Origin of the sequence: Enterococcus sp. BWR-S5 (assembly GCF_016745255.1) — a bacterium.
In the GTDB taxonomy this organism is placed as follows: domain Bacteria; phylum Bacillota; class Bacilli; order Lactobacillales; family Enterococcaceae; genus Enterococcus_L.
In genome coordinates this window covers 57672-159236 of the sequence record NZ_JADOEQ010000013.1, presented here as the reverse complement: position 1 = coordinate 159236, position 101565 = coordinate 57672, and the positions used below count along the sequence as shown (strand labels likewise).

At 39.5% G+C, this 101565-nt stretch carries 100 protein-coding genes, 1 pseudogene and 3 other annotated features (1 of these 104 cut by a window edge); of the genes and pseudogenes, 81 read left to right on the top strand and 20 right to left on the bottom strand.

Features of this window, described 5'->3' with window-relative positions; genetic code table 11:
• Positions 1-296: 296 nt before the first annotated feature.
• Both IW510_RS15130 and pepF read left to right on the top strand, forming a co-directional pair.
• Complete coding sequence (locus IW510_RS15130; protein WP_202061053.1) at positions 297-1475, top strand: competence protein CoiA; 1179 nt, start codon at positions 297-299, stop codon at positions 1473-1475.
• A 182-nt stretch (positions 1476-1657) separates the two neighbouring features.
• The gene (gene pepF / locus IW510_RS15125; RefSeq protein WP_202061052.1) at positions 1658-3478 is read left to right on the top strand and encodes an oligoendopeptidase F; all 1821 of its coding nucleotides are present in this window, start codon (positions 1658-1660) and stop codon (positions 3476-3478) included.
• 46 nt (positions 3479-3524) lie between these two features.
• On the opposite strand, the gene IW510_RS15120 is transcribed toward pepF, so the two are convergent.
• Together IW510_RS15120 and IW510_RS15115 are read right to left on the bottom strand one after the other, a co-directional pair.
• Entirely contained in the window at positions 3525-4175 is a 651-nt protein-coding gene (locus tag IW510_RS15120) for a DsbA family protein (RefSeq protein WP_202061051.1), read from the bottom strand.
• 116 nt (positions 4176-4291) lie between these two features.
• Entirely contained in the window at positions 4292-4861 is a 570-nt protein-coding gene (locus IW510_RS15115; RefSeq protein ID WP_202061050.1) for a CYTH domain-containing protein, read from the bottom strand.
• A gap of 177 nt (positions 4862-5038) precedes the next feature.
• On the opposite strand from IW510_RS15115, the gene IW510_RS15110 reads away from it, so the two are divergent.
• Genes IW510_RS15110 through mgtE form a run of 4 tightly spaced genes read left to right on the top strand, consistent with a single transcriptional unit; the run spans position 5039 to position 8789 of the window.
• Complete coding sequence (locus IW510_RS15110; protein ID WP_202061049.1) at positions 5039-5704, top strand: GTP pyrophosphokinase; 666 nt, start codon at positions 5039-5041, stop codon at positions 5702-5704.
• 14 nt (positions 5705-5718) lie between these two features.
• Positions 5719-6516, top strand: a complete 798-nt coding sequence (locus IW510_RS15105) for an NAD kinase (protein WP_202061047.1) — start codon at positions 5719-5721, stop codon at positions 6514-6516.
• A gap of 7 nt (positions 6517-6523) precedes the next feature.
• On the top strand, positions 6524-7411 hold the full coding sequence (locus IW510_RS15100; protein ID WP_202061045.1) for an RluA family pseudouridine synthase: 888 nt from the start codon (positions 6524-6526) through the stop codon (positions 7409-7411).
• A gap of 16 nt (positions 7412-7427) precedes the next feature.
• The gene (gene mgtE, locus IW510_RS15095) at positions 7428-8789 is read left to right on the top strand and encodes a magnesium transporter (protein ID WP_202061044.1); all 1362 of its coding nucleotides are present in this window, start codon (positions 7428-7430) and stop codon (positions 8787-8789) included.
• Between the two features lie 135 nt (positions 8790-8924).
• Here the strand turns inward: mgtE and IW510_RS15090 are convergent, their stop codons facing one another.
• Positions 8925-9566, bottom strand: a complete 642-nt coding sequence (locus tag IW510_RS15090) for a copper homeostasis protein CutC (RefSeq protein WP_202061043.1) — start codon at positions 9564-9566, stop codon at positions 8925-8927.
• 211 nt (positions 9567-9777) lie between these two features.
• Between IW510_RS15090 and IW510_RS15085 the strand changes: the two genes are divergently transcribed.
• Positions 9778-10623: a methyltransferase domain-containing protein gene (locus IW510_RS15085; RefSeq protein WP_202061042.1), complete on the top strand. Its 846-nt coding sequence runs from the start codon at positions 9778-9780 to the stop codon at positions 10621-10623.
• 234 nt (positions 10624-10857) lie between these two features.
• Entirely contained in the window at positions 10858-11364 is a 507-nt protein-coding gene (trmL, locus tag IW510_RS15080) for a tRNA (uridine(34)/cytosine(34)/5-carboxymethylaminomethyluridine(34)-2'-O)-methyltransferase TrmL (RefSeq protein ID WP_202061040.1), read from the top strand.
• Positions 11365-11414: 50 nt separating this feature from the next.
• Here the strand turns inward: trmL and IW510_RS15075 are convergent, their stop codons facing one another.
• The gene (locus IW510_RS15075) at positions 11415-12323 is read right to left on the bottom strand and encodes a hypothetical protein (protein WP_202061039.1); all 909 of its coding nucleotides are present in this window, start codon (positions 12321-12323) and stop codon (positions 11415-11417) included.
• A 33-nt stretch (positions 12324-12356) separates the two neighbouring features.
• Positions 12357-13130: a DUF5067 domain-containing protein gene (locus IW510_RS15070; RefSeq protein ID WP_202061038.1), complete on the bottom strand. Its 774-nt coding sequence runs from the start codon at positions 13128-13130 to the stop codon at positions 12357-12359.
• 225 nt (positions 13131-13355) lie between these two features.
• On the opposite strand from IW510_RS15070, the gene IW510_RS15065 reads away from it, so the two are divergent.
• Positions 13356-14690, top strand: a complete 1335-nt coding sequence (locus IW510_RS15065) for a dihydrolipoyl dehydrogenase family protein (protein WP_202061037.1) — start codon at positions 13356-13358, stop codon at positions 14688-14690.
• A 96-nt stretch (positions 14691-14786) separates the two neighbouring features.
• Here IW510_RS15065 and IW510_RS15060 read toward each other — a convergent pair whose 3' ends face one another.
• Positions 14787-15203, bottom strand: coding sequence for a GNAT family N-acetyltransferase (locus IW510_RS15060; RefSeq protein WP_202061036.1), 417 nt, complete (start codon positions 15201-15203; stop codon positions 14787-14789).
• Positions 15204-15401: 198 nt separating this feature from the next.
• Here IW510_RS15060 and IW510_RS15055 point away from each other — a divergent pair, with 198 nt between their 5' ends.
• Together IW510_RS15055 and recD2 are read left to right on the top strand one after the other, a co-directional pair.
• Positions 15402-16031, top strand: coding sequence for a histidine phosphatase family protein (locus IW510_RS15055; protein ID WP_202061059.1), 630 nt, complete (start codon positions 15402-15404; stop codon positions 16029-16031).
• 35 nt (positions 16032-16066) lie between these two features.
• Positions 16067-18679: an SF1B family DNA helicase RecD2 gene (recD2, locus tag IW510_RS15050; RefSeq protein WP_202061035.1), complete on the top strand. Its 2613-nt coding sequence runs from the start codon at positions 16067-16069 to the stop codon at positions 18677-18679.
• A 108-nt stretch (positions 18680-18787) separates the two neighbouring features.
• On the opposite strand, the gene IW510_RS15045 is transcribed toward recD2, so the two are convergent.
• Positions 18788-19756, bottom strand: a complete 969-nt coding sequence (locus IW510_RS15045) for a diacylglycerol/lipid kinase family protein (RefSeq protein ID WP_202061033.1) — start codon at positions 19754-19756, stop codon at positions 18788-18790.
• 96 nt (positions 19757-19852) lie between these two features.
• On the opposite strand from IW510_RS15045, the gene IW510_RS15040 reads away from it, so the two are divergent.
• Together IW510_RS15040 and IW510_RS15035 are read left to right on the top strand one after the other, a co-directional pair.
• A complete protein-coding gene (locus tag IW510_RS15040) occupies positions 19853-20332 on the top strand; it encodes a GNAT family N-acetyltransferase (protein ID WP_202061031.1) in 480 nt (159 codons plus the stop codon).
• Positions 20333-20345: 13 nt separating this feature from the next.
• Positions 20346-20741 (top strand): GNAT family N-acetyltransferase, encoded by a 396-nt coding sequence (locus IW510_RS15035; RefSeq protein ID WP_202061029.1) that lies wholly within the window; start codon positions 20346-20348, stop codon positions 20739-20741.
• Between the two features lie 393 nt (positions 20742-21134).
• Here the strand turns inward: IW510_RS15035 and IW510_RS15030 are convergent, their stop codons facing one another.
• The 4 genes and pseudogenes from IW510_RS15030 to IW510_RS15015 form a co-directional block, all read right to left on the bottom strand.
• Positions 21135-21641 (bottom strand): GNAT family N-acetyltransferase, encoded by a 507-nt coding sequence (locus IW510_RS15030; RefSeq protein ID WP_202061027.1) that lies wholly within the window; start codon positions 21639-21641, stop codon positions 21135-21137.
• 13 nt (positions 21642-21654) lie between these two features.
• Positions 21655-22581: a hypothetical protein gene (locus tag IW510_RS15025; RefSeq protein WP_202061025.1), complete on the bottom strand. Its 927-nt coding sequence runs from the start codon at positions 22579-22581 to the stop codon at positions 21655-21657.
• A 140-nt stretch (positions 22582-22721) separates the two neighbouring features.
• Positions 22722-23342 (bottom strand): Crp/Fnr family transcriptional regulator, encoded by a 621-nt coding sequence (locus IW510_RS15020; protein WP_202061023.1) that lies wholly within the window; start codon positions 23340-23342, stop codon positions 22722-22724.
• Positions 23343-23389: 47 nt separating this feature from the next.
• Positions 23390-23554, bottom strand: a pseudogene (locus tag IW510_RS15015) (conjugal transfer protein); the annotation flags it as partial.
• Positions 23555-23810: 256 nt separating this feature from the next.
• On the opposite strand from IW510_RS15015, the gene IW510_RS15010 reads away from it, so the two are divergent.
• The 9 genes from IW510_RS15010 (at position 23811) to IW510_RS14970 (ending at position 31930) form a co-directional block, all read left to right on the top strand.
• A complete protein-coding gene (locus IW510_RS15010) occupies positions 23811-24014 on the top strand; it encodes a PLDc N-terminal domain-containing protein (protein ID WP_202061020.1) in 204 nt (67 codons plus the stop codon).
• A complete protein-coding gene (locus tag IW510_RS15005; protein ID WP_202061019.1) occupies positions 24011-24922 on the top strand; it encodes an ABC transporter ATP-binding protein in 912 nt (303 codons plus the stop codon). Before IW510_RS15010 ends, IW510_RS15005 begins: the two co-directional genes overlap by 4 nt.
• Complete coding sequence (locus tag IW510_RS15000; RefSeq protein WP_202061018.1) at positions 24919-25692, top strand: hypothetical protein; 774 nt, start codon at positions 24919-24921, stop codon at positions 25690-25692. The genes IW510_RS15005 and IW510_RS15000 overlap by 4 nt, the downstream gene beginning before the upstream one ends.
• A gap of 195 nt (positions 25693-25887) precedes the next feature.
• On the top strand, positions 25888-26475 hold the full coding sequence (locus IW510_RS14995; RefSeq protein ID WP_202061017.1) for a helix-turn-helix domain-containing protein: 588 nt from the start codon (positions 25888-25890) through the stop codon (positions 26473-26475).
• Positions 26476-26629: 154 nt separating this feature from the next.
• Positions 26630-27598: a sugar-binding transcriptional regulator gene (locus tag IW510_RS14990; protein ID WP_202061016.1), complete on the top strand. Its 969-nt coding sequence runs from the start codon at positions 26630-26632 to the stop codon at positions 27596-27598.
• Positions 27599-28008: 410 nt separating this feature from the next.
• Positions 28009-29991 (top strand): BglG family transcription antiterminator, encoded by a 1983-nt coding sequence (locus tag IW510_RS14985; RefSeq protein WP_202061014.1) that lies wholly within the window; start codon positions 28009-28011, stop codon positions 29989-29991.
• On the top strand, positions 29960-30436 hold the full coding sequence (locus tag IW510_RS14980; RefSeq protein ID WP_202061012.1) for a PTS sugar transporter subunit IIA: 477 nt from the start codon (positions 29960-29962) through the stop codon (positions 30434-30436). The genes IW510_RS14985 and IW510_RS14980 overlap by 32 nt, the downstream gene beginning before the upstream one ends.
• Positions 30437-30500: 64 nt before the next feature.
• On the top strand, positions 30501-30809 hold the full coding sequence (locus IW510_RS14975; RefSeq protein WP_202061057.1) for a PTS fructose-like transporter subunit IIB: 309 nt from the start codon (positions 30501-30503) through the stop codon (positions 30807-30809).
• 17 nt (positions 30810-30826) lie between these two features.
• Positions 30827-31930 carry a PTS fructose transporter subunit EIIC gene (locus tag IW510_RS14970; protein ID WP_202061011.1) on the top strand — a complete coding sequence of 368 codons (1104 nt, stop codon included), beginning with the start codon at positions 30827-30829 and terminating at the stop codon, positions 31928-31930.
• Between the two features lie 65 nt (positions 31931-31995).
• Here the strand turns inward: IW510_RS14970 and IW510_RS14965 are convergent, their stop codons facing one another.
• The gene (locus IW510_RS14965) at positions 31996-32760 is read right to left on the bottom strand and encodes a DeoR/GlpR family DNA-binding transcription regulator (protein WP_202061009.1); all 765 of its coding nucleotides are present in this window, start codon (positions 32758-32760) and stop codon (positions 31996-31998) included.
• Positions 32761-33019: 259 nt separating this feature from the next.
• Here IW510_RS14965 and IW510_RS14960 point away from each other — a divergent pair, with 259 nt between their 5' ends.
• The 3 genes from IW510_RS14960 to IW510_RS14950 all read left to right on the top strand — a co-directional run bounded on the left by IW510_RS14960 (position 33020) and on the right by IW510_RS14950 (position 36933).
• Positions 33020-35365 carry a formate C-acetyltransferase gene (locus IW510_RS14960; protein WP_202061007.1) on the top strand — a complete coding sequence of 782 codons (2346 nt, stop codon included), beginning with the start codon at positions 33020-33022 and terminating at the stop codon, positions 35363-35365.
• Between the two features lie 16 nt (positions 35366-35381).
• A complete protein-coding gene (locus IW510_RS14955) occupies positions 35382-36164 on the top strand; it encodes a glycyl-radical enzyme activating protein (RefSeq protein WP_202061005.1) in 783 nt (260 codons plus the stop codon).
• Positions 36165-36252: 88 nt separating this feature from the next.
• Positions 36253-36933, top strand: a complete 681-nt coding sequence (locus IW510_RS14950; RefSeq protein ID WP_202061002.1) for a fructose-6-phosphate aldolase — start codon at positions 36253-36255, stop codon at positions 36931-36933.
• A 508-nt stretch (positions 36934-37441) separates the two neighbouring features.
• Here IW510_RS14950 and IW510_RS14945 read toward each other — a convergent pair.
• A complete protein-coding gene (locus IW510_RS14945) occupies positions 37442-38953 on the bottom strand; it encodes a helix-turn-helix domain-containing protein (RefSeq protein ID WP_202061000.1) in 1512 nt (503 codons plus the stop codon).
• A gap of 333 nt (positions 38954-39286) precedes the next feature.
• Positions 39287-39520 (top strand) — a binding site (T-box leader).
• Between the two features lie 57 nt (positions 39521-39577).
• Positions 39578-39831: a binding site (T-box leader), on the top strand.
• A gap of 117 nt (positions 39832-39948) precedes the next feature.
• On the opposite strand from IW510_RS14945, the gene IW510_RS14940 reads away from it, so the two are divergent.
• From IW510_RS14940 to IW510_RS14915, 6 genes are all read left to right on the top strand, one after another.
• The gene (locus tag IW510_RS14940) at positions 39949-41019 is read left to right on the top strand and encodes a methionine ABC transporter ATP-binding protein (protein WP_202060998.1); all 1071 of its coding nucleotides are present in this window, start codon (positions 39949-39951) and stop codon (positions 41017-41019) included.
• Between the two features lie 57 nt (positions 41020-41076).
• On the top strand, positions 41077-41757 hold the full coding sequence (locus tag IW510_RS14935) for a methionine ABC transporter permease (protein WP_202060996.1): 681 nt from the start codon (positions 41077-41079) through the stop codon (positions 41755-41757).
• 21 nt (positions 41758-41778) lie between these two features.
• Complete coding sequence (locus IW510_RS14930; RefSeq protein WP_202060994.1) at positions 41779-42612, top strand: MetQ/NlpA family ABC transporter substrate-binding protein; 834 nt, start codon at positions 41779-41781, stop codon at positions 42610-42612.
• A 23-nt stretch (positions 42613-42635) separates the two neighbouring features.
• Positions 42636-43826, top strand: coding sequence for an amidohydrolase (locus IW510_RS14925; protein ID WP_202060992.1), 1191 nt, complete (start codon positions 42636-42638; stop codon positions 43824-43826).
• A gap of 209 nt (positions 43827-44035) precedes the next feature.
• Entirely contained in the window at positions 44036-44914 is an 879-nt protein-coding gene (locus tag IW510_RS14920) for an AraC family transcriptional regulator (RefSeq protein WP_202060990.1), read from the top strand.
• Positions 44911-45324, top strand: coding sequence for a DUF3788 family protein (locus IW510_RS14915; RefSeq protein ID WP_202060989.1), 414 nt, complete (start codon positions 44911-44913; stop codon positions 45322-45324). The genes IW510_RS14920 and IW510_RS14915 overlap by 4 nt, the downstream gene beginning before the upstream one ends.
• A gap of 110 nt (positions 45325-45434) precedes the next feature.
• Here the strand turns inward: IW510_RS14915 and IW510_RS14910 are convergent, their stop codons facing one another.
• A complete protein-coding gene (locus IW510_RS14910; RefSeq protein ID WP_202060988.1) occupies positions 45435-46412 on the bottom strand; it encodes an LPXTG cell wall anchor domain-containing protein in 978 nt (325 codons plus the stop codon).
• Positions 46413-46770: 358 nt separating this feature from the next.
• Here IW510_RS14910 and IW510_RS14905 point away from each other — a divergent pair, with 358 nt between their 5' ends.
• The 18 genes from IW510_RS14905 (at position 46771) to IW510_RS14820 (ending at position 64564) form a co-directional block, all read left to right on the top strand.
• Positions 46771-48222, top strand: coding sequence for a GW dipeptide domain-containing protein (locus tag IW510_RS14905; RefSeq protein ID WP_202060987.1), 1452 nt, complete (start codon positions 46771-46773; stop codon positions 48220-48222).
• A 536-nt stretch (positions 48223-48758) separates the two neighbouring features.
• Positions 48759-50681 (top strand): 1,4-alpha-glucan branching protein GlgB, encoded by a 1923-nt coding sequence (glgB, locus tag IW510_RS14900; RefSeq protein ID WP_202060985.1) that lies wholly within the window; start codon positions 48759-48761, stop codon positions 50679-50681.
• A 160-nt stretch (positions 50682-50841) separates the two neighbouring features.
• Positions 50842-51984 (top strand): glucose-1-phosphate adenylyltransferase, encoded by a 1143-nt coding sequence (locus IW510_RS14895; RefSeq protein ID WP_202060983.1) that lies wholly within the window; start codon positions 50842-50844, stop codon positions 51982-51984.
• Positions 51974-53125: a glucose-1-phosphate adenylyltransferase subunit GlgD gene (gene glgD, locus IW510_RS14890; RefSeq protein WP_202060982.1), complete on the top strand. Its 1152-nt coding sequence runs from the start codon at positions 51974-51976 to the stop codon at positions 53123-53125. Before IW510_RS14895 ends, glgD begins: the two co-directional genes overlap by 11 nt.
• A complete protein-coding gene (glgA, locus tag IW510_RS14885) occupies positions 53126-54559 on the top strand; it encodes a glycogen synthase GlgA (protein ID WP_202060981.1) in 1434 nt (477 codons plus the stop codon).
• A 162-nt stretch (positions 54560-54721) separates the two neighbouring features.
• Positions 54722-57133 (top strand): glycogen/starch/alpha-glucan phosphorylase, encoded by a 2412-nt coding sequence (locus IW510_RS14880; protein ID WP_202061055.1) that lies wholly within the window; start codon positions 54722-54724, stop codon positions 57131-57133.
• Positions 57134-57148: 15 nt separating this feature from the next.
• Complete coding sequence (locus tag IW510_RS14875) at positions 57149-58981, top strand: glycoside hydrolase family 13 protein (RefSeq protein ID WP_202060980.1); 1833 nt, start codon at positions 57149-57151, stop codon at positions 58979-58981.
• Between the two features lie 379 nt (positions 58982-59360).
• Positions 59361-59663: a hypothetical protein gene (locus tag IW510_RS14870; protein WP_202060979.1), complete on the top strand. Its 303-nt coding sequence runs from the start codon at positions 59361-59363 to the stop codon at positions 59661-59663.
• A gap of 191 nt (positions 59664-59854) precedes the next feature.
• Positions 59855-60475 carry a sugar O-acetyltransferase gene (locus tag IW510_RS14865; RefSeq protein ID WP_202060978.1) on the top strand — a complete coding sequence of 207 codons (621 nt, stop codon included), beginning with the start codon at positions 59855-59857 and terminating at the stop codon, positions 60473-60475.
• Positions 60476-60487: 12 nt separating this feature from the next.
• Positions 60488-60868 carry a RidA family protein gene (locus IW510_RS14860; protein WP_202060977.1) on the top strand — a complete coding sequence of 127 codons (381 nt, stop codon included), beginning with the start codon at positions 60488-60490 and terminating at the stop codon, positions 60866-60868.
• A 91-nt stretch (positions 60869-60959) separates the two neighbouring features.
• Positions 60960-61394 (top strand): hypothetical protein, encoded by a 435-nt coding sequence (locus IW510_RS14855; RefSeq protein ID WP_202060975.1) that lies wholly within the window; start codon positions 60960-60962, stop codon positions 61392-61394.
• 14 nt (positions 61395-61408) lie between these two features.
• The gene (locus tag IW510_RS14850; protein ID WP_202060972.1) at positions 61409-61930 is read left to right on the top strand and encodes a GyrI-like domain-containing protein; all 522 of its coding nucleotides are present in this window, start codon (positions 61409-61411) and stop codon (positions 61928-61930) included.
• 260 nt (positions 61931-62190) lie between these two features.
• Positions 62191-62880 (top strand): aspartate/glutamate racemase family protein, encoded by a 690-nt coding sequence (locus IW510_RS14845; protein WP_202060970.1) that lies wholly within the window; start codon positions 62191-62193, stop codon positions 62878-62880.
• Positions 62881-62952: 72 nt separating this feature from the next.
• Complete coding sequence (locus tag IW510_RS14840) at positions 62953-63186, top strand: hypothetical protein (protein WP_202060968.1); 234 nt, start codon at positions 62953-62955, stop codon at positions 63184-63186.
• 27 nt (positions 63187-63213) lie between these two features.
• A complete protein-coding gene (locus IW510_RS14835; protein ID WP_202060966.1) occupies positions 63214-63441 on the top strand; it encodes a hypothetical protein in 228 nt (75 codons plus the stop codon).
• A 125-nt stretch (positions 63442-63566) separates the two neighbouring features.
• The gene (locus IW510_RS14830; RefSeq protein WP_202060965.1) at positions 63567-63941 is read left to right on the top strand and encodes a hypothetical protein; all 375 of its coding nucleotides are present in this window, start codon (positions 63567-63569) and stop codon (positions 63939-63941) included.
• A 155-nt stretch (positions 63942-64096) separates the two neighbouring features.
• Positions 64097-64363, top strand: coding sequence for a hypothetical protein (locus IW510_RS14825; protein ID WP_202060964.1), 267 nt, complete (start codon positions 64097-64099; stop codon positions 64361-64363).
• 54 nt (positions 64364-64417) lie between these two features.
• Positions 64418-64564 carry a hypothetical protein gene (locus IW510_RS14820; protein ID WP_202060963.1) on the top strand — a complete coding sequence of 49 codons (147 nt, stop codon included), beginning with the start codon at positions 64418-64420 and terminating at the stop codon, positions 64562-64564.
• Positions 64565-64676: 112 nt separating this feature from the next.
• Here the strand turns inward: IW510_RS14820 and IW510_RS14815 are convergent, their stop codons facing one another.
• Positions 64677-65114 carry a universal stress protein gene (locus IW510_RS14815; protein WP_202060962.1) on the bottom strand — a complete coding sequence of 146 codons (438 nt, stop codon included), beginning with the start codon at positions 65112-65114 and terminating at the stop codon, positions 64677-64679.
• A gap of 427 nt (positions 65115-65541) precedes the next feature.
• Here IW510_RS14815 and IW510_RS14810 point away from each other — a divergent pair, with 427 nt between their 5' ends.
• A complete protein-coding gene (locus IW510_RS14810; RefSeq protein ID WP_202060959.1) occupies positions 65542-66054 on the top strand; it encodes a QueT transporter family protein in 513 nt (170 codons plus the stop codon).
• A 279-nt stretch (positions 66055-66333) separates the two neighbouring features.
• Complete coding sequence (locus IW510_RS14805) at positions 66334-67539, top strand: aminoacyltransferase (RefSeq protein ID WP_202060957.1); 1206 nt, start codon at positions 66334-66336, stop codon at positions 67537-67539.
• Between the two features lie 195 nt (positions 67540-67734).
• Here the strand turns inward: IW510_RS14805 and IW510_RS14800 are convergent, their stop codons facing one another.
• From IW510_RS14800 to IW510_RS14785, 4 genes are read right to left on the bottom strand one after another with little or no spacing between them, the layout of a single operon-like run.
• Positions 67735-68379: an ECF transporter S component gene (locus tag IW510_RS14800; protein WP_202060956.1), complete on the bottom strand. Its 645-nt coding sequence runs from the start codon at positions 68377-68379 to the stop codon at positions 67735-67737.
• A gap of 11 nt (positions 68380-68390) precedes the next feature.
• The gene (coaC, locus tag IW510_RS14795) at positions 68391-68936 is read right to left on the bottom strand and encodes a phosphopantothenoylcysteine decarboxylase (RefSeq protein ID WP_202060955.1); all 546 of its coding nucleotides are present in this window, start codon (positions 68934-68936) and stop codon (positions 68391-68393) included.
• A complete protein-coding gene (gene coaB / locus IW510_RS14790; protein WP_202060954.1) occupies positions 68933-69703 on the bottom strand; it encodes a phosphopantothenate--cysteine ligase in 771 nt (256 codons plus the stop codon). Before coaB ends, coaC begins: the two co-directional genes overlap by 4 nt.
• An 18-nt stretch (positions 69704-69721) precedes the next feature.
• The gene (locus tag IW510_RS14785; protein WP_202060952.1) at positions 69722-70711 is read right to left on the bottom strand and encodes a YhdH/YhfP family quinone oxidoreductase; all 990 of its coding nucleotides are present in this window, start codon (positions 70709-70711) and stop codon (positions 69722-69724) included.
• A 245-nt stretch (positions 70712-70956) separates the two neighbouring features.
• Between IW510_RS14785 and IW510_RS14780 the strand changes: the two genes are divergently transcribed.
• The 14 genes from IW510_RS14780 to IW510_RS14715 all read left to right on the top strand — a co-directional run bounded on the left by IW510_RS14780 (position 70957) and on the right by IW510_RS14715 (position 81674).
• Positions 70957-71499 carry a helix-turn-helix domain-containing protein gene (locus IW510_RS14780; protein WP_202060950.1) on the top strand — a complete coding sequence of 181 codons (543 nt, stop codon included), beginning with the start codon at positions 70957-70959 and terminating at the stop codon, positions 71497-71499.
• Between the two features lie 17 nt (positions 71500-71516).
• The gene (locus IW510_RS14775; RefSeq protein WP_202060948.1) at positions 71517-72605 is read left to right on the top strand and encodes an ABC transporter ATP-binding protein; all 1089 of its coding nucleotides are present in this window, start codon (positions 71517-71519) and stop codon (positions 72603-72605) included.
• Between the two features lie 10 nt (positions 72606-72615).
• The gene (locus IW510_RS14770; protein ID WP_202060945.1) at positions 72616-73425 is read left to right on the top strand and encodes an ABC transporter permease; all 810 of its coding nucleotides are present in this window, start codon (positions 72616-72618) and stop codon (positions 73423-73425) included.
• Entirely contained in the window at positions 73422-74258 is an 837-nt protein-coding gene (locus IW510_RS14765) for an ABC transporter permease (protein ID WP_202060943.1), read from the top strand. Before IW510_RS14770 ends, IW510_RS14765 begins: the two co-directional genes overlap by 4 nt.
• Positions 74255-75328, top strand: a complete 1074-nt coding sequence (locus tag IW510_RS14760) for an ABC transporter substrate-binding protein (protein ID WP_202060940.1) — start codon at positions 74255-74257, stop codon at positions 75326-75328. The genes IW510_RS14765 and IW510_RS14760 overlap by 4 nt, the downstream gene beginning before the upstream one ends.
• Before the next feature lie 318 nt (positions 75329-75646).
• Positions 75647-76015 carry a GntR family transcriptional regulator gene (locus IW510_RS14755; RefSeq protein ID WP_202060939.1) on the top strand — a complete coding sequence of 123 codons (369 nt, stop codon included), beginning with the start codon at positions 75647-75649 and terminating at the stop codon, positions 76013-76015.
• Positions 76012-76872: an ATP-binding cassette domain-containing protein gene (locus IW510_RS14750; RefSeq protein ID WP_202060938.1), complete on the top strand. Its 861-nt coding sequence runs from the start codon at positions 76012-76014 to the stop codon at positions 76870-76872. Before IW510_RS14755 ends, IW510_RS14750 begins: the two co-directional genes overlap by 4 nt.
• The gene (locus IW510_RS14745) at positions 76869-77594 is read left to right on the top strand and encodes a hypothetical protein (RefSeq protein ID WP_202060937.1); all 726 of its coding nucleotides are present in this window, start codon (positions 76869-76871) and stop codon (positions 77592-77594) included. The genes IW510_RS14750 and IW510_RS14745 overlap by 4 nt, the downstream gene beginning before the upstream one ends.
• A gap of 23 nt (positions 77595-77617) precedes the next feature.
• Positions 77618-78670 (top strand): glycosyltransferase family 4 protein, encoded by a 1053-nt coding sequence (locus IW510_RS14740; protein ID WP_202060935.1) that lies wholly within the window; start codon positions 77618-77620, stop codon positions 78668-78670.
• A gap of 22 nt (positions 78671-78692) precedes the next feature.
• Positions 78693-78884 carry a cysteine-rich KTR domain-containing protein gene (locus IW510_RS14735; RefSeq protein ID WP_202060933.1) on the top strand — a complete coding sequence of 64 codons (192 nt, stop codon included), beginning with the start codon at positions 78693-78695 and terminating at the stop codon, positions 78882-78884.
• Positions 78885-79251: 367 nt separating this feature from the next.
• Entirely contained in the window at positions 79252-80169 is a 918-nt protein-coding gene (locus IW510_RS14730) for an ATP-binding cassette domain-containing protein (RefSeq protein WP_202060931.1), read from the top strand.
• Between the two features lies 1 nt (position 80170).
• Positions 80171-80929 carry an ABC transporter permease gene (locus tag IW510_RS14725; protein WP_202060929.1) on the top strand — a complete coding sequence of 253 codons (759 nt, stop codon included), beginning with the start codon at positions 80171-80173 and terminating at the stop codon, positions 80927-80929.
• 63 nt (positions 80930-80992) lie between these two features.
• Positions 80993-81328 (top strand): PadR family transcriptional regulator, encoded by a 336-nt coding sequence (locus IW510_RS14720; protein ID WP_202060928.1) that lies wholly within the window; start codon positions 80993-80995, stop codon positions 81326-81328.
• Positions 81318-81674 carry a DUF1048 domain-containing protein gene (locus tag IW510_RS14715; RefSeq protein WP_202060927.1) on the top strand — a complete coding sequence of 119 codons (357 nt, stop codon included), beginning with the start codon at positions 81318-81320 and terminating at the stop codon, positions 81672-81674. The genes IW510_RS14720 and IW510_RS14715 overlap by 11 nt, the downstream gene beginning before the upstream one ends.
• Before the next feature lie 144 nt (positions 81675-81818).
• On the opposite strand, the gene IW510_RS14710 is transcribed toward IW510_RS14715, so the two are convergent.
• A complete protein-coding gene (locus IW510_RS14710) occupies positions 81819-82811 on the bottom strand; it encodes a class I SAM-dependent methyltransferase (RefSeq protein WP_202060926.1) in 993 nt (330 codons plus the stop codon).
• Positions 82812-83208: 397 nt separating this feature from the next.
• Between IW510_RS14710 and IW510_RS14705 the strand changes: the two genes are divergently transcribed.
• The 16 genes from IW510_RS14705 to eno form a co-directional block, all read left to right on the top strand.
• The gene (locus IW510_RS14705; RefSeq protein ID WP_202060925.1) at positions 83209-83991 is read left to right on the top strand and encodes an SDR family NAD(P)-dependent oxidoreductase; all 783 of its coding nucleotides are present in this window, start codon (positions 83209-83211) and stop codon (positions 83989-83991) included.
• Positions 83992-83994: 3 nt separating this feature from the next.
• Positions 83995-85146, top strand: coding sequence for a glycosyltransferase (locus tag IW510_RS14700; protein ID WP_202060924.1), 1152 nt, complete (start codon positions 83995-83997; stop codon positions 85144-85146).
• Positions 85139-85771, top strand: coding sequence for a hypothetical protein (locus IW510_RS14695; RefSeq protein WP_202060915.1), 633 nt, complete (start codon positions 85139-85141; stop codon positions 85769-85771). Before IW510_RS14700 ends, IW510_RS14695 begins: the two co-directional genes overlap by 8 nt.
• Positions 85749-87020: a glycosyltransferase gene (locus IW510_RS14690; protein WP_202060912.1), complete on the top strand. Its 1272-nt coding sequence runs from the start codon at positions 85749-85751 to the stop codon at positions 87018-87020. The genes IW510_RS14695 and IW510_RS14690 overlap by 23 nt, the downstream gene beginning before the upstream one ends.
• Positions 87017-87994, top strand: a complete 978-nt coding sequence (locus IW510_RS14685) for an NAD-dependent epimerase/dehydratase family protein (protein ID WP_202060910.1) — start codon at positions 87017-87019, stop codon at positions 87992-87994. The genes IW510_RS14690 and IW510_RS14685 overlap by 4 nt, the downstream gene beginning before the upstream one ends.
• On the top strand, positions 87969-88769 hold the full coding sequence (locus IW510_RS14680; protein WP_202060909.1) for an MBL fold metallo-hydrolase: 801 nt from the start codon (positions 87969-87971) through the stop codon (positions 88767-88769). The genes IW510_RS14685 and IW510_RS14680 overlap by 26 nt, the downstream gene beginning before the upstream one ends.
• Positions 88766-90034 (top strand): F390 synthetase-related protein, encoded by a 1269-nt coding sequence (locus tag IW510_RS14675; protein WP_202060908.1) that lies wholly within the window; start codon positions 88766-88768, stop codon positions 90032-90034. The genes IW510_RS14680 and IW510_RS14675 overlap by 4 nt, the downstream gene beginning before the upstream one ends.
• 11 nt (positions 90035-90045) lie before the next feature.
• Complete coding sequence (locus IW510_RS14670) at positions 90046-90978, top strand: 3-oxoacyl-[acyl-carrier-protein] synthase III C-terminal domain-containing protein (RefSeq protein ID WP_202060907.1); 933 nt, start codon at positions 90046-90048, stop codon at positions 90976-90978.
• Positions 90979-91129: 151 nt separating this feature from the next.
• Positions 91130-91339 (top strand) — a binding site (T-box leader).
• Between the two features lie 136 nt (positions 91340-91475).
• Complete coding sequence (hisS, locus tag IW510_RS14665; protein WP_202060906.1) at positions 91476-92774, top strand: histidine--tRNA ligase; 1299 nt, start codon at positions 91476-91478, stop codon at positions 92772-92774.
• A gap of 229 nt (positions 92775-93003) precedes the next feature.
• Entirely contained in the window at positions 93004-94773 is a 1770-nt protein-coding gene (gene aspS, locus IW510_RS14660) for an aspartate--tRNA ligase (protein WP_202060904.1), read from the top strand.
• Positions 94774-95187: 414 nt separating this feature from the next.
• Positions 95188-96063 carry a YitT family protein gene (locus tag IW510_RS14655; protein WP_202060901.1) on the top strand — a complete coding sequence of 292 codons (876 nt, stop codon included), beginning with the start codon at positions 95188-95190 and terminating at the stop codon, positions 96061-96063.
• Between the two features lie 323 nt (positions 96064-96386).
• Complete coding sequence (locus IW510_RS14650) at positions 96387-97424, top strand: sugar-binding transcriptional regulator (protein WP_202060899.1); 1038 nt, start codon at positions 96387-96389, stop codon at positions 97422-97424.
• Positions 97425-97462: 38 nt separating this feature from the next.
• On the top strand, positions 97463-98464 hold the full coding sequence (gene gap, locus IW510_RS14645; protein WP_202060897.1) for a type I glyceraldehyde-3-phosphate dehydrogenase: 1002 nt from the start codon (positions 97463-97465) through the stop codon (positions 98462-98464).
• A gap of 384 nt (positions 98465-98848) precedes the next feature.
• Entirely contained in the window at positions 98849-100042 is a 1194-nt protein-coding gene (locus IW510_RS14640; RefSeq protein ID WP_202060895.1) for a phosphoglycerate kinase, read from the top strand.
• Positions 100043-100357: 315 nt separating this feature from the next.
• Positions 100358-101113 carry a triose-phosphate isomerase gene (gene tpiA, locus IW510_RS14635; protein ID WP_202060893.1) on the top strand — a complete coding sequence of 252 codons (756 nt, stop codon included), beginning with the start codon at positions 100358-100360 and terminating at the stop codon, positions 101111-101113.
• Between the two features lie 146 nt (positions 101114-101259).
• On the top strand, positions 101260-101565 hold the 5' end (the start) of the coding sequence (gene eno / locus IW510_RS14630; RefSeq protein WP_202060891.1) for a phosphopyruvate hydratase. It continues 993 nt past the right edge of the window; the window shows 306 of its 1299 coding nt (coding positions 1-306); it begins with the start codon at positions 101260-101262; the stop codon falls past the right edge of the window.

Below are 101565 nucleotides of genomic sequence, written 5' to 3'. Positions count from 1 at the left end.
AGAAAAAAATAGAGAGATAGCGGTTGGCGGTCTCTTAAAAAGCTCCCTTGAAGGGAGCAGCAAGTAATGAGCCCTTCTAGGGCTATTAAAAAGCCACCCGCTATGCGGGTGGATAATTACTTGGAAAAAGGATATACCCTCTATACTAGCAAGGATTAATGGGAAGGCGGGTAATGTCTAGCTTATCGGCTAGATGATTCATTCAGTTGTTTTAGGATTAGCAGACTAAAAAAGATAGAAGTTATTATTCACAAATTAAGTGAAATTATGCGTATCTTATTTTTGAGGTGATGGATATGTTGGTGGCGAAAAACGATGAAGGAAAGCTAATTTCCTTAGTATGGGTGTCCGAAAAGGCAATTGGTAAATGGAAAAATCGACAATTTTTTTGCCCGATATGTGAGCAACGGGTTCAGCTCAAAAAAGGGCAGATTCGATTACCTTATTTTGCTCATTTATCAAGTCAAAGCTGCAATATTACTAGCGGTGGAGAATCGCCGGAACACCTTGAGCTCAAAAAAATTTTTGCTGAACAGTGTCGGCAACAAAAGATTGAGCATCAGCTTGAAGCCTATTTGCCGGAAATAAAACAACGGGCAGATTTACTGATAGGACGTTATGCCATAGAATTTCAATGCAGTATGCTTTCAGCAGAGGAAATGGTAAAAAGAACGCGCTCGTATATTGAGAATGGGTACCAACCGATTTGGATTTGTGGTAGGAAAATTTGGAATTATGGAAAGAGTAATGGAACAATCAGAAAATTTTGCAGCTATTCGCAGAAGCTGGGCTTTTATCTTTGGACAGCAGATTTAAAAAGGAAAAAGCTCTATTTACGTTATCATGTAGAACTAAAAGCGACTGGAAGGCTGTGCTATGGGACAAAGTATTGGAATTTCAACGATATAAGATTCGCTGATTTATTTGAAATGGCTGCTGAAAAGCGACTGTTTCACTATAGAGAATACTTACTGGAAGGGGAGCTGTCTGCTGTTTATCAGGAGCTTTATAAAAAACTGCGGGGGAAGAAGCGGGAGCTATTACCGATACAATCGTTTTACTATCAGAAGGGCCTGAATTTACTCAGCTTACATCCATGGTTTTATTATTCAATCAACCAGTCTTTTGTACTGGGAAAATCGATTTTTTTATTTAAATATTACTTTTGGGAATGGCTAGCTGTAAAAGGTACAGTCAGCAAAACAGAGATACTTCATTTCTGCAGCACCTATATCTTTAAGGAACAGCTGCATCAACTAGTTCCAGCTGTAGCGCCTGCAGCTTTGATAAACTGGCTAAGCCATTATTTGATTGAAGGCTTGCTTATCTGTCAGGTGCTGAAAAGACGAGTGAAAGCCGGAGAATTTGAAGTCATCATTGATTACAAAAATAGAGTAAGACCACATCCGACACTTATACTTGATGAAAAACAGTTGCCTCAAGTGATTATTACTGGTACACCTTTGAAAATATGATACTATAGATTATAGGAATAGAACTAAATAGTAACAGGCTGAACGGTTTTTCAGGTGGAGGACCAATCCAATAATCAGTCATCAATTATTTAGTACGATTCGTCTATGTGAAGCCTATGGAAGTGACTATTGAAAACTTTTTTAGGATTTATGTAGCTAGTATGAATGGAGGGAACACAGTGATGAGTGAAGCAAAACAATTACCAAAACGCGAAGAAATCGAAACAGAACTGACTTGGGATTTGACGCCTATTTTTAAGGATGATCAAGCATTTGAAGAAGCGTATACCCAATTATCAGAGGAGATAAAAACAGTAAATAATCTGAAGGGAACCTTGGGAAATGGTAGTAATGCCTTTCTAAAAGGAATTGAGTATCTACTTGATATTTATCGTAAAATAGAAGTGATTTACGTCTATTCGCATCTCAAAAATGATCAGGATACAACAAATTCAACCTATCAAGCATTGAACTCAAGAGCCGGTTCATTATATTCTCAAGTAGGAGAAGCTGTTGCTTGGTTTGAGCCTGAAGTCCTATCATTGACAGATGATGAAATTTGGGGTTATTTCAAAGAAGAGCCTAAATTGGAAGTATACAGACATTTCATTGAAAATATCTTGGATAGTCGCGCGCACGTTCTTAGTGAAGAACAGGAAGCTCTTTTGGCTGGAGCCGGGGAGATTTTCGGAGCATCCAGCAATACTTTTTCAGTTTTGAATAACGCGGACCTTAAGTTCCCTGTTATTGAAGATGAAAAAGGAGAAAAAATCCAACTGAGCCATGGTGTCTATGGTCAATTAATGGAAAGTACTTCAAGAAATGTTCGAGAAGCGGCTTTCAAAGGTCTATATAGTGTTTATGAGCAGTTCAACAATACCTTTGCATCAACCTTATCCACTCATGTGAAAATGCATAACTATAAGGCTAAGGTTAGAAACTATGGTTCTGCGAGAGAAGCGGCCTTATCAGGGAATCATATTCCGGAAAGTGTCTATGAAACCTTGGTTGATGTGGTTAATCGTAACTTGCCACTGCTGCATCGTTATGTGAGTTTGAGAAAAAGATTATTGAACTTGGATGAACTGCATATGTATGATATGTATACGCCGATTCTAGGAGATGCATCTATCAAATTCAGCTACGATGACGCAAAGAAAAAGGCAACAGCTGCATTAGCGCCTCTAGGTGAGGAGTATTTGGCTGTAGTTGAAGAAGCATTTGGCAATCGTTGGATTGATGTAGTTGAAAATCAAGGGAAGCGAAGTGGTGCGTACTCATCCGGCGCTTATGATACATTCCCATACATTCTGATGAACTGGCATGATAGCCTGGATCAGCTCTATACACTTGTTCATGAGATGGGGCACAGTGTCCACAGCTATTTCACCAGAGGAAATCAGCCATATGTTTATGGTGATTATTCTATCTTTTTAGCTGAGATTGCTTCAACGACTAATGAAAATATTTTAACTGAGTATTTGTTAGAAACAGAGACCGATCCTCATGTTCGAGCTTATGTACTGAACCATTTTCTGGATGGCTTCAAGGGAACGATTTTCCGCCAAACACAGTTTGCAGAATTTGAGCACTTCATCCATACGAAGGATGCAGAAGGAACACCGTTAACTAGCGAGTACCTGAATGAAAATTATGCGGAGCTGAATGTGAAATACTACGGCCCGGAAGTAGTAGAGGATGAAGAAATTGCTTTAGAGTGGTCAAGAATTCCTCATTTCTACTACAATTATTACGTCTATCAATATGCAACAGGATTCTCGGCAGCTTCTGCATTAGCAGATAAAATCTTGAAAAAAGAGCCTGATGCACTGGAAAATTACCTGAACTACCTGAAATCAGGAAGTAGTGATTATCCTATTGAAGTGATGAAAAAGGCCGGTGTAGACATGACACAGCCAGCATACATTGAAGATGCAATGAAGGTTTTCGAGACACGTTTGAAAGAATTAGAAGAGTTAATCGAAACGTTAGAGAAAAAATAGCAGCATAAAAAAACGGAAGTAGCAGAATCGAGCTGTTTCCGTTTTTTTATAATAGATGTAAATGTCCTTTAGGGACAGATTGTTCAAAATCCTCAGCTAACTGGAGTGGATCGTGGAAATGAACATAGTTCTCTTCAGTTGTTTCACAGAGGCGCTTGATGTGTTCGATTGTCAGACACTCTTCAACAAGAACACCAAAATCTCTATCACAGGCATAATTGTAAATAACAGCAGCGGGATGCTTTGAGACACCCATCTCTCTGGCAATCTGTTGATCAATCTGAAAAGAATCCTTCACAAAACTTGAATGACGGTCTGCCTGAAACATCTCCAAATCGCCCCCAGCCTCAACAATTAGCTTTTCAGCCAACTCAGTGGAGTAGGGAGTGCTTTCCTCAGTGACCAATTGCTGAAGGTTTAAAAGGATATGACGTCCCTTTTTCTTACCCTGCAGCTGTGCTGCTTTAAAATCTAGCGCAGCAGAATACGTGTTTTCAAATAATTTATTTCTTTCTGCAATATCAGTAGATGAAATTTTGTGAATTTTTACCAGCTTCTTAATCGTTTTCATATTTACTAGTGGAATCAAACGCAATTGTATCTTTTTGCTTTCTGTCTGTGCAAATTTCAAAATTTCTCTTTCGATGTTCAAACAGATCTTCCCTAGCGGATTAACGAACAAATAGATTTCAATCATTCATACTTCCTCCAATTCGACTCTTTGACATAATGCACGAAACGAACCAATTCATGTAATGTAACAAAAAAACAAAGAAAAAAGAAATAATTTGCTCATTTATCATTACAAGACCACTAAGAAGACGACATCATTCTCTGAATTTTGTTTGGCGCGTTAATTTCTTTGATAGTCAAAGTACTTAACAACTGCTCAAACGCTTTTCTTCCAGATTCAGCGTCGGTAACTTCTAACTCTAGTTCATAATCGTGATCATTGTTATACCAGCTTTCATCAAGAGCTAATAAACCTTGGGGAAGTTTTTTTTGTGCTCGCTTGGTTTTCAATTGACCGATTTTATGTAAGGGAGTAACAATATTCAGTTGTGATAATTTTTGAAATACCTCACTATTTTCCGGAAATACACCGGATTGGCTGATTTCTTCTGCTTGCTTAAGCGAAACTTCGTCATTGATTTCCAATAAACCAACCGTTGCAGGTAGTTTAAGTGTAATCTCTGCGTTGTCAGCAAACGTTCGAATCCGTAAACCAGCGTTCATTTGTTTCAACTGTGAATCAAGTGTATCAAAATACGTGTTTACTTGAATAAAGAAGTCTTCTTCTTTCAGTTGAAAGTAGTCAGTGATTCGGAAAAATGTCTCTTCTGAGAGCATTGTTTTGTATTCGATTTCCAAATTTTTACTCAAGGAGACTCACCTTCTTCTATACTTAATTCTTACATAGATTGAGTGGTTTCGTCAAGGAAAGTGAATGAGCTGTTTGATTTTTTTGATAATTCTTACAATAGAATAAAAAATCCATTTTTTCGTCTGTCTATGGTAAAATAAGCAGTGGATCAAATTCAAGGAAATTGAGGGAGATATATGGAGAAAGACTGGGAGCTTTTTCTTGCGCCATATGAGCAAGCTGTTGGAGAGATGAAAGTCAAGTTACGGGGCATTCGTAAGCAGTTCAATGAGCTTAACAGGCATACCCCTATCGAGTTTGTAACAGGACGAGTAAAGCCGATAGACAGCATTTTGACTAAAGCAGAATTGAGAAAAATTCCGCTGGATCGATTGGAAGAAGAAATGCAGGACATTGCCGGATTACGCATTATGTGCCAATTTGTGGAAGACATTTATCAGGTTGTTGAGATTATTAGGAACCGTAAGGATCTTGAAATCATACAAGAGCGTGATTATATTACGAATAAAAAAGAAAGCGGCTATCGATCGTATCATTTGGTGATTGCCTACCCTGTTCAACTGATAACGGGAGAGAAAAAAATATTAGCAGAAATACAGATTCGAACGCTGGCCATGAATTTTTGGGCAACAATCGAACATTCATTAAATTATAAGTATCATGGGGATTTTCCGGAAGAGTTAAATGACAGGCTTCAGCGTGCTGCGGAAGCTGCTTATCAGCTTGATGAAGAGATGTCGAATATTCGTGAGGAGATTCAAGAGGCACAGCACCTTTTCTCTCACGGAAGAGGAAAGTCAGCAAAAGCGTATCGAAAAAAGAAAAACGAAGGTCAAACGTAGACAGGAGACTGGGCATGAAGGTAACGATCGTCCATAATAATGAGGAGAAATCGAAACGAGTCACAGAACAGCTGTTGATTCTTTTAGAGCAGAAACAGATAGAGGTGTCGGAAACCGACCCTGAGCTGGTTATTTCTGTTGGTGGAGACGGGACTCTGCTTTCTGCCTTTCACCGATTTAATCATCGATTGGATAAAGTAAAATTTTTAGGTGTTCATACAGGACATTTAGGTTTTTATACGGATTGGCGTGATTATGAGCTGGAAGAATTGGTTTCCAGCTTTTTAATGGAACAGGAGAAAAGTATCAGTTATCCGTTGTTGGATGTGACCATCAAATTTTGTGATGAAAACCCCGACAGGCATTTTCTGGCATTAAATGAGTCCACAATCAAGCGCTCCAATCGAACGATGGTTGCTGATGTCTATATCAAAGATGAGCTGTTTGAACGCTTTAGAGGTGATGGGTTATCTGTTTCTACTCCGACCGGCTCTACGGCTTACAATAAGAGTGTAGGCGGTGCTGTGATTCATCCCAGCATTAACGCTTTTCAATTAGCAGAAATTGCTTCACTGAACAATCGAGTGTTTCGAACGCTTGGCTCGCCGATGGTTATTGCTGACTCAGAATGGGTTTCTATTGATTTGCGTGGGGGCAGCGACTATTTAATTACAGTGGATCAGTTGAATATTTATCAAGAAAATATTGATTCGATTCAGTATCGAATTGCCGATGAGCGCATTCATTTTGCGTCATATAAGCACATGCACTTTTGGCACAGAGTCAAGGATGCATTTATTAGTGAGGATTAGAGGGAATATGGAATTTCAATGGACATTCACAAAAGAACAGCCGCAGCAAGTTAAATCCTATTTAAAGGAACAGGGTGTATCAAAAGGGCTGTTGGCAAAGGTAAAATTTCAGGGTGGTCGAATCACTGTCAATGAGCAGGTGGAGAATGTATTATTTAAGTTGACAGCCGGTGATTTGGTGAAGATTGTGATTCCGGATGAAGGCGAGCACGAAACGATGCTGCCCTCAGATAGTTCTGTGGATATCTTATTTGAGGATGAGCATTTTTTAGTTGTCAATAAACCGGCAGGAATCGCGTCTATCCCTTCTCAATATCATACGAGTGAAACGATGGCCAATCAGGTAAAAGGCTATTATCAAAGAATGAACTACAAGGATCAAGTGATTCATATCGTTACTCGGTTGGATAGAGATACTTCAGGTGCGATGCTCTTTGCTAAACATGGCTTTGCTCATGCATTGTTGGATCAGCAGCTTCGCAAAAAGCAAGTAGTGAAAATTTATCATGCTCTTGTAGGTGGTGCAGTGGATACTTTGGCTGAACATGGCGAAATTATTGCACCAATTAGTCGAGATGTTTCGTCTTTATTGAAGCGAAAGGTTTCAGAAGAGGGAAAATACGCTGAGACAGAATATTGGTTAAGAAAAAAACAAGAGGATATTGCGTTTGTAAAGATTCGACTGCATACAGGTCGGACACACCAAATACGGGTGCATTTTGAAAGCATCGGCTGCTCTCTTTTAGGAGATGAACTGTACAGTGGTTCGATGGAAAGAGGCATAATGCGTCAGGCACTGCATTGCAGCCACTTGAGTTTTGACCATCCGTTTACAGGAGAAAAAATCAGTATTGATTCTGCGCTGGCGGAGGATATGCGGACTATTATTGAATAAGAGGGAGGTTAGAGGGATGAATGAAGGACAGGAAATCGAGGAGCAATTCGAAGTATTGCTAAGTTTTTTGAAAACGGAGCAGATGAATGAATTTCGTGACGCCTTTTTAGCCCTTCACATCTATGAACAAGGGCAGTTCTACCAATCTCTTGAAGCTGACAGTCGCAAACGAGTATACAATTATTTGTCTCCTAAGGAATTAGCAGACATGTTTGATGTTATTGAAGAAGACAATGATGACATGAAGGTCTATATTGCTGAAATGCGTCCTAGCTATGCAGCTGAAATGCTTTCAGAGATGTACACGGATAATGCGGTGGATTTGTTGAACATGCTGGATAAAAGTCAAATGGCTAAGTATCTAAGTCTGATGAGTGCTGAGGATGCAAGTGAAATTAAAGAGCTTCTGCATTATGAAGATGATACAGCCGGCTCAATTATGACCACCGAGTATGTTTCAATTGTCGCAAATCAAACGGTACGTTCGGCGATGTATGTACTGAAGAATCAAGCAGATGTTGCTGAGACGATTTATTATGTATATGTTGTGGATCAGGATAATCGACTGGTGGGTGTTATCTCTCTTCGTGATTTGATTATCAATGATGATGATACAATGATTAGTGAGATACTGAGTGAGCGGGTTATTTCAGTTCATGTGGGAGATGACCAAGAGGATGTTGCACAGACAATTCGTGATTATGACTTTCTGGCACTGCCTGTTATTGATTATGATGATCATCTTCTTGGGATTGTAACCGTCGATGATATCATTGATGTTATCGATGATGAGGCTGCCAGTGACTACTCCGGTTTGGCAGGGGTTGACGTAGAGGAAGTCAGTGAGAATCCTTTCAAGGCTGCTTCCAAACGGCTGCCATGGCTAATTACATTGTTGTTTCTAGGAATGTCTACGGCAACACTTATCAGCCATTATGAGATGTTAGTCAGTGAAGCCAGTATCTTAGCAGTCTTTATTTCTTTGATTACAGGAACAGCCGGAAATGCAGGCACACAATCGCTGGCGGTCGCTGTTCGTCGGTTGGCAGTCAGTGATGAAAAGGACAATAATTTCAAGCGTCTAATCATCAGTGAGGTGCTGACAGGAGTCGTAACCGGTGCGATTACCGGCTTAACGATATTCATTGTGGTTGGAATTTGGAAGCAGAACTTTCCATTGGGCTTTGTCATCGGTATGGCGATGCTTTGTGCCATTACTGTAGCAAACTTAGCCGGCAGCTTAATACCGATGCTGATGGACAAGCTGGGCTTTGATCCGGCAGTAGCAAGCGGCCCGTTCATTACCACGTTAAGTGATTTAACAAGTGTACTAATTTATTTCAATATTGCCAGTATCTTTATGGCTTACTTTACTTAAAAAAAACGTTGATTGACATTCTGACAATCAACGGTTTTTTGTGTAGCAGAAAGTGGAACAGAAATAAACGTTCAACGCTCCTTACCTCTAAAAAACGAATGAACTTTGGTTCAGCCTCTGAAAAGCAATAGACGATTACAAATCGAAAGCAACAATTTTTGTTCCGTGAAGCTCTTCCACACCCAAAGCTTCTTTTATCTGTTCTCTATTTTGCGCAGAGATACCGCCTCCGGGAAGGATAATGATTCTATCGCCGGCATAGCTGATGAGTTCCTTCAAATGTGGGATATTTTCATCGATAGATGTTCCGGCAGGACCGCCATGTGTCAAGATTCGATGCACTTCATGTTCAGCCAGCCAGTCGATTGCTTTGAACTGGTCCTCTTTACTCAATGAGTCAAAGGCCATGTGGAAAGTAATCTGCAAGCCCTCAGAGGTCTCAATAAGAAGCTCTAAGGCTTCCTCATCCAACCAGTTCTCCTCTGTCAGACAGCCGAAAACAACACCGTCTGTCCCTATTTTCTTCGCTTCAATTAAATCTGTATGCATAATTTTTAATTCGATATCATTGTAAACAAAGTTACCACCGCGAGGTCGAATCATCGTCATGATAGGAACGGACTGTTCTCCTGCATATTGAAGAGCCTCTTCAATCACACCTGTACTTGGTGTTGTTCCGCCAACGGCAAGATTATCACAGAGTTCAATTCTGCCCGCACCATTGCGAATAGCTGCAGGGATATCTGTAAAATTTTCTGCACAAAATTCTTTGATCATTTCGACCACTCCTTCTATTTCACTAAATTCTATTTACTTGTTACTTGCCTTTTTACATTGTATTGAAAAGAAAAGTAAGAAGTCGATATAATTCTTCACTCCTGTACAATTTCTCCATAGGCATTGTAACATATTTTCCAATGTTGCCAAAGAGGGATTCTCATTGTAAGATAGAGCAGAATGAAATTATTGGGATGAGAAGGAGCAATACATGCTTAAAAAGATTGATAAAGCTAAAAATTTCCTGTCTGAAAATACATTACTGTTTCGATGCCCTATCTGCCATAGCTCCGTTACACAAAAAGATTATGCGTTAATCTGTGGAGAGAAGCATCGCTTCGACTTATCAAAGAAAGGGACACTATACTTTCTTAAAACCCATATACAAACTGATTATGACCATCAAATGTTTGTTCATCGTCAGGCAATGATTCAAAGCGGGATGTACGAAGCTATGCTGAAGAAAATTGTTCCTTATATGGATAACAAGGAGCTTGTTCTCGATGTCGGATGTGGGGAAGGCAGCTTTCTGACTGCATTATCTGAAGCAAGTACAGCCAAGCAGAAAATTGGCTTTGACATTTCTAAAGAAGGAGTCTACCTTGCAACAAATCAACCGATCGAAGCCTTCTGGTGTGCAGCGGATTTGACGAACTTGCCGTTTGCTGACAGCACGGCAGATTGTATTCTAAATATTTTTTCTCCATCACATTACAAGGAGTTTGAACGAGTGCTGAAGCCTGGGGGACAGGTGATAAAGATTGTTCCGGAATCCGGTTATTTGAAAGAACTGCGTGCGGCATTTTTTCCAAACGATGAGAAAAAGCAGAGCTATTCGAACCAAAAGGTTATCGACAAATTTTCTGAATCCATGGATGTAATCGTTGATGAACGGATAACCACTGTGTTTGATATTCCACAAGCTCGTCGGCTTGATTTATTGGAAATGTCTCCGTTAGAGTGGCAGGCAGATGCAAAAATCAAGGAAGAACTTAAAAAGCATCCTTTAGAAAAAATCACAGTTGACTTACGTATGTTAGTAGGAGAGATTAGGTAGCGCTTACAAAAAATTAATTTGTGAAAAACCCTTGCAAAGCTCTGTTATTGGTGTTATATTACATACAAGTTGTTTTTTCATTGGTTTTTATCAGGTTCCTGTTCTGATAAAAGTTAGTGAAAAGATCTTCACTAACGTAGCGACTCGCAGTGATTTAACACCGAGGCGGTACGTTTTTTTATTGCTTTATTTAGTGAATAATATAACCTTTTGTGTATAGAGAGGAATAATAAAATGACAAACCATATCGTTCTGTTTGAACCGCAAATACCGGCAAATACGGGCAACATCGCTCGGACATGTGCCGCAACGAATTCACCTTTACATCTCATCGAGCCGTTAGGTTTCTCAACGGATGATAAGCATTTGAAAAGGGCAGGATTAGACTATTGGCATGACGTAGCGATTACTTATCATAAGGACTTAGCATCATTTCTATCATTTATTAAGGATGAACCGTTACATTTAATCACAAAGTTTGCGAATAAAATTTATAGTGATGAGAATCTTGCTGATGGCAGAAACCACTATTTTATGTTCGGTAAGGAAACGACTGGATTACCTGAAGAATTCATGCGGGAGAACGAAGAGAAGTGCTTAAGAATACCGATGAATGACGAGCACGTTCGTTCATTGAATCTGTCAAATACTGCTGCTTTAGTGGTATACGAAGCCTTACGGCAACAAGCATTTCCCAACTTGGAATTAAGCCATCATTACGAGAATGATAAACTGGATTAACAGAAAAAACAGCCGAAATCACATAAGGATTTCGGCTGTTTTCTATTGTATTATAATTTTGCATAGAGCTCCATCAGCTTTGTATATTTGGTCAGCATATTCGTATAAATCGTCATGCTGTCTGAAGTGGAGAGCTCGTCTCCGGAATTGTCGATGGTTTCTCCTAATGAAGCATATTCAGCCATCAGTTCGGTATAGTCGGTCAAGAAGCTCAACGCGGCGGTGTCATCATAGGTACTGGGACTATCCACATAGCCTTGTGCCTTTTTGATCATTTCATCATATTTTGCGTCTACCTTTTTGATTGCAGCTTCGATATCACTCTTACTAGTAGTTGCGGCTTTTTTCTCCGCGGTAGTATCGTTATTGGCTGATGAATTGGATTTACTAAGACTTCCGCTGGTTCCGTCAATTTCATGATCGGAATAGCCAACGATGATAGTATCGCCTTTATTCGCATAGTACCCTTGTTTTTCCCAGCCTACCTGTGTTGAGTCAAACTTCTCTGCACCACAGTTTTCGTTTAAATAATCGCATTCGCCTTTATAGACGATTCGTTTACCTGAAACTGCCAGATTGTCCATATTAGTCGCAACAAATTTAACGTTCAAGCCCACTGCTTCAAATTCAGCAGTTACCTGCTCCTGTGCCTTTCTTGATGTATCGGGAACCTTGATTTTTCCTTCTAATAGTTTTTGATTTTTTGCTTCTTCTTCAGCTTTCTTTTTTGCCAGCTCCTGTGCCTTTTTCTCTGAGGCATCTACCTCGTCTGCAGCAGCTTCTTCTTTTTCTGCAGCCACATCGACAGCTTCAAGGTCATTGATTTTTTCATTTAGTGATGAGATGTTCTTTTCTAATTTATCTAATTTTTTTTCTAAGCCGGATGTATCAGTGCTCCCGCAGCCTGTGAGCGCAAGTACACATAATAAACCGACTCCTAAACCACTTAACTTTTTCATTTGTTTATTCCTCCTTAGCTTTGTGTCGCTTGCCTATTTGGGTTCTATCTTTGAATTTGCTTTGAATGCTTTAGCAATTTCTTTAGCGGTAAATGTTTCTTCTGCTTCAGCATTTTCTCCGTACATACCGAATCGTTCGTCAGCGCCTACTTGAATTCTTATATCTTTACTATTGTCTATGATGTAATAGCTGGTAGCAGATTCTACTTTTCCTCCAGGCTTGACGTCTGTAGTGCTTTTATTATAGGCTTCTTTAAATTCTTTATAGCGATACAATTCATTGCCCCAGCTAAGTTGGTTTTCTGTATTCTCATCTTCTTCGGTTACGTACAAGTAATCAAGAATCGTTAAGTTTGTCGCTATTTTTTCAGAGCTGATATTTTCTAAGGTGTAGTAAATAATAACTAAGCCTTCTTTATCAAGGTTAGAAGAAAGATTTTCAATAAAGTCAACATCAGTTACTGTTACTTTGACCTTCTCATTCTCCATCGTGTAATCTTTGATTCCTTTTTTCGGCTCAGTTTTCTTCTTTGAACTCTCAGAGCTTTCTTTTGTTTCTTCTGTACTATCCTTTGTTTCTTTTTTGTCATCGGTTTTTGAACTTTCAGTCTTACTATCAGACGAGCTCTTTGTCGCACTGATATCCACACCTGTTTCACTCAGTTCATCTACTCGTTCATGTAAGGCATCGACACTTTTAGAAATTTTATCGATTTGTTTTTCCAGCTTGGTGGTATCCCCATTGCTGCAGCCGGAAAGGACGATTCCACAAACCAATAGCAAGCCTAAACAACCCATTTTTTTCATTTTTTACCCTTCTTTCTATAAAATAGAATAGTATCTTCTATTAAAAGGGTAGCACAGAATGGTAATGAAAGTAAATTCCAGATTTGAGAGATAAATAGAAAAAACATGAGAAAAACCCTAAGTGTCTGATTTCTATAGACGAAGCAATAGGCAGTCCTTTTATTCGTAACTATCTTTTGCCTTCGATATAATAGATAGAAAGAAGCGTAGAGGAGGAATTGGGAAATGAGTGATTCGTTTGATGTGATTATTATAGGTAGTGGGCCTGGAGGGATGGCTGCTGCTTATGACCTTAAATCGGCAGGTAAAAAAGTTGGTGTAATCGAATCAGATAAGTGGGGCGGTACGTGTCCGAATCGAGGCTGTGACCCTAAAAAGATCCTTTACCATGCTGTAGAGGTACGACAAAATATGACTCAGCTGATTGGTCGTGGGTATCAACAGGAACCGACGATTAATTGGGAAGCACTGATGGCTTTTAAAGAAGAGTTTACTTCGGCAGTTCCTCATGAGCAGGAGTCAGGCTTGAAAAATTATGGGATAACGACAATTACAGGGAAGGCTGTTTTTGAGGATGCGCATACAATAGCTGTAGCCGGTGAAAAATATACCGCTGATTCATTTATTCTTGCTACAGGTCAGCGCTCTGCCTTATTAGACATTCCGGGTAAGGAGTATATGAGAACCAGTACAGATTTTCTTTCTCTGCCTCATTTGCCTAAGTCTATGATTTTTATTGGCGGCGGCTATATTACTTTTGAATTAGCGAATATTGCACAAAGCTGCGGCAGTGAGGTTCATATTATTCACCACAATGATCGACCGTTGAAGGGCTTTGACTCTGAATTAGTTGAGGGAGTTATTCAGGAGATGAAACAAAAGGGAGTGGCTATTCATTTTAATGAGTCAGTTTCTGAAATTGAAAAGAGTGAAGACCAGTTTTTAGCAAAGCTTGCATCAGGAGAAGCTTTATTAGTTGATAAGGTTATTTGTGCGACAGGACGAATTCCAAATGTTGAGGGTCTTGGGTTGGAAAAAATCGGTGTTGATTATTCCAAAAAAGGGATTAAGGTGGATGAATACTTGCGAACCAGCGTGGAAAATATATACAGTTTAGGTGACTGTCTTGAAAAGAAACAGCCGAAGCTGACGCCTGTCTCAAGCTTTGAGGGAAGCTATCTTGCAAGATTAATTGGCAAAGCAGTGAATGAAAAAATTGTATACCCGAATATACCAACAATCCTGTTTGCTTCTCCTAAGCTGGCTCAGGTTGGAAAGGTTTCTATAACGAAGCAGGAAGAGTCTGCCTATGAAATAAAAGAACTGGATATGACAAGCTGGTTCACTTATAGGCAAAGAAATGAGTCAATAGCAAAGGCCAAGGTTATCATAGAGAAGCAAACCGGTGTACTTGTCGGCGCTACTGTTTTAAGTAACGAAGCGGATCAATTGATTAACTTATTCACGCTGATGCTTAACGAAAAAATACCGGCAGAACGAATCCAAGAGCAAATCATGCTGTATCCGACAGTTGCCAGTGATATTAGCTACTTATACTAAATAAGCATAAATGAATGAGAAGAAATTTTTTATGATTCAGAAATGTAGAAACCTGACGGAGTGTTTAGTTGCTCCGTCAGGTTTTTAGTTATTCTTTTATATTCGCTTTTCAAGATAGTATTTCGTTGTTCCTTTGAAGGGCGAATCAGCCAGTTGACCAAACACTGTGTAGCCATGTTTTTCGTAGAATTCTTTTGCCTGATAGTCTTGTGTGCTGATTGTAATGATTTCTGCCTGCTGCTCATGAGCAAATTGTTCTGCCAGCAGCAATAGCTTCGAACCAAGTCCATGTTTTCGATAGTTTTTATCAATTGCTAAGAGAGAAACATGTGTCGTGTTCATCCAATTGCTTGCAGTGACACCACCAATATAAGTACCATCATCGTAAGCGGCAAGGGAAAACTCTGTGGGCTTTTGCGGTGGAATGGCAGTAATTTCCAGTTGATGAGTCTCCAAAAATGAAATAAGTTTCTTTTCGTTTGTTGCTATATCCAGTTGCTTCAATTCAATCATAAAAACACCTCCAAAATCAGTATACCGAATTTGATTGAAAATGAATATCTCCTAAAGGAAATAGAGCTGTATTCACGAGGGCAGTAAATGGCTGTAAAAAATCAGTATTCCTATGAACCTGCATGGATATTTTTCAGTGAAAATGATAAACTGGATAGTATTGAATATGGAAACAACGATAGTGGAGGATTAAGGAAAATGGATTTATATTTCACGAGACATGGAAAAACGGAATGGAACAAGGAACTGCGTTTTCAGGGGATGACAGGAGATTCGCCACTGCTTCCATCAAGCTACGAAGAAATCAAAAAATTAGGGAATCATATTAAAGAGGTTCCTTTTAAAAAAATATACTCAAGCACATCACTGCGGGCAAGGAAAACTGCGGAAGGACTCAACAGTCAGTTAAATCAGCCAGTGGATATTATTTATACAGATGACCTGAAAGAGCTCGGCTTAGGTCAATTGGAAGGTCAGTTGATTAAAGAGATGCGTGAAAAGTACTCAGAGGAGCTGGGACACATGCGAAATAACCTGGCACACTACGATCCTCAAGCCTTTGACGGTGAGCGAATTGAGTCTGCTATCGCTCGCGTTTCAGGCGTTGTGAAAGAGGCGATTAGTGACGGTGAGGGGCCGTATCTATTCGTTGGCCACGGAGCATCCTTGACAGCGAGTATTCAACATATGTCTGGCAAAAATCTGAATGAATTAAGAGAAATGGGTGGACTGAATAACAACAGTTTGACAATTTTGAAAACAGAAAATCCACCGTACGATTTTCCCTTTGAAATGCTTTTGTGGAATGATGATTCGTTTCTGCAATAAACAATAGACAGCAATGTTGGGAGGTGACGAATACGATGTTAGACGCGCAGGTAGAAGAACAAAAGTACATTGCAGGTAAATTGGAGGCTATTTTCTTTCAAAATCCCAGCAATTTCTACAAGGTGCTTTTAGTTACTGTGACAGATACAAATACGGATTATTTGGAAAAGGAAATCGTCGTTACGGGAAGCTTCGGAGATATTCAGGAGGAGGAGCCATATCGTTTTTTTGGTGAGTTTGTCGACCATCCTCGTTATGGAAAGCAGTTTCAAGTGGATAGCTATAGACAGGAGCGGCCCACCTCTGCCAATGGCGTAGTTGCCTATTTATCAAGCGATAAGTTTCCGGGGATTGGGAAAAAAACAGCAGAGAAGATAGTCGAGGTTTTAGGTGAAGAAGCAATTGATCGAATCATCGAAGAGCCTCAACTGCTGGAGCAAATTCCTCAGCTGAATGCAAAAAAGCAAGCGTTGATTTTAGATACAATTCGAATGAATCATGGCATGGAGCAGGTCATTGTCGGCTTAAGCCGTTATGGCTTTGGTAGTCAGCTGGCATTCAATATTTATCAGACCTACAAGGAAGAGGCTCTGTCAATCGTTCAGGAAAATCCGTATCAACTGGTTGAGGATATTGAGGGAATTGGGTTTAAGCGCGCGGATGGCTTAGCGGAGCAAATCGGTATTCAAGCTGATTCGGACCAACGTGTACGAGCAGCGATTGCCCATGAAATATTTCAACACTCTGCACGCTCCGGCAATACCTATGTAGAAGCTGAGGTATTGCTGAATGAAGTCATCCAACTGCTTGAAGCAAGCAGACCCGTTGAAATAGGACCAGATCAGGTTGCCAATCAAATCATTCGACTGGTAGAAGAAGGCAAGATTCAGCAAGAGGAAACGAAGCTGTTTGAAAACAGTCTCTATTTTTCAGAATGGGGTATAGGTACATCCATTCAACGGTTGTTAGCGAGAAAGAAAGAAATTTCTTATGATTCTGAAGAGGTCAAAAAGACCATTCGAATCATTGAAAAGCAGCTAGGGATTGTCTATGGTGAATCTCAACAATCAGCTATTGAGGAAGCGATTAAATCACCGTTGTTCATTTTGACTGGCGGACCGGGAACAGGGAAAACCACGGTTATTAACGGAATCGTCAATCTCTTTGCAGAGCTGAACGGATTGTCTCTTGATATAAAGGATTACACACAGGACATGTTCCCTATTCATCTGGCGGCACCAACAGGGAGAGCAGCAAAACGGATGAATGAAACGACTGGTTTAAATGCCAGCACCATTCACCGACTGCTTGGGCTGACCGGAAGAGAAAAGAATCCGAGTATGAGCGCGAAGGAGCTTGAAGGTGGTCTGTTGATTGTTGATGAAATGTCAATGGTTGATACATGGCTGGCTAATACGCTGTTTAAAGCAATCCCCACCAATATGCAGGTCATTTTGGTTGGAGATAGAGATCAGCTGCCGTCGGTTGGACCAGGTCAGGTTTTACACGATTTATTAGGGATTGAAGAGATTCCCAGTGTCGAATTGACTGAGATTTATCGTCAGGGGGACGGTTCGAGTATTATTCCGCTGGCTCATGAAATCAGACAAGGACATCTTCCAGCCAATTTTACTCAAAATCAGAAGGATCGGTCATTCTTTCCTAGTGACGCATACCATATCGAGACCTATGTCCGTCAAATCGTGACCAAGGCGAAGCTGAAAGGCTTTACGGCACAGGATATTCAGTTGTTAGCACCAATGTATCGCGGCGCTGCAGGGATTGACGCGCTAAACAAAATGATGCAGGAAATTTTTAATCCGAATGATGGAACGAAGAAGGAAGTTTCTTGGAACGACACCGTTTATCGTATTGGTGATAAGGTGCTGCAGCTGGTAAATACACCTGAACTAAATGTGTTTAATGGCGATATGGGTGAAATTGTTGGGATTATTCCGGCGAAGGAATCTGATGATAAAGTGGATGAGCTGGTTCTTCAGTTTGATAATACAGAGGTTAGCTATAAGCGAAATGAATGGAATAAAATTACTCTTTCTTACTGCTGTTCGATCCATAAATCACAGGGTAGTGAATTTAAAATGGTTATTTTACCAATGGTTAGACAGTATCATCGCATGCTGCAGCGTAACCTTCTATACACTGCTGTGACGAGAAGCAAGGAGATTTTGATTCTGTTAGGAGAAGTCAATGCTTTCCAGGAGTGTGTAGGAAGAGAATCTGCCAGCAGAAAAACAGTGCTGAAGGAACGAATCGTTGAAGCGGGCAATATGTCACTGAAAATTAAAGCACAGCTGGAGGCTTATGAAGAAGGCTTGGCAAGTGACTCACCGTTTTCTGACGTGGGCGATTCGCCAACTGTTAGTACGATTGAAACGAAGCCAGCAGCTAAAGCTGCTCCAGTGATTGAAGAAGAATCAGCTATATATCAAGCTGTACCGGCACAAAAAAGAGAACGGAAACAGCCGGCAACGCAGGAAATTTCTTTGTTTGATGAAGGAAAAATGTCTGTAGAAGAGAAGATTGAAACAGAGCTGGACTGGCTGCTTACAGAGCAGAAGGTAAATGACCAGTCAATTGATCCGATGATTGGTATGGAGACAGTCACGCCAATGGATTTTTTGGACTGACAATTATATTCGGTCTTTTAGGTTGAGGTGTCACTGAAAATAGCGCAAAAAGAAAAGACCATTGGATGAAAGAAAAACTTCCAATGGTCTTTTCTAAAATAGACGTATTTAGTTGTCTGTGAACCAAAACAGCCCCTCGTGGATTGTAAAGGTGACGTCCAGATTCTGTTTGCCAAGAATTTCTCCATCTGCATGAACATACTCAGGAACAGTAGAGACAATGCGCAGCTTGCTTGTCTGGTAGTGATGGAAGTTTTTGGATTCCATATGCTTTTTTCGAGAAAGTAAGAATATTAACCAGAAAATTTTAAAAATGTTGATGCGCTCAACTAAAACCAAATCCAAAACTGGTTTTCTTGGGTCCGCAACGGGAGCAATAGCAACACCACCACCAAAATAGGGATGGTTAGTCACGGTGCAAAGAAAGGCACGGCTGGAATCGATTGTTTTCCCATTGATATCTATCAAGACAGGAAACCCTTTTTGGGTAAATAAAACTTTCAAAATGGAGAAGAGATAAGATAAAGACCCCATATTGAATTTATTCAGTGCCTGCTTGGCCTTTGATGTATTGGCTGCTTGGACAATGGCCGCGTCCAAACCAATCCCCACATTGTTTACGGCAAAGCCCTTTTCCTGTTGCACAGCATCTTCATAGTGAATTACTTGAATAGCTTGAGGTTCTTCTGCTCTCAGTATTTGTGAGAGTCCTTTTTCAAGCTGACGCTCAATACCGGTTCCGCGAGCAAAGTCGTTTCCTGAGCCGCAAGGAAGGTAACCCACAGGAATCATTGGATTAATTTCATAGAGTGCATTTACAGCACTATGTAAAGTACCATCGCCACCCATGACAACCAGCAATGGAAAAACCCCATGCTCTTCTGTTTTCTGCCAAGGAATCAGCGTTTCGGCAGCAAGCTGTTGAACAATCAATTGTTCATGCCCGGCGTATTCTGTGTAAAAAATGGTATGTTTAACTGACAATAATTGCAGTTGTTTCTTTAATTTATCAGCAACCTTTTTGCCGTTGCCACTTCCGGCTTCTTTGTTGATGATGAGATATAGATGCTTCTCCATAACTACCTCCTGTACAAATGTTTATTATAACAGACTGGCGGGAGATTGTAAGTAAAAGGTGCTTGTTGCAAGGATTTAGACTATAAGGAGGAAAAAATGAAAACAGTTCTATTTCAAAAATTGGTCTCAGAGGATTTTGAAGACTACTATCGGTTAGTTTCGGATGAACGGGTGATGGCTCAAATTACAGAGCGGGCAATTCCGAGAACTGAAGCAATGGAAAACTATCAAAAGCTGTTAGCACGAAACGAGCAAACAAGCTTTGGCTCCTATAAAGTATTGGACAGCGAATCGAAAGCAGTTGTCGGCTCCGCACATCTGACACCTAGAGAAGCAGGAGAAGCCGAGATTGGCTATATGTTTTCGCCTGAATACTGGCATCAAGGCTATGGAAAAGCTGTGATGAAAAAACTGTTAGAGCTGGCAGCTGTATCTGATTTCGGTTTACTCTATGGGATCATTGATCCGGAAAATTATGCTTCGAAGCGTTTGCTTGAAGCCAATGGATTCAAGACAAACTTTTTAGGCGTGATGGACGGGTTACCGACTGAAATATTAAAAAAGAAACTGAACTAAAGGAGAGAACAGGATGCTTAGTATAAAAAAATACCGAGAAACAGACTGGGGACAGTTGCTGGAGCTGATTCAGCGCGAAGGTGACGAATGGAGTGACTATACTTCTGAAGCTACAAGAGATGCTTATTCAGAAGCCGTTAGAGATTCAGAGACCTTTATTGCCTTTGAAGAAAATCAGTTAGTTGGTTTTTGCCGTTGCCGGGTAGATGGTATATTTGGTGTTTACATCTATGACTTACTGGTGGATCAACCATATCGTGGTAGAAAAATTGCACAGCAGCTAATGGAGCATGTATGTAACAGCTTTTCAGAGCAAATTGTGTACGTGATGTCTGATGTTGATGATTTTTATGCAGGAAAGGGGTATCGAAAAGAAGGCAGTATTTTCGAGGTTAAAATTGCAGAATAGCCGGATAACTTTAGTGAGTAAGCGAAAAATCATCGGTATCTGTTTTTTATAGAAAAAAATTATATTAAATTTGATTGTCTTTTCATCAACCATAAGTTTTCATCCCCTTTCCATCACAAGGAGTTAAATAACCTTGCTTACTCCTATCATGGTGGGAGGGCGTTAAATCTTCGATAAATTTCAAAAAAAGAGAAAAATACACACTCTGCCTATAGGGCAAAAATGTGTATTCTTTAAAACGTATTTAATTTATATCGGTTGTAAGTCACCACCCTATTGATGTATGGAAATATGCATTGGCTAGCTTTTCATAAAAATACAAGGATGCATAAGAAATTAATAGAAGGGGAAAACTTATTCTGTTATTAAAAAGTAGGTTAATTCTAATAAATGCTATTGCGGTCGAATTAAACTATATATATGGCAATCAATCATGTTTCTATTCTTTATTATGGAATTGTGACAGTTTTCTTCAATCTTAAAACCACAGTTTTCCAATACTTTACTTGACCCTCTATTGTAGGAATATACAGTAGCATGAATTTCGTTAAGGTTGTATTTTTCAAAGGCAATTTTGCATATTTCTTTTACTGCATTTGTTGTTATCCCTTTGCCCCAATAGTTTCTAGCAAGCCAGTAACCTAATTCAGCATTTTTACTAATAGAGGCATCTTCTTCAAATGTTAGGCTGATACTTCCAATAGCCCTTTCTTGATAAAAAATAGCATAGCTAAGTTGTTTAACATCTGGAGTTGCCAAACAAAAACTAATAAAATCTCTAGCGTTTTGCTCCGTATAAGGGTGAGGAAAGTTGTCACGAAGATTCTTTGCAATTTCTTTATCATTTGCAAACTCAACTAAATCGGTAATATAAGCATAATTCCACTCTATCAGTTCCATTTTTCTTCTCCTTTTATGAAACAGCTACAAGAAATCTTTCTAAGCCAATACCGCTTATCAAACAGCGTTCTTTTTTATTTCCAAGCATTTGATAAGTCCAGTCAACAAATCCACCGTCAACCATTTCAACGGTTTCATTTCCTTGTTTGACCGATAATTTGAAATTGATACCTTTATAGTAATTATTATCAACATCATCATTATGAATTGATAACTCTATATTTGGAAAAATAAGTTTGATAGTTTCAACCATTCTGTCGAAAAATCCGTTATTATCTTTGTATCCGTTTCTTTTGCGTAGAACAATAGAGAAACGAGCATTTTCTATTTCACTTAATATATCTTTATAATAGTTTAAGTGCTTTTCTAACAACATTTTTTCACAAGTGTAAGACCCTGTATCTATACCAGATGAAACCATACAATATAAGCCAAAATGTGAATATAAACCTTTACCTACAAAATTTTGTGCTCTTATTGCCCTAGCAGTAGTAGCCATGTGGATAGGTATGGTATTATTTTCTTCTTTTCTTTTTAATTTATCAGCAATAATTATTGCCAACATATTTGAGGGGTCTGCAAGTGTTTCTGTCCCTCGTAGAGCACTTACTACGTTATATTGATCTACGGAGCCAAAAACGCTACAGCTACCTAATGGAGCAGAGGGAGAAAGCATAATCGTCTTGATATCCATATTGAATGCTTTTCTCAATAATTTTGATTCCAAAATATGAATTTCTTCTGGATCTATACTGCTAGGGATAGTAAATCTATTTAGTTGGTATGACTTTAGAATATCAGTTGCAGTTAAAGTATTTGTTTGTCTATCAAACACTTCTAATAGAAGTGAGTTCAAATCTGATTTTGATAGAGCCGATAACTTATCAACTATATTCTTATCCCCAATTTTATTTGAAATTCTACTTAAAATATCACTCATAGTTATCCTCCATACTGTTACTTTTAAAATAATTATAGAATGGCTAAAACAACTAATCTAGGTCGTTTGACCCAAAATGAAAAAACACTGAATATTTACTATTCAATGTTTTTTTACTTTGGGTTTATTTGAAATTATACTTATGTTGTAGGAAGATTCTTTAATACCTCTCGCTGATTAATTACACTAAATCTTTTGTTTTCATAAGCAATTAGATGTTCTTGTGCACATTCATTTATAGCACGATTAATGCTTCTAATTGGAGCGTTTACTTCGCTGGCAAGCTGTTTTTTAGTAAGCAGATTTAGTTCACTTCTATGATAGTGTAAGGATATACACCTCAGAAGTCGTTCTTTAACACTTAAAGATGATAATTCTTCAATTAATTCAGCATTTACAACTAATTTATTAGATATTTCTCGAATCAGAAATTTTGTAGCTTCAAAATCACCCTTTAACCAGTTTAAAAAATCATCTCTATGAAGTTTATATACATTACAATCTGTGAAAGCGACAATTTCAACGGGTTTTTTCCCATCATTAAATTGCTCCATTTCTCCAAAAAAACTACCACTTCTATAAAGATGAATAGTTGAGATGTTTCCTTTCACATTTAAGATGAATGCTTCTGCAATACCGTCAATCATAAGAATTACATATTCATTTTCTTGCTCAGCAAAAAGAATAGTCTCTTTCTTTTTATACGTTTTTTTAACAAGCTTCTTTTTAATATCTTCATTCATAAAATCAATTAAATGCATATTCATCCCTCCTTACCAACTCTTTGATTAAATTGTATCATCTTTCAATTAGTTAGGTAAGATAGCTCTTTTTCTGTTGCAGTAGGATATAGCTTGAAGAGTGTATCTAGGAAACTATTAATTTCCTCTGTCGTATTTGCGTCCACCGTTCCGTCACTATCAGAAAGTACAGGCTCATAGCTTGACTTTAAAATTCTGGTATTCTTCTCCATAGAGGAACAACCTTTCTGATGATTTGTGGTTTTAGACGATTTCATTTTATCAGTTTGTTGTTCCTTGTTTGTGTTTGAACACTCAAAAAAGTGCTGATGGGCTTTCTTTTAGAAATTTCCACCAACACAAAATATTACAGAGCCAAGAAATGACAGATAGAAACATACGGGTTCTGCTTGTCATTTTTTTGTTGCGCTTTTATATTATTTGTATTATCATTGATAATACAAATAATATAAAAAGAAGGTGTTATCAATGGATGAACTTATTCCTTATTTGCCATATCTGGCTCCGTATCTGCTTGTTTCCTTCAGCCTTTCAATTATTGCATTGGTTCACGTGTTGAAGCATAGAAGCTTTCGCTTTGGGAATGTATTTCTTTGGGTAGTAATAGTATTGCTGCTTCAAATTATTGGACCAATTGGTTATTTCTTAGTTGGAAAAGAGGAAGATGTATGAATATTTTGGAAGTCAAAAATATCAAAAAGAGCTTTGGCAAGGACGAAATACTGAAATCAGTCAGCATTCAAGTGCCGGAACATTCTATCTACGGTTTTGTTGGTGAGAATGGTGCAGGTAAGACAACGACCATGAATATTATTCTGGGCTTGCTGCAAGCAACATCAGGCGAGGTTATCGTTGATGAGAAAAAGGTCGTCTACAATAATCAATCAACAAATAAAAATATTGGCTATTTGCCGGATGTTCCTTCTTTCTATTCTTACTACTCTGCCAGAGAATATCTATTTCTAGTTGGACAGCTTACAGGGATTGATAAGCAGGAGCTGAACAAACGAGTAGATGAATTGCTGGAGCTGGTAAATTTAAAAAGCGGAAAACGACGAATCGGGAAATTTTCACGGGGCATGAAGCAGCGTCTTGGTTTAGCTCAGGCACTGCTGAATCGGCCTAAACTGATTATCTGCGATGAACCCACCTCGGCCTTGGACCCTATTGGAAGAAAAGAGGTATTGGAGCTTATGCAATCCTTGAAGCATGAGACGACCATTCTATTTTCCAGTCATATTTTGGAGGATGTCGAGAAAATCAGCGATCAGGTAGCAATCCTTCATAATGGCGAGATTCAATGTGCGGGAAGTCTGGAGGAGATTAAGCGTTCTTATCCGATGGATGGTTTCAAATTGAGCTTTGAAAGTAACGAGGAAAAAGCTGCGTTTCTCCAAGCCTTTGGTCAGGATTCTAACATTCAAGAAGAGCAGGGCGCGCTTACTCTCTATACATCGGATGGCCAGCAAACAGGCTTGAAAGTAATGGCCTTTTTGAATAATCGTGGGATTGTTCCAAAGACCTTTACGCGATTAGAGCCAACCTTGGAATCGATTTTTATGGAGGTGACAGGTGCATGAACTACTTTGTCTTATTAAAAAAGGAAGCTGTTGAATCGTTTAGAACCTATCGTTTTTTTATCGTACTCAGCATTTTTGTTCTTTTCGGGTTAGCCAGTTCCGTTACAGCAAAGCTGCTTCCTGAAATTATTAAAACCTTGGGAGGTAGTGATGGCATCGAGATATTGCTGCCTGATCCCAGTGTGTATGACAGCTGGCTGCAATTCTTCAGCAATCATAGCCAGATTACGCTGATTATCTTTTTGATTACATTCGGAAATACATTGGGAAGAGAAGTGACAAATGGTACACTGGTTCTTTTAGTGACAAAAGGGGTGAATAGAAATACCGCAATGTTTGCTAAGGTTATCTATCAGATTCTTTTGTGGTTTGGTGGTTTGCTTCTTTCCTTTGGAATCACCTATCTGTATAATTTGTTGCTGTTCCCGGGTGAGGCTCAGAACTTCTCTTCACTAATTTTCCATGTATTCCAAATCGGCTTGTTCGGTGTACTGTTTATCGCGGTTGCGAATTTGGGTCAAGTGTTGTTACCGAAAGCGCAAGGTGGTTTACTGCTTGGCTTTGTTCTGCTGATTCTATTATTTATCATCAACATTGCTCCGGCTTTAGCCAAGGCAAACCCTATGAAGCTAATTGAAGTGAGTGCGGAAGGGCTAAAAAATAGTTCAGCAATGACCGCTAGCCAGCTACCTCTTTTTCTGTCTATTGGATTAAGTGTTGTTTTTCTGGCAGGTGCAGCATGGCAGTTTAAGCGTGTTTCGATTTATTGAGTAAGCTGTTGGAATGATGAAAAAGCATATTTTTTGAGAGACCATTGGTAAATGCCAGTGGTCTTTTTTTCATCAAAACCTTGATGTAAAGGGATGCTTGAGATTCGAGCTTGCATATTTTGAGCGTTGCAAGTAAGCTTAGCTTGATAATCAGCTGTTATTTATTTAAGTTTGAAATGAGAGGAGATCATAACAATGTCACTTGGAAAGCAATTGAAAAATCGAAGGGAACAATTGAGTTTGACACAACAGGAGGTAGCCGATCAGATTCATGTTTCCAGACAAACGATTTCGAATTGGGAGGTAGGACGAAACTACCCTGATATTCCCACCATCATCCAACTGAGTGATTACTATGATATCTCTTTAGATGCATTACTTAAAGGAGATGAACATCTGATGAAAAAAATGAATGAGGATGCCGAGCTGCTGCGACGGATAAAAAAGAGAAAGGTCTTGGATGGATTATTAATCGGAATCATTGCCTTGCTGTTCTTGCTGGGAATTATCGACAAAATCAATTTCACTGCAAATTGGTTGCCTGTTATTTTGATTGCGGTATTATATATCCTGACGGTTGTGCGATACTTCATCATTATTCCAAAGGATTCATTAAACAGTGGTTGGCATTCCCCTATTGTGGTCCCCAAGACACTTGGTGTCGGTTGGGCCTTTAATCCAAGAAACCCAATCGGTCTTGCTCTATATATCGTGCTCTTCGTGGCGGTTCTTTGGTTGATGATAACCAGTTGGGCAGATCGTGGATTGTTTGTAGAAAACTGATTTCCATAGACAAATGAGCAGCAAGAAGAAACAGATGAAGTAACCGGCTTATCTATCTACTTTCTGAGACATTTACAACCAACGAAATTTGATTAAAACCTGCGCTTGTTTTGTGGTATAGTATAGGCGAACAAAGGACAGGTGGTGACTTGAAATGAGGGAAGAGAAGAAAAAGCTGATTGCCAAGGCTGCGTATCTCTACTATATAGAAGAAAAAACACAGAACGAAATTGCTGAAGAGCTGAATATTTATCGAACAACAATTAGTCGAATGCTGAAACAGGCTCTAAAGGAAGGGCTTGTACAGATTCAGATTGAAGGAATCGATTCGAGTATTCTTTCTCTGGAGCAGCATGTAAAGCAGAAATACGGCTTGAAGCAAGTGGAGCTTGTTTCTGTCTGTCAAGATGAAACAGAAGCTGAAAAGGATGAGCAGTTGTCGTTGGCTGCGGCGTATTTTATCAAACGGAATATAGAGCCCAACATGACAATTGGTGTATCTTGGGGTGCGACATTGGGGAAAGCAATCAATAGGATTGAAAATAAACGAGTTAGCAATACAATGATTGTTCCTATCGTTGGCGGTCCAAGTCATGTTAATTCGCAATACCATGTGAACACACTTGTCTATGAGCTAGCTCGAAAATTGAATGGACAAAGTATCTTTGTGAATGCAACAGTTATTCAAGAGACCAAACAGCTGAAAGATGGCATTTTTGACTCTAAGTATTTTGAAGAGTTAAAGGAGCACTGGCAGAGGTTGGATATGGCAATTGTTGGAATTGGTGGGGTACTGAGCTTTAAAACGAGCCAGTGGAGAGACTTGCTGACAGAAGAGGACTATGAAGAGCTTCGGTTGCGAGAAGCTGTGGGAGATTGCTGCTGCCGGTTTATCGATCAAGATGGAAAAATGTTAACAGGGGCACTTGATAGCAGAACGATTGGCTTGGGACTGAAGGAGCTATCTCAAATTCCTCATGCAATAGGTGTTGCAAGAGGGAAAGTGAAGGCAAGGGCCATCTTGGCGATGATAAGAAAGGGATACATTCATTCCTTAGTGACAGATCAGGAAACGATTCTTGAGGTATTGCGCTTAGATAAGGATTTGACGTTTCAAGGCTAAGTTTTTAGGAAAGGCATTAGGATATTTTTAAAACAGTGATTCATGGGTTGATGAAAAATCAGACAACTAGACAAAAAATACAGACACGAGCAAACTGCACATTTGTGCAGTTTGCTTTTTTAGTAGAACAGAGACGCTCAAAAAACTAGTTGGAGCGAGGGTTCTGACGGTACAAAGAAAATAGAATTTTTCTGATATTGAAGGATTACTTAGGGGTGCTTATGATGGAATAGTAAGGGATTGCGCTGTGTGACAAAGAATAAATCGTCCGCTGACCGAAGTGTAGCTATTGTGAAAAAATGCGCAATATCTTTTTTTGCAGAAAGAAGTGTGCAAGAGGATGTGTTATATGACAGAAAAAAGCTGTGCTATATTTTGTTTAGATAAAACGTTTACAAGGAGGGAGTGAAATGGAGCAGCTAATTGAAAGACAAAAGAAAATTGTTACTATCTTAGCTTGGTCATCAGGCTATGTTACGGTGGAGGAATTATCTTCGAAGGTCAATCGATCAATTCGAACAGTCTATGATGACATGAAGGCAATCAGTCAATGGCTGGAAAGGCATGAGCTGCCGATATCCATTGAAAAGAAACGAAGCGAGGGCATACGACTGACCGGAGCTGTCGAAAGCATCAGAAACTTGGTGATTTGTGAAGGAGATCAGGAGCAGCAGCTTTCTATGGAAGGGCGACAACAAGAAATTGCAGAAGCACTGTTGCTAAGGGAGGAAACAATTACCTATCAAGGTCTGATGGATAAGTATTATGTTAGTTCCACGTCTATCAAGAAGGACTTGGAAAAGCTTCAACAGAAGTATCAAATCAAGCTTTCCAGCACAAAACGTGGAACAAGAATATCGGACGATGAAGAAGGGATTCGAAAAAGCTTGTTTCTATTCTCAGAGCAGCTGTTAGAGGGAAATAAACTTGTGGAAATCGAGCGTTTTGAAAAGAGAGGTCCTGAAGTTTATAGTCGTTTGTTTGGAGAAGAGCTGACCTATTATGTCTTTCAAAAAATTGCAGAAATTCAATACAGTGAAGAATTTACGCTGCCGCCTCAATATGTGAAATCAGCCACATTAAACCTATTGATTTATCTATACAGACTATCTAAAGGCCATTTCTTAGAGGGAGAAAGTGATTTTCTTTTTGAACAAATTCAGTCAATAGAAAGTTATTATCTTTCCAGTGCTGTTTTACAGGAGGCATCAGCGCTTGTTCCGTCGTTGCGTTACGGAAAGGCAGAGGTTGAAGCGCTAAATAATCTATTAATATCTCAAGGCTTGAAGGTAAAAGACGCAAGCAATCAAACTGATATAGAGCTGGAGAAAATTATTGATCAGTTAATCAAGAATATGAGTGAGATGTTTGAAATCGATTTTACCAAGGATCAGACATTACGGTCACGATTAACCGTCCATTTTATTCCGATGATTTATCGTCTTCAATCAGGTATTACAATTAATAATCCTCTATTGGAGGAAATTAAGCGCCAATACACCTTGACCTTCAACTCGGTTTGCTATGCGTTGGCGGATATTGAAAATCAGCTTCAGCTAACCTTTAATGAGGATGAGGTTTCCTTTCTGGCTGTATATTTTCAAGTAGTCCTTGAAAAAATGGATTTTGGTAAACGGATACTGATTGTTTGCCCGACAGGAATTGGTACCTCAGAGCTGATTCTTAATAAAGTAAGAAGAATATTGCCGCAAAAAGATTCACTTGAAGTTACGACGATTCGTCAGCTGAAAAAGAATGATTTGTCGAAAGTTGATTTCGTGATTTCCTCCATAGAGCTGGGGCAAATAGAGAAGCCGGTGGTTCATGTTTCTCCATTAATCAGCTCCGAGGATATGAAAAATATTTCAACGCTCTATTCAGAAGTATTTTTAGAAGAGCCGGATTCCGGCAATGAGAGAATAGAGGAGGCTTCAACTTATCTAGCGGATATTTTATATCAAGAGTATGTGTTTATGGATCAATGCTTTTCGGATAAGGGTGAGTGTTTAACATTTTTGATTGATTACTTAGAAAGAAACGGAGATGTGACACCAGATTTTCGCAGAGATGTATTTGAGCGTGAAAAGATGGGCGCCACCTCACTGGAAACAGGCGTAGCAATTCCCCACGCATCGCCGAAAAATGTTCGACAGTCAAGAATTTGTGTGTTGGCTTTGGACAAGGAAATTATCTGGGATAACTATAAAGTAAACACAATCATTTTAATTTGCATTGCTGAAAAGGATCGTAGACATATTCGTGGGATTCTTTCAGAAATCTACCAGATTGTGGCAACAAAGGAAAAAGTGATGTTCTTTTTAGAAAATATGAGAACACATTTGATGGAAGGAAGGAAAGAAAATGGTGCAGGTAATCAATACAGCATTAGTTGATTTGACCGTAGAGGGTCTATCGAGAGATGCAGTCATTCAACAATTGGCAAAGAAAATAGAGCAGGAAAATCGCTTGAAGGATTTTTCCGGGTATATGGATAGCGTGATGGAACGGGAAGAATTGACATCAACAGGAATTGGCTTTGGTATCGCAATTCCTCATGGAAAGAGTGTCCATGTCAAAGAAACAACGGTTGCCTTTGGTCGGCTAAAAACAAGTGTCGAGTGGAATAGCTTAGATGAGCAGCCTGTCTCAATCGTTTTTCTACTAGCTGTACCGGAGGAATGTAAAGGGGATCAGCATTTACGAATCATTGCAGGCTTATCTCGAAAGCTGATTCATGATGAGTTTAGAGAAAAGCTGATAACGGCAGGTGACAAGGAAGAGATTGTGGCATTGATTAATGAAAGTCTGGAAGCAATTGTTAATCCAGTGGAAGCTTAAAAAGTGTTCAATAAAACAGTAAGTATAAAGTAAAGCAAAACAATAGAAAGAAGGAGAGAAAATGATGAAATTAGTCGCAGTAACCGCATGTCCATCCGGAGTAGCACATACTTATTTAGCAGCAGAAAGCTTGGCTGTTGCCGCCAAAAACAATGGGGTAGCTATTCATGTAGAAACACAAGGCTCCATTGGAATTGAAAACGAGATTACCGCAGAGCAGGTGGCAGAAGCAGCTGCTGTAATCTTGACAAATAATATTGGAATTAAGAACGAAGAGCGATTTAAAGGAAAACCAGTTGTGCGTGTCAGCGCCGGAGACTGTATCAATAAGTCGGATGCAATCATCAAAAAACTGCAAGAAAAACTAGGCTAAGAAAGAGGGAGAAAAAAATGAATGAACTTGTTTCGTTACTGAAGGATACTCGAAAACATATGATGACCGGTGTTTCCTATATGATTCCCTTTGTTGTTGCCGGAGGCATCATGCTGGCGGTCAGTGTACTTTTATCAGGAAATGCCTCGGTTCCCAGTGAGGGAGTTCTGGCGGATATTGCGAATATAGGGATTACCGGTCTTGGTTTGATGGTACCGATTCTTTCCGGCTATATTGCCTTTTCTATGGCTGATCGTCCAGGGTTAGCACCGGGGATTATCGGCGGGATGATTGCCAGTAACATTGGCGCAGGCTTTATCGGTGGGATTCTTTCCGGAATCTTGGCGGGAATTGTCGTTACTTATTTGAAGAAAATTAAGCTGTCTTCGTCCCTTCGTTCTCTTATGCCGATATTTGTGATTCCGCTACTTGGGACAATGATTGTCGGAGGCTTGATGTACTGGGTTGTTGGTCAGCCAATCGCTGCAGCAATGGAAGGTATGACCAGCTGGCTTGAGTCAATGGGAACCGGTAATTTGATTATTCTTGGGTTGGTTCTCGGAGCGATGATTGCTTCCGATATGGGTGGACCTATTAATAAAGTGGCCTTCAGTTTTGGTTCGGCAATGGTTGGTACGCTTGATCCGGTCACTGGGGTGCCTAGCGAGACAGCTCTTGCTATTATGGCCGGAATCGGTGTTGCCATTTGTGTTCCACCATTGGCAATGGGAGTTGCGACGATAATTGCTCCTAAAAAGTTTACTGTAGAAGAGAAAAATTCAGGTAAGGCTGCGTTAGTCATGGGAATGGTTGGCATTTCAGAAGGAGCGATTCCTTTCGCAGCAGCTGATCCTGTTCGAGTAATTCCTGCCAATATCATTGGCGGAGCAGTAGGCTCTGCTGCGGCAATGGCACTTGGCGCAGGCAATCCAGCTCCTTGGGGCGGCTGGATTGTTGCTCCGGTGGCATCTAGTCCTTTGATGTATCTGGCAGCTACACTGATTGGAACAATGGTCACTGCAGCGATTGTTGTTCTTCTGAAGAAAGAAATAGTTGTAGGAGATAGTGAAAAACTGGATAGCTTAGAAGAAGACTTTGATTTGGATATCACGATTATGTAAGAGAGCACAAGGTGAAGAAAACAGAGCACAGGCTGCGACGAACCTGTGCTCTGTTATTCAATCATTTAGACCGTGATTAAGGTCGTTTCTGCGGCAATCATTTCTCTATAGTCATCTGGCAGTGTTTGATTGGTGATAACCAAATCAACTGCGTTCCAAGGTGCTACCTGAACAAGAGAGCTTTTTGTAAATTTTGTACTGTCCAGCAATACAATTTTTTTCGTGGACTTTTTCATTAGCCTTCTTTTTATGTCTGCATCAACTAAAGAGGAGGTACAAAAGCCTCCCCGTCCTTGAACCCCGCTGGAACCGAAAAAGCAAATGTCCAGCTGAATATCTGGATAGAGGTCAATAGACGTATCATTTTGAAAAGCCATATCATTTGCTGCGTAACGACCGCCAAAGCAATATATCTGATGGGCACTGTTTGCCAGCTCAAGCACAGCGGCAAGCGAGCCGGTAAATAGCTGTTTTTCAGGAAGGTGTCGAAGCTTCGCTGCTAAAAGAGCAACTGTACTTCCTTGATCCAACCCAATACTGCAAGGTGTGTCGGGAATGTATTCGGCTGCTTTTATGATAATTGGCGTTTTGATATCCAAGTATAATGGCGTTCGATTGCTTACTGGTGCTAATTTTTCTTGCTTGATTAGTATAGCACCGCCGTACTTTTTCTTTAGAATTCCTTCCTGTTCTAAGTGAGTGAGGTCTTTTCGGATTGTTTCGTCGGATACGTTGAATTCCTTTACCAAATCGGTGACTCTAACTGTTTCGTTCTGATAAAGCAGCTCGGTGATTTGCTGCCTGCGGGCATTGATTTCAGATGCTTTCAAGGGGTGGAACTCCTTTCCTTTTTGTATTTTGATTTTTGAACCTGTTGGGTTTGGTTAGCAGTACTGGATTTCAAGGAGCTGAAAGCAGACTTGACTTCTCTATTTTACACTAGTTTTTTCTTGAATCCAAATTAATTAGTTTGAAAACTTGGAATGAGGATGATTTATTTTGTTTTTTTAAGTTTAAATCCATAAAAAACATGGAATTCAAACGAATGTATCTTATACTATAAATGAATAAAAGAAAGGGTGAGTGTAAATGGCAAGTGGTGTAATACAAAAGGAGAAGAATATAATTAATGTTGTTTCTGCAGGAAATGATCGGATTCAACGAATGAAGGACAATTTATTTAAAGAAGAACGACAAATTTCTTTAGAGCGAGCGCTTCTCTATACAGAAAGTCATAAGCAAACAGCCGAACTCCCGGTTATTTTGCGACGTGCCAAAGCTGTTGCGCACATCATGAATCATGTAGAAATAAGTATTCGTGAAGGCGAGCTTCTCATTGGAAATCGAACAGTCAGACCAAGGTCAGGTATCCTTTCCCCTGAAATGGACCCATATTGGATTATGAAGGAAATCGATACGATTGATTCACGTCCGCAGGATCAATTTGTTTTTACAGAAGCGGATAAGACGGTTTATCGTGAGGAGCTGTTCCCATATTGGAAAGGAAATTCAATGAAGGATTTCATCACTGGCCAAATCACGGATGATATTAATGAGGCTTTAAAGGATGAAGTGTTCAAATTGAATCAGACGGACAAGGGGCAAGGACATATTATCATGGATTTTCCTGCCATTTTGAGTCATGGTATTCAATATTATCTTGATATTCTTGATGAAAAAATCAATGAACAACCGGAAAATGACTTTTTTAAAGCCGGACATATTGTTTTCTCTGCAATGAAAAATCATTTTCTAAGGTACAGCGAGCTGGCGAAGCAAATGGCAGAGACGGAAGAGGAGACACGTGCTGCAGAGCTTCGGATTATTTCAGATATGTGTATCAAATTGAGTACAGAGAAACCAGACTCTTTCTATGAAGCGCTGCAATTGCTTTGGATGGTCAGTATTGTCGGTCAATATGAATCAAATGCTTCGTCATTATCTTTAGGTAGAATGGATCAGTATATGTACCCCTTCTATAAAAAATCAATAGATGAGGGTGTTTCGGAAGCCTTTCTCTATGAGGTGCTGGGCGACTTTTATGTGAAAACAAACGATGTTGTGTTGCTGCGTAGTGAAAGCAGTGCCAAGTGTTTTGCTGGTTTTCCTACAGGTTATACAGTTGTCTTAGGCGGGCTCAATGAATACGGGCATGCTTCGGTAAATCCGTTATCTTATCTTATGTTGGAGCTGTACCATGAGATACTACTACCCCAACCGAATTTATCTGTCAGAATGAATGAGTTGATTCCAAGGAAGTTCCTGTTAAAAACCTGTGAAACGATTCGTCTTGGCACAGGTATCCCTCAGCTATTCAATGATGAAGTGTGTATTCCGGGATTTTTAAGCAAGGGTGTGTCATTAGATGATGCAAGGGACTATGCAACAGTTGGTTGTGTGGAAATTAGTATTCCGGGACGGACCTATGGGTTACACGACATCGCTTTGTTTAATTTATTGAGAATCATGGAGCTGAGCATGTACAAGCTGAGGGATAAAGCGGATTTGACCTATGAACAGCTGATGGCGGATATTGAGGAAAGCATCTCTTATTATGTCGAGCTAGTCGCAAAAGGGTCGGATATTGTGGATTTAGGGCATCGTCATTATGCACCGACGCCATTTTTATCTGTTCTCATCAGTGATTGTCTGGATAATGGGCAGGATGTAACTGAGGGAGGCGCAAGATATAATTTTTCCGGTGTACAAGGAATCGGTGAGGCGAACTTGAGTGACTCACTGTATGTTATTAAGAAGCTAGTCTTTGAAACGAAGGAACTGACATTTTCTGAGTTGGTCAATGCAATGGCAGCTAATTACGAAGGGAAGTACGAACCGCTGCAAGAGCATGTGATTCAGGATTTTGATAAATACGGTAACGATAATGATGAGATTGATGAAATAGCAGCAAAATTGTTCCGCCATTATGCGAAGGAGCTGGAAAAGTACACCAATATTCGCGGTGGTCAATTTATTTCAGGGGCATATACAGTATCTGCTCATATTCCATTAGGTGAAGCTGTCGGGGCAACACCAGATGGCAGGAAAGCTCAGGAGCAGCTGGCTGACGGCGGTTTGTCTCCAATGGTTGGGCGTGATCGTCTGGGACCAACTGCCGTATTGAAATCTGTGAGTAAGCTGGATAATTATTTAACGGTCAATGGCAGCTTGCTGAACCTGAAGTTTCAACCGAACACATTGAAAGGAAGTCAAGGATTAAATAAGTTTGCCGATTTCCTGATGGCGTACACTAAGCTGAAAATTCAACATGTGCAATTCAATGTTCAATCTAAGGAAACGCTTCTGGCGGCACAAAAGAACCCTGAAAAATATGCTGGGCTGTTGGTACGTGTAGCTGGCTATAGTGCATTTTTTGTTGACTTGAACAAAAAAATTCAAGATGACATCATTGCTCGGGTAGAACACGAGCTGTGAAAAGAGGCGAAAAATAATGGATAAGGGCTTAGTCTTCAATATTCAACGCTATTCCATTCATGATGGCGGCGGTATTCGAACAATTATTTTCTTAAAGGGTTGTCCTTTGGCCTGTCCTTGGTGCTCGAATCCGGAATCGAGAAAAGGCGTTCAACCGAGCAGTTGGCAAAAGAATGGGCGGACAGAAACAATTGGTGAGTGGTATGATGTTGACACCTTAGTGGATGAAGCGATGAAGGATGAGATATTCTACAGAACCTCCGGCGGCGGAGTGACACTTTCCGGCGGCGAGGTATTGATGCAGGCGGATTTTGCAGCAAAGCTGTTGGAAGAGCTGCATGAGTTAGGCATCCATACAGCCATCGAGACAACAGGCTGTTTTCCAATAGAACGATTGTCAAAGCTGCTGCCTCATTTGGATCAAATTCTTTTTGATTTAAAAATCATGGATGAAGATATGTCTAAAAGAGTGATAGGGGCAGATGTCACGACAGTGAAAGAAAATTTTGAAGCAGCATTGGCAGCTGAGGCTGTTGATGTGATCCCGCGAATTCCTTTGATTCCAAGCTATACGGATAGTCGTGATAATTTACTGTCAATCATAGAATACCTTAAGCAGCTAGGCGTGTTATCTGTTCATCTACTGCCGTTTCACCAATATGGCAGTAATAAATATGATTACTTAGGGTGGGACTATGAGATGGAAGATACGGCAGTTTTGTCTAAGCGAGAAATTAGTGCAATCAAAGAGCTGTTTGAAGCAGAGGGAATAAACGCTTCCGTGGATGGTTTGGAGTAGTGAGGCTGGCTGAGCTAGGCTGGTTTCGAATGATTTTTATAAATAAACGTGCTGCAATCGATGCAGTAAAATGAAGGAGCTGTCAATTATGGAATTTATGCTGGATACAGCAAATTTAACGGATATAAAGAAATATGCAGGTATTTTGCCATTAGCAGGGGTGACCTCTAATCCATCGATTGTTAAAAACGAGGGGAAAATCGATTTCTTTAATCATATGAAAAAGATACGTGAAATTATCGGAAAGGATTGTTCGCTTCATGTTCAAGTCGTTGCACAGGACTTTGACGGCATGATGGCAGATGCCAGAGCAATTGTTGCCTCTATTGATAAAGAAGTATATATTAAAGTGCCCGTGAGTGAAGAGGGGATGAAAGTTATCAAGGTATTGAAGCAGGAGGGCTTTCATGTTACTGCAACTGCAATCTATACGAAGTTCCAAGCGTATCTGGCAATAGCAGCCGGCGCTGACTACATTGCTCCCTATTTTAATCGAATGGAAAACTTGAATATTGACCCTCGAGAAGCCATCAAAGAAATGGCATTGGAAATCGCTCGAACGAACAGCTCAACAAAAATATTGGCGGCCAGCTTTAAAAATGTTGGACAGGTGAATGCCGCACTGGAAAATGGTGCACAAGCTGCAACCATGGGAACGGATATCATCCAACAAGCATTTGGCATGCCATCTATTCAAAAGGCTGTTGATGATTTTACCGCTGACTGGGAACAGATTTTTGAAGCGGGAACGAAAATTTCTGATTTATAATTTCTACTGCTCATTTTCAGCTTTATTTGTCGAGCTTTTCTGAAGACTGCAGAGGTTGATACGCCAGCGCTGTAATGGAACAGATTAGACAAATTGAAGAAGAGCAAACTATAGATATTACACGAAAAACGATTATGAACCGCTGAAGCAGAAAAGGTGCCTTACCTCCTTTTTTTCCTCAGCGGTTCATCTCTATATCTAACAACCCTTTTATTTATCTAAAATAAACTTCTCATCTCTCCTGTTTTTAGATGAACTCCTTTTTTTATCAACCCACTGAAAAAAACAGAAAAAGTTTATTTTATTTGGACGAATGTAAGTGCTCGATTACTATGTGCATTCGATATTGATTCAATCGAATCGTTTCATTATAGCTGCTTCAGCTATGCTGATATGTATGAGAAACACTTACAAGATGAGTATAACGTATAGCTAAAACAAAAAAATAGGTCATTTTTTCCTAAAAATCAGAAAAAAATGACCTGATGTGGAGCATACTTGAATCTGTCTATTCAAATTCATCCTTAGAAAGAATGGTAGTAAGAAAGCGTCTGACATTTTGCCAATCCTCCATCGTAGGAACAGGGGCCAGTTCATATTGTGTAAGCTTTTGTGCCGATGCTGCTATGTATGATGGGTAGTTACTGATGACGACATCAATTTGGTTCCTTTTAAGAAAATCCAGCTCTATTGCTTTGTTTAAAAGGAACTGCATATGTATACCGGAAAAGGTTTTATTGATAACAAGGAGGAGATAATCCAAAAATACATTGTCTCCGTTCAGAGCAAACAGCACTTTTTTCTGCTCTGTTTTTTCTTGGTATAGGTAAATAACCGTGTAGATAGTTAAGTTCGCGCAAATATCATCAATATGCTCAACTTTCAATGGCTGAAAGGCTGAAGAAGAACTTAGCAAGCAAAGCCATTTACTAAAAGTAGCAGGATGCTCTTGGCGAATAAACTGCACGATATGACTGTCATTTTTTTTGAATAATGGCGTAATCCGATTCAAAAAGAAATGGACGGCAAAATAATTCTGTAATGCTTTGAAAAAATCCGGCACCTCGTGGATTTCAGTATTGAAATGCTGAGAAATTTCAATGGAAAGCTTGTAAAGCGTTTTTTGCAATGTAGGGTCTTTGAATGAAAAATCCGGTTCTCCAAATAAATAATCCTTATAGACAATACAGTCTAAGCTGGCAGCGTAAGAAAAAATCATTTCATTTTCGGAGAAGCCGATAATTTCAGGGTAAAAGCGTTTTTGAATATCCAAATAAATCATTTTAAAGAGCTTATATTTTTTTGGGAAAAAAATCTCTTCAGCATGAATGTCGCTGCCTTCGTAATAAAAGCCATTTTTGAAGCGCAGCTTTTGAACCATTTGCCAGAAGGCCAGTCGTTTATGATCCAACAGGATTTTCAACTTCAATTTTTCTTCCAGACAAAGAGAAAGATACGCAACAGATTCCTGATGGGAAGCTTCCGGCTGATAGGTATCTCTGATATTTTCTGAATCATGGAAATACTGAAAATAGAAATAGCGAATGTTTTCTTCCTTGCCTATCAGCTGAACAGGAGATAACGTGAGCGATAGAGAATATTTTTTTAAGATTTTCCGCAGCTTCAGCACATGTCGTTTCAATGTTGCTTCCGATACAAAGCAGATATCTTCTAACACATCTAATGTAAGAGCCTTTTGAACAAACAACAGGTCCAATAGTTTGAAGCTCAATACATCGGAGGATAAATGACAGAACATCTGATCGACAACAGATGAATCAACGGGCTGTAAAAGAATGCCGCTATTTGTTTCTTCAACAAGACGTTGCCCCGTTGGTGCGAAGGTAAGCAGCTGATCGATATCCTGACGAATGGTTTTACTGCTGACCTGAAACTGTTCAGCCAACTCCTCAATGGAAATCGGATAATACGATTTTTTTAAAGTAGCTAAAATATTCAGCTGTCGCTGGATTTTTTTTTCAGTAACTAATTGCAATAGTAAAGAGTGAATGGGAATCATTCCTTTTTCTGACTATAAAATCAGTAGTGGTGTGTGAAATAAAATAACGTTTTTTATTTATCAATATATCTCTGTACTCTTTTTATTTCTTGATTAAAGACTAATTATACAAGTTGACAAGTGAAAATAAGTTTAACACACACTTTTTTTTATAACATTAAAATATCATGGGGGCTTTCTTTTTTTTTGAGTGGATTTTGCTAAATTTGTTTGTAGATTTACAGGGAAGGTTTTTCATTTAAGAAATAGGGAAAGCCCATAAAATAAAATTTTTTTATAAAAGTAATTGACAATCTATAATTATTCCTATAATATGCTAATCAACACTTAATAAAACATTCGTTGAAGAGAAGAGTAAGTTTGGTTTATCTTTTTAGAGAGTCTCCATTTGGTGAAAGGAGATAAGGTAGAAGAGCTGAAGATGGTCTCTGAGAAAAAGCTGTTGATAGGTAAGCAGCTTCGGGCAGCACCCGTTATCAATGCAGCAAGTTAGAAAATGACTTGAGATGAGAGAAGCAGACACTGTTTGCTTAAAAAAGGTGGTACCGCGATAATTTCGCCCTTTTACTGATAATTCAGTAGAAGGGCTTTTTGTTTGCCTGAATCAGATTGAACGAACGAATAGATAAAGCATGGAGATGGAAAGTACATATGGAGAATCATCCAACAGAGAGCCTGTGAATGCTGAGAGCAGGTGATGAACAACGTATGGAAAATGGCCATTGAGCAGCGCTCCGAGTGGGAAATCCATAAGGCAGCGACGGGGGCACCCGTTATAGTGCTAGAGTATAAGCAGAAGACTACTGCCGTACTCGATGAGGGTATTTGCGCGAGTGAATACCAAAATGAGGTGGTAACACGCAGAAGGCGTCCTCAAGTGTACAAATTTTTGTGCATTTGAGGATGCCTTTTTCTTTTTTGTAAAGAGGTGAGAAGCAAGTAACTGTGAGTCCTGTCAAAGACAGACTCTTGAATAAATTGTGAGGTGGAGCGAAGTGATTGAATTAAAAAATGTAAGTGTAACATTTCAGGAAAAACAGAAAAAAATCGATGCAGTCAAAGATGTATCGTTGACTATTGAAAAAGGCGATGTGTTTGGAATTGTTGGATATTCCGGCGCCGGAAAGAGTACTTTGGTTCGAGTAATCAACCTTTTACAGCGACCTAGTGCCGGCGAAGTAATCATTAATAAGGAAAAGCTGTTAACCTTTTCAGCCAAGCAGCTGAGAGAGCAACGGAAGAAAATTGGGATGATTTTCCAGCACTTCAATTTGATGAATGAGCGGACCGTTTATGATAATGTCGATTTTTCCCTGAAATATTCGGGAATAAAAAAAGAAGAACGAAAGGGAAAGATTGAAAAGCTGCTGCAGCTGGTTGGGCTGGAGGAAAAACAGGAAGCCTATCCCAGCCAGCTATCCGGTGGTCAAAAGCAGCGTGTTGCAATCGCCAGAGCCTTGGCAAATGATCCGGAAATTCTGCTATGTGACGAGGCGACCAGTGCATTAGACCCGAAGACGACCAATCAAATATTGGATCTCTTGAAAAGACTTAACCGAGACTTAGGGTTGACGATTGTTCTAATCACACATGAGATGCAGGTAGTGAAAGAGGTCTGCAATCGTGTGGCTGTCATGGAGGACGGAAAAGTGATTGAAGAGAACGATATTGTTGCTGTGTTCAGTAATCCTAAACAGGAATTGACGAAAGACTTTATTCGGACAGCCGCTCATATTGACCAAGCATTGGAAACCATTCTTGAGCATCCGACATTAACCAATCTAACGGAGCACGAGGAGCTGGTGGAGCTGTCTTATGTGGGAGAACAAACAAGTGAACCGCTAATTGCACAGCTGTTTAGTAAGTACCATGTTGTGACAAATATTCTATACGGAAATGTCGAGATTGTTCAGCAAGTGCCGATTGGACGATTGATTGTGGTTCTTTCCGGAGAAGAAAAGCAACGGGAGAAAGCCAGAACGTATTTACTTGAACAGAAGGTGAAGGTCACAATCTTGAAGCAGGTGCTTGATAGTAAAAAAGAACGGGCACTTCATGTGATTTAAAAGGATGAATGTATCTATAGATGAAAAATAGATGGAAGTGGAAGGGAAGAAGCAAGAATGAAAAATTTTTTAGAAACAAATTTTCCAAATGTGATTCAACTAAAACAGGAATTTATTGATAGCACGTTGGAAACTCTTTATATGGTTTTCTGGACGGCACTGGGTGCAGGGATATTGGGTATTCTCTTAGGTGTCATTCTGGTGACAACCGCACCAAGAGGGATTTTCGCGAATCAGGCGGTTTATAGTGTCTTAGAAAAAATCATCAATGTGTGCCGTTCGATTCCTTTTATCATTATGTTAGCGTTGATTCAACCAATTACACGATTTTTGGCGGGAACGACGATTGGGACAACAGCTGCTCTAGTGCCATTGATTGTTGGTGTTACTCCATTTTTTGCCAGACAGATTGAGAATGCACTGCTGGAAGTGGATCAGGGCATTATCGAAGCAGCAGAGGCAATGGGCACAAGTCCTTTAGGAATTATTTTCAGGGTGTATCTCATTGAGGGGTTACCTAGTATTATTCGAGTTTCGGCAGTCACTGTTATCAATTTGATTGGCCTGACGGCAATGGCCGGAGCAATTGGTGCCGGCGGATTGGGAAATTTGGCAATTACAAGAGGCTATAATCGATTCCAAACGGATGTCACAATAGCCGCAACAGCAATTATTTTAGTTCTGGTATTTTTGAGCCAGTTCATTAGTAATCAATTAATCAAGCGTACATCACATTAATTTGAGAAAAGAGGAAATAGGATGAAAAAGACAGTAAAAATTTTAGCAGTAGCAGCATTAGCAGGATTGGTATTGGCAGGTTGTTCTTCAGGGAGTGCCAAAAGTGACAAAACAGAGAAGGTTAAATTAGGTGTTGTCGGTGCGAATAATGAGGTTTGGGAATCCGTGAAGGATCGTCTGAAATCAGAAGATATCGACTTGGAAATCATTGAGTTTTCAGATTACACGCAACCAAACGCTGCATTAGCAGAAAAAGAAATAGATTTGAATTCATTTCAGCATCAAATCTTTTTAGATAATTACAATACGGAGCATAAGACCGAGCTAGTTTCTATCGGGAATACAGTCAGTGCGCCATTAGGTATCTATTCCGAAAAAATTAAGGATGTCAAAGAGCTTAAGGAGGGGGCAGAAATTGCGATTCCAAATGATACAACCAATGGTGGGAGAGCCTTGCTGCTGCTTCAAAGTGCCGGTTTGATTGAAGTTGATCCTGCAAAACAGCAGACACCAACTGTCAACGACATTACAGAAAATAAATTGAATTTGAAAATCACAGAGCTGGATGCTGCTCAAACGGCACGAGCGTTACAGGATGTCGATGCTTCAGTTATCAATAGCGGAATGGCTGTCGATGCAGGCTTTGTACCAACAGAGGATGCCATCTATCTAGAGCCTGTCGATGAAAAATCGAAGCCGTATGTGAACATCATTGTTGCAAGAAAAGAAGATGAAGAGAATGAGCTTTATCAAAAAATTGTCGATGCTTACCAGCAAGAAGATACGAAAAAAGTAATTGAAGAAACATCAAAAGGTTCAAGTGTTCCGGCATGGGAAACATTTGGACGTAAATAATCAAAAATTAGGAGGAATCAGCCATGAGTATAGCCGTTGAAAAATCAATCAGAGATGAAGTATTAGCAGGAAAGGAAGAAGTCATCGCGTTACGCAGACACTTTCATCAATATCCTGAAGCAAGCTTAAAGGAATTTCAAACAATCAAAAGGATTAAAGAGGAACTAACAGCACTAACTATTCCTTTTGTCGAGGTTGGAGAAACGGGTGTGCTTGCAACAATTGAAGGACGTGCACCAGGAAAAACCATTCTATTACGTGCGGATATTGATGCGTTGGAGCTGGAGGATAAAACTGAGAAAGACTATCAGTCAAAAAATCCGGGACTGAATCATGCTTGTGGACATGATGGTCATGCGGCTGCATTATTAGGGGCTGCCAAAATATTGAAAAATCGCGACAAGGATTTTGTCGGAACCATCCTATTGGCTTTTCAGCCGGCAGAAGAAATTGGTGCCGGAGCTTGCCAGTTTGTAGATGGCGGGTTTGTAGAAAATGTTGATCGTGTATTCGGAATTCATTTAGATTCCAGTGTGGAGGTTGGCAAGCTGGTTGCGACAAAAGGACCAACGAATGCTTCCTGTGATATATTCAAAATTGAAGTAGAAGGCTTCAGCAGCCATGTAGCACAACCTGATGTGGGTCGTGATGCAGCATTGGCAGCAGCCAGTATTGTCGTAGAACTGCAAAAGATTGTTGCAAGAGAAGTCTCACCTTTGGATACAGTTGTTGTTGGCATTGGTGTGATTAAAGCAGGGACACGCTATAACATCGTCGCCAATCACGCTGAAATCGAAGGAACGGTTCGGACGTTTAGTCATGAGACGCGTGCGTTTGTTTTAAAAAGGGTTGAAGAAATTGCCAATCAAATTGCTGAAGCACATCGTACCAAGATTTCACATTTCTCAGTTTATGACGCGGCAGGTCCGTTGATTAATGAGGAAGAGGCGACTGTATTGGCACAGGAGGTAGCGGCAGATATTGTTGGTGCAGAAAATGTTATCAAGGATCATCCGAAAAGCTTAGGCGCTGATGATTTTGCTGATTTCCTGAGTAAAGCTCCTGGTGTTTATGGCCGTGTCGGTACCCGTAATTTGGCTAATGAGGAAACTCAGTACGGGCACCATCATGAAAAGTTTGATATCGATGAGGATGGTTTAGCCTATGCAACAGAATACCACGTTCAGTATGCGCTAAGCTATCTGGCGGAATAAGGAAAATCAAAATAGTGAGAACTGTTTTTATGAGATAAAAAATAGAAAATGCTGGAAATGCTGCTAAGCAAGCTTTCCAGCATTTTTTATTTGGCATGTTTCTTATACAGGGAGACATACCTGCTCTCTAATTATTATGCAAGAGGAGAGGACGGAATTTTTTCGGTGCCTTATAATAGAGTATATAAATAGTATCGGAGATGATAAAAATGGATTGGATAGAAAAAATGAATGCAGCCATTCTCTATATCGAACAACATATTACAGAAACGTTGAATACAGAGGATATTGCTAAAGTAGCAGGCTGCTCTGCTTATCATTTTCAGAGAATGTTTGCTTATATGACAGGAACGCCTTTATCAGAATATATTCGGCGCAGAAGAATGACCTTGGCAGTGACCGATTTAAAAAGTGCTGATATGAAAATTATAGATGTGGCATTAAAATACGGCTACCACTCACCTACTGCATTTAATCGTGCATTTCAAAGCGTACATGGAATCGCACCTTCTCTCGTTAAATTAGACGGTGTACCAATTAAATCGTATGCACCTCTTAGCTTTCAAATGGTCGTAAAAGGAGCAGAAAGTCTGGATTTCAGGATTGAGACAAAAGAAGCCTTTCGTGTGGCCGGTATTTCTATTCCACTTTTTGGTGATTTTGAAGAGATGAATGAGCCGATTGAACAAATGTGGAAAATGGCTGAAGAAAACGGTACAATTCAGAATTTAGAGAGAGTAATGGAAAAAGAGCCGTTGGGCTTACTTGAAGTGATGGCACCAGATGATACTACGGAGCATTGGCGGTATTTGATTTCGGTTGCAACCGATGCACCTATAGAAGAGCCTCTGGAGGAGTATATAGTGGCTGCTTATACTTGGGCCATTTTTTCATACGAGGGAAAGACAATTGAAGAAACACAGGAGTTAGGGAAGCGCGTGATTTCAGAGTGGCTGCCAACAAGCGGCTATGAATATGACAATGGTCCTGATATTTCAGTCCATGTTAAAGCTGGTAAAGAGAGAACTCTTCTTGAGTATTGGCTGCCTATCAAAAAAGCGACTGAAAGAGAGGTTGATTTAGGATGATAGATTTCAAAAAAGATAAGAGTGTGGAGCCAACGGATGAAAATTTAAAAATTGTCCTAGGAGATAGCTTTTCTGCCTATAAAGCATTAGTAGAAAAATTATCAGATTTTGAAGCGAGTCTGGAGTGGCGTTTTTACAGGGATGGAGGCTGGCTTGCCAAGGCTACTCGGAAGAAAAAAACAATATTCTGGGGAGAACCGGCGGAGGGGCATTTCACTATCGGTCTTCATTTCAATGAAAGAAATAAACAAGGCGTTTTAGAACTAGATATCGCAGAGGAACTAAAACAATTATTTTCCAATACACCGCCCAATGGTAGTAAGTTAACCACGCTTAAAATCGATATCTCCAGCGAAAGCGTATTACCCGATGTCTATCAATTGATCGAGTATAAAAAGAGAGCCAAATAACAGAAATAAAGGAACACTTGATTAGCAAACAGATATAAAAAGAATGTAAACAAATAGCAGAGCAATGATACTTCTAAAAACGGAAGTATCATTGCTCTGCTATATTATTTTTATTTGTTCACGTTCCGTTTTTTCACTAAAAACATACTAAAGGCTCCAAGGAATGCTAACATACCGCTGGCTTTTAGGGTAGTATCATTTTCCTCGCCAGTCGAAGGCAACGCCTTCCCAGTTGCTGGTTTAGGTTTAGCAGAATTTGTCGTGCTCTCTGATGTTTGAGCTTCTGAACTGCCAGTTGATTCCGTAGTAGATTGTGTTGTATCCGCTAATGGAATTTTGAATTGCGTCGCATCACTGAATTCTAGGCCATCCGGGGAAGAAACTATCGCTGCCATTAAACGGCCACGCTCAAACTTATCTGCCGAGATAGAAAAGTTTCCATATTCATCTGCTACAGTACTAATTTCGTTGAACTCTTCACCACTTGCCAAACCGACTTTGTAGAAATTAATTTTATGATTTGGCAATGTCTTTCCATTCAGTACATGATTTTCCGCATCATAAGAGAGCTCTGGCGCCGGGATAGTATTAACGTTATTTTGTACGGAGTAAGAACAAGTGATTAAATAGGTCGTTTCTCCATCAAGATCCGCTAATATCTTAGTTGTATGAATCCCTACTGTATCAGCAATGAAATCTTCCCCAGTTTCAAAACGATAATTTGTAAGCTTTTTGTTCAATGAATTCTCTATGCCGACTTGAAAACCAATAGCGCTGATTTTATCTCCTTTTTCATGAAAGGCAGTGATTACTGAAGAAAGGTTTATTTCTGTAATAGAGCCGGTGCTGGAAGCATCTAACTTCTCGGTTTTGCTTGAGGTAAAAGGTATTGAAGTATCAGGCACTGGTTCCTCACTTGTGGAACTAGCTGAGCTTTCTTCAAGGGAACTTTCTGAGGTTGACGTTTCAATGGTTTGAGCGGAGCTGCTCTCCATCTCAGTGGAATCTGTTTCTGCAAATGCTTTTGAAGTAACACATAAAGATAACGATAAAATACCAACCAATCCAACAAACTTAATTTTTTTCATTTTTACTTCCTCCCAATTATTTTTTTGAAATATTTGCAACATAACTGTAACATGATTGTATTTAAAATGCAATGTAATTTCTAATTAAGATAAGAAAATTTTCGTAATTGCTCTTGCACAGAAAGTTAAGAATGAATAATTCTCAAATACCGGGGTTTGTAAAATAGAAGTATAAGGATGTGTAGTTGGAATAAAATAGTATAAAAAAGCGAACTATTTCCGAATTTGATTACTTGATTTATATAGTAAATTGAAACTAAGCAAAAAGACGTTTTTGCTTAGCTATATGATGATAATTATACTTAGTTGTCATTTATAGTATATGGCGCTATTTATTTTTATAGAAGGAGAGAATGAAATGGCAAACGAAGGAGCAGTTTTAATTGCGGGAAATCAATGGCTAGGCGGACAAGGGGTTCCCGTATATGCAAATGGAGGTAATTACAATACACGTTATCAATGTGTTGAATTGCCACAGGGAAGGCTATACCCAAAATTTGGTTGGCCAAGAGTATATGCTGCTGGTAATGGGGGAGCAACGTATATTCCGGAAGGATCACCGGGGTTAACCAGATACAACCCAGGTTCTAAATATATCCCAGTTCCGGGAGATTTAGTTATTGAAAATACCACTAGTACAAATGCATATGGACATGTGTCAGTCGTTGATTACACTGATGTAAGCAAAGGGATTATTTATGCTGTAGAACAGAATGCTTCAGCAAATGGGCGAGTAACGTACAGTTATAATGGGAGTAATTATGCAGGGCTTTCATCGAGTAGATCAGTTAGATGCATTCTTCATGCACCAAGTAATACGTTTAAAAATCCGGCAACGTATGATACCATAAAAACGCAATATGGCATTACTAGGAGTGCGAAAATCATTAGCAGTATTTACAATGAATATGGCAATGCACCTTATAAGACACAAGGATATAAGGTACTAGGAAGCCTAAGCTCAATGGTAAATAAAGCTGTAACAATTACACAAGTAGCTGTTACTTCTGCTAATAACAAACTATATCAATTTAAGATTGATGGGAATAGCTATTGGGCGGATTATCGGAATTTCTCAGCAGTAGATAATACTATTTCTAATACTGCTATGAATAGGGCTGCAAAGGTAACTCCATCACAATATGACGAGTATGGAAGTAATTCATATAATGAATTGGATTACAGGACATTAGGTAGCACTAAATCATTTTCAGGTAGAGAAGTAACTGTTTTGAATTTAGTAAAAGCCAAGAATGGTGGAACCTATTACAAATTTAGAATTGATGGAAAAGACTATTGGACAGATTGTCGAAATCTGTCATTAAGAGATACTATAAGTAGTGAAACGACCACAAGCAGAACCTGGCGAATCATCAGTTCTCCATACAATGAATATGGCAATGTTCCATATAATACAGCAGGATATACTTTATTAGGAAGTTTGAGCGGTTTCGTTGGAAGAAATGTACCAATACACAAGGTTGCTAAAACGTCAGGTAATAACACGCTGTATCAATTCACTTTAAATGGAAAGCAGTATTGGGCGGATCATCGCAATTTTGAAAATTTGGATAAAACGGTTGAAGATGTAGTATACAATGTTAAGTTGGTTGTGACACCATCACAATATGACGAGTATGGAAATAACCCATACAACGCATTAACCTATAAAACATTGGGAAGTACTAAAGAATTTGCTGGTCGAACAGTCCAGATTTCAAGAAGAGTAAAGACTCAATCGAATAATACGTACTATCAATTTACTGTTGATAACAAAATGTATTGGTCAGATTATCGAAACTTTAAATGAAATTGATTTTAACCTGGAACAAATGATATGTTAGGAAAACGATAGTTTAGTCGGAAACCCGATTATTCTATCGTTTTTTTGAGAACTCCTATGGCTGTTTATTCAAGTTTTTCGAAAATAGCCAATTTTCCCAATCAAAAGCTGTTCATCTTTTGGGGATAAGAGCAGTCAATGAATCTTATGGATAAACAAAAAAATGTATTATTGAATTCTAATTTTCAGTTTTGTTATATTCGTTTAATTATTTTGATTGATGATGTTTTTATTACAATTTGCAATGATAGGATATATACAATTAAACCTGTTTTTCATCGGGAAACAGCTAAAATGTTTTTTAATAAAAAATCAATAAAAACAACGAATGAAAGCGCTTTTATGGTAAAATGAAGTGTGGGAGTTATTTGCTTTTATTTTTATTTTTTTTCCATTTCCTTTATACTTAAATCGAAAATGAAAATTTGATTAAAAAATGGAAATGCTCCTGAAATTGAGGGGACTCCCCCAAAAAAAAACAGGTTCAGAAGAGGAGGTTGAGAATGAACAAAACAAGTCAGTATGGAAACACACCGGAAGAAGATCAGCTGCAACGATTTCTTTCAGGTGAAAATTTCTATAGTCATCACTATTTTGGGTTTCACAGAGAGACAAAAAATGGGGTGGAGGGCTATGTTTTTCGAGTTTGGGCTCCAAATGCTGAACAGATTTGGCTGGTTGGCGATTTCAATGAATGGACAGATTCTCTAGCTATGGACAGGCTGGAAACCTATGGAGTCTGGGAGCTGTTTACTGAACTGCCGTCGGAAGGGGATTATTATAAATACAAGGTGCGACAGGCAGGGGGACGGGAAATCTACAAGATTGATCCATTTGCAGTACATTTTGAAAAGCGGCCTAATGATGCCGCGGTAATCCATACCATCTCAGAGAGAAAGTGGAAGGACGGACTCTGGCTGGGTAGAAAGAAACGCTCGAATTATTTTAACCGTCCGATGAACATCTATGAAGTTCATGCGAGTTCATGGAAGCAGAACGAAGATGGGACACCTTACAGCTTCGGTCAGCTGACTGAAGAATTGATTCCTTATGTCAAAGAGATGGGCTATACCCATATTGAATTTATGCCATTGATGGAGCATCCGTTAGGCATGTCATGGGGCTACCAGCTGATCGGCTATTTTGCTTTAAGCTCTTATTATGGAACCCCGGAGGAGTTTCAGGAATTTGTGGAGACCTGCCATTTAAATAATATTGGTGTCCTTGTGGATTGGGTACCGGGGCATTTTTGTATCAATGATGACACACTGCCTTATTATGATGGAACTCCGCAATTTGAATATGAGGATCCTGACCGTGCAAAAAATATACGCTGGGGCTCTCTGAATTTTGATTTAGGGAAACCACAGGTACAAAGCTTTTTAATTTCGAGTGCGTTGTTTTGGCTGGAAATGTATCACTTGGACGGTATCAGAGTAGATGCTGTTTCAAACATGCTCTATAGAGACTACGATGAAGGCCCTTGGACATTAAACCATGAAGGGGGAAACCGAAATCTTGAAGGATATTACTTCCTGCAGAAAATGAATGCAGTAGTTAAACTGGCTTATCCTGAAACAATAATGATTGCTGAAGAAAGCTCTTCGGAAACACAAATTACCGGACTGATTGAAACCGGGGCGCTGGGCTTTGACTACAAATGGAACATGGGGTGGATGAACGATACGTTGCGATTCTACGAAATGGACCCGGTATTTAGAAAGGATCACTTCAATTTGCTGACCTTTTCCTTTATGTACATGATGGATGAAAACTTTATTTTACCGCTGTCTCATGATGAGGTTGTCCATGGGAAGAAGAGCTTGATGCATAAGATGTGGGGGGACCGATACAAGCAGTTCGCTCAGCTTAGAAATCTTTATGTGTATCTAATGACTCATCCTGGAAAGAAGCTGTTGTTCATGGGCAGTGAGTGGGGGCAGTTTCTGGAATGGAAGTACGATGAAGGACTCGAGTGGCAGGATCTTACTGATGAAATGAATGCTAAAATGCAGCAGTTTACTAAGTATTTGAACCAATTTTATAAGGAAAATCGAGCGTTGTGGGAGCTGGATCACAGCTACGATACCATCGAGTTTATTGATGCGGATAACAGCCAGGAAACAATTCTGAGCTATATTCGCAAAGGAAAATCGAAAAAGGATTTCTTGATTGTTGTGTTGAATATGACGCCAATCGAACGAAAAGATTTTGCTATAGGGGTTCCTTTTGAAGGGACTTATGAAGAGGTTCTCAATACTGAGATGGAGGAATTCGGTGGGACCTGGACCCAACCCAATATACCCGCTGAAACACGGGCAGAACCTTTCAAACAGTTGGGGTATCAGATTAAAACGATTGTTCCGGCACTTGGAGCCATCATTTTAAAACCAAAAGATATCAATACACGGAAAAAGAGGGAATAATTGATTGGTTCAGGCGAAAGTGAACCTTTTGTCAGTTCTGTAAAATCAAAGGATGCATAGAATTTTGAGGATGAAAGGAGGCAAGGGGGATTTGGGATATGTTTGAAGCATTGACCTCTCAACTGTCGGTTGCAAACACGCCCAATCACCTGAAAAAAAGATGAATAATGAAATGTTAGCAATGATCTTAGCCGGAGGGCAAGGAACAAGGTTAGGGAAATTAACTAAAAACATCGCAAAGCCTGCTGTACCATTTGGAGGCAGATATCGCATTATTGACTTTACCCTAAGTAATTGTGTCAACTCGGGGATTACTGATGTTGCTGTAGTAACACAATACCAGCCATTGGCTTTAAACAGTCATATAGGTAACGGGGCCAGCTGGGGATTGGATGGCATCAACTCAGGATTGACAATTTTACAGCCATACTCAAGCTCAGATGGAGAAAAATGGTTTCAGGGAACAGCTCATGCGATTTATCAAAATATTGCCTACATCAACCAAGTGAATCCTCAATATGTACTGGTACTCTCCGGAGACCACATTTATAAAATGAACTATGAAGCAATGCTGGAAGAACATAAGAAAAATAATGCTTCTTTGACTGTTGCGGTCATTGAGGTACCAATCAAAGAGGCCTCCCGTTTTGGTATTATGAATACCGATGAGAACGACCGAATTATAGAATTTGAGGAGAAACCGGAGGAGCCTAAAAATAACCTGGCTTCAATGGGTATTTACATTTTTAACTGGGCTCGATTAAAAGAATTGTTGACTAACAGCTATTCAAAAGACAGCCAAATGTTGGACTTCGGAAAAAATGTTATTCCTGCTTATCTGGATGCCGGAGACAACGTTTATGCCCATCGCTTCAATGGTTATTGGAAAGATGTGGGAACGATTGATTCACTGTGGGAAGCGAATATGGAATTTATTGATCCGGAAAATGAGTTGGATATTCGGGATCGGTCATGGAAAATATTCTCTAAAAACACCAGTTCACCACCGCACTTTTTAACGGAGACCGCTTCTGTGAAAAATTCCTTGATTGTAGATGGGTGTTATGTTGCCGGAGAGATTAAGGACAGTATTCTTTCAACGGATGTTCAAGTGAAAGCAGGAACGACGATAGAGAAAAGCATTATTATGCCCGGAGCGAAAATAGGCGAGAATGTGACAATTAAAAATGCGATTATCGGTGAGGATGCAGTGATTGGTGATAACGCTGTGGTTTATGATGAAGAAGAGATTGTTGTAGTAGGATATTCTGAAGTAATTGGGGTGAAAAGCGATGAAGACTAATAGAATGTGTGCGATTATCGGTAATGTGGAGCGCTTTGACGATTTAATGCCGTTGATTGAAAAACGTCCATTAGCGATGCTTCCGTTTGACTGTAAGTATCGGCTGATTGATTTCCAGTTGTCCAGCGTGGTGAATGCTAATATTGGCAGTCTATTCATGATTTTTAATGATGGGGAAACTCAATCAGTATTTGATCATATCGGCGGCGGCAAAGAATGGAACTTGGATTCGTTGAAGAACCGCTTTTTCACCTACTTCTATCAGGATTTTATTAAAAGAAAGAATGAAGGAAAACCTTATTTCAGCTCAGTGATTGATTATCTGAATAAATCTGAGTCTGAATACACCGTGATTATGAGCAGCCGGATGCTCTGTAATTTGGATCTTAGAGCGATATTGAAAATCCATCAGGCTAGACAAAACACGATGACGATGGTCTATAAACGTGTGAAAAGGGAAAGTGTTTGTTCGAAAGATACCTTATTGGATGTGGATGAAAACGGACAGGTTAGCGGCTGTCATACTTTGGAGGATTACAGCTCTGAAACGGAGAGTGAAAATCTTAGTATGGATGCATTCATTGTTCAGACCAATTGGTTGATTCAGTCATTGGAGAAGGCTCAGACACAGGATGTATCGCCAAATCTGTTAGATTTCCTGAAAAGTCAGCTTGGGAATGTAAAAAATTCAATCTATGAATATACAGGCTATTTAAAAAATATTTACAGTCTGCAATCTTATTATAAAGCGAATATGGATATGCTTGAGCCCGCTAAATTCAACGCTTTAATGTACACGAATCAAAAAATTTATACTAAACTGAAAAATGAAGTACCAACCTACTATTCTGAAGATTCAAAGGTGAGCAGCAGTCAGTTTGCGACCGGCTGTGTGATTCAAGGAACGGTGGAGCATTCGCTGGTTTCACGTCGAAGTAGAATCGATAAAGGCGCCGTAGTGAAGCATTCGATTATCAACACGAGTGCCAAAATTGCTTCGAATGCTTGGATTGAATATGCTATACTTGATAAAAATGTCATTGTGGATCCTGGTGTGCAGATTAAAGGAACTCCGGAGAAACCAGTGGTCATCCGAAAAGGGGAACATGTCACTACGAATGTGTCTGAAGGAGAGGTCTGAATGAAAGTTTTATTTACTGCAGCTGAATGTGCACCATTTTTTAAAACCGGCGGCTTGGGTGATGTTGCTGGTGCCTTGCCGAAACAACTGAAGGATAAAGGGATAGATATACGCATTGTTCTGCCTTACTATCAGCAAATGCCTTTGAAGTATCAGGAGCTCTGTGAAGATGTTTTGTCCTTTTATGTGGATGTTGGCTGGCGTCACCAGTATTGCGGCATAAAAAAACTGGTGCTTGATGGTGTGACGTATTATTTTGTTGATAATCAGTATTATTTTGATCGGGATGGATTGTATGGTTTTTATGATGATGGGGAACGGTTTGCTTATTTCCAGCTTGCGGTGGTAGAGATGCTGGAGAAAATCGATTTTATTCCGGATATCATTCATGTAAATGATTACCACACAGCAATGATTCCATTTCTAATTAGAGAAAAGTATCATTGGATTCAGGCGTATCAAATGATTGAAACCGTCCTGACAATTCATAATATTGAGTTTCAAGGAATTTTTGGTGAAGATATTCTATCTGATCTTTTTGGAATGGGAAAAGAGCGGTATTATGATGGAACAGTTCGTTTTGACGATAATGTTAATTTCCTAAAAACAGGAATTTTATATGCAGGAAGAGTTAATACAGTCAGTCCCTCTTACGCTGAAGAAATTCAGACGCCGGAATTTGGCTCGGGACTTGATGGCGTACTGCGGATGGAAAAGGATAAGCTAAGCGGTATTTTAAATGGAATTAATTATGAAATTAATGATCCGGAGAAAGACCCGCTAATCCCTGCCAATTTCTCGAAAGACAATTTAACAGGAAAAGCGACAAATAAGGCAGCTCTTCAACAGAAAATGGGGCTTCCGGTTCGAGATGTTCCACTAATGGCAATCGTTAGTCGTCTGACACATCAAAAGGGGTTTCAACTGATGATGGACGAGATGGAATATATGATGCAGGAAAATGTACAGCTGGTTGTTTTAGGAACGGGGGAAGCCGGGTTTGAACAAGGCTTCAGAGATTTTGCCCATCGCTTTCCGGAAAAATGCTCAGTCAGTATTTCTTTCGATATCAAGCTGGCTCAGCTGTTCTATGCTGGAGCAGATTTGTTTTTGATGCCTTCTGCGTTTGAACCTTGTGGACTCTCGCAAATGATTTCTATGCGGTATGGCACATTGCCAATCGTTCATGAAATCGGTGGGTTGAAGGATAGTGTGATTCCCTATAACCCAATAACAAAAGAAGGAACCGGCTTCGGTTTTTCTGAGTTTCGTTCTGTTTATCTGATGGAAACCATTCGACTGGCAGCAACTGTTTATAGTGAGGAACCAGAAATCTGGCAACAGCTGATTCAAACAGCTATGGGAAAAGATTTCAGCTGGGATTCTCCTGCTCGAGAATATATAGGACTCTATCAATTGCTAAAAGGAGAGTAAGAAGAATCAACTGCCCGTACCTGCTTAGGGGAATAGGGTATAATTGGAATGATTTTTGTTATAATCAACTTTGGCGTTCAATGATAACAGAGGTTGAGACAGCAATTCGGTTGTCCCAGCCTCTTGTTTTACAAAAAACTAGGGAGTAAGTGAACAATGGAAATTACAAAAGAGCAGTTTAAAAAAGATTTTAAGCGACATGTGCAAGAAAAATTTGCCAACGTGGTTGAGGAATCCTCAAATGATGAATTGTTCGCCTCATTGGGATCGGTGATTCAGGCATACTATTCGAATGCTTGGAAGAATACACGAACAGAAACGCGTGCTTTGCAATGCAAACAGGCCTATTATTTTTCGATAGAATTTTTACCGGGGAAAATGTTGAAAAGCAATTTACTGAATATGGGGCTGCTGGATACTGTTCGCGACAGCCTAAAGGAAATGAGTATCGATCTGGAAGACCTTTGCAAAGTGGAAAAGGATATGGCGTTGGGAAATGGCGGTTTGGGACGTCTGGCTTCTTGTTTTATGGACTCTATTGCTTCTTGTGGGTTACCGGGAAATGGGAACGGCATCCGCTATGATTATGGCTTGTTTAAACAGAAATTCGTTGATGGCAATCAGGTGGAACTGCCGGATGAATGGCTTCGAGACGGAAATGCTTGGGAAGTTCGTAAAGCCAGCAAGGCTGTTAATGTGAATTATGGTGGGCATGTTTATTTGAAAGAGGATGAAAATGGTAAACTAAAGCCTGTCTATGAGCATCAACAGGTTTTGAGAGCTGTTCCGTACGATACCGGCATGTTAGGCTATCATAATAACATGGTGAATACCTTGAGACTCTGGTCAGCAGAAATCCCTGAGTTTGAAGAAAGTAGATATCAGAGCATTGAGGAGCGACGGGATTTTCGTGATTTAACTGCTGTGCTTTATCCGGATGACTCCAACTATGAAGGACGTCTGATGCGTTTAGTTCAGGAATACTTTTTTGTTTCTGCAGGGATTCAAAGTATCATTCTTTCCCAGAAAAAAACTGGTATTGCTATGACTGATTTAGCGAATTATATAGCCATCCATATCAATGATACTCATCCGGCACTATGCGTGGCGGAAATGATGCGTATCTTGGTGGATGAAGAGGAGTTAAGCTGGGAAAAGGCGTGGAATATCACTGTCAAAACGATGAGTTATACCAATCATACAATTATGGCGGAGGCACTGGAAAAATGGCCGGTATCGATGCTGAAGGAAGTGATTCCGAGACTGTATCAGATTATTGAGGAAATTGATCGCCGATTTGTAGAGGAAATGACGCCACTGGTTGATTTTGAACTGGTTGAACGGACAAGAATCATTAAAGATAATCAGGTACACATGGCACATTTGGCAATTATCGGCAGTCACAGTACCAACGGTGTGGCGAAGCTGCATTCGGATTTGCTGAAAGGAGTTGTATTGCACGATTTCTATCTACTATATCCGGAGCGGTTTAATAATAAGACAAACGGCATTGCGCAAAGACGCTGGTTGCAATTGGCAAATGAGCCTTTGGCAAATGTGTTGGATCAGACAATCGGCACTTCATGGCGTAGAGAAGCCAACGATTTGCATCTACTGATGAACTATAAAGATGATCCGAAGGTCTTACAGCAGCTGGCTGATACCAAGCATATGAATAAGGTGCGACTAGCAGATTATATTTTGGAAACAACAGGAATTGAGGTTTCGGCGGATGCAATTTTTGATGTTCAGATTAAGCGTCTCCATGCCTACAAGCGTCAGTTGTTAAATCTGCTGCATATTTTGAAGCTGTACTTTGAGCTGAAGGACAATCCAGAAGCGGATATTTATCCACGAGTCTTTATTTTTGGTGCCAAAGCAGCACCGAGCTACACGTATGCGAAGCATATCATCAAATGTATTAACGAAGCGGCTAACTTGATTAACAACGATGAAACAATACAAGGAAGATTAAAAGTAGTGTTTTTGGAAAATTACAATGTCTCTTTGGCAGAGCTGATTATTCCGGCAGCCGATGTCAGTGAGCAGATATCGTTGGCATCCAAAGAAGCTTCCGGCACCAGTAACATGAAGCTGATGTTAGACGGTGCAGTAACGATTGCAACCCTCGATGGTGCCAATATTGAGATTCGAGACATCGTCGGAGATGATAATATAGCGATTTTTGGTTTAACTGAAGAGGAAGTCTATCGTTATTACGAGATACAGGACTATTCAGCATTGAAAATTTATGAGAGTGACCCAGTCATCCAGCGTATATTGAACGCTTTTATAGATGGAACGATTCCAAACATAAAAGTGGAAGGGCAGGAAATTTTTGATTCTCTGATTCGATACAATGATGAATACTTTGTTTTGCGTGATTTTCATTCATACGTAGATGCACAAAAATCAATTGAAAATCTTTATCGGGATAAACTGCGTTGGCAGAAAGTTAGTTTGATTAATACAGCACATGCCGGGCATTTTTCTTCGGATTATACTGTGCAGCGTTATGCAGAGGATATCTGGCAAATTGAGCCAATAAGAAAAGCGGGAAATGACTCTGAATAAATAGGGGAGACAGTAATGACGGCAATTTATTTTAATTCCTGGCAGAAAGAATATAAGCAGCCTTTCGGAGCGATTGAAAAAGGAGAAACAGTAACTTTTTCAATTGCTGTTCAGGAATCGATAGTTGAACAGGTTTTGCTGATAATGCGTAAAGAGGATGGGACACGAGGCGTTGAAAAAATCAGTATGTCTCCAAAAGAGAATCATCGTTATACGTGCACATATCCTTTAGCGCAGGGATCAGGGCTTTATTTCTACTATTTTGAAATTATAAAAAGAGAATCGAATCAGGAAACGGAAACCATTTATTGCGGATCAGATCAGGGCAAAGGGGGAGAGGGGATTCTGACTCGTGATTCAGAGAAACTGCATCCTTATCAGCTGACTTGCTATGAGAAGGCAGATCCGGCGCCTGAATGGTATCGAAAAGGAATTGTATATCAGATTTTTCCGGATCGATTTTATAACGGAAATCTCCACAGAGCAATCGCTCAGCCTAAAAAGAATACATTCATTTACGGCAGTTGGGAAGATGAGCCGATGTATATTAAAGATGCGGAGGGAGAGATTGTCCGCTGGGATTTTTATGGCGGTAATTTGCAGGGAATCATAGAAAAAATTCCGTATTTGAAGGAATTAGGGATTACGGCACTATATTTAAATCCTGTCTTTGAGGCCGCAAGTAATCATCGATATGATACCGGCGATTATTTAACAATCGATGGCGTGTTAGGGGATGAAGAAACCTTTCAACGCTTGCTTGACCGTCTTCATGAAAATAACATGCAGCTTATTCTGGATGGGGTTTTCAGCCATGTAGGAAGGAACAGTCGCTATTTCAATTATGATGGTCGTTATGGCGAAGGTGTGGGAGCCTATCGTGATCCGAAAAGCAGGTATCGGCAATGGTTTAAATTTTCTGACTATCCTGAGGATTATAAATCTTGGTGGGGTGTGAAGGATTTGCCGGAAGCGGACAAAGAGAATCCCAATTTTCAACAGTTTATTTATGGAGAAAAAGACAGTGTAATTGAAAAGTGGACAGCTATGGGAGTAGATGGTTGGCGTCTGGATGTAGCCGATGAATTGCCGGATTTCTTTATAGAAGGGATTCGACGGGCGGTGGATCGATACCCTGAAAAAGTATTGATTGGTGAAGTTTGGGAAGATGCCTCCAATAAGATATCTTATGGACAGCGACGTCAGTATATTTTCGGAGACGGCCTTCATGGTGTGATGAATTATCCGTTTCGTGATATTATTCTGGACCTTCTTTCAGGAAAACAGTCTGCACAAGAAGCAGCAGAGAAACTAACGGTTCTTCAGGAAAATTACCCTGCCGATATTTTTGCCAATAATTTAAATAATATTGGTACACACGACAGTGAACGGATTGCGACGTTGCTGGACAATCAATTATCTAAGCTAACACTTGCAGTTGGACTAATGTTTGCTTTACCGGGGGTACCTACAATTTATTATGGAGATGAAGCCGGTCTGACCGGTGGCAAAGATCCGGAGAACCGAAAATTTTTCCCTTGGAGTACCATTGACTCTGACACGTATACTTGCTATCGGAGCTGGGCGGAAAAACGAAAAGCAATAGAGGCACTGGTTCACGGAGAATGCTATTTATTCCATTCAAATGGCCTTTTTGGTATTTTACGTTACAGTGAACATTCTCAACTGGTTCTTTATCTTGTCAACGCACAGAACCAAGCCGTATCGACAGAACAGCTCTTTTTTACTCGGAAACCACCAATTTCAGAAGGCATTCTGGAGGAGCTGCTAGCAGATGTAGTGATTGCTGAGTGGGGCGAGTATTTTGTAACGAAAAAGTTGGATTAAATGAAAATCAAGGAGTTCATTCAAACAAACTATCGCAATCCGGATGAACTTCGAATCTATAATGAATGGGGCTGATGAGAGTAGAAATACTTTTTTCAGTCCTATTTATTTCTTAAAAGTATTGATAGATTTTTTTCGATGTGTGTATCATTTTCCATTTAAAAAGGAATAGATTGATTGATAAGATATATGAGGAAGCGGTAGTAAAAAAAATAGGAAATGTGTATAATAAAAATAAGAATAGATAAGAATTTCTTGAAGAAATTGTATGGAGTTTGGACAATTTTAACCGTTGGAAAGACTACTTTTGGCGTTTTACTTAGTCAAAATAGACTAAAAAGATGGCATTGTTAGTCAGTTAAGAATTGGAGGAGCTAAAATGAAGAAAATTGCATTTGTTTTATACGCAAAACAGTTACTTAGTGTTACTTATCTAGGAGGACTTCCAAACACGTCAGCACTTGAAAAAGAACTTCATGAAGCATTGGATGATACTTATGAAATTACTTTTAAATGGGAAGAGGCTGTAGAAAACAGAGCTGTAGATGCATTAATTATTCCAGATCCTTTCCCGCCGATGGTAAATGATGAAAATATTCCGGAAATTAAAATCCCTGCACAGCTGTTACTTAACAAAAAGGTAGCTGAAGTGAAAGAAATTATAGATGGATACTTTAAATAGAAAACTGGGCAGTACTACTGAGGGTGAGGTAGTGCTGCTCTTTATTTAGCAAATAAATGGCTTAATAACTTAAAAGAATAGTTTTAGAAATAAAAAGAAGTATGGGTGAGAGCTAAAGTTTTCAAAAAGGATCAGTAACCGGAGCTAGTAGCTGGTCAGATATCAAAAAGAAAAATAACTGGAGGTACACTATGAATTTACAAGATCAACAGAAACTAATTTTAAGTGGTCAAATGTATAATGATTTAACACCAGAGTTGATAAAGGCAAGAGAAAAGGCAATTGTTTTAACCAATAGTTATAATTCAAGCTTTGGAAAACCACAAAAAGAGCGGGAACAACTATTATCAGAAGTATTGAAAAAAATTGGAACCACTGTTCATTTTGAGCCAACGTTTAGATGTGAATTTGGGCACAACATAAGTATTGGTAATAATTTCTATGCTAATTTCGATTGTGTAATGTTAGATGGTGGAAAAATAGATATTGGGGATAATGTCCTGTTTGGACCCAAAGTCGGAATTTATACTTCTAATCATGCCATTGACCCTTGGGAACGTATCAATGGAGCATGTTATGCAAAACCTGTCAAAATTGGAAATAATGTTTGGATCGGAGCGAGTGTTCAAATAAATCAAGGGGTTACAATTGGAGATAATTCAATTGTCGGTTCAGGAAGCGTGGTTACGAAAGATATACCTGCCAATGTAGTTGCCGCAGGAGTTCCTTGTAAAATAATTAGAAACATAACGGAAGAGGACAAAACAGGATATCATCAATCAGAATACCCAGATTTCAAAAACAATCAATAGGAGGAGAATGATTTGAGCGAGATTATTAGAAAAGATGTAAATGACGAATGGGCGCATACAGGCATCATAAAAGCCGGAGACTATCTCTTCACTAGCTACTGTGTGGGTAATATTGGTGAATCAATAGAAAAGCAGATAGATGGCGCATTTGATGTGCTGGAAAAACGACTTGCTATGTTTGATTTGACTGTTGATTCGGTGGTGAAAATCGAAGCTCTTTTTAGAGATATTTGGGACATTCCAGTAATGGAAAAAGTTATCAAGAAGAGATTCAAAAATGGAAAGTACCCAGTCAGAAAATCACTTCAAACAGAATTTGCTCACAAAGGTGGAGAAAAGGGTTTACTTTTCCAACTAGATGCAATTGCGTATGATGAGAAAAATAGAGGATAAGTGAAAATTGATTTTATCAAAAAGTATGTAGACAGCACAAACACAGATTGGTTCAAAAATTCTTAAAAACGATGAGTAAAGAAGGTGCCAAGTGAAAAAAATCAGGGGAAATAATCCTGTATTCTTAATAATTTCTCTTATAGTACCGTGGCGATATCTAAACACCTATTACTATTTAGAAAATGGAACACTGTATATTTCTAGATACTATGCTAGCAAGGTGTCCAAAAGATTTAAAAGAGAAGTTGTGAGAATCAACATAAAAGATATTCAAAAAATTGGATTCAATGGTGACTTTGAAAATGAGGCTGTAGAGGCAACTTTGCAGGGAGTCTATGGGAAATATGAAGCTCAAGAAATTGTATTCATTTTAAAAGACGATATGGCAGTAGGATGGAATTGTAGAGGGTATACGAAGCAACAGATAACTCAGCTGTTAAAATTTCAAATGAGTGGAGAAGATATTATATTTGGAACTAAACTACGAAAAGCCCTTGAAATTTCAACATGTCACAAAAAGGATTAGCAGGAGGAAAATACATGAATAAACCAGAGATAAAAGTCCTTCAGATAAAGCAAAAAGATTTCCTTTTTCTTGGAATAGAAAATGAAATAATGGGCCCTATTGAGAATGCCGATTTTGAATCAATTTGGAGTAACTTTTTTGAAGTTGGAGGTTTTGACAAAATCAGACCCTATCAGCAGAAAGAAAGCTTGCCAATGGTCATTTATCATCAAAACCACTCTGATGACCTTATCTACTTTATTGGTTCCATAATTGAAGGTGTCGATGAGATTCCAAATGGATATACAATGTATCATTTTCCAGAGTGTGAATTTCTTGTAGTTACAACGGAATGGTTGCGGACTGGAGAAGAGGCACTTGGAGAGCATGGACTTGGGCAATGTGGAGAATATGAAAAGGTTGTAGAGATACCAGAAGGATATATTCGATATGATAACAGAGACAGTAAATACATATTAATAGAAAGAGAAAACTTCAACACAAAAAAAGGAAGTAGATATGAATTTTGGGTTCCAATAAAAAAAATGAATAGCTAGGGCTGGAAACGAGATTGAACACAAAAAGACTAGAGTGCTAAGTCTATTGCTTGAAGCTTCAGCATATTAAATTAATGAAGAAACAGCTCATTTGTGGGCTGTTTCTTCATTAAAAATTTTTTTAGTAATAAGTTTTGCTCGCCAACCATATTTTTCACAGCTCCCACAAAACAATTTATTCGCAGTTACTTTTAGAGGTCGAATTTCAGTTAAACACTTAAAAATATTTATGGTATCATTTAAAATAAAGGAGTTTTTTTATGAAGACAATTGGTTTGATAGGCGGCATGAGCTGGGAAAGCACAGTGACTTATTATGAAAAGATAAATGAGTTAGTTAACCATTCACTGGGAGGGTTGCATTCTGCAAAAATTGTTTTGACAAGTGTTGATTTTAGCATAATCGAAGAGTGCCAAAAGAACAATGAATGGGAAAGAAGTGCAGATATTTTAACTGAAGAAGCGTTAAAACTGGAAAAAATTGGCGTAGATTTTATTCTGATTTGTACGAATACAATGCATAAAAATTTTGACCAAATTCAAGCAAGAATCTCCATTCCAATACTCCATATTGCAGAGGCGACGATAGAAAAGCTGCAAGAAGAAAAGATTTCACACGTTGGATTGTTAGGAACTAAATATACAATGGAACAAGATTTTTATAAGAAAAGAATCATTGATGCTAACATTCAAGTTCTAATTCCGCAATCGAAAGAGATAGAAGTCGTAAATGATGTCATATTTGATGAGTTGGTATTTGGAGAAATTAAACCAAAATCCAAAGATATGTATTTGAAGATAATTAATCATCTAATTGATCGAGGAGCGGAAGGTATCATATTGGGATGCACCGAAATAGGCTTGTTGATTAAACAAGAAGATGTTACTATTCCAATTTTTGATACTACATTAATCCATTCTGAGAAAGCTGTTGAAAGAGCTTTAAACTAGTTGTTTCAACTAAAATAGATGAATAGTCAATTAGAAACCACTGCAATACTTGACAGTAAAAGGAGAAAAAACGTGAACCATAGGCATAAATTAGGAGATTATCTGTATAAGAATGGAAATATTTATAAAATCATTCCGCATTGGGACAACAATTCAACGTTAGAGTTGTACTCCATTTTTCTAAAAGAATCTACAGGAAAAATATATGGCAGCCCATACCTAATAAAAAGCGATGATTCGAGCTATTTGGATGCAACGGTTGAGCAAATAAGAGCGTTTGATTTAGCTGAGAAGTTGTGTCATTGATTAACAAAAGGAGTAGAAAGGAAAAAAATGAAGATTGTTTTTGTTGTAAGCCAAGTTTTATTTGTTATCAATTTAGTCATATTATTTATTCTGCCGTCGATTTTTCGAATGCTTATGTATTTAAATCCAGCTGAAAATGGGGTAGGCTTTTATCTGATGATTTCTGTTTCGACTGGATTGATGGGTATAGTAATAACAGGTCCTTTGGCTATCACTACGAGTGTAGTCTACGCGTGGTATAAGAATAGGAAATAAGAATAGATGATTCTGAGGACAATTTCGCCGCAAGTGTGAGGTTATCAATAAAGTTAGCATCATAATTTTAGCAAAAGTGACTGATTTTTGTGCTTTCAAAAAGGGAAAAAAAGGAAGGAATTGATTTGTTGGATGAGAATGAATGGGAGCAAGAGCGGTCAGTACAAGGTTGTGGGTTTCTATTTTTATTGATGCTTGCCATCGCTGTTCTACTAGGATTTGGTGTAGTAAAATTGAGTGATAATTTTCTGAACAATCCAGGGGAACAGATACTAGCGCAGCTACCGGATTTTGTAGAGGTTCCTGATTATGACCGCAAGGATGAATTTCCTCAAATAACTGAGGTGAAGCAACCTTCGAAAAATGAAAAATGGTACGAGATTAAAATAAAGACCGCCAATCAAAAAAGATATTTGTATTTAGTAAAAGCAGTCGTAAAAAAGAAATTGTTTCTGCAGCCGGAAGTTAAAATAACGGAAGTTGTAGAGTATGGAGAGTAACCCTTTTGGGACTGGTATAGTTGATAGGCTTCTAAATAATCGCTTGGCTTTCTAAAAGACCGAGTTTAGCAGCTGCGTGCGTTTGGAAGAGGAGGGGCTTCTAATCGACGTAGTGATTTTCTAAAAAAAGATTGTCAGCTGAAAGGAGAGTTATAATGAGTGAAAAGGATGAAGTGCTGTCTGGATTATGGGCACCGCCTGCGGATGACAGCGGGTTACGAGCAGCAAGCAACAATTGGGATGAAGCGATTGAACGAGTTGCAATTGAAGGCTTCAAAGTGGCTTATGGCGGAGGAATTGTTGCTATAGACAAAGACTCTACCTATTATGAAGATGCAAAAGGGAGAGTATTAATAGGTTGGCATGGGACGTATAATCCACCTCGTGATATGGCAGGGTATTCAGCTATCGAAAAGGATTAGTAGTCAGTGATGAAACATAATTTTGAAGAATAAACGACTAAAAAGGAGAGAACGATGAAAAAAGGAAACAGTGATTCTATAGCCATAGGCATATGTTTTGGCGTAGCGTTTGGTTTAATATTTGATAATCTAACGTTGGGGCTGGCAATTGGCGTTGTCTTTGGTGCAACAGGTGTATTTTCTAGTAAGAAAAAAAAATAAGGAAAATGGCCATTAAAAAAGGTAAGTGAGCAGGGATAAACGGCTCGCTTGCCTTTTTTAACGTTGTAATAAAGACTGGTAGCATTCATGCCACCAGACAACTAGTTCAACTTTATTCTTTGATTACTAACACGTTGCAGGGCGCGTTTTGTACCACATAGCTTGTTGTTGAACCAAGGGAGTTTTCAGTTAGGCGTCCTTTTCCGGTGGCACCGATAACGATTAACTCAACATTTTCTTCAGTAGGAACGGAAGAGGAGATATATTCTTTTGGGTTGCCGATTTCAACAATCGGTTTAACGGCTGTTAGCCCTTGGTTGATGGCATAATCGATGTGCTCTTCCATTTCCTGTCTAACCAGTTCTTTTTCTTCCGCCAAGACTTTTGAAAAGGCAAAAGAGCTGTGGCTGATTGCATGTTCATCAATGATGGATAGAATGTACAGCTCAGCATCATTTTTTACAGCAAGAGCCACCGCATGCTTCAAAGCTAATTCGGCATTTTTCGATCCGTCAACAGCGACTAATATTTTTTCATAGATATTCATCATGGTTCATCTCCTTAAAAACTTTTTAGACAAGATAATTTTCCAGAGACAGAGTGGTTGAAAAAGGAACGGACAGTTAGCTGTTATCCAGCTGATTGATAAAGGAATGAGCAGCCTTGTATAGCTTAAGTATAGCACGAAGATTTTATAAAAAGAAAACGAAATCAATCCGTTAGAATCAGAAAAGAAATTCTTCCATATTCTATAGACTTCTTCTTTTACGGGAGACCATCGCCTTTTAACACAAATCCTTCTAAACGATTAAGAGAAGATAGATTTATTATCCGGATAGGCAGTTTGTTGACATTCCACGGGTACGGTGATAGTATTAATGCCGTTGTAAAAGACTGTTATTAGCTAAACAGTTCTTTGGCAATCTGGGTTCATCAACCATCCCCAGTAAAAAAACTCGGAGAAAGAAGGAGAAGGAATGCAAACATCTGCTACACCAAACAAAAATTTGAGAGCACTGACACTTAATGCAATTATTATGGCACTTTATTTAGCGCTGACACTCTTTGTTGCACCTGTTGCTTCAGGACCAATTCAGTTCAGGATTTCAGAAAGCTTGAATCATCTAGTCGTCTTTAATCGCAAGCTGATGTGGGGCGTTCTCGGCGGCGTTATCTTTTACAATCTTGTATTTGGCTATGGTGTAATCGACGCGCTATACGGAGGAACACAGACTTTTGTCTCGTTAGGACTGACCGCTTTGATTTATAACAAAGTAAAGAATGAAAAGCTTCGTCTGGCACTGAACACACTGTTTTTTACTGTATCTATGGTCTTTATCGCAATTATGCTGGTAAGCACAGGCGGAACGACAGAGGGTTTCTTACCAACTTATTTCTTTTTGGCATTCAGTGAATTTATCATTATGGCTTTATCTGCGCCGTTAATGTATTTCCTGAATAAAGCTGTAGACTTTAAAGCACGTGCGTAATCCAAAAATTGTTTATTGATACTCAAGCACCAATAATGCCTGCTGTTGTATGGGGATTGTTGGTGTTTTTTTATGTATAATAGCTTTTCTTGTCAATAGATTAAGAAAGATAACTGGTTGTTTTTTCTTTTTATGTGTTGTAATGTTTACAAATCACCTAGGAAAGATTAAAATTAATGTTTGTGGAGAATACTACTACATTAATGAAGAAAACTGCTAGTAGAAAAATTTGATACTAGCAGAAGAAGATAGAGGAAAGTTGAAAGGGAGGATATGGGAATGTACGAATTTAAAATTGGCGTTGCGCCCGCAGAGCATGATCGTTTTGTAGAAACACATCCGCTATGTAATCTGCTGCAGTCATCCTCATGGGCTGAGGTCAAAAATAACTGGGGATCGGAAATTGTAGGGGTCTATCAAGATGGGCAGTTAATTGCCTCAGGTCTGGTTCTTATTCGGCCGCTTCCAGCTGGTTTTACCTTTCTTTATACACCTCGTGGTCCAATTATGGATTATACGAATAAGGAGCTGGTTCAATTTTTTATGGAGCAGCTGAAAAAGTTTGGAAAGAAAAAACGAGCAGTATTTATAAAAATGGATCCGACAGTCATTTATAAAGATATTCTGATGGATCGTGAAGAAAAAATGAATCCTGAGGCACAGATGATTGTGGAAAATATTACTTCTGCCGGAGCTAAATACCAAGGCTTGACGATGGAAATGTCTGCGACAATCCAGCCTCGTTTTCAAGCAAATATTTATAAAGAAGATTTCAGTGAAGAGCAGCTATCGAAAAGTACACGAAAAATGCTGAAGCAGGCTCAGAAAAAGGGCGTTGTTGTACGTCAAGGACACAAGGAATTAGTTCCTGCGTTTGCTGAAATGATTAAGCTGACAACTGAACGGCAGCAGATTTCACTGAGAAATGCTGAGTATTTTGAAAAGCTGATGGACATTTATCCGGAGCAGTCATTTATCATGCTGGCTGAAGTTGACTTAAAAGCCCGCTATGAAGAAACGAAAGCCAGACATGAAAAGAACCAACAAGACTTGGCAAACTTAAAAGAAAATCAAGTGAAGAAACGACACAACTTGGAAGAGCTGGAATTTTCTCTGACAAGAGAGCTGGCTGAGCTGGAGGAAAGTATCGCACATTCCGGAGATACAGCAGTTGTAGCAGGCGCGTTGGCAATTACTTTTGGAACGACAAGTGAAATTCTTTATGCAGGGATGGATGATCGTTACAAACGCTACATGCCGGCTTACCTTACTTGGTATGAAGCAATTAACGAATGCTTTGAGCGCGGCTGTGAGACAAGCAACATGGGCGGCTTAGAGGGTAGCTTGAATGATGGGCTGATTAAGTTCAAGTCCAACTTTAATCCAACAATCAATGAGTTTATCGGTGAATTTGATTTGCCTGTGAACAAGCTGATGTTTAAGCTTAGTGAATATGCTTATAAGCTGAGAAAAGGGAAAAAATAGAAAATTAGTATAGACGCTTGACCGGAAGCTGTATGGTCAAGCTTTTTTTGTAGTTCAGGCTTGAAAGAAGAACCACTTCATTCTTTCAGATGCTAAAAATAAGTAGTTAGGTATCACAGGTATTTGAGTCATCGATGACAAAAAAAGGTCCTAGGAGATTTTGAAATTTTTCAAAACCTCCTAGGGCCTTTTGGCTTAAAGCTTTTGTGTAGCATTTGTTTTTGTTAGTCGAAGGAGTACCGCTGTGACAGCTGCTGTAGCAAAGCCGGCAACAATTGCTTCTACCAATCCGCTGGTGAAAACAACACCAAGAATCACAGAGAAGACCGTTTCAATACCGATGCCTACTGCCTGAGCGTAAGAATCCTTGAATAACAGGAAAATACCACCCATGACTAAAATTGTATTTGTAGCGGCCCCGCTAAATCCGGCGATGAAAAGTCCGATTGATTTAGCACCGGCATTTTTTTCCGCTTTTTTTCGGAACAGCTTGTAAACAAAATAGGGGATGATACCAATAAGAATTCTAGGAACAACAGCAATAATAATTGCTTTCCAGCTTCCTTGGTCAGTTCCGATTACCGGAATAAAAGGAGAGAACAGAAAAGAGGTTGGCGAGATAATTACCGTTGCTCGAACCATACTGATAATCCCAAAGACTCCGCCTAGAAATCCGCCAATTTTTGGGCCAAGAATAATTGATGCGATGATAACGGGAATATGCATCGTTGTTGCATTAATTGGACCAATTGGGATAAAGCCCAGAAACGGCACAGAGGCTAATAAAATAAGAATGGCTAAAAACATAGCTGTTAATGTAAATTTCTTTGTGTTAGTCATTAATGAACTCCTTATGAATGTGATAGAATACGGTTTGCCTCGTTGACAATGACATCAACCTCAGCCAAAGCACCTCTGCCGAAATCCCCACAAGCAAGTAATGCTTCACGTGGTTCAATTTCCTGATAACCAACATCCTTCAATGTAGTCAAGTTCTTTTGCATGATAGGGTTCTGGTACATATATGTGTTCATTGCCGGTGCAATCAGCTTAGGAACCTCTTCCTTTAAGGCCATTGCAACCGTAGATAGCATATCATCGGCAATCCCGTTGGCCAGCTTTCCGATAATATTTGCCGAAGCTGGAGCAACTAGGAATAAATCGGCTCTTTTAGCAAGCTCAATGTGATTGATTTGTTCCGGATAAAGCTCTTCCATCACTTCGGTGTGTACCGGCTTTTTAGATAAAGCCTGTAGTGTCAGCGGTGTGATGAATTTGGTACTGTTGACAGTCATAATAACCTCTACCTGATACCCTAGTTTGGTTAAACGACTTGTGATATCGGCCGCTTTATAAGCAGATATACTACCTGAAACACCAAGTAAAATTGTTTTCATGAGTTGTTGGCTCCTTTCGCTTCTACATTTTTAACGATAAGTTCGGCAATCGCTGCTTTGGTCTCCGCAGTTTCCGTTTGACCATCTGCATGGATTAAAATACCGCGATGCTTTTCATCACGAATGGATTCTAAATCGTTTGCCAAAACGAAATCACACTGATTCTTTTTTAGGGTGGCACTGCCGACTTGAATCAGTTCGTCCTCAGAAACGCCTACAAGTAATTTAAACCCAACAAGAACCGTGTTTGGTTGATTTTCTCGAATCATTGAGATTATTTTAGGGTTTTTCTTCAGGAAAAGCAAGAGACGCTCTGTATTGGAAGAGATTTTCTTTTCCTCTTGTTGCTGTGTACCTAACTGCTCTATTACATCTTTCACTGTTGTTTCGATACTATTTTGACTGAAGTCCTGCTGTTTTGTTAAGGCAGTGGTCATTGCCTGAATCAACGCTTCTTCCGGCAAACTGGTTTCACTGGAAAAGTCGCTGACAGCCATGCTATGGATAATGCCATCAAATGTTTGAGTAGATAGAAGCTCAAGCATTTTTTTCTGCAGGTCGGCTGTTGTTTCGATTTCTTCTATGATTAACTGATCCATAGCTGTCGGTTTGACCGCATAAGGAGTAGTCAAGTAAGTAACTTGATGATTATGTGCCAGAAATTCTTCGGCTATCGCTTTACCCAGACGACCGGTAGAATGATTGGTAATCGAGCGGACATTATCGATTCGCTCAGAGGTGCCGCCGGCGGTAACTAATATTTTCATGTTTCCAACTCCTTTAGCTTAAAACTTGATGATTGTACGACCGATATGCTGCCCTTGCTGTAGTGAAGCGAAGGTTTCCGGTGCTTGTGACAAGGTGATTTCATTGACTAGTGCTTGTTCAGTTCCATTTAAATCAGTTGCCAGGCGATTCCAGATGAGCTGACGTTTTTCCATTGGCACATTGACAGAATCAATCCCTAATAGAGCAACATTTCGTAAAATAAACGGCAGAACCGTTGTTTGAAGACCCAATCCTCCCGCATTCCCGCAAGCAGCAACACCGCCACCGTAATTAATCAGCGGTAACACTGCTGCTAATGTATCGCCGCCGACAGTATCCAAGGCATAATCATACAGTTGTTTTCCTAAAGGTCGGATTTTTTCAGGCATGAATTCATCATGAAGCAGTACCTCTGAAGCACCCAACTCCTTTAATTCACGAACAGTTTCTTTTTTTCTGGTCAATGCTGTAATATTTTTGTACCCAAGCCCCTTCAGCATTGCAATACTCAGTGAAGCAACACCGCCGGATGCTCCGGTTACAAGGAGACGAGCTTCTTTATTGGCTGAAAGACCATGCTGCTCAAGTGCATCGATACATAAAGCTGCTGTAAAGCCGGCAGTACCAAGAATCATGGCTGATTTCTCGGAAAGCTGTTTTGGAAGAGGGACAACCCATTCAGCGGGAACACGGACATATTCTGAAAAACCGCCTGTGTGACTCACGCCAAGGCCGTAGCCGGTAACCAATACTTTTTCACCAACAGTCAAGTGCTCTTCCTTAGATGAAACAACTGTTCCACTGACATCAATGCCCGGAATCATAGGGTAGCTGCGTATTACGCCTCCGTTTTTCATTACTGCCAATGAGTCCTTAAAATTAATTGAAGAATACTCTGTTTTAATTAGAACGTCTCCTTCAGATAGATCATCCAGCGTAATCTTCTGAATATCATATGCGATTTCTCCATTCGTTTCTTGAATAAGAAGTGCAGAAAATTTTTCCATAATAAACCTCCACGTTATCATTAAATATACTGGTACTATCATATCACATTCTCACTTTTTTCTTACGGATTTCTTCTTTGATATACCTCAAAAAAACAATTGAAGAAAAAATACTGATTTCTATAAAAAAATAGTTGCTATTTTTGGAAAAGTCCGTATACTGAAAAAGGTGAAATTAAACTCTTAGTTTAGTATAAGTAAACTTATAGGTCTTTAAATGAAAAAGAGTAGGATGAGGTGAGGTTATGGAGATTGGTGAGAAGTTAAAAAACCTTCGTATCCAAAAGAATCTGACCCAGGAAGAGCTGGGAGAGCGAACAGATTTAACCAAGGGGTATATTTCTCAATTGGAGCGGGACTTAAGCTCGCCGTCAATGGAAACCTTTTTTAATATATTGGAGGTCCTTGGAGTAACACCCGAGGAATTTTTCAGTGAAGATAATACGGAACAAAAAATTGTTTATGGTGAGCAGGACTGTACTTATTATCAGGATGAAGAAAACGGGTATCAATTGAAATGGTTGATTCCGGAATCGAATGAGAAGGAAATGGAGCCTGTCTTGCTGACGTTTGATAAAGATGGGGAGTACAAAAATTTTGAGCCTTCTCTCTCAGAGACCTTTATCTTTGTGCTGGAGGGAACTGTTTCTTTGGTTCTTGGAGAGGTCAGTCATGCAGCAAGAAAAGGAGAAGCCATCTATTACGAGGCGACAGAGCCTCATCAATTAAAAAATAAGTCAAAAGGAAAAAGCCGTGTGCTGATCGTGGCGACTGAATCTTATCTTTAATCTGGAGGAATGAAAAAGTGGGAAAAACAATTATTTCATTTGAAGATGTTTTGAAGCAGTATGACGATGATGAAACAGTGTTGAAGAATGTTAGTTTTGAGATAGAAGAAGGAAAATTTTATACGCTTTTGGGTCCTTCCGGCTGTGGTAAAACGACGATTTTGAGAATTCTGGCAGGCTTTACGGATGTCAGTAAAGGGGATGTCTATTTTGAGGGCAACCGAATCAATGATGTGCCGGCGAATAAACGTCCAGTTAACACAGTGTTTCAGGACTATGCCTTGTTTCCTCATATGAATGTTTTTGATAATGTAGCCTTTGGGCTAAAGATTAAGAAGATGCCAAAGCAGGAGATTGAGAAAAAGGTGATTGATGCGTTGCGTATGGTGCAGCTTCCAGGCTATGAAAAGCGAGAAATCAGCGAGATGTCCGGAGGTCAGAGACAAAGGGTTGCCATTGCTCGGGCAATCGTGAATGAGCCGAAGGTATTACTGCTGGATGAGCCATTATCAGCGCTGGATTTGAAGCTGAGAACAGCTATGCAATATGAGCTGAGGGAGCTGCAGCAGCGACTAGGAATTACCTTTATCTTTGTTACCCATGATCAGGAAGAGGCCTTGGCAATGAGCGACGAGATATTTGTCATGAACAAGGGTGAAATTGTTCAAAGCGGAACGCCTGTAGATATCTATGATGAGCCGATCAATCACTTCGTTGCCGATTTTGTCGGTGAAAGCAACATTGTTGATGGTCGAATGATTGAAGATAATTTGGTTGAATTTGTCGGCAAACGGTTTGAATGTGTGGATGGCGGGATGCGTCCAAATGAAGCAGTTGAGGTTGTTTTGCGTCCGGAGGATTTGACAATTACTACAAAGGACAAGGGCAAGTTGATTGTCACTGTTGATACACAGCTTTTCCGTGGGGTGCATTATGAGATTGTCTGTCATGATGAACAGGAGAATGAGTGGGTTGTCCATTCAACTCGAAAAGCAGTAGAAGGCTCACAGGTTGGTTTGTTCTTTGAGCCGGAGGATATTCATGTGATGCGTTTCAATGAGTCTGAAGAAGACTTTGATGCACGTTTGGAAAGTTACGAAGAGTAGGAGGCAGGACATGAAAACAGTACGTCGAATTTATTCGATTCCATACGCATTATGGCTGATGCTTTTTGTTATCGCCCCTGTGCTGATGATTGTGTATCAATCATTTTTTGATACGAACGGACAGTTCACGTTGACGAACTACCAGACGTATTTTACGTCCGGCACTTACTTGGCGATGACCTTTAACTCTGTTTGGTATGCGTTTTTGATTACTCTGGTGACATTGCTGATTAGCTATCCGACTGCGTACTTTTTAACAAAGCTGCAGCATAAGCAGCTGTGGCTGATGTTGGTTATTTTACCGACTTGGGTGAATCTCTTGTTGAAAGCCTATGCCTTTATCGGAATTTTTAGTATGCATGGCACTGTGAATCAGTTTTTGAATTTTATGGGTATTGGGTCGCAGCAAATCCTATTTACGGATTTTAGTTTCTTGTTTGTTGCAGCCTATATTGAGCTGCCGTTTATGATTATGCCGATTTTCAATGCGCTGGAGGAGATGAACCCTTCATTAATCAGTGCTAGTCGGGATTTAGGCGCAAACAGTGCTGAAACCTTCCGTCGAGTGATTTTTCCTTTATCCTTGAATGGCGTGAAGAGTGGTGTCCAAGCAGTATTTATCCCTTCGCTTTCTTTGTTTATGCTGACTCGTTTGATTGGTGGAAATCGTGTCATTACACTGGGAACTGCGATTGAGCAGCATTTTCTAGTCACGCAAAACTGGGGAATGGGTTCAACCATTGGTGTGGTGCTGATTGTGGCGATGGTGGCAGTTATGATTTTAACAGGTGAAAAAAGAAAAGGGGGCAAAGTGAAATGATCAGAAAGAAATTCAAGTGGTCGAATGTCTACCTTATTCTTGTGTTCTTATTGCTTTATGCGCCAATATTTTATCTGATTCTTTTTTCCTTTAACGACGGAGAGACAATGAATGAGTTTACGGGCTTTACATTGGCCAATTATTCGGCTGTTTTTGAAGATACCCGTCTATTGATTATTGTGCTGAATACATTTCTTTTGGCATTTCTATCTGCGCTACTGGCGACAGTCATTGGAACATTTGGTGCCATGGCGATTTACTATACCAAAGGTCGCCGCAGCCGTACCGCATTGCTGAGCTTCAATAATATTTTGCTGGTGTCACCAGATGTTATCATCGGTGCCAGCTTTCTGATTTTCTTTACAGCAGTAGGCTTTATCAGTCTGGGCTTTACAAGTGTGCTTTTATCTCATATTGCTTTCAGTATTCCTATCGTGGTATTAATGGTTCTGCCGAAGCTGCAGGAGATGAACGATTCGATGGTGGATGCTGCCAGAGACCTTGGTGCCAGCAACTTTCAAGTGCTAAAAAGCATTGTTCTACCTTATTTGTCACCGGGAATTATTGCGGGTTATTTCATGGCGTTTACCTATTCCCTGGATGATTTTGCGGTCACCTTTTTCGTCACCGGTAATGGCTTTACGACGCTTTCTGTGGAGATATATTCTCGTGCAAGGCAGGGAATCAGCTTGGAAATCAATGCGTTGAGTGCACTGGTCTTCTTGTTTTCCATGATTCTTGTGATTGGCTACTACTTTATCAGTCAGGATAATACCTCTAAGCGAGTGAAGAAGCTGCGCCGTGAACAAAGAGAGGTGGCGAAGTTGTCATGAAAAAATTGAACTCTTTGTTTCTTGGCATTTTGTTGATTATCTTGGTTTTATTCTTAGGTGTCGGTCAACTGGAACGCGCCAGTGGCATGGCAGGCGCCGATACTCTGACAATCTATAATTGGGGCGATTATATCGATCCTCAGCTGATTAAGGAGTTTGAAAAGGAGACCGGCTACAAGGTCAATTATGAAACCTTTGATTCGAATGAAGCGATGTTTACCAAGATTCAGCAAGGGGGAACGGCTTACGATATTACGATTCCTTCTGAATATATGATTCAAAAAATGATTAGCGAGGATATGCTTCTAGCGATTGATCATACAAAGCTAACAGGATTGGAAAACATTGATGAACGGTTTTTGAATCTGGATTTTGATCCAAATAATCACTATTCAATCCCTTACTTCTGGGGAACACTGGGGATTATTTACAATGACAAATTTGTTGATGGAGAGCAGATTCAGGAATGGGATGACCTGTGGCGTCCGGAGCTGAAGGACAATTTGATGCTGATTGATGGTGCACGCGAGGTCATGGGGCTGTCTCTAAACAGCTTAGGCTATTCTTTAAACAGCAAGAATGATAAAGAGCTGGCAGAGGCTTCAGATAAGCTGAACAAGCTGACTGCCAACGTCAAAGCGATTGTTGCAGATGAAATTAAGATGTACATGATTAATGAAGAGAGCGCCGTAGCTGTGTCCTTTTCAGGTGAAGCAGCCGAAATGCTGGATGGCAATGAGCATCTTCACTATGTCATCCCTTCAAAGGGGTCAAATCTGTGGTTCGATAATATCGTCATTCCGAAAACAGCGAAGAATATTGATGGTGCATATGCATTTATCAACTTTATGCTGCGTCCCGAGATTGCTGCGAAAAATGCAGAATATATCGGCTATTCCACACCGAATAAAAAGGCAGAAGCTTTGCTGCCAAAAGAAATTTCGGAGGATGAACAATTCTATCCTAATGATGAAACCATCTCTCGTCTTGAGGTATACGAAGACTTAGGCTCCAAGTATCTGGAAATATACAATGATCTATTCTTGGAGTTTAAGATGTATCGGAAATAGGGTGGAAACTTAAATATAGACTTTTACAATTCTGCTTTAACTAATAGAATGCTGATAGGACAAAAACTGAATAAAATTGTAGAGCTTGGAGCAAAAAACAGGAAATTTCTGTTTTACTCCAAGTTTTTTTGCTGTCTTTTTATATTCTAAAAAGTTGAAATCAGCATACCCAATAAAAAGTGTAGGAATAACTGTTTCTTAAAAAAGTTAATGAAAACAGAATGATTGAGAGTATTTATTGAAATATGATTGACAAAAAAAGACTGACGTTATACGGTTAGTTATATAAGCAACTAACCATATGGCGAGGTGAGACGTTTGGATTTTGATTATTCAGGAGAAAAACCTTTATTTCAGCAAGTCGCTGATCAATTATCAGAAGGGATTTTCAATGGTTCCTTCAAAGAAGGGACTCAGATACCATCAACTACAGAAATTTCTAAAAATTATCAAATTAATCCTGCTACTGTTTTAAAAGGGATGGGTATCTTAGTTGAGCGTGGCTTACTTGAAAAGAAACGAGGGATAGGAATGTTTGTAACGGCTGGAGCCAAAGAAAAAATCGGGACAATTAGAAAGGATGAGTTTTTAACAATAGAGGTTTTTCAATTTGTATCTGATGCAAAAAAATTGGATATTTCAGCTGAAGAACTTAAAAAACTAATTGATAGGGGGTATAAACTTTGAGCTTGGTAATTAAAGATGTATCAAAAAAATACAAGGAAAAAGCAGCCATAAGTGATATCACACTTACCTTTGAACCCCAGAAAATTTATGGTTTGTTGGGCAGAAATGGTGCGGGCAAAAGTACACTGTTAAATATTATTGCCAATCGAAATTTTTCTACTAGTGGAACTATTTGTTTAGATAATCAACCAATAACGGATCAAGAGCCGCAGCTGAATAGAATATATTTGATGAGTGAAGATAATCTTTTCCCTGGTAATATGAAAGTTCACACCATATTTAAAGTGACTGAGACATTCTATGGAACTTTTGATTGGCAACTAGCGGAGCAAATGATTATTGATTTTGATGTGAATCAAGCATTAAGTTTTCGAAAGCTTTCAACCGGCTACCGTAGTATTGTTAAGCTAATAACAGCGTTATGTGTGCCTTGTGATTATATTTTTTTGGACGAACCTGTTTTAGGTTTAGATGCTACGCATAGAGATTTATTCTATGAATATTTATTGGATTCGTATGGAGCACGGTCGAGAACATTCATTATTTCAACTCACCTAATAGAAGAAATAGCTAATATAATTGAAGAAGTTGTGTTTATCGATGATGGAAAAGTCATACAAAACGATTCTACCGAAAATATCTTGGCTCAGATTCGTGTAATCAAGGGGCCGCAGGAAATATTCACCTCCTTCTCTGATGATTTAGAAATCTTGGCGAATCAATCTTTTGGTGGCTCCATGACAGCCTATGTGAAATGGCCGTTTGATGTAGCGCTTCCTTCAGAGATTACTGTGGAGAAGGTCAGCCTGCAAGAATACTTTATTCAATTAACTAAAAGAAAGAGGGGTTCGATATGAAATTTAAAGCAGCATTTCACTATCGCTTTCGAACACAGCTTACCTTAATAGCTTGCTACTTAGTTTTCTTTTTCGTATTACTGGGAATACTTCCATTAATTGTTTCTCATCTATCCACTAGTGGTTTTCATGGAAATGGCAGCACCGATTTAGTTGGACCGGCTATGGTTTTCGTCCTCCTAATTTCTTTTAACGGAATACAGAGTGATTTTAGGTTTTTTATTCAAAATGGAATCAGTCGATTAAACTTTTTCTTGGTTAATCTTTTGATAAATTTCCTCGTTTCAATGGGTGTTTCCTTCATATTAGTTTGTATTCAAAAATTTATTTCCTACAATTTTATTAAGAACATTGATTACCATCTGAATATTGTAGATGTCTACGCTAGAGGAGATTTTTCTCAAAGTATAGTTCTTTTTTCACTATTACTTTTTTTGGTAAGTAGTTTTGCACTATTGGCAGCAATTTTTAATGACCGCTTTTCTACTCGTCAAAAGGTGATTACTCTAGCCATTTTGATTGCTCTACCGATTATGTTTAGCATTTTTAGCCAGTCGGATACAGCTAGTTCTATTGCCTTTTCTAAGTTTTTTGTCTGGGCTTTAGGGTTACAGAGTAGTCTTCCCAGTATCAGTCATTTTTCAGTGACGTTGACTATTCTTACCAGTGGTATTTTTTTAATCGCTTATCCGCTTAATAAGCGTCGAATTATCCAACAATAAACTGAAAAGAAAGGAGCATTACAATGAAAATATTGATTTATTTTGAAGGTGCTAAAGTTTTAGCAAAGTCAGGAATCGGTCGTGCTTTGGAACATCAGAAACAGGCACTTGAGGAAATGGGCATCTCGTATACGCTTGATTCTGAGTGTCTCGATTATGACATATTACACATTAATACGTATGGTTTGAATAGTCGGAGGATGATTCGTAAAGCAAGACGTTTGGGAAAGAAAGTAATTTACCATGCCCATTCTACAGAAGAAGATTTTCGCAACTCATTTATTGGATCAAATCTATTAGCTCCTCTGTTTGGTCGGTATTTAATCAGTCTCTATAAAAAGGCAGATTACTTAATTACGCCTACGCCATATTCAAAAGGATTACTGGAAAAGCATGGGCTAAACCTCCCGATATCGGCAATTTCTAATGGAATTGATTTAAAAGAATATCAGCCGGATTCCTATAAAGAAAAGTTATTTAGAGACTATTTCCATTTAGAGCCTAATCAAAAGGTGATTATCTGTGTTGGATTGTTCTTTAAACGTAAAGGTATCATTGATTTTGTCGAATTAGCTAAAAAATTTCCTGATTATACGTTTATCTGGTTTGGTCATGTAGCATTAATGAGTGTTCCACGCAATATAAGGAAAATTGTGAAAAAGGATCATCCGGAGAACGTTATCTTTCCAGGTTATATTAAAGGAGATGTGCTTGAAGGTGCGTATTCTGGAGCTGATTTATTCTTTTTCCCATCCTATGAAGAGACAGAAGGGATTGTCGTTTTAGAAGCATTAGCCAGCCGTCAGCAAGTATTAGTCCGTGATATCCCTGTCTATCAAGATTGGTTAATCTCTGGGAAAAACTGCTATAAGGCAAGTTCAAATGAAGAGTTTGCGAAAGACATAAAAAGGATAATTAATGGAGAGTTTCCTTCCGTTGCTTCAGAAGGTTTTAAAACAGCTGAAAAAAGAAGTATACATGCGATTGGAAAGCAGTTAATGGCTGTTTATCAACAGGTTTTAGCTCAAGAAAAAGAAGTTTTGCCGTTTCAGCTGGAAAACACTGATGGTAAATGAGGTTAGAAGAGGTGAGTAAAAAATGAATTTGAAATCTAAGTGGATATATTGTCCGATATGTCATGGAAAAACAAGAAATAAAATTTTTGAAATGACTAACGTCGAATGCTTCCCATTGTACTGTCCAAAATGTAAAACCGAAACAGTTATTAACATTAAAAATTTTGAAGTTACGATTATCAAAGAGCCAGACATATTAATGCAGAGCCGATAACGAGTAAGTCTTAACAGACTACAGTTATTGGCTCTTTTTCATTAATAAGAAATCCATGTTGGCATTCAAGAGGGGCTGTATTCGCAGCTATTCCTTATTGCATGTGATTTTCTTGAAAAAGTATAAAGCGAGAAAGCTCTGAAAATGAATAATGCGAAAAAGAGAATCGGTTAAAATGATTCTCTTTTTTTTTTGGAGCTATTTCAATACGAACTATTACTTACTAACCAATAGCAGTCTGCAAATTACGTTGTAGATGTAATAAGTCAAAACTCTACTTAGTGAAACAAAGTAGTTGATTTTTCATCTACTTAGCATTATTATATAGTGGTACTAGATAATACTAAGTAGTTAGGAGTGAAATCGAATGAGTAATGCAATTGAAGTGAAGAATTTAAAAAAATCATTTGCTGATTTTGCTGTGATTAAGGATGTTAGTTTCAGTGTCCCTTTTGGAAAGGTCTTTGCGTTGCTGGGAACAAATGGAGCGGGTAAGACGACCATCGTTAGAATGCTGACAACCTTATTGAAAGCAGATGCTGGGCAAATAAAGATTGTCGGCCATGATAGTGCAAAGGAAAGCAGACAAGTTCGTAATAGTATCAGCCTAACAGGCCAGACTGCTTCTGTAGATGAAATCCTGACAGGAAGAGAAAATCTTGAGTTAATCGCAAAGCTACGGCATCAAAAGGAGACACAAATGATTCAGCAGCTATTGGAACGCTTTGATTTGATTGATGCAGCAGATCGTTCTGTTCAAACGTATTCAGGCGGTATGAAACGAAAGCTTGATTTGGCTATGAGCTTGCTGGGGAATCCAAAAGTTCTTTTTCTGGATGAACCGACAACTGGTTTAGACCCTCAGGCAAGAGCAACGATGTGGCAAATTATTCAAGAAATTAAAGCAGCTGGTGTAACAATTTTTCTGACCACTCAATATTTAGAAGAGGCGGATCAGCTGGCGGATCAAGTGGCGATTTTGAATCATGGCAAAATTGCTGTTCAGGGAAGTCTGGCTGAGGTGAAAACACATCTGCCTCAAGGACAGCTGGAATTGACATTTTTGCATAAAGAAGACTTACAAAAGGCACAAACGTTGATTGACGGTACGGTGAATGAAGAACAGCTGACGTTGACTGTTGTCACCAATAGTCAAGTAGCAGAAACCACTAGATTACTAAACGAGCTGCAGCAAGCACAAATTTTTATAAGTAATTTTGAACAGAAGCAGCCAACATTAAATGATGTGTTTTTTGATATTATCGAAAAAGAAAGAGGGGAGTAACATGACAATTTTACAAGATTCATGGTTTTTGACTGGTAGAATGATGAAGCATATGACTCGAAGTATTGATACGATTATCTCTGTTGTTGTCATGCCAATCATGGTCATGCTGGCGTTTGTTTATATTTTTGGCGGAGCGATGTCGACTTCTCAAGAAGCGTATAAAGGCTTTATTCTGCCGGCCATTTTATTGTTTACGATTGCCAGCGGTGTTGGGTATACAGCATTTCGTTTGAACGATGACGTAAAGAATGGCGTTTTTGATCGCTTTAATTCGATGCCTATTTCCAGATTGGCTGTATTGAATGGTCATGTATTCACGAGTGTATTTTTCAATTTTATTTCAACAATCGTTGTTCTGCTTGTCGGCATTTTGATTGGGTTTCGTCCTCAAGCTGATTTACTAGATTGGTTGGCAATCGCTGCTCTGATTCTGCTGACAAATTATGCCTTGTCTTGGATTGCAGTATTTTTCGGTTTGATTGCCAAAAGTAATGAGTCAGCCAGCGTTTTCTCCTATCTGCTTTTGGGGTTACTGTTTATTAGTTCGGGCTTTGTACCTACTGAGACACTTCCTAAGGCTCTAAAGGGGTTTGCAGAATATCAGCCGATGACATCAATTATTAACAGCCTGCGGATGCTTTTGACGGATGGAAAATTTTCCGGAGATTTCCTGACAGCAGTCATTTGGCTGCTTGGAACGATGCTGCTTTTCCAATTTCTGGCAATTCGTTTTTACTACAAAAAAATGCTTAAATGATTGATTTGTAAGGCGTTTATTGAGAGAATTGGTAAAACAAGTGAAGAAAGGTGATTATTTAACGTGGACGGTATTACAGAAATGCTCAAAGGTGTGTTGGAAGGCATGATATTGGAAATCATCGAGCAAAAAGAAACCTACGGCTACGAGATCACAAAAGACTTACAGAGCTATGGGTTTGCTGATATTGCGGAAGGAACAGTTTACACAATCTTACTCAGATTAGAAAAGAAAGGGTTCGTTGAAGTGACCAAGAAAAAATCAAGTCTGGGCCCTTTGAGAAAGTTTTACACATTGAATGATGAAGGAAAAACCGAATTGGCGCTTTTTTGGAAGCGTTGGGCATTCGTTTCACAGCAAATTGAAAAACTGAAGGAGACTAAACGAGATGAATCTTAATTTTATGGACTATTTCAAGCAAGTCAAAATAGATAAAAAGAAATACCGGGAAAAAATGGAAGAGATGAAGCAGCTGCCAAAGGATTACCAAGTCGTTTATGATGAAATTCAAAAATTTGTTTGGCAATTTTCAGCAGGAGATGGCATGGATATGCTGAATGCTCTTTATAATTTAATCGAGTTCTTTGAAGAAGGAGCAGAAAATAATGTTCCTGCTTTGGAGCTGGTTGGCAATGATGTCGGAGAGTTCGCAGAAACTATGTTACGGGAAGTACAGGCAAAAACGCAGATGAATGAATTGAAGAGAAAAGTCAATGAACGAGTGAAAAAACGACTTAGCGAATAAAGTGATTGTAAGTTAAAACAGAGCTGTCTGTCTTTGTTATCTTGGGAAAGTCGGAAAATGGAATACCTGAAACAGCGACTACTTGGATGTATTTTCCAAATAGTCGCTGTTTTAATAGGTCCTCGTTTATACAGCGCTTATCTCTTAATTTTGAGAAAAAAGATAAACAGTAGAAGGCGATTCTAACTCTATTTCGCCGACTTTTTTTAAATCAGCTGCATCAAATATTTGGATTAACTGGTCAGGGGTAAAAGAACTTCCGGTACCAACGAGAGAAAAGAATAAATCAAACATTGACTCTAAACTATCAGCAGGATCGGTGAGTAAAAACTCGTTTATAAGAATCTGTCCATCCGGTTTTAGATACTGACGTGTATTTTTTATTAGTTCAATATTTTCCTGATCGTTATAGCCATGCATGACATTACTTAAGATAATGAGATCCACTTCAGGTATTTCTTCGAATCTATCAAAAATATTGCCAGTGAAGAATTGCAGCCGATTTTGTTCCACGAGCTCTCGGTTATTTTCCTTTGCAATTTCGATAACATCTTCATTATCAATTCCAATTCCTGTCCAAGAAGGGTTTTCTGCGAGTAGACTTGACGTATACATACCAGTTCCGCAACCCAAATCCAGTATTTTCAAATCATCTTTTTGTAATAAATTATTTTTGAAATGAGTCACAATATTTTTAGCACTAATAACGGCTAAGGATTTAAGAAAGGGCATGGCACTTTCCCAGACTTCATGATTCTCATCAGAGAAAACGTTTACACCGCTTTGCCCACTAAGAGTCATTTCGGTAAGATGACCGAATAAGTTGCGATTTAATCGTTGATGAAGCAACCAGATCGTACCACTATATAGCGGACTGTCCTTTAGTACATAAGGGGCGAACTTGCTTTCAACAGTGTATTCACCGTCCTCTTCAGCTAAAAATCCAGTGTTTGTCAGTAATGCTAAAATTCGTTTAATCGTAGGTAAATGATACTTTTTAGAGCTGCTTAATTCCTCCGCAGTATGACAGCCGCCGGCAATATCATCAAATATTTCCAGTTCCAATGCAGTAAAAATTGATTCAATTTCTGCTGGGCGCCATGTTGCTGCTAAAAAATCATGATAAGTTTTATCCATACAGCATACCTCACTTCAATAATTTATTTAGGATTTTATTTTACTTTTTGTTGTAGTGCTAGTCAAAATGTATGCTCACTTGAAAACTAGTTGAAAGTTGAGAATCTCATGTGTATCCGCTTGTTAGGATTATGGCTAGGATAACAGTTGGGTAATTGGCCTTTACAAGATAATCAGAAACGCTTCCTGTTGAGGTATAGGTGTTCTTTTGTTGAGCTCAATTCAAAAAATCATTTTTAACAGAAGGAAGGATTTAGCATAAAACATATAGACTAAAAGAACTGGCTGGGTGAGTATAAGCGGTCTTCCTTAATGGTTTTCGAAAGTTTCCAATATTGTTTTTCATTGCGTTTACTGGGATAATAAAAGCTATCTCATGACGGGGAGGAGGAAATGAATGAGTAAGAAGGTTTTGATTACCGGGGCTACTTCTGGAATTGGGCGGTCACTGACCTATAGATTAGCTGAAGACGGCTACGACTTGTACGTTGTCGGTCGCTCAAATGAAAAATTGGCTGAGTTAAAAACGGACATAGAACAGCGCTTCAAGCAACGTTGTGTTTGTTACTGTGTAGACCTTAATAAAAGTGAAGAGGTGAAATCCTTTCTGGTGAATGAACTTCAAGTGGATATTCTGATTCATTGTGCCGGGATTGGAAAAGTGGGTGATTTTAATATACTCTCTATTGAAGAAGAGGAAGAGATACTGCAGGTAAATGTACAAGCCTCGATGTTGCTGCTGAAGACCTTTGCTCAACGCTTTGTCGCACAGGATTATGGAGTTATTGCAGTGATTTGTTCAACGGCAGCATTCTATCCCCATCCTTTTATGAATACCTATGCTTCATCCAAAGCGTTTCTTTACCATTACAGCTTAGGGCTTGGAGAAGAGGTTAGGAAGTATAGTAAGCAGGTGAAAGTAATTGCTGTGTCCCCAGGCCCAACAAGTACAGCTTTCTTCGAGCCAAAAACAAAGGAGAAGATGGTAAGAAGTCAGACAGAAACCCATTTTGAAATGAGTGCCGAGCAGGTTGGTAAAGGGATTGCCAATGCTCTTTTTTCAAATCGTTCGGCTGTAACAATCGGAAGAAGAAATCAGCTGATGACAGTAGTCCTGCGCTGTTTACCACTTAAGTTACGAATCAAGGTTGTTGGAAAATACATAGCAAAGGGAGTGTGAAAAATGGTTGTTCTATTTCTCAGTGTCATAGTATTTGCCGTCGTTTTGTTTTGTTTGCGGCTGCATCTGGCTTCGTTAAGTATTACAGAAAAAAGAAAAAGGGAGACAACCAAGATAAATGAAGCGAGCTACACGATTGTTCAACCTATTTTATCAGGTGATCCAAGATTAAGGCAGGACCTCGAAAAAAATCTTGCCAACACAAGGACGATGCGTTTTATCTGGTTATTGGATAAACAGGATCAGACGGCTCAGGACATAGCAGCAGCTATATTGGAAAATCCAACCTATAACGAGCGGACGAAATGCCTACTGCTGGATGAGGTGCCGGATAGAATCAATCCTAAAAGCTTTAAGCTGCAGCAAGGGTTGGCAGCTATACAAACAGAGTATACGATTGTCTTAGATGATGATAGTGTAATTGATTTTCAGCGTTTTAGTGAAATGTCTGTTTATGAGCAGCGAAGGGATGAATTTTTAGTTACCGGTATCCCTTATAATGATGGGCAAACGGACTTTTGGTCTCGGTTGGTTGCCGGCTTTGTGAATAGCAATTCTTTAGTCACCTATTTTCCTATGGCATACAGGAATGAAACGAATACTGTCAACGGCATGTTTTATATCATAAAAACCGAGCTGTTAAGGAAATACCACGTATTTGAAAGCATTCAAGAAGAATTGTGCGACGACCTCGCTGTGGCTGAATATCTGATGGAGCAGGGAGTCCAGCTGGTTCAAAGCAGTATTCCTTGTAACGTTCGTACCACGCTGGATAATCCGCAGCAATATGTGCGGCTGATGAAACGCTGGCTTCTGTTTGCGACGATTTATATGAATAGACATCGGTCGCTCAACTTGCTTCTTCTAGTTGTTTTGCCTAGTCTGTTACCGACACTGCTGCTGCTTATAAGTATCGCTGTTGGAGGTATTGCCCCGTTAGTAGTCGTAGGCTTGATGGGTGTTAAGGCATTTGTGATGAAGCAATACCGAGAAAAGGTATTCTCAATTCATGAAGGAGCTTCAGCTGCCTTTTATGAGGTGTTGAATGACTTTTTACTACCATTACTCTATTTGTATACGTTACTTACACCGTCTGTGATTTTGTGGCGAAATAGAAAAATTCGAGTATATGATGGGAAAATTCGTTATGAGTAAATTTCGTAGCTACCTTCACCGATTACAGCAATTGAATGAGGCTGAAACACTGGTAAAAGGTCAGAAGGTGGTTCTCTTCATCAGCGGAAGCAGTCACTTTGAGCATGCAGAGCTATCTGAATATCAGCGCTCATTTTTTTCTTGGAGTCTTAATCAATCATCGGATTGGCTGCCAATGAATTTTCCTTATAATGAAGGGTTTGTTAATTCGAATCCGGTTTTCCCTTCGTTGCTGCAGGCCAGTTGGAGCAACTGCTTGTATTTTTTGCACACACGTTGGAACAAAACGTTTCAAAAGGAGCTAATTCGTCACTTAACGCCTGTTTTTCAGTGTGAGGAGGTCATTATTATTTCGCAAAGCTCAGGCTTGAATATGCTGACTACCATTTTGCCAAGCATTGACAGTCGGTATAAAAAATTGAAGATTATTGCACTGGGACCTGTGTCCTTGAAAAAAATCAATAAAGAGAAGTATCCGTGTATAGTGATTAAAGGTAAAAAGGATATTTATTCTAGGCTGCTGGACAGACATCAGCCAGATTATCTTGTCGAAAGTACACATTTTGATTACTTGATGAGCTCGGAAGTGAGGGAGATTGTTGATGACTGCATCAGAAAAAATTAGAATTGATGTGATTGCGGTTCCGTTTAGCGGGCATCTTTATCCCTTGTTGGAGGTGATGACGCCATTGCTTCAAAACGAGCGATACAGCATTCGTTTTATTACAGGCGTACAAAAAATAGAGACGGTAGAAGCGCTGGGCTTTGGCAGCTATCCATTATTTCCGGAGCATCCAACGATTATGGAAGACATCGCCAATACAGAGACTCAGGCGAAATTGACAGAGATGTATCAGCAATTGAGGCAAAATGTTACACTGATTCCGAAAGCTGTTCAGCAGATAGAGAATGCGTTGATAGAGAATCAAACGGATATTGTTATCGCAGACTTTATTGCGGTTCCGGCGGGAGTCGTTTGCGAGCGACTGGCTATTCCTTGGATTACGACAATACCGACTCCTTTCGCCTTGGAAACAAAAGACGGTACACCTAGCTATATAGGCGGCTGGAGAAGCAAACGCGGAATACCATATCACTTGCGGGACTTTTTGGGTCGAAGGCTGGTTCGTACAGTAAAAAAAGGATTTTTCTTTTTGATTCGAAAGGAAGCCGCTGCATTGGGCATTACGCTATACAATGACAAAGGCGAAGAAGCCATTTATTCGCCGATGTCCATTTTGGGCATGGGGATGGAGGAGCTGGAATTTTCACGGACGTTTCCAAAACAGTTCAAATGGATTGGTCCTTGCTGTCATTCGCCGGAAAAGAAAGAGATTGTAATTCTTGATAAAACCGCTTTTCGTCAAACAATCCTGGTTACTTTAGGCACGCATCTGTTATGGGGGAAGACGGCGATGAAAAAGCAGCTTTTAGAGATAGCGGCTCATTTTCCGGAGTATTTGTTTATCCTCTCTTTAGGCGACAATAAAAGAGCGGATGAACATGAAAAAATTGGAGAAAATGTTTATCAATATGGCTATATCCCTTATTCAAAAAATATGGCACAGTTCGATTATGTGATTCATCATGGAGGAGCCGGCATTTTATATAATTGTATCAAGTATCAAAAGCCGGCGTTAATCTTACCTCATGACTATGATCAGTTTGATTACGCAGTCAGAGCGGAGCATGCTGGCATTGCAATGACAACGAAAAAGAAAAAAACAACACAAGTAATCGGAAAATTGCAGGAACTGCTGCAAAAATCGGAGTGGCCAGAGCTGGAAAGGCTGAGTAAGCAGTTTTCAACTTATAAACCATCACAAGCAATAGATGAAGAAATCCAACGATTAATGAAAATGGTGAGAAAATGAACGTATTGGTAACAGGAGCCACAGGATTTTTAGGGAAATATATATTGGAGGAGCTTGCCGCGCAAGGGTATGAGGTTACAGCCTTTGGGCGGAATGCGTCAATTGGCGAGGGCCTAACCAATGAAAAGGTGCGCTTTATTCAAGGTGATTTTACTGAGCCAAGCGGGATTATGGCAGCAGCAGAGGGGATGGATGCTATTGTTCATGCCGGTGCTTTATCGACCGTTTGGGGTAAGTGGTCTGATTTTTATCAGACAAATGTTGTCGGAACAGAAAATGTGCTTGCGGCATGTGAAGCTAATCAGGTTAAGCGGCTGGTTTTCATCTCCTCTCCCAGTATTTACGCAGCTGCGAAGGATCAGTTGCAGGTTAAAGAAACTGAAGCGCCGGAGAAGAATGAGCTGAATTTTTATATCAAAAGCAAGCTGTTGGCCGAAGAAAAAATTCGTGAAAAAGCTACCGTAGATAGTGTTATCCTTCGACCTAGAGGGTTGTTTGGTATTGGCGATACAAGTATTATTCCGCGCTTGATAAAAGTAAATAAAAAAATTGGTATCCCTCTTTTTGATGGTGGGCAGCAACTGATTGATGTAACCTGTGTGGAGAATGTTGCATTAGCTGTTCGCTTAAGCCTGGAAAGCAGTCAGGCAGTTGGAGAGACCTACAATATTACGAATAATGAGCCGACGCCGTTTAAAGAAATACTGGATCAGCTTCATTGTGAGCTGGGCGTCCCTGTACACTATCTTTCTTTGAACTATTCATTGATGTACGGCGTTGCAAGCAGCTTAGAAAAGCTGTACTCACTATTGCGGATTACCAAGGAACCGATTTTCACAAAATATACACTCTATTTATTGAAATACAGCCAAACCTTGTCCATAGACAAGGCGAAAAATGAGCTGAACTACCAGCCAAAAATGACAGTAGCTGAGGGAATAAAAAAATATGCAGAAGACTATAGAAACAATTAACTATTACGCTTGCGGATATTGTACCAACAATCAAGCAACGCTGTTCAAACAAGAAGAAAAGAAAGAGCTGTTGTTTCCGGCAGGTGTTTTTCTATTGAAACATAAATCTCAGGGCTATATCCTGTATGATACCGGCTATACAACCGAGCTTTATCAAAAGAAATGGCTTTATCGCATCTATAATCGTTTGAATCCGACGGTAATTGATAGGAAGCAAATGATTGATTATCAGCTCAAGCAATCAGGCATTCAACCGGAAGAGATACGCTTGGTGATTCTTTCTCATCTTCATCCGGACCATATCGGTGGCACGAAGTATTTCCCTAACGCGCGCTTTCTACTTTCTGAGGAGTGCTTCCAAGCCTATAAAAAGAACAAATTTAAGTCACTGATATTCCATGAATTTTTACCAACTGATTTTGATGAACGAATCGAACGAATCGCACCCAGAGAAAAACAGAGTGCTTTTCCCTATAAAGAAGCATATGATTTATTTGGAGATGGCAGTATCCTGCTGGCTTCCTTTGATGGTCATGCAAAAGGTCAGCTTTGTATGTATCTTCCAGAACACAACCTCTTTGTAGCTGCTGATATCTGTTGGGGAATTGACCTGTTAGAGAAAACGAAAAAACTACGTCGAATCCCGGCGCTGATTCAAGATGATATCACTGCATACAAAACAAGTATTCAGTATCTAAAGGCAATCATGTCAGACGGCAATCAGGTTGTCGTCAGCCATGATCCTGAAAAAAGAATTCGGGAGGTGTTAGGATGAAAAAGGGATTGTTGTTATCAACCTTTGTGAAGGTACGTTGGCTGCAAAAATGGTCCTCCCGACAACAGCTTGAAGCGTATCAAGAGAAAGCTGTTTCGAAACAGCTGTCTTATATGAAGAAGCACTCGCCATATTACAGTCGGTGTAAAGAAGAGCCATTGCCGTTAATGGACAAGGAAAAAATGATGCGTCACTTTGACGAGTTAAATACAGTTGGCGTAAAGAAGGAGCAGGCTTTTGAGATTGCCTTGCAGGGTGAACGCACAAGAGATTTTCAAGAAGACTATCAAGGGATTTCTGTGGGACTCTCATCAGGGACCTCCGGCAATCGGGGTATTTTTCTAACGAGTGAAACAGAGCAAGCCATTTGGGCTGGAACAATACTGGCCAGAATGCTGCCGAAAGAAAAACTATTGAATCATAGGCTGGCTTTCTTTTTAAGAGCAGATAATCAGCTGTACCAAACGATCCAATCCAAAGCAATTCAGCTTGCTTACTTTGATATGTATCAACCCTTTGAGGAGCATTTAGCTCGATTAAACCATTATCAGCCGACGATTTTAATTGCACCTCCTTCTGTGTTGCTTCGACTGGCGCAGGCGATGAAGGAAAAGCATCTAGCGATTCATCCAACAAGGATTATCTCCGTTGCAGAGATTCTGGAAACATGCGATGAAGAGTATTTGAAGGAAAGTTTCAGTCTGTCTGTCATTCATCAAATTTATCAATGTACAGAAGGATTTTTGGGCTGTACCTGTGAACATGGCACCTTGCATTTGAATGAAGATATTGTCAAATTTGAAAAGGAATATATAGATGAAAAACGGTTTTATCCTATCATTACTGATTTTAAACGTACCTCTCAGCCGATGCTTCGCTATCGTCTGAATGATATCTTGATAGCAGCGGATCAGCCCTGTGCCTGCGGCTCTGTTTTTGAAGCAATTGAAAAGATTGAAGGACGAGAAGATGATATCTTTATCTTCAATGGACTTAAGCAAAAAGAGGTAGCAGTCTATCCGGATTTTATCCGTCGCTGTCTGCTGTTTGTCTCAGAGGTTAGAGACTATCAAGTGATTCAAACTGCAAGCAATCAGTTAATAATTAAAGTAGAAGGCGTGTCGGAAACGACGCAGCAAAAAATAATTCAAGAATTTGCCAAGCTGGCAGCGGATCAGGAATTTGAACAGCCGCTGATTCGCTTTCAGCCTTATGAACAGGAACAAGAGAAAAAAATGAAAAGAATTCAACGAATCGTTGAGTAGGAGCGAGAAAAATGAATGGTGTAGAAATAACTGGTTATGGTACAGCTTTACCAAAAAATACAGTAACATTTGGCGATCAAACAAGATACCGAGTGGTCGCCGGAGAGACACAAATCAGCTTAGCCGTGGAAGCCTGTGAACAAGCCTTGCGTCAGGGGAATTTGGATATAACAGAGATTGATTGTCTTGTTTCAGCGAGTGCCGTAGCTGTTCAACCGATTCCTTGTACCGCAGCACTAATTCATGAGCAGATTGCACAAGGAACAGATATACCTGCTATAGATATTAATACCACCTGTACGAGCTTTGTTACGGCTCTGGATACTTTTTCTACGTTAATTGAAGCGGGGCGATATACGCGTGTGTTGATTGTATCTAGTGAGGTTGGCTCGTTGGGGTTAAACCCAAATCAAAAAGAAAGCTTCGAACTGTTTAGCGATGGCGCTGCAGCGATTGTCTTGGAACGCAGCACGAATCCTGAAAAAGGAGTTATCAGTGCTATGCAGCGGACTTGGTCAGAAGGCGCCCATCAGACTGAAATTCGTGGTGGACTAACCGCGTTTCCCCCAAGTAACTATAGTGAAGAAACAAAGGAAGAATACATGTTTGATATGCAGGGCAAAGCGATATTATCACTTGTAATCAAAAAGCTGCCTAAAATGATGGCGGCTTTCTATGAACAGAGCGGATTATCTGCTGATTTGATTGACAAAGTTGTTCCTCATCAAGCGAGCCGTGCCATGCCGTTGTTAATGAAGAAAATTGGGTTCTCTAAAGAGCAGTATTTTGATACGGTGAAGGAGTATGGAAACATGGTTTCCGCATCGATTCCTTTCACCTTGTGTAACGCCTTGTCTGAACAAGCGATAAAGGATGGAGACACCGTTTTGTTTATTGGAACTGCTGCAGGTCTTACAACGAATATTCTTGCAATGAGATGTTGAGGGGGATAGGCTCGCCAGAATCAAGGTTCTGAAAGAAATGGTTAGATAGTTTTAAAGCAGGAAATGTCTTTCTGAGGGAGAAAAAATGTTCGGGAATTGCTGAAATTCTACTTGACTTTCATGAAAATCTCTAGTAGTTTATATGTAATATTGAAAATCAATGAAGGAACGAGTAAATTTCCTGTTTGTGTTAAAAAGAGAGAGATGCCTAGGCTGAAAGCAGCTCCACAAAAGAAATTGAAAGACATTCCAGAGATGAATGGAAGAAAAGCCATTCCGTTACGAGCGTTAATCGTTGAGATGAAAGAGCAATCTTTCAAATTAGGTGGTACCGCGTATGAATAATTCATTCGCCCTTGTATTGATACAGGGGCGAATTTTTTTTGTTTATCAGAAGAAGAACGAGACCGATGCATCGAATTATTTGCGAATCAATAGAGGTATTGCTTTATCATCAATTTAGGAAAATCAACGAGAATGAAATGGAGGAAAATCAGATGAATTACCAAAAGCCCAAAGGCACCTATGATTTACTGCCAGGAACAACTGAGAAATGGCAGTTTGTTGAAGAAACAGCACGTCTGCTTTTCAGAGACTATCAATATCAAGAAATCCGTACACCGATTTTCGAACACTATGAAGTAATTGCTCGAAGTGTGGGTGATACCACAGATATTGTTTCCAAAGAAATGTATGATTTTTATGATAAATCAAATCGTCATGTGACACTGCGTCCGGAAGGAACAGCACCTGTTGTTCGAGCTTTTGTAGAAAACAAACTGTTTGGCCCGGAATATGCCAAGCCTTATAAAACCTTCTACATGGGACCGATGTTCCGCTATGAAAATCCTCAGGCTGGACGGCAACGCCAGTTCCATCAAATTGGTGTTGAAGCATTTGGGAGTGACAATCCCGCAGTTGATGTGGAAAGCATGGCAATGGCGATGGATTTCTTCAAACAGTTGGGGATTAGTGAAATCAAGCTGGTTGTTAACTCTTTAGGAGATAAAGAGAGTCGAGCTGCTTATCGCCAGGCCTTGATTGACTATCTTGAACCTAGAGCAGAAGAACTAAGTGAAGATTCGAAACGCCGTCTTCACGAAAATCCACTACGTGTATTGGATAGTAAGGATAGACGTGATAAGGCAATTGTTGCGGATGCACCGTCCATTTTAGATTATCTAAATGAAGTATCAAAACAGCATTTTGATACGGTACTGCAAATGCTTGAAGAATTAGAAATTCCCTACGTTATCGACCAAAATATGGTGCGAGGGTTGGATTACTATACTCATACGATTTTCGAAATCATGAGTGAGGCGAAAGCCATGGGCGCACAGTCAACGATTTGTGCGGGTGGTCGTTACGATGGTCTGGTGGAAGAGCTGGGCGGACCGGAAACACCGGGCTTTGGTTTTGCTATGGGAATTGAACGTATTCTTCTAACGATGGAAGCAGAGGAAGTCATCATTCCTGAAATCAACGAGGTTGATGCTTATGTTGTGGGTATCGGTCCTGATACGAATCTCGCTTCATTAAAGTTAGTTCAGGCAATCAGAAATTTTGGTTTTTCTGCGGATCGTGATTTTATGGCACGTAAGCCTAAGGCACAGTTTAAAACAGCAGCCAAGTTGAATGCCAAGCTAGTACTGACTATCGGTGAAAGTGAGCTGGTTGAAGGTATTGTTAACGTAAAGAATATGACCAGCCGTGAAGAAAAGCCGTTTAAGCTGGATGACATCTATGAACGCTTCAGCGAGGTTTATGATGAAATGACAACAATCATGTTTGACTAATAACAACTATTGAATCGAACGATTGTATGAAAAGCTAATGAACAGTAAAAATGGGATTTGTTTCTGACATGAGAAAAGAGACAAAAAGCAGCAACAAAAAAATGAATGGTATTGATAATGAGAGGTTCCACTGTTTTCGCGATTTAGTCGGAAGAGGTGGCACTCCAAAAGAAAGAAACCAAGCAAACACTTGATTGGTTTCATCAGCAAAAGAAAGGGAGTTTAGATTATGGCAGAACGTACACTATATTGTGGCAAAGTAACAAAAGAAGTTGTAGGCAAGGAGGTTGTCCTTAAGGGATGGGTGCAAAAGCGCCGTGACCTTGGAGGGGTAATCTTTATCGACCTAAGAGATAGAGAAGGAATTGTTCAGGTTGTATTTAATCCTGAACGTTCAAAAGAAGCATGGGAAATTGCAGATAAATGTCGTAGCGAGTATGTCATCGAGATTTTTGGTGAAGTTGTTTATCGTGATGCGGAAGCAATTAATCCTAAAATGCCAACCGGTGAATTTGAAGTAATGGCTTCAGATATTACGATTTTGAATAAAGCAAAAACACCGCCGTTTATCATTGAAGATGATAACAATGTGAGTGATGATATTCGTATGAAGTATCGCTATTTGGACTTGCGTCGTCCGGCGATGACAGAAAACTTCAAGCTGCGTCATCAGGTGACGAAATCGATTCGTCATTATCTTGACGATCAAGCATTTATGGATGTTGAAACACCTTATCTTGGGAAATCATCTCCGGAAGGTGCGAGAGACTATTTGGTACCATCACGTGTCCATGCAGGGCATTTCTATGCATTGCCTCAGTCACCACAAATTTTTAAACAATTATTAATGGGTGCCGGCTTTGATCGTTACTATCAGATTGTTCGCTGTTTCCGTGATGAAGATTTACGTGGAGACCGTCAGCCTGAATTTACACAAGTAGATATTGAAACAACGTTCCTGACAGCTGAAGAAATTCAGACAATGACCGAGGAAATGCTGGCTAAAGTGATGAAAGAGGCAAAAGGAATCGATTTGCCGCTGCCATTCCCACGCATCAGTTATGATGAAGCGATGGCTCGTTACGGAAGCGACAAGCCTGACACACGTTTCGATATGGAATTAATTGATATTGCACCAGTAGTAAAAGATGTAGATTTCAAGGTGTTCCAAATGGCATTGCAAAGTGGCGGACAGGTTAAAGCCTTGAACGCCAAAGGAGCAGCTGATAAATATTCACGTAAAGACATGGACAATCTTGGTCAGTATGTCAGCCAGTTTGGAGCGAAAGGCCTTGCTTGGCTGAAGGTTGAAGAAGATGGTCTGAAAGGACCAATTGCCAAATTCTTGACTGATGTAACCGATGATTTGATTAAGGCAACCAATGCTGAGGTTGGTGACTTGTTGATGTTTGGAGCGGATACTGCCGGAGTGGTTGCTGCTTCATTAGGAGCGATCCGTTCTCGTATGGGGAAAGAGTTGGGATTGATTGATGAATCGAAATTCAACTTCCTATGGGTAGTAGACTGGCCATTATTTGAATACGATGAAGAAGCAGACCGTTATGTTTCTGCCCATCATCCGTTCACTTTACCAAGAGAAGAGCACATTGAACTGTTAGCCACGGCACCGGAGAAAGTTTACGCTCAAGCCTATGATGTTGTATTGAACGGCTATGAGCTAGGTGGCGGTTCGCTACGTATTTACCAACGTGAGCTGCAGGAGAAAATGTTTGAAACCTTAGGGCTGGATGCAGAGCTTGTTCAAGAGCAGTTTGGCTACTTGTTGGATGCATTGTCTTACGGATTCCCACCACATGGAGGAATTGCGCTAGGCTTGGATCGCTTGGTTATGCTGCTTGCCGGTGAAGAGAATATTCGTGAAGTCATCGCTTTCCCTAAAAACGGAAAAGCTGCAGACCCGATGAATAACGCACCAAGCACAGTATCACCATTACAGTTGTTTGAGTTGAACCTTGATGTAATAGCAATAGAAGAATAGAAGTAAAATGAGGTCGAGACAAAAGTGCTAAGCTCTGAGAATTAAGAAGGAATATTCGAAAATTGTCAAAAAACACTATTCATGAAATGAATAGATGTTGATTGATACCTAACTGGAGTTCCCTCATATTTTCTGGATAGTTCGGCTTAATTCCGAAGGAGTTGCTTTTGTCTCGCCGTTTATTCGTTTTTAAATACGAAGAGAGTTTGGGACAGAAATTAATAAAGTCCCAAACTCATTTTTTTTCTGAAATAGAGCAGAGAAGATTGAGCAGTAACAGACCTGTTCTTTGAACCTTGTTTTTCAGGTAAACAAATGGTAAGACTTTGATCTGAACTATGGAAAAAGTAAATAAAGTAGTGTAGTATACAGTATCATATAATGAAAAGCACATAGAGAAAGGTTCTATTTCATATGAAAAAAGCGATTGAAGGCATCCCTGTTAATGACTATACAACCAAACTATCTGTATCTATTGTTTATGCAATTTTAGCATCGATTGCGATGAACTTCTTTTATCAGCCGGGGAATATCTACTCCAGCGGTATCACTGGTTTAGCGCAGATTTTAACGACGCTATCCACAAGAGCATTAGGCTTTAATGTTCCAGTGTCCATCACCTTGTTTGCACTGAATATCCCTTTGTTCTTTCTGGCTTGGCGTAAAATTGGCAAGAAATTTACAATTTTTACCTTTATCACGGTTGTATTGACCTCCGTATTCATGCAAATAGTTCCTGAAACGACCCTGTCCGATGATCCGATTATTTGTGCTATTTTCGGGGGTGGAGTGATGGGTGCCGGAATCGGCTTTGCTTTGAAAAACGGACTTTCTTCAGGCGGCTTGGATATCTTCAGTATCACTATTCGTAAGAAGACAGGACGATCTGTTGGTTCAATTTCTATCTATTTTAATGCCTTAATCATATTTGTTGCAGGGTATTTGTTTGGTTGGCAATATATGTTTTATAGTGCATTATCAATTTTTGTCAGTGGTAAGGTAACAGATGCTGTATATACGAAGCAAAAGAAAATGCAGGTAATGATTATCACGAAGAATCCTGAAACAGTCATCGATGCCATTCAAAAGAAAATGCGACGTGGAATCACAATCATCCATGAAGCAGAAGGTGCTTATAACCATGATAAGCAGACAGTATTGATTACAATCGTTACACGTTTTGAGCTGCCCTCCTTGGAGGCAGCGATGAAGAAAGCCGATCCATCTGCATTTGTCAGTATTTCTGATAATGTAAAAATACTCGGACGGTTCTATGAAGAAGAGTTATAACAATTGAAAAGAAGAGAAAGAGCCTTTGGTGCTCTTTTTTTCTGTAAAAAAGCAGATAATTTTCAGATAAACACAGAAAAGTCATTAGATAGAATCGTGTTCAAATGTCCGAGGAGCCAAAAGCGATCTTTTTATCATATTCAATCATAAAAAATGAGTTCTTTTCCTTGAAAAGAACTATGAAAACTGCTAAACTATCTTTGTGAGGTTAAATAGTCTTTTTAACTGAAAACCACAAAAAGAAAGGCTTCATTATTTTTTTACCATTCATAGGTCGTTTTTAGTCATACTTGGACGTTTTATGACCAACGGAGGAGTCAATCATGCTTGAAGAATTGAAAATGATCGAAGCAGTTGCTCCGGATATGCTTGATGTGATGCAGGAAAGATATCATATTTTACGAAATATCTATTGGATGCAGCCAATCGGCAGAAGAAGTCTCTCAGAAAGTATGGGACTGACGGAAAGAGTGTTGCGAACCGAAACGGACATGCTCAAACAACTTCAGCTGATTAAAACATCAAAAAGTGGTATGACATTAACTGATAAAGGTTTGGAAGTCTATCAAGGACTTGAAAAGATGATGAATCTGCTTTTCGGTATTCAGAAGATTGAAATTGAAATTGCCCAGTTGTTCGGTATCCAACGATGTATTGTCGTTTCAGGCAACAGTGACAATCAACGAAAAATTCTGGATGAATTCGGAGAAGTACTGACACACTCGTTAGATATGCTTCTACCGGATGATGATAACATTATTGCTGTAATGGGCGGTACCACAATGGCTCAGGCAGCAGAACATATGGGCATCCTTGAATCAGAAAAACGACATAACCTTTTCGTTCCGGCAAGAGGCGGGATTGGTGAAGCTCTTACTGTTCAAGCAAATTCGGTAAGTGCTGTCATGGCACACAATACCGGCGGACAGCATCGCGCACTATATATTCCGGAACAGCTGAGCAAAGAAACGTATGATTCTTTGCTGCAAGAACCTTCCATACAGGAAGTTCTCGAGCTGATTAGCCATTCCAATGCGGTAGTTCATAGTATTGGGCGAGCGTTGCATATGGCTGCACGAAGGAAAATGTCTGATGAAGAGATGATTATGCTTAAGCAAAAAAATGCTGTAGCAGAGTCATTTGGTTACTTCTTTAATGAACAAGGAGAAGTCGTTTATAAAGTTCCGCGAATCGGATTACAATTGAAGGATTTGCAGAATATTCCCTGCGTCATAGCACTGGCTGGTGGAAAGACAAAGGCTAAAGCGATTCGCGCATATATGAAAAATGCACCGGAACAAACGTGGCTCATCACAGATGAAGCCGCAGCAAATGAGATTTTAAAAGGGGTAACCCTTTAAAATAAAAATTTTTGATTTTCATAAGGAGGAAATCTTTAATGACAGTTAAAGTAGGTATTAATGGATTTGGACGTATCGGACGCTTAGCATTCCGTCGTATCCAAGATGTAGCAGGAATCGAAGTAGTGGCAATCAATGATTTGACAGACTCAAAAATGTTGGCTCATTTGCTGAAATATGATACAACTCAAGGACGTTTCAACGGAACAGTTGAAGTTCACGAAGGATCTTTCAACGTAAACGGTAAAGAAGTTAAAGTTCTTGCTAACCGTAACCCTGAAGAATTACCATGGGGCGACCTAGGTGTAGATATCGTTCTTGAATGTACAGGTTTCTTCACTTCAAAAGAAAAAGCTGAATTACACTTAAAAGCTGGTGCTAAACGCGTTGTTATCTCTGCTCCTGGTGGTAACGATGTACCAACAGTTGTTTACAACACAAACCATGATATCTTAACTGGTAAAGAAACAGTTATCTCTGGTGCTTCTTGTACTACTAACTGTTTAGCTCCTATGGCTAAAGCATTACAAGACAACTTTGGTGTTGTTGAAGGTCTTATGACTACAATCCACGCTTACACAGGTGACCAAATGACTCTTGACGGACCACACCCTGGTGGAGACTTCCGCCGTGCCCGTGCTGCTGCTGAAAACATCGTTCCTAACACAACTGGTGCTGCTAAAGCAATCGGTTTGGTTATTCCAGAATTGAACGGTAAATTAGACGGAGCTGCACAACGTGTTCCTGTAGCAACTGGTTCATTAACAGAATTAGTTTCTATTCTTGACAAAAAAGTAACTGTTGAAGAAGTAAATGCAGTTATGGAAAAAGCAGCAAACGAATCTTATGGTTACAACACTGACCAAATCGTTTCTTCTGATATCGTAGGAATGACTTTCGGTTCATTATTCGATGCTACTCAAACTAAAGTTATGACTGTTGGCGACAAACAATTGGTTAAAACAGTTGCTTGGTACGACAACGAAATGTCTTACACTGCACAATTGGTACGTACTTTAGAGTACTTCGCTAATTTATAATTAGGTTGTGACAAACGCGTTTTGCTCTGAGATGTCAGTTCTACTTAAGTAAGTACTTCTAGTAGAATGATATGCGTAGCACTGAAAGAAATGAATTGAAAAGTTCATTACCTTGAACAGTGCTAGTTAATAAGAAGGAATAGCTAAAAATTGTTCTTCAATTTTTGAGATATTTCAGCTTATTTCCGAGTGAGCAGCTTTTGGAACACCGTTTATGAAAAGTTAAGGTATTCTTGTACGCAGGAAATAATAAGCGGGGAAGCGACGCGCTTCTCCGCTTTTCTTTTTATGAAATAACCATAAAGTGGTAGAATAAACAGCGACAGAGAAATTCTCTACGAGGGTTTTCTGCCGCAATCAACTATTTAGGAGGGAAATTTACGAATGGCTAAAAAAACAATTAAAGATGTAGATTTAAAAGACAAAAAAGTATTAGTTCGTGTGGATTTCAATGTACCATTAAAAGATGGTGTCATCACTAATGACAATCGTATTGTTGCGGCATTACCAACAATCAACTACGTGATCGAAAACGGTGGGAAAGCAATCCTTTTCTCTCACTTAGGTCGTGTGAAAACAGAAGAAGATAAAGCTGGTAAATCACTAAAACCTGTTGCTGAACGCTTAAGCGAATTACTAGGTAAATCAGTTACTTTCGTTCCTGAAACTCGTGGAGCTGAATTAGAAGCAGCGGTTAACAACATGAAAGACGGCGATGTTTTAGTATTTGAAAACACTCGTTTTGAAGATATTGATGGAAAGAAAGAAAGCGGAAATGATGCTGAGCTTGGTAAATACTGGGCTTCATTAGGTGACGTTTTTGTAAATGATGCGTTCGGTACGGCTCACCGTGCTCACGCTTCTAACGTAGGGATTGCTTCTACTGGTATTCCAACTGTAGCCGGCTTCCTTATGGACAAAGAAATCCAATTTATCGGTGAAGCTGTTGAAGCGCCAAAACGTCCATTTGTGGCTATCCTTGGTGGAGCAAAAGTTTCTGATAAAATTGGTGTTATCGAAAACCTGATTGCAAAAGCTGACAAAATCTTGATCGGTGGCGGAATGACTTATACATTCTACAAAGCAAAAGGAATCGAAATCGGAAATTCTCTAGTTGAAGAAGACAAAGTTGCTTTGGCAAAAGAATTGATCGAAAAAGCTGGCGATAAATTAGTATTGCCAATCGACTCTGTATGTGCAAATGAATTCAGCAATGATGTTGAAACTGTTGTCACTGACGGAGAAGCTGTTCCGGAAGGATACATGGGCTTAGATATTGGTCCTAAATCTATTGAACTGTTCACAAAAGAATTAGCAGGCGCTAAAACTGTTGTATGGAACGGACCAATGGGCGTATTCGAAATGAGCAACTTCGCTAAAGGAACAATCGGCGTTTGTGAAGCAATCGCTAACCTTGAAGGCGCAACAACAATCATCGGTGGTGGGGATTCAGCAGCAGCAGCAATCCAATTAGGCTTTGCTGACAAATTCACACACATCTCAACAGGTGGCGGCGCAAGCTTAGAATTGTTAGAAGGTAAAACATTACCAGGACTAGCAGCGATTAACGATAAATAATAAAAGCGGAGCACTTCGGTAATCTCCGAGCAAATTAGGAAATTTATATAAAGACGCTTTTTGTCTTTACTATACATTTATCTATTTGTCGAAGAGATTGAAGTGAGCAGCTAGATAGTAATAAAAGCGAGATGAGCTTGAACAGCTTTCAAGCAATTTAGGAAAGTATTCAAGAATTTCTCGAATTCTTAGAAGACTTTATCTAATTGCCGAAGAAAGCTAGCTCATACAGCTAGATAGTAATAAAAGCGGAGCACTTCGGATTAGCTTTGCGTAATAATTTAGATACAACATAAAAGAAAAGGACGTGTTCTAATGCGTAAACCAATTATCGCCGGTAACTGGAAAATGAATAAAACTGCAAAAGAAGCGAAAGATTTTGCTGAAGCAGTAAAAACAAAAATTCCTGCTAATGATAAAGTGGATTCAGTGATTGGTTCTCCAGCACTGTTCTTACAAGAATTAGTTGAAGCGGCTAAAGGAACTGAATTAAAAATTTCAGCTCAAAACTGCTACTGGGAAAATAGTGGTGCCTTCACTGGAGAAACTTCTCCGGCAGCACTTGCTGACTTAGGTTTGGACTATGTGATTATCGGTCACTCTGAACGTCGTGAGTATTTCCATGAAACAGATGCGGACATCAACAAAAAAGCCAAAGCAATCTTTGCTAACGGTATGATTCCAATCTTCTGTTGTGGTGAATCTTTAGAAACATATGAAGCTGGTAAAACAGCTGAATGGATTGAAGGACAAATCACTGCTGGATTAGAAGGCTTGACTGATGGACAAGTAAGCAATCTTGTTATTGCATACGAACCAATCTGGGCTATCGGAACTGGTAAATCTGCTGACGCAAACATCGCTGACGAAATCTGTGGTGTTGTTCGTAAAACAGTTGAAAAATTATACGGTAAAGAAGTTTCTGAAAGCGTACGTATCCAATACGGCGGTTCAGTAAAACCAGAAAACATTGCTGAATATATGGCTAAAGAAAACGTTGACGGTGCATTAGTCGGCGGAGCAAGTCTTGAAGCAGATTCATTCTTAGCATTGCTGGATGCAGTTAAATAATCTAGCCTAATTCTTCTGTAATAGGCAATAAACTGAATTTATTTCGAAAAATAGAAGAAATTCATTGCTTACTTGCAGAAAATTAACTACAATCGTAATTAAGGGAATCCCCTTAGTATAAAAACAATTCAAAGGAGAGACAAAACATGTCAATTATTACTGATGTATATGCTCGCGAAGTCCTTGACTCACGCGGTAACCCAACAATCGAAGTAGAAGTATACACTGAAAGCGGAGCTTTTGGCCGTGGAATGGTTCCTTCAGGAGCTTCAACAGGTGAATACGAAGCGGTTGAATTACGCGACGGCGACAAATCTCGTTACCTAGGTAAAGGGGTTATTAAAGCAGTTGACAACGTAAACAACATCATCGCTGAAGCAATCATTGGTTACGATGTTCGCGACCAAATGGCTATCGACAAAGCTATGATCGAATTAGATGGAACTCCTAAC

What these genes read in the sequence shown, in the direction of transcription:
- IW510_RS15130 (WP_202061053.1), top strand. Translation starts at nt 297, where the DNA reads ATGTTGGTGGCGAAAAACGATGAAGGAAAGCTAATTTCCTTAGTATGG.
- pepF (WP_202061052.1), top strand. Translation starts at nt 1,658, where the DNA reads ATGAGTGAAGCAAAACAATTACCAAAACGCGAAGAAATCGAAACAGAA.
- IW510_RS15120 (WP_202061051.1), bottom strand. Translation starts at nt 4,175, where the DNA reads ATGATTGAAATCTATTTGTTCGTTAATCCGCTAGGGAAGATCTGTTTG.
- IW510_RS15110 (WP_202061049.1), top strand. Translation starts at nt 5,039, where the DNA reads ATGGAGAAAGACTGGGAGCTTTTTCTTGCGCCATATGAGCAAGCTGTT.
- IW510_RS15105 (WP_202061047.1), top strand. Translation starts at nt 5,719, where the DNA reads ATGAAGGTAACGATCGTCCATAATAATGAGGAGAAATCGAAACGAGTC.
- IW510_RS15100 (WP_202061045.1), top strand. Translation starts at nt 6,524, where the DNA reads ATGGAATTTCAATGGACATTCACAAAAGAACAGCCGCAGCAAGTTAAA.
- mgtE (WP_202061044.1), top strand. Translation starts at nt 7,428, where the DNA reads ATGAATGAAGGACAGGAAATCGAGGAGCAATTCGAAGTATTGCTAAGT.
- IW510_RS15090 (WP_202061043.1), bottom strand. Translation starts at nt 9,566, where the DNA reads ATGATCAAAGAATTTTGTGCAGAAAATTTTACAGATATCCCTGCAGCT.
- IW510_RS15085 (WP_202061042.1), top strand. Translation starts at nt 9,778, where the DNA reads ATGCTTAAAAAGATTGATAAAGCTAAAAATTTCCTGTCTGAAAATACA.
- trmL (WP_202061040.1), top strand. Translation starts at nt 10,858, where the DNA reads ATGACAAACCATATCGTTCTGTTTGAACCGCAAATACCGGCAAATACG.
- IW510_RS15075 (WP_202061039.1), bottom strand. Translation starts at nt 12,323, where the DNA reads ATGAAAAAGTTAAGTGGTTTAGGAGTCGGTTTATTATGTGTACTTGCG.
- IW510_RS15070 (WP_202061038.1), bottom strand. Translation starts at nt 13,130, where the DNA reads ATGAAAAAAATGGGTTGTTTAGGCTTGCTATTGGTTTGTGGAATCGTC.
- IW510_RS15065 (WP_202061037.1), top strand. Translation starts at nt 13,356, where the DNA reads ATGAGTGATTCGTTTGATGTGATTATTATAGGTAGTGGGCCTGGAGGG.
- IW510_RS15060 (WP_202061036.1), bottom strand. Translation starts at nt 15,203, where the DNA reads ATGATTGAATTGAAGCAACTGGATATAGCAACAAACGAAAAGAAACTT.
- IW510_RS15055 (WP_202061059.1), top strand. Translation starts at nt 15,402, where the DNA reads ATGGATTTATATTTCACGAGACATGGAAAAACGGAATGGAACAAGGAA.
- recD2 (WP_202061035.1), top strand. Translation starts at nt 16,067, where the DNA reads ATGTTAGACGCGCAGGTAGAAGAACAAAAGTACATTGCAGGTAAATTG.
- IW510_RS15045 (WP_202061033.1), bottom strand. Translation starts at nt 19,756, where the DNA reads ATGGAGAAGCATCTATATCTCATCATCAACAAAGAAGCCGGAAGTGGC.
- IW510_RS15040 (WP_202061031.1), top strand. Translation starts at nt 19,853, where the DNA reads ATGAAAACAGTTCTATTTCAAAAATTGGTCTCAGAGGATTTTGAAGAC.
- IW510_RS15035 (WP_202061029.1), top strand. Translation starts at nt 20,346, where the DNA reads ATGCTTAGTATAAAAAAATACCGAGAAACAGACTGGGGACAGTTGCTG.
- IW510_RS15030 (WP_202061027.1), bottom strand. Translation starts at nt 21,641, where the DNA reads ATGGAACTGATAGAGTGGAATTATGCTTATATTACCGATTTAGTTGAG.
- IW510_RS15025 (WP_202061025.1), bottom strand. Translation starts at nt 22,581, where the DNA reads ATGAGTGATATTTTAAGTAGAATTTCAAATAAAATTGGGGATAAGAAT.
- IW510_RS15020 (WP_202061023.1), bottom strand. Translation starts at nt 23,342, where the DNA reads ATGCATTTAATTGATTTTATGAATGAAGATATTAAAAAGAAGCTTGTT.
- IW510_RS15010 (WP_202061020.1), top strand. Translation starts at nt 23,811, where the DNA reads ATGGATGAACTTATTCCTTATTTGCCATATCTGGCTCCGTATCTGCTT.
- IW510_RS15005 (WP_202061019.1), top strand. Translation starts at nt 24,011, where the DNA reads ATGAATATTTTGGAAGTCAAAAATATCAAAAAGAGCTTTGGCAAGGAC.
- IW510_RS15000 (WP_202061018.1), top strand. Translation starts at nt 24,919, where the DNA reads ATGAACTACTTTGTCTTATTAAAAAAGGAAGCTGTTGAATCGTTTAGA.
- IW510_RS14995 (WP_202061017.1), top strand. Translation starts at nt 25,888, where the DNA reads ATGTCACTTGGAAAGCAATTGAAAAATCGAAGGGAACAATTGAGTTTG.
- IW510_RS14990 (WP_202061016.1), top strand. Translation starts at nt 26,630, where the DNA reads ATGAGGGAAGAGAAGAAAAAGCTGATTGCCAAGGCTGCGTATCTCTAC.
- IW510_RS14985 (WP_202061014.1), top strand. Translation starts at nt 28,009, where the DNA reads ATGGAGCAGCTAATTGAAAGACAAAAGAAAATTGTTACTATCTTAGCT.
- IW510_RS14980 (WP_202061012.1), top strand. Translation starts at nt 29,960, where the DNA reads ATGGTGCAGGTAATCAATACAGCATTAGTTGATTTGACCGTAGAGGGT.
- IW510_RS14975 (WP_202061057.1), top strand. Translation starts at nt 30,501, where the DNA reads ATGAAATTAGTCGCAGTAACCGCATGTCCATCCGGAGTAGCACATACT.
- IW510_RS14970 (WP_202061011.1), top strand. Translation starts at nt 30,827, where the DNA reads ATGAATGAACTTGTTTCGTTACTGAAGGATACTCGAAAACATATGATG.
- IW510_RS14960 (WP_202061007.1), top strand. Translation starts at nt 33,020, where the DNA reads ATGGCAAGTGGTGTAATACAAAAGGAGAAGAATATAATTAATGTTGTT.
- IW510_RS14955 (WP_202061005.1), top strand. Translation starts at nt 35,382, where the DNA reads ATGGATAAGGGCTTAGTCTTCAATATTCAACGCTATTCCATTCATGAT.
- IW510_RS14950 (WP_202061002.1), top strand. Translation starts at nt 36,253, where the DNA reads ATGGAATTTATGCTGGATACAGCAAATTTAACGGATATAAAGAAATAT.
- IW510_RS14945 (WP_202061000.1), bottom strand. Translation starts at nt 38,953, where the DNA reads ATGATTCCCATTCACTCTTTACTATTGCAATTAGTTACTGAAAAAAAA.
- IW510_RS14935 (WP_202060996.1), top strand. Translation starts at nt 41,077, where the DNA reads ATGAAAAATTTTTTAGAAACAAATTTTCCAAATGTGATTCAACTAAAA.
- IW510_RS14930 (WP_202060994.1), top strand. Translation starts at nt 41,779, where the DNA reads ATGAAAAAGACAGTAAAAATTTTAGCAGTAGCAGCATTAGCAGGATTG.
- IW510_RS14925 (WP_202060992.1), top strand. Translation starts at nt 42,636, where the DNA reads ATGAGTATAGCCGTTGAAAAATCAATCAGAGATGAAGTATTAGCAGGA.
- IW510_RS14920 (WP_202060990.1), top strand. Translation starts at nt 44,036, where the DNA reads ATGGATTGGATAGAAAAAATGAATGCAGCCATTCTCTATATCGAACAA.
- IW510_RS14915 (WP_202060989.1), top strand. Translation starts at nt 44,911, where the DNA reads ATGATAGATTTCAAAAAAGATAAGAGTGTGGAGCCAACGGATGAAAAT.
- IW510_RS14910 (WP_202060988.1), bottom strand. Translation starts at nt 46,412, where the DNA reads ATGAAAAAAATTAAGTTTGTTGGATTGGTTGGTATTTTATCGTTATCT.
- IW510_RS14905 (WP_202060987.1), top strand. Translation starts at nt 46,771, where the DNA reads ATGGCAAACGAAGGAGCAGTTTTAATTGCGGGAAATCAATGGCTAGGC.
- glgB (WP_202060985.1), top strand. Translation starts at nt 48,759, where the DNA reads ATGAACAAAACAAGTCAGTATGGAAACACACCGGAAGAAGATCAGCTG.
- IW510_RS14895 (WP_202060983.1), top strand. Translation starts at nt 50,842, where the DNA reads ATGAATAATGAAATGTTAGCAATGATCTTAGCCGGAGGGCAAGGAACA.
- glgD (WP_202060982.1), top strand. Translation starts at nt 51,974, where the DNA reads ATGAAGACTAATAGAATGTGTGCGATTATCGGTAATGTGGAGCGCTTT.
- glgA (WP_202060981.1), top strand. Translation starts at nt 53,126, where the DNA reads ATGAAAGTTTTATTTACTGCAGCTGAATGTGCACCATTTTTTAAAACC.
- IW510_RS14875 (WP_202060980.1), top strand. Translation starts at nt 57,149, where the DNA reads ATGACGGCAATTTATTTTAATTCCTGGCAGAAAGAATATAAGCAGCCT.
- IW510_RS14870 (WP_202060979.1), top strand. Translation starts at nt 59,361, where the DNA reads ATGAAGAAAATTGCATTTGTTTTATACGCAAAACAGTTACTTAGTGTT.
- IW510_RS14865 (WP_202060978.1), top strand. Translation starts at nt 59,855, where the DNA reads ATGAATTTACAAGATCAACAGAAACTAATTTTAAGTGGTCAAATGTAT.
- IW510_RS14850 (WP_202060972.1), top strand. Translation starts at nt 61,409, where the DNA reads ATGAATAAACCAGAGATAAAAGTCCTTCAGATAAAGCAAAAAGATTTC.
- IW510_RS14845 (WP_202060970.1), top strand. Translation starts at nt 62,191, where the DNA reads ATGAAGACAATTGGTTTGATAGGCGGCATGAGCTGGGAAAGCACAGTG.
- IW510_RS14835 (WP_202060966.1), top strand. Translation starts at nt 63,214, where the DNA reads ATGAAGATTGTTTTTGTTGTAAGCCAAGTTTTATTTGTTATCAATTTA.
- IW510_RS14825 (WP_202060964.1), top strand. Translation starts at nt 64,097, where the DNA reads ATGAGTGAAAAGGATGAAGTGCTGTCTGGATTATGGGCACCGCCTGCG.
- IW510_RS14820 (WP_202060963.1), top strand. Translation starts at nt 64,418, where the DNA reads ATGAAAAAAGGAAACAGTGATTCTATAGCCATAGGCATATGTTTTGGC.
- IW510_RS14815 (WP_202060962.1), bottom strand. Translation starts at nt 65,114, where the DNA reads ATGATGAATATCTATGAAAAAATATTAGTCGCTGTTGACGGATCGAAA.
- IW510_RS14810 (WP_202060959.1), top strand. Translation starts at nt 65,542, where the DNA reads ATGCAAACATCTGCTACACCAAACAAAAATTTGAGAGCACTGACACTT.
- IW510_RS14805 (WP_202060957.1), top strand. Translation starts at nt 66,334, where the DNA reads ATGTACGAATTTAAAATTGGCGTTGCGCCCGCAGAGCATGATCGTTTT.
- IW510_RS14800 (WP_202060956.1), bottom strand. Translation starts at nt 68,379, where the DNA reads ATGACTAACACAAAGAAATTTACATTAACAGCTATGTTTTTAGCCATT.
- coaC (WP_202060955.1), bottom strand. Translation starts at nt 68,936, where the DNA reads ATGAAAACAATTTTACTTGGTGTTTCAGGTAGTATATCTGCTTATAAA.
- coaB (WP_202060954.1), bottom strand. Translation starts at nt 69,703, where the DNA reads ATGAAAATATTAGTTACCGCCGGCGGCACCTCTGAGCGAATCGATAAT.
- IW510_RS14785 (WP_202060952.1), bottom strand. Translation starts at nt 70,711, where the DNA reads ATGGAAAAATTTTCTGCACTTCTTATTCAAGAAACGAATGGAGAAATC.
- IW510_RS14780 (WP_202060950.1), top strand. Translation starts at nt 70,957, where the DNA reads ATGGAGATTGGTGAGAAGTTAAAAAACCTTCGTATCCAAAAGAATCTG.
- IW510_RS14770 (WP_202060945.1), top strand. Translation starts at nt 72,616, where the DNA reads ATGAAAACAGTACGTCGAATTTATTCGATTCCATACGCATTATGGCTG.
- IW510_RS14765 (WP_202060943.1), top strand. Translation starts at nt 73,422, where the DNA reads ATGATCAGAAAGAAATTCAAGTGGTCGAATGTCTACCTTATTCTTGTG.
- IW510_RS14760 (WP_202060940.1), top strand. Translation starts at nt 74,255, where the DNA reads ATGAAAAAATTGAACTCTTTGTTTCTTGGCATTTTGTTGATTATCTTG.
- IW510_RS14745 (WP_202060937.1), top strand. Translation starts at nt 76,869, where the DNA reads ATGAAATTTAAAGCAGCATTTCACTATCGCTTTCGAACACAGCTTACC.
- IW510_RS14740 (WP_202060935.1), top strand. Translation starts at nt 77,618, where the DNA reads ATGAAAATATTGATTTATTTTGAAGGTGCTAAAGTTTTAGCAAAGTCA.
- IW510_RS14735 (WP_202060933.1), top strand. Translation starts at nt 78,693, where the DNA reads ATGAATTTGAAATCTAAGTGGATATATTGTCCGATATGTCATGGAAAA.
- IW510_RS14730 (WP_202060931.1), top strand. Translation starts at nt 79,252, where the DNA reads ATGAGTAATGCAATTGAAGTGAAGAATTTAAAAAAATCATTTGCTGAT.
- IW510_RS14725 (WP_202060929.1), top strand. Translation starts at nt 80,171, where the DNA reads ATGACAATTTTACAAGATTCATGGTTTTTGACTGGTAGAATGATGAAG.
- IW510_RS14715 (WP_202060927.1), top strand. Translation starts at nt 81,318, where the DNA reads ATGAATCTTAATTTTATGGACTATTTCAAGCAAGTCAAAATAGATAAA.
- IW510_RS14710 (WP_202060926.1), bottom strand. Translation starts at nt 82,811, where the DNA reads ATGGATAAAACTTATCATGATTTTTTAGCAGCAACATGGCGCCCAGCA.
- IW510_RS14705 (WP_202060925.1), top strand. Translation starts at nt 83,209, where the DNA reads ATGAGTAAGAAGGTTTTGATTACCGGGGCTACTTCTGGAATTGGGCGG.
- IW510_RS14700 (WP_202060924.1), top strand. Translation starts at nt 83,995, where the DNA reads ATGGTTGTTCTATTTCTCAGTGTCATAGTATTTGCCGTCGTTTTGTTT.
- IW510_RS14695 (WP_202060915.1), top strand. Translation starts at nt 85,139, where the DNA reads ATGAGTAAATTTCGTAGCTACCTTCACCGATTACAGCAATTGAATGAG.
- IW510_RS14690 (WP_202060912.1), top strand. Translation starts at nt 85,749, where the DNA reads ATGACTGCATCAGAAAAAATTAGAATTGATGTGATTGCGGTTCCGTTT.
- IW510_RS14685 (WP_202060910.1), top strand. Translation starts at nt 87,017, where the DNA reads ATGAACGTATTGGTAACAGGAGCCACAGGATTTTTAGGGAAATATATA.
- IW510_RS14680 (WP_202060909.1), top strand. Translation starts at nt 87,969, where the DNA reads ATGCAGAAGACTATAGAAACAATTAACTATTACGCTTGCGGATATTGT.
- IW510_RS14675 (WP_202060908.1), top strand. Translation starts at nt 88,766, where the DNA reads ATGAAAAAGGGATTGTTGTTATCAACCTTTGTGAAGGTACGTTGGCTG.
- IW510_RS14670 (WP_202060907.1), top strand. Translation starts at nt 90,046, where the DNA reads ATGAATGGTGTAGAAATAACTGGTTATGGTACAGCTTTACCAAAAAAT.
- hisS (WP_202060906.1), top strand. Translation starts at nt 91,476, where the DNA reads ATGAATTACCAAAAGCCCAAAGGCACCTATGATTTACTGCCAGGAACA.
- aspS (WP_202060904.1), top strand. Translation starts at nt 93,004, where the DNA reads ATGGCAGAACGTACACTATATTGTGGCAAAGTAACAAAAGAAGTTGTA.
- IW510_RS14655 (WP_202060901.1), top strand. Translation starts at nt 95,188, where the DNA reads ATGAAAAAAGCGATTGAAGGCATCCCTGTTAATGACTATACAACCAAA.
- IW510_RS14650 (WP_202060899.1), top strand. Translation starts at nt 96,387, where the DNA reads ATGCTTGAAGAATTGAAAATGATCGAAGCAGTTGCTCCGGATATGCTT.
- gap (WP_202060897.1), top strand. Translation starts at nt 97,463, where the DNA reads ATGACAGTTAAAGTAGGTATTAATGGATTTGGACGTATCGGACGCTTA.
- IW510_RS14640 (WP_202060895.1), top strand. Translation starts at nt 98,849, where the DNA reads ATGGCTAAAAAAACAATTAAAGATGTAGATTTAAAAGACAAAAAAGTA.
- tpiA (WP_202060893.1), top strand. Translation starts at nt 100,358, where the DNA reads ATGCGTAAACCAATTATCGCCGGTAACTGGAAAATGAATAAAACTGCA.